Annotated in this window: 75 protein-coding genes, 1 pseudogene and 1 riboswitch; of the genes and pseudogenes, 29 read left to right on the top strand and 47 right to left on the bottom strand. The window is 62.8% G+C overall.

Features of this window, described 5'->3' with window-relative positions:
* Nucleotides 1-204 precede the first annotated feature (204 nt).
* Both AC0L25_RS16665 and AC0L25_RS16660 read right to left on the bottom strand, forming a co-directional pair.
* Nucleotides 205-384 (bottom strand): DUF3606 domain-containing protein, encoded by a 180-nt coding sequence (locus tag AC0L25_RS16665; protein WP_473596506.1) that lies wholly within the window; start codon nt 382-384, stop codon nt 205-207.
* A gap of 402 nt (nt 385-786) precedes the next feature.
* The gene (locus AC0L25_RS16660; protein WP_473596505.1) at nt 787-1,470 is read right to left on the bottom strand and encodes a class I SAM-dependent methyltransferase; all 684 of its coding nucleotides are present in this window, start codon (nt 1,468-1,470) and stop codon (nt 787-789) included.
* 355 nt (nt 1,471-1,825) lie between these two features.
* Here AC0L25_RS16660 and AC0L25_RS16655 point away from each other — a divergent pair, with 355 nt between their 5' ends.
* Both AC0L25_RS16655 and AC0L25_RS16650 read left to right on the top strand, forming a co-directional pair.
* Nucleotides 1,826-2,719, top strand: a complete 894-nt coding sequence (locus tag AC0L25_RS16655; protein ID WP_473596504.1) for a LysR family transcriptional regulator — start codon at nt 1,826-1,828, stop codon at nt 2,717-2,719.
* A gap of 360 nt (nt 2,720-3,079) precedes the next feature.
* Nucleotides 3,080-4,039, top strand: coding sequence for a DMT family transporter (locus tag AC0L25_RS16650; protein ID WP_473596503.1), 960 nt, complete (start codon nt 3,080-3,082; stop codon nt 4,037-4,039).
* A 23-nt stretch (nt 4,040-4,062) separates the two neighbouring features.
* Here AC0L25_RS16650 and AC0L25_RS16645 read toward each other — a convergent pair whose 3' ends face one another.
* The 5 genes from AC0L25_RS16645 to AC0L25_RS16625 form a co-directional block, all read right to left on the bottom strand.
* Entirely contained in the window at nt 4,063-4,443 is a 381-nt protein-coding gene (locus AC0L25_RS16645; RefSeq protein ID WP_473596511.1) for an ABC transporter permease, read from the bottom strand.
* Nucleotides 4,444-4,491: 48 nt separating this feature from the next.
* Nucleotides 4,492-4,869: a hypothetical protein gene (locus AC0L25_RS16640; RefSeq protein WP_473596502.1), complete on the bottom strand. Its 378-nt coding sequence runs from the start codon at nt 4,867-4,869 to the stop codon at nt 4,492-4,494.
* Complete coding sequence (locus tag AC0L25_RS16635) at nt 4,866-5,873, bottom strand: ATP-binding cassette domain-containing protein (protein ID WP_473596501.1); 1,008 nt, start codon at nt 5,871-5,873, stop codon at nt 4,866-4,868. Before AC0L25_RS16635 ends, AC0L25_RS16640 begins: the two co-directional genes overlap by 4 nt.
* Before the next feature lie 189 nt (nt 5,874-6,062).
* The gene (locus tag AC0L25_RS16630; RefSeq protein WP_473596500.1) at nt 6,063-6,572 is read right to left on the bottom strand and encodes a superoxide dismutase family protein; all 510 of its coding nucleotides are present in this window, start codon (nt 6,570-6,572) and stop codon (nt 6,063-6,065) included.
* A gap of 133 nt (nt 6,573-6,705) precedes the next feature.
* Entirely contained in the window at nt 6,706-7,482 is a 777-nt protein-coding gene (locus tag AC0L25_RS16625; protein WP_473596499.1) for a sulfite exporter TauE/SafE family protein, read from the bottom strand.
* 361 nt (nt 7,483-7,843) lie between these two features.
* A riboswitch (TPP riboswitch) is annotated at nt 7,844-7,956 on the top strand.
* Between AC0L25_RS16625 and AC0L25_RS16620 the strand changes: the two genes are divergently transcribed.
* The 4 genes from AC0L25_RS16620 (at nt 7,947) to AC0L25_RS16605 (ending at nt 10,740) form a co-directional block, all read left to right on the top strand.
* Complete coding sequence (locus tag AC0L25_RS16620; RefSeq protein ID WP_473596498.1) at nt 7,947-8,150, top strand: YkoF family thiamine-binding protein; 204 nt, start codon at nt 7,947-7,949, stop codon at nt 8,148-8,150. It overlaps the preceding riboswitch by 10 nt.
* 135 nt (nt 8,151-8,285) lie before the next feature.
* Nucleotides 8,286-8,975 (top strand): ABC transporter permease, encoded by a 690-nt coding sequence (locus AC0L25_RS16615; protein WP_473596510.1) that lies wholly within the window; start codon nt 8,286-8,288, stop codon nt 8,973-8,975.
* Nucleotides 8,972-9,730 carry an ABC transporter ATP-binding protein gene (locus tag AC0L25_RS16610; protein WP_473596497.1) on the top strand — a complete coding sequence of 253 codons (759 nt, stop codon included), beginning with the start codon at nt 8,972-8,974 and terminating at the stop codon, nt 9,728-9,730. The genes AC0L25_RS16615 and AC0L25_RS16610 overlap by 4 nt, the downstream gene beginning before the upstream one ends.
* Entirely contained in the window at nt 9,727-10,740 is a 1,014-nt protein-coding gene (locus AC0L25_RS16605) for an ABC transporter substrate-binding protein (RefSeq protein WP_473596496.1), read from the top strand. Before AC0L25_RS16610 ends, AC0L25_RS16605 begins: the two co-directional genes overlap by 4 nt.
* A 162-nt stretch (nt 10,741-10,902) precedes the next feature.
* Here the strand turns inward: AC0L25_RS16605 and AC0L25_RS16600 are convergent, their stop codons facing one another.
* From AC0L25_RS16600 to AC0L25_RS16520, 17 genes are all read right to left on the bottom strand, one after another.
* Entirely contained in the window at nt 10,903-11,982 is a 1,080-nt protein-coding gene (locus AC0L25_RS16600) for an AI-2E family transporter (RefSeq protein WP_473596495.1), read from the bottom strand.
* A 690-nt stretch (nt 11,983-12,672) separates the two neighbouring features.
* Nucleotides 12,673-14,184 carry an L-piperidine-6-carboxylate dehydrogenase gene (amaB, locus tag AC0L25_RS16595; RefSeq protein WP_473596494.1) on the bottom strand — a complete coding sequence of 504 codons (1,512 nt, stop codon included), beginning with the start codon at nt 14,182-14,184 and terminating at the stop codon, nt 12,673-12,675.
* Nucleotides 14,185-14,360: 176 nt separating this feature from the next.
* Complete coding sequence (locus AC0L25_RS16590; RefSeq protein ID WP_473596493.1) at nt 14,361-15,635, bottom strand: RNA polymerase sigma factor; 1,275 nt, start codon at nt 15,633-15,635, stop codon at nt 14,361-14,363.
* Nucleotides 15,632-16,006: a YciI family protein gene (locus AC0L25_RS16585; protein WP_192358717.1), complete on the bottom strand. Its 375-nt coding sequence runs from the start codon at nt 16,004-16,006 to the stop codon at nt 15,632-15,634. Before AC0L25_RS16585 ends, AC0L25_RS16590 begins: the two co-directional genes overlap by 4 nt.
* A 115-nt stretch (nt 16,007-16,121) precedes the next feature.
* A complete protein-coding gene (locus AC0L25_RS16580) occupies nt 16,122-17,228 on the bottom strand; it encodes a DNA topoisomerase IB (protein WP_473596492.1) in 1,107 nt (368 codons plus the stop codon).
* Nucleotides 17,229-17,383: 155 nt separating this feature from the next.
* Nucleotides 17,384-18,268: a transglutaminase family protein gene (locus AC0L25_RS16575; RefSeq protein ID WP_473596491.1), complete on the bottom strand. Its 885-nt coding sequence runs from the start codon at nt 18,266-18,268 to the stop codon at nt 17,384-17,386.
* A gap of 23 nt (nt 18,269-18,291) precedes the next feature.
* Nucleotides 18,292-20,697 (bottom strand): circularly permuted type 2 ATP-grasp protein, encoded by a 2,406-nt coding sequence (locus AC0L25_RS16570; RefSeq protein ID WP_473596490.1) that lies wholly within the window; start codon nt 20,695-20,697, stop codon nt 18,292-18,294.
* 6 nt (nt 20,698-20,703) lie between these two features.
* Nucleotides 20,704-24,081 (bottom strand): transglutaminase family protein, encoded by a 3,378-nt coding sequence (locus tag AC0L25_RS16565; protein ID WP_473596489.1) that lies wholly within the window; start codon nt 24,079-24,081, stop codon nt 20,704-20,706.
* 122 nt (nt 24,082-24,203) lie between these two features.
* On the bottom strand, nt 24,204-25,394 hold the full coding sequence (locus tag AC0L25_RS16560; RefSeq protein ID WP_473596488.1) for an acyl-CoA dehydrogenase: 1,191 nt from the start codon (nt 25,392-25,394) through the stop codon (nt 24,204-24,206).
* A gap of 303 nt (nt 25,395-25,697) precedes the next feature.
* The gene (locus tag AC0L25_RS16555) at nt 25,698-28,010 is read right to left on the bottom strand and encodes a Tex family protein (protein ID WP_473596487.1); all 2,313 of its coding nucleotides are present in this window, start codon (nt 28,008-28,010) and stop codon (nt 25,698-25,700) included.
* Between the two features lie 128 nt (nt 28,011-28,138).
* Nucleotides 28,139-29,320 carry a serine hydrolase domain-containing protein gene (locus AC0L25_RS16550; RefSeq protein ID WP_473596486.1) on the bottom strand — a complete coding sequence of 394 codons (1,182 nt, stop codon included), beginning with the start codon at nt 29,318-29,320 and terminating at the stop codon, nt 28,139-28,141.
* 28 nt (nt 29,321-29,348) lie between these two features.
* Complete coding sequence (locus AC0L25_RS16545) at nt 29,349-30,545, bottom strand: serine hydrolase domain-containing protein (RefSeq protein ID WP_473596485.1); 1,197 nt, start codon at nt 30,543-30,545, stop codon at nt 29,349-29,351.
* 66 nt (nt 30,546-30,611) lie between these two features.
* Nucleotides 30,612-31,646, bottom strand: coding sequence for an ABC transporter substrate-binding protein (locus AC0L25_RS16540; protein ID WP_473596484.1), 1,035 nt, complete (start codon nt 31,644-31,646; stop codon nt 30,612-30,614).
* 13 nt (nt 31,647-31,659) lie between these two features.
* On the bottom strand, nt 31,660-32,466 hold the full coding sequence (locus tag AC0L25_RS16535) for an ABC transporter permease (RefSeq protein ID WP_473596483.1): 807 nt from the start codon (nt 32,464-32,466) through the stop codon (nt 31,660-31,662).
* On the bottom strand, nt 32,459-33,379 hold the full coding sequence (locus AC0L25_RS16530) for an ABC transporter permease (RefSeq protein WP_473596482.1): 921 nt from the start codon (nt 33,377-33,379) through the stop codon (nt 32,459-32,461). The genes AC0L25_RS16535 and AC0L25_RS16530 overlap by 8 nt, the downstream gene beginning before the upstream one ends.
* A complete protein-coding gene (locus AC0L25_RS16525; protein WP_473596481.1) occupies nt 33,379-34,473 on the bottom strand; it encodes an ABC transporter ATP-binding protein in 1,095 nt (364 codons plus the stop codon). Before AC0L25_RS16525 ends, AC0L25_RS16530 begins: the two co-directional genes overlap by 1 nt.
* 126 nt (nt 34,474-34,599) lie before the next feature.
* A complete protein-coding gene (locus AC0L25_RS16520; RefSeq protein WP_473596480.1) occupies nt 34,600-36,267 on the bottom strand; it encodes an amidohydrolase in 1,668 nt (555 codons plus the stop codon).
* 169 nt (nt 36,268-36,436) lie between these two features.
* Here AC0L25_RS16520 and AC0L25_RS16515 point away from each other — a divergent pair, with 169 nt between their 5' ends.
* Nucleotides 36,437-37,468, top strand: coding sequence for a histone deacetylase family protein (locus AC0L25_RS16515; protein WP_473596479.1), 1,032 nt, complete (start codon nt 36,437-36,439; stop codon nt 37,466-37,468).
* 79 nt (nt 37,469-37,547) lie between these two features.
* Here AC0L25_RS16515 and AC0L25_RS16510 read toward each other — a convergent pair.
* From AC0L25_RS16510 to AC0L25_RS16495, 4 genes and pseudogenes are all read right to left on the bottom strand, one after another.
* Nucleotides 37,548-37,678 (bottom strand): annotated as a pseudogene (locus AC0L25_RS16510) (IS5/IS1182 family transposase); the annotation flags it as partial.
* Between the two features lie 102 nt (nt 37,679-37,780).
* Nucleotides 37,781-38,329, bottom strand: coding sequence for a dihydrofolate reductase family protein (locus AC0L25_RS16505; RefSeq protein WP_473596478.1), 549 nt, complete (start codon nt 38,327-38,329; stop codon nt 37,781-37,783).
* 321 nt (nt 38,330-38,650) lie between these two features.
* Nucleotides 38,651-39,577, bottom strand: a complete 927-nt coding sequence (locus tag AC0L25_RS16500) for an SRPBCC family protein (protein ID WP_473596477.1) — start codon at nt 39,575-39,577, stop codon at nt 38,651-38,653.
* On the bottom strand, nt 39,574-39,915 hold the full coding sequence (locus AC0L25_RS16495) for an ArsR/SmtB family transcription factor (protein ID WP_473596476.1): 342 nt from the start codon (nt 39,913-39,915) through the stop codon (nt 39,574-39,576). The genes AC0L25_RS16500 and AC0L25_RS16495 overlap by 4 nt, the downstream gene beginning before the upstream one ends.
* Before the next feature lie 418 nt (nt 39,916-40,333).
* On the opposite strand from AC0L25_RS16495, the gene AC0L25_RS16490 reads away from it, so the two are divergent.
* Nucleotides 40,334-41,977 (top strand): MFS transporter, encoded by a 1,644-nt coding sequence (locus tag AC0L25_RS16490; protein ID WP_473596475.1) that lies wholly within the window; start codon nt 40,334-40,336, stop codon nt 41,975-41,977.
* Nucleotides 41,978-42,078: 101 nt separating this feature from the next.
* On the opposite strand, the gene AC0L25_RS16485 is transcribed toward AC0L25_RS16490, so the two are convergent.
* Both AC0L25_RS16485 and AC0L25_RS16480 read right to left on the bottom strand, forming a co-directional pair.
* Nucleotides 42,079-43,500: a coiled-coil domain-containing protein gene (locus tag AC0L25_RS16485; RefSeq protein ID WP_473596474.1), complete on the bottom strand. Its 1,422-nt coding sequence runs from the start codon at nt 43,498-43,500 to the stop codon at nt 42,079-42,081.
* A gap of 334 nt (nt 43,501-43,834) precedes the next feature.
* Nucleotides 43,835-45,457, bottom strand: a complete 1,623-nt coding sequence (locus AC0L25_RS16480; RefSeq protein ID WP_473596473.1) for a TauD/TfdA family dioxygenase — start codon at nt 45,455-45,457, stop codon at nt 43,835-43,837.
* On the opposite strand from AC0L25_RS16480, the gene AC0L25_RS16475 reads away from it, so the two are divergent.
* Nucleotides 45,456-45,740 carry an SCP2 sterol-binding domain-containing protein gene (locus AC0L25_RS16475; protein WP_352954561.1) on the top strand — a complete coding sequence of 95 codons (285 nt, stop codon included), beginning with the start codon at nt 45,456-45,458 and terminating at the stop codon, nt 45,738-45,740. The two genes, AC0L25_RS16480 and AC0L25_RS16475, sit on opposite strands and share 2 nt — an antisense overlap.
* Before the next feature lie 56 nt (nt 45,741-45,796).
* Here the strand turns inward: AC0L25_RS16475 and AC0L25_RS16470 are convergent, their stop codons facing one another.
* The gene (locus AC0L25_RS16470; RefSeq protein ID WP_473596472.1) at nt 45,797-46,471 is read right to left on the bottom strand and encodes a GNAT family N-acetyltransferase; all 675 of its coding nucleotides are present in this window, start codon (nt 46,469-46,471) and stop codon (nt 45,797-45,799) included.
* 159 nt (nt 46,472-46,630) lie between these two features.
* Nucleotides 46,631-47,764 (bottom strand): ornithine/lysine decarboxylase, encoded by a 1,134-nt coding sequence (gene odc2, locus AC0L25_RS16465; RefSeq protein WP_473596471.1) that lies wholly within the window; start codon nt 47,762-47,764, stop codon nt 46,631-46,633.
* Between the two features lie 547 nt (nt 47,765-48,311).
* Between odc2 and AC0L25_RS16460 the strand changes: the two genes are divergently transcribed.
* From AC0L25_RS16460 to AC0L25_RS16445, 4 genes are all read left to right on the top strand, one after another.
* Nucleotides 48,312-49,511 carry an amidase gene (locus tag AC0L25_RS16460; protein ID WP_473596470.1) on the top strand — a complete coding sequence of 400 codons (1,200 nt, stop codon included), beginning with the start codon at nt 48,312-48,314 and terminating at the stop codon, nt 49,509-49,511.
* Between the two features lies 1 nt (nt 49,512).
* A complete protein-coding gene (locus AC0L25_RS16455) occupies nt 49,513-50,412 on the top strand; it encodes a LysR family transcriptional regulator (RefSeq protein WP_473596469.1) in 900 nt (299 codons plus the stop codon).
* Between the two features lie 85 nt (nt 50,413-50,497).
* On the top strand, nt 50,498-51,166 hold the full coding sequence (locus AC0L25_RS16450) for a DUF1007 family protein (RefSeq protein WP_352956360.1): 669 nt from the start codon (nt 50,498-50,500) through the stop codon (nt 51,164-51,166).
* 58 nt (nt 51,167-51,224) lie between these two features.
* Entirely contained in the window at nt 51,225-52,298 is a 1,074-nt protein-coding gene (locus AC0L25_RS16445) for a nickel/cobalt transporter (protein WP_473596509.1), read from the top strand.
* Nucleotides 52,299-52,332: 34 nt separating this feature from the next.
* Here AC0L25_RS16445 and denD read toward each other — a convergent pair whose 3' ends face one another.
* The 4 genes from denD to AC0L25_RS16425 all read right to left on the bottom strand — a co-directional run bounded on the left by denD (nt 52,333) and on the right by AC0L25_RS16425 (nt 55,442).
* Complete coding sequence (denD, locus tag AC0L25_RS16440) at nt 52,333-53,310, bottom strand: D-erythronate dehydrogenase (RefSeq protein WP_473596468.1); 978 nt, start codon at nt 53,308-53,310, stop codon at nt 52,333-52,335.
* A gap of 1 nt (nt 53,311) precedes the next feature.
* On the bottom strand, nt 53,312-53,518 hold the full coding sequence (locus AC0L25_RS16435) for a hypothetical protein (protein ID WP_029349698.1): 207 nt from the start codon (nt 53,516-53,518) through the stop codon (nt 53,312-53,314).
* Nucleotides 53,519-53,581: 63 nt separating this feature from the next.
* Complete coding sequence (locus AC0L25_RS16430; protein WP_473596467.1) at nt 53,582-54,562, bottom strand: cation diffusion facilitator family transporter; 981 nt, start codon at nt 54,560-54,562, stop codon at nt 53,582-53,584.
* 193 nt (nt 54,563-54,755) lie between these two features.
* A complete protein-coding gene (locus AC0L25_RS16425; protein WP_473596466.1) occupies nt 54,756-55,442 on the bottom strand; it encodes a GNAT family N-acetyltransferase in 687 nt (228 codons plus the stop codon).
* A gap of 83 nt (nt 55,443-55,525) precedes the next feature.
* On the opposite strand from AC0L25_RS16425, the gene AC0L25_RS16420 reads away from it, so the two are divergent.
* Both AC0L25_RS16420 and AC0L25_RS16415 read left to right on the top strand, forming a co-directional pair.
* On the top strand, nt 55,526-56,710 hold the full coding sequence (locus AC0L25_RS16420) for a pyridoxal phosphate-dependent aminotransferase (protein WP_473596465.1): 1,185 nt from the start codon (nt 55,526-55,528) through the stop codon (nt 56,708-56,710).
* A 34-nt stretch (nt 56,711-56,744) separates the two neighbouring features.
* Nucleotides 56,745-57,125: a YciI family protein gene (locus AC0L25_RS16415; protein ID WP_473596464.1), complete on the top strand. Its 381-nt coding sequence runs from the start codon at nt 56,745-56,747 to the stop codon at nt 57,123-57,125.
* Between the two features lie 107 nt (nt 57,126-57,232).
* On the opposite strand, the gene AC0L25_RS16410 is transcribed toward AC0L25_RS16415, so the two are convergent.
* From AC0L25_RS16410 to trhO, 3 genes are all read right to left on the bottom strand, one after another.
* Complete coding sequence (locus AC0L25_RS16410) at nt 57,233-57,988, bottom strand: SDR family oxidoreductase (RefSeq protein WP_473596463.1); 756 nt, start codon at nt 57,986-57,988, stop codon at nt 57,233-57,235.
* Nucleotides 57,989-58,267: 279 nt separating this feature from the next.
* Entirely contained in the window at nt 58,268-59,050 is a 783-nt protein-coding gene (locus tag AC0L25_RS16405; RefSeq protein WP_473596462.1) for a tellurite resistance TerB family protein, read from the bottom strand.
* Nucleotides 59,051-59,290: 240 nt separating this feature from the next.
* Nucleotides 59,291-60,214 (bottom strand): oxygen-dependent tRNA uridine(34) hydroxylase TrhO, encoded by a 924-nt coding sequence (gene trhO, locus AC0L25_RS16400; RefSeq protein WP_473596461.1) that lies wholly within the window; start codon nt 60,212-60,214, stop codon nt 59,291-59,293.
* Nucleotides 60,215-60,405: 191 nt separating this feature from the next.
* On the opposite strand from trhO, the gene AC0L25_RS16395 reads away from it, so the two are divergent.
* Entirely contained in the window at nt 60,406-61,044 is a 639-nt protein-coding gene (locus tag AC0L25_RS16395; RefSeq protein WP_473596460.1) for a 2-dehydro-3-deoxy-phosphogluconate aldolase, read from the top strand.
* A gap of 108 nt (nt 61,045-61,152) precedes the next feature.
* Here the strand turns inward: AC0L25_RS16395 and mepK are convergent, their stop codons facing one another.
* Nucleotides 61,153-63,072, bottom strand: coding sequence for a peptidoglycan L,D-endopeptidase MepK (mepK, locus tag AC0L25_RS16390; protein ID WP_473596459.1), 1,920 nt, complete (start codon nt 63,070-63,072; stop codon nt 61,153-61,155).
* 379 nt (nt 63,073-63,451) lie between these two features.
* Nucleotides 63,452-64,987: a sigma-54-dependent transcriptional regulator gene (locus AC0L25_RS16385; RefSeq protein ID WP_473596458.1), complete on the bottom strand. Its 1,536-nt coding sequence runs from the start codon at nt 64,985-64,987 to the stop codon at nt 63,452-63,454.
* A 208-nt stretch (nt 64,988-65,195) separates the two neighbouring features.
* Here AC0L25_RS16385 and AC0L25_RS16380 point away from each other — a divergent pair, with 208 nt between their 5' ends.
* The 4 genes from AC0L25_RS16380 (at nt 65,196) to AC0L25_RS16365 (ending at nt 70,142) form a co-directional block, all read left to right on the top strand.
* Nucleotides 65,196-67,031, top strand: a complete 1,836-nt coding sequence (locus AC0L25_RS16380; protein WP_473596457.1) for a M3 family oligoendopeptidase — start codon at nt 65,196-65,198, stop codon at nt 67,029-67,031.
* Nucleotides 67,032-67,405: 374 nt separating this feature from the next.
* Nucleotides 67,406-68,197, top strand: a complete 792-nt coding sequence (locus AC0L25_RS16375) for a proton-conducting membrane transporter (RefSeq protein ID WP_473596456.1) — start codon at nt 67,406-67,408, stop codon at nt 68,195-68,197.
* Nucleotides 68,198-68,370: 173 nt separating this feature from the next.
* Entirely contained in the window at nt 68,371-69,531 is a 1,161-nt protein-coding gene (locus AC0L25_RS16370; protein WP_473596455.1) for an aminodeoxychorismate synthase component I, read from the top strand.
* Nucleotides 69,480-70,142 (top strand): aminotransferase class IV family protein, encoded by a 663-nt coding sequence (locus tag AC0L25_RS16365; RefSeq protein WP_473596454.1) that lies wholly within the window; start codon nt 69,480-69,482, stop codon nt 70,140-70,142. Before AC0L25_RS16370 ends, AC0L25_RS16365 begins: the two co-directional genes overlap by 52 nt.
* A gap of 135 nt (nt 70,143-70,277) precedes the next feature.
* On the opposite strand, the gene aztD is transcribed toward AC0L25_RS16365, so the two are convergent.
* The gene (aztD, locus tag AC0L25_RS16360; RefSeq protein WP_473596453.1) at nt 70,278-71,489 is read right to left on the bottom strand and encodes a zinc metallochaperone AztD; all 1,212 of its coding nucleotides are present in this window, start codon (nt 71,487-71,489) and stop codon (nt 70,278-70,280) included.
* An 82-nt stretch (nt 71,490-71,571) separates the two neighbouring features.
* Entirely contained in the window at nt 71,572-72,558 is a 987-nt protein-coding gene (gene aztC / locus AC0L25_RS16355; protein WP_473596452.1) for a zinc ABC transporter substrate-binding protein AztC, read from the bottom strand.
* 743 nt (nt 72,559-73,301) lie between these two features.
* Here aztC and AC0L25_RS16350 point away from each other — a divergent pair.
* The 6 genes from AC0L25_RS16350 (at nt 73,302) to AC0L25_RS16325 (ending at nt 80,495) form a co-directional block, all read left to right on the top strand.
* Complete coding sequence (locus AC0L25_RS16350; RefSeq protein WP_473596451.1) at nt 73,302-74,747, top strand: homospermidine synthase; 1,446 nt, start codon at nt 73,302-73,304, stop codon at nt 74,745-74,747.
* Nucleotides 74,748-74,945: 198 nt separating this feature from the next.
* Entirely contained in the window at nt 74,946-75,317 is a 372-nt protein-coding gene (omp10, locus tag AC0L25_RS16345) for an outer membrane lipoprotein Omp10 (RefSeq protein WP_473596508.1), read from the top strand.
* 178 nt (nt 75,318-75,495) lie between these two features.
* Nucleotides 75,496-77,607 carry a 5'-nucleotidase C-terminal domain-containing protein gene (locus AC0L25_RS16340; RefSeq protein WP_473596450.1) on the top strand — a complete coding sequence of 704 codons (2,112 nt, stop codon included), beginning with the start codon at nt 75,496-75,498 and terminating at the stop codon, nt 77,605-77,607.
* 246 nt (nt 77,608-77,853) lie between these two features.
* Entirely contained in the window at nt 77,854-78,918 is a 1,065-nt protein-coding gene (gene hemH / locus AC0L25_RS16335) for a ferrochelatase (RefSeq protein WP_473596449.1), read from the top strand.
* A gap of 150 nt (nt 78,919-79,068) precedes the next feature.
* Nucleotides 79,069-80,019 carry an SPFH domain-containing protein gene (locus AC0L25_RS16330; protein WP_473596448.1) on the top strand — a complete coding sequence of 317 codons (951 nt, stop codon included), beginning with the start codon at nt 79,069-79,071 and terminating at the stop codon, nt 80,017-80,019.
* Nucleotides 80,020-80,030: 11 nt separating this feature from the next.
* On the top strand, nt 80,031-80,495 hold the full coding sequence (locus tag AC0L25_RS16325) for an NfeD family protein (protein WP_473596447.1): 465 nt from the start codon (nt 80,031-80,033) through the stop codon (nt 80,493-80,495).
* 52 nt (nt 80,496-80,547) lie between these two features.
* Here the strand turns inward: AC0L25_RS16325 and AC0L25_RS16320 are convergent, their stop codons facing one another.
* The gene (locus AC0L25_RS16320; RefSeq protein ID WP_473596507.1) at nt 80,548-81,549 is read right to left on the bottom strand and encodes a KpsF/GutQ family sugar-phosphate isomerase; all 1,002 of its coding nucleotides are present in this window, start codon (nt 81,547-81,549) and stop codon (nt 80,548-80,550) included.
* Between the two features lie 151 nt (nt 81,550-81,700).
* Here AC0L25_RS16320 and AC0L25_RS16315 point away from each other — a divergent pair, with 151 nt between their 5' ends.
* Nucleotides 81,701-83,443, top strand: coding sequence for an outer membrane beta-barrel protein (locus AC0L25_RS16315; protein WP_473596446.1), 1,743 nt, complete (start codon nt 81,701-81,703; stop codon nt 83,441-83,443).
* 149 nt (nt 83,444-83,592) lie between these two features.
* On the opposite strand, the gene galU is transcribed toward AC0L25_RS16315, so the two are convergent.
* A complete protein-coding gene (gene galU / locus AC0L25_RS16310; RefSeq protein ID WP_473596445.1) occupies nt 83,593-84,498 on the bottom strand; it encodes a UTP--glucose-1-phosphate uridylyltransferase GalU in 906 nt (301 codons plus the stop codon).
* Between the two features lie 211 nt (nt 84,499-84,709).
* On the opposite strand from galU, the gene AC0L25_RS16305 reads away from it, so the two are divergent.
* Together AC0L25_RS16305 and AC0L25_RS16300 are read left to right on the top strand one after the other, a co-directional pair.
* Nucleotides 84,710-85,936, top strand: a complete 1,227-nt coding sequence (locus AC0L25_RS16305; RefSeq protein ID WP_473596444.1) for a lytic murein transglycosylase — start codon at nt 84,710-84,712, stop codon at nt 85,934-85,936.
* 134 nt (nt 85,937-86,070) lie between these two features.
* Complete coding sequence (locus AC0L25_RS16300) at nt 86,071-87,312, top strand: SGNH/GDSL hydrolase family protein (RefSeq protein ID WP_473596443.1); 1,242 nt, start codon at nt 86,071-86,073, stop codon at nt 87,310-87,312.
* A gap of 155 nt (nt 87,313-87,467) precedes the next feature.
* On the opposite strand, the gene AC0L25_RS16295 is transcribed toward AC0L25_RS16300, so the two are convergent.
* Entirely contained in the window at nt 87,468-88,922 is a 1,455-nt protein-coding gene (locus AC0L25_RS16295; RefSeq protein ID WP_473596442.1) for a glutamate synthase subunit beta, read from the bottom strand.
* Nucleotides 88,923-89,066: 144 nt separating this feature from the next.
* Entirely contained in the window at nt 89,067-93,803 is a 4,737-nt protein-coding gene (gene gltB / locus AC0L25_RS16290) for a glutamate synthase large subunit (protein ID WP_473596441.1), read from the bottom strand.
* Nucleotides 93,804-94,243 lie beyond the last annotated feature (440 nt).

Here is a 94,243-nt window from a genome sequence, read left to right as displayed (position 1 = left end):
GGATGCCGGACGGGTACGTCGGGAGATCATGCGCTCGCTCCGGCCGATCGCCGCCCACAACACGCCAAGGTCGAGGCATGCAATGATCACTGCCGGGCCGGCCTATTTGAGTCACGAGCGGTCTCAAAAGGCGTACACTTCACAGGTCGCCCACACTTCCACGGCAAAGCTGGCGCTCGCGCCGGCCGGAGATCGACAACCCGACTATTCGTCTTTCTTCACATCTTCAGCTTCGTCCTTCAGCCGCTGCCAGTCTGCGCCGTGCTTGCGAAGCAGTGCCCGCGCCTGTTTGGGTGTTACGTCTGTTACCTCCGCCAGGTGCTCAACTTCGAGTTCTGCACCCTTCTTAACTCGGCTCGTGTCGCTCGTCCTCTTGTCCGCCATCTGTTGCGTCCTCCTTCGCCCGCAGTCAGTGGCACGAATGTTGAACGTTGTGGTTCCGCCCCTGTGGAACTAACTGCCGACCGTGTAGTTCTACCGCCGAAGGAGATCTCAAATGCTTCGATTCCTAATCGGTCTTGGCGCGCTGTATGCGGCATTTCAAATCGGCCGGGAGTTTGGCCGCATTGACGCGGAGGTCATCCAGACTCCACCCGACGATCGTCGCCCGACGCCTGGAAACGGGGCAGAGTTCGGCGAGCGGACCTAGGGGTTGGTAGCTCCCTCACGCCTGCGCTATCAACGCGACATTGGCGCGAGCAAAACCAGTTATCCTCGTCGCCGAACCCAACAAGAACGCAGCCTGCCTCGGAACTAATGCCGGGGCGATGTGGTTTTGCAGGATGCCTACCTACTACATTGCGCGAGAGGGGCGTGGCTATCCAGTGCCGCTGCGACGCGCCGGCTGCCCAGCACCGTACTAAGCGCGGTCGAAAGCCCGACCGGATAGCGTCGCATCGCGATCAGCTTCAGCCCGGCTGCGCCCAGCAAGCGCACGATGGCCGGCGCATCGAAGAACCATATATGCGTCGGCATGTTGGGCCGCCCGACAAGCCGCCGCCAGAAGGGCGACAGGTTGGAAAACAGCCCGACCTCGAAGCAGACCGTGCCGCCCGGCGCCACCTTCGCCGCGATCGCCCTCAGCGCCGCCACCGGATCGGGAAAGTGGCTCAGCAGATCGACATGGAAGCTGGTGTCGTAGCGCCCTTCGGGCAGACGGCTGTCCTCGATCAGCGCGCGCTCCACCGTGATGCCCAGCGTGCGTTCGACGCGCGTGGCGCGTTCTTCTGACGGCTCGACCGCCTCCACCATGAAACCGGCCCGGATCGCCGCCGCGGTGAACTCGCCGTCACCGCAGCCGATCTCAAGCAGCCGTCCACGCCGGGTGAATGCCTTCACCCAGTCGACCCGCGCACGTGCTGGCGCGGAATAATAGATGCGGTGGTGATGATCGATCGCCGCGTCCACCGGATGGGCCGGCAGCGGACCGGCATTAGTCCGGCAGATTGGACAGGCGCCCGATCGTTGCAAGTTTACTTCCCTCCATACCGCCATCATCATACAGGCAGCGGGACGCTTCTCTGACATCTATCTGGATGATGCCGTCGTCTATGAAGGCGTCTTTATCGGCGGCGTTCAGACGAGCCCGATCCGCGCTGGATCAGAGTTCATCGGCAGGCGTCGCATGCCAGCCCTGGTCCCAGGGCGGCGCGTCTGCGTGACCGGCACGGCATATTCGGCGAAGTCGGCGTTCGTGACGCGCCCGTTGCGGTTGTCGGATCACCGAGGCCTGATCCGTTTAGGACATTCCACTTCGATCGTGCCCGGGTGCAACTCGTCCCACTATCTTGTATAATGAGTATCGACTTATCGGGATGAGCCATAAATGCAGCGCGGAAGACTTGATATGCTTCTGGCCTTTCTGGCCGTCGCACGGGAAGGCAGCTTCACGCGGGCCGCCGCGCAGCTCGGAATTTCGCAGTCCACCCTGAGCCACACGATCCGCGGACTCGAAGAGCGCCTGGGCCTTCGACTGCTGACCCGCACAACCCGCAGCGTTTCGGTTACGGAGGCAGGCGAGCGCCTGCTGCGCAACATCGGCCCGCATTTTGAGGAGATCGAGACCGAACTCGACGCATTGAGCGAGTTGCGGGAGAAGCCAGCCGGCACCATTCGTCTCACCGCCAGTGATCACGCATTCAACTCCGTGATCTGGCCGAAGCTGGCGAAGCTCCTGCCGGACTACCCCGAGATCATGGTCGAGATCTTCCTCGACAACGCACTGACGGACATTGCTGCAGAACGGTACGACGCAGGCGTGCGAATGGGAGAGCAGGTTGCAAAGGACATGATCGCCGTGCGCGTCGGACCCGATATTCGCTTCGCCGTCGTTGGCGCGAAATCCTATTTCGCCAAGCGGCCGCCGCCAACGACGCCGCAGGAGCTAACCGGTCACATTTGCATCAACCAGCGCTTTTCCACCAATGGCGGGCTGTGGGCCTGGGATTTCGAGCGAGACGGTCGCGAACTGAAGGTGCGGGTGGACGGGCAGATTGTCCTGAATGGCACAGTCGAGATTCTCGAAGCCGCGCTGGATGGTTTCGGCCTCGCCTATGTGCCGCAGGACGTGGCGGAGCCCCATCTTGAGAGCGGTCGCCTTATCCGGGTGCTGGACGAGTGGTCGCCGCCTTGGCCAGGATATTACCTCTATTATCCCAGCCGCCGTCAAACGTCCCCCGCTTTCGCTCTTCTCGTCGACGCGCTTCGACACAAAAGCTGATTTATGTCGGTCCATCACCCAGCTTCGAAGGGCTGGTTATAAGGCTCAGGTCGGGCGTTGCCAGCTCGTGGCCCACGCAGCCGTTCAACTGCTCGGACTAATTTTCTGAAAAGCGCCACGTTGCGGACCAGCCTGTGAATTGAAAAGCCCGCGCCTCCGGAGAGGTCGCGGGCTGTGATCGGCGGGAGGATCCGATCTGGCAGCATTTTGTCTGCGGCTGCAGGAGCCGAACTTTCGTCGCTGGCCTGTGTTCCACACGGAAAACAAAAAACCGCCGCACAAGGATTGGTGACATAGCTGACGTTGCTGCTCGGCAAGACGCAGCAATCTTGCTAAGATCGGCGGTGGGAGGAGACGGACATGCAATCGCTGCCGATAGCCCATCCTAGCGTGGCCAAGACGACAGCCGGCGCATCGCTTCCACTCGCCTATTCCACCGCGACGCTCTGCTGGCTCCTGTCCGCCGGCGTCTACATCGCAGCCAAATGGGTTGCCCCCGAGATGCCGCCTTGGGCGCTCTGCTTTTGGCGGCTGACGCTCGCCTGCGCGATCCTGCTGCCTATCGTCCATCATCATCACGGGGCGATGCTCGTGCTGATCCGATCCCGGGCGATCGAGGTGCTGGCCATCGGCGCGATCGGGCTGACCCTCTGTCAGGGCATGATCTACACGGGCCTCAACTACACCGACGCGACGACCGCCGGCATTATCATGGCCCTGTCGCCGATCATGACCATGGTGCTTGCCCGCTACGTGCTAGGCGAGCCCCTCGGCGTCTGGAAGGCGCTTGGCGCGCTGCTCGCCCTGGTCGGGATGGTGGTGATCGTAGCGCGCGGCGACCTTACCGCGCTGATGCGGCTCCAGTTCAATCCCGGCGAGTTGTGGATCGTCGGCAGCGCGTTTTGCTGGGGCCTCTACACCGTGCTGCTGCGTCGCTCCAAATTCGCTATCGAGCTTCTGCCGATGGTGGTCCTGCTGCTAGGAGCCGGCGCGCTGGCCGCACTGCCCCTTTATCTATGGGAACTGTTTTCCGGGGAGCGTTCGGCGCTGCATGCGAACGGCCTTCTGGCACTCGCCTATGTCGCTGGCCCGGGCGGCGCTCTGATGTATTACCTCTACAACCGCAGCGTCGAGACGCTTGGCGCCGGGCGCGCCAGCATGCTGCTCTATCTGCAGACTGTCTTCGTCGCCGTGCTCGCTTATCTTTTCCTTGGGGAAGGCTTGCATGACTACGACCTCGTCGGCGCTGCCTTTATCGTCGCCGGCCTGCTGCTGGCCACCGCGATCAAGCCGAGGCAGCGCACTGTGCATGTCGCGTAGGGATACCTCTCCCGCTGCTCGTCTCACCTTCTGAGATACAGCCATAGTGTCGTCGGCGCCAGGATCGCGGTCAGCGCCACCGGCGCGATCAGGGCGAGGACGACCTGGCTGAGTGTCGCCCCGCCACCCATCAGCCCGCGCAGCGCCGTCGTCATCAGCGACACCGGGTTGACTTCGACGAAGGCCCGCAGCCAGTCCGGCATGGTTCCGGGGTCGACCATGATGTTGGAGGCGAAGACGAGCGGGAACAGGAAGGTAAAGCCGAGCGTCATCACCGTGGTCGGCGTGCGGATCAGCAGGCCGAGCACGATGAATACCCAGCCCATGCCGAACCCGATGGCGATCAGCATCGCGAAGGCGGCAAGCACGCCGAGGATGCCCGCCTCAGGCCGGTAGCCGAGGATCAGCCGATGGTGAGAATGATCGAGGCGGCAATCAAATGCCGCAGGATGTCACCCACCATCAGGCCGGCGAACGGAGACAGCGACCAGATCGGCAGCGATCGGAAGCGGTCGAACAAGCCACTTGCCGAGATCAGTCGACAATCCCATGCCCGAATAGACTGCGTTGAACACCACGGTCTGAACCAGGATGCCGGGTAGGAAGAACTGCAGGTATTCGCCAGGCGAACCGGCGAGTGCGCCGCCGAAGACGAAGGTGAAGAGCAGGGTGAACATGATCGGAGTCATCACCAGATCGAAGAGCTGCTCCGGCACATGCTTGAATTTCAGCACCGCGCGCCATCCGAAGACCAGCGCGTTGGAAAGGGCTGATGGGGTCTTAGGTCGGGCGACGCTTTGCAGCCGCTGCAGGGATGTCGTGTCGATCATGGGTTGTCGTCCTTCCGGCTTTCACCCAGGCCCGGCCGGCCCGTCAGCGCGAAGAAGACCTCCTCGAGGCTGGGCTGACCCATGGAGAAATCCGACAGCTCGATGCCGGCGGCGACCAGATCGGCCAGCGCCTCGTTGGCGGCCTTCGCCGTGCCAGCAAGGACGGAGAGTTCCGCGCCTTCGGCACTGCGTTGGACAGGATGTTCCAGCCGGCGTTCCAGAATGGTCGCCGCCTGGTCCAGCCGTGCGACATCGGCGAGCGCAACATGGAGAAAGCCGGAGCCGGTGGCCGCCTTCAGTTCGCGGCTGGTGCCCTCGGCGATTTTCCTGCCGTGGTCGATGACGGCGATGCGCGCTGCGAGTTGGTCGGCCTCTTCGAGATATTGCGTGGTGAGCAGGATGGTGACGCCGGCCTCAGCGAGGCCGCGGATCATGCCCCAGACATCCTTGCGGGCGTTCGGGTCGAGGCCTGTAGTCGGCTCGTCAAGGAACAGCACGCCCGGCGTGACGACCAGCGAGGCGGCTATGTCGAGCCGCCTTCGCATGCCACCCGAATAATCCCTCACCTGCTTCGTCGCCGCTTCGGACAAGCCGAAAGCCGCGAGCAGGTCGTCCGCACGGGCTTTCGCGGCGCGACCGCGAAAACCCCAGAGTCGGGCGAGCAGGACGAGATTCTCCCGGCCCGTCAGGTCCTCGTCGAGCGAAGCGAACTGCCCGGTCATCGCGATTGCCGCACGGACCGCATGCGGGGCCTGCACGAGATCGTGCCCCATCACGGTCGCGGAGCCGGCGTCGGGGCGCGACAGCGTCGCGAGCATCCGCATCAGCGTTGTCTTGCCGGCGCCGTTCGGACCCAGGATGGCGAAAATCATGCCGCGCGGCACATCGAGATCGATACCATCGACCGCTCGCAGCTTGCCGAATGTCTTGACCAGGCCGCGGGCGCAAATGGCTGACTGGGCAAGAGCCATGGAGGGCACGCGCATAGAAGAAGTATCGTTCATGCAATCATCCGGCAGTCGCAAAATGAAGGCCAACTTCGGCGCAATGGCTGCGTCGTCAATTCCTCTGCGGGCGCATGAGCTTACCGTCTGGCTTATCCTCGTGCCAGAGGCTCCGACACTACCGGGCCGCCGAGCTGAAGCGCCGGTCAGATCGTATATCGGACAGGCCGCTACTCATCTTGGGGTTTCTCACTCGATCACGGCACAGGCCTGACGGTTTCCGGCATCACCGGCAGGCTGGCTTTTGTAGTCGTCCTGTCCGCCGTGGATCATCAATGCCTTGCCTCGTATCGCCGTATCTCCACCATCCAGCTTGACCATGCTGTTGAAAGCCTGGGCACGCAAAACGCCGTCGGGGCCGACCCGCTGATTCGGCATATCGCCTGCGTGCGGGCCTTTCCCAGTGAGGTATCCATGTTCGGCATTCGTCGGGTTGAAGTGCCCCCCTGCCGACTCATGGCCGGTCTGATGATCGCACTTTCCGGTTTCATGAACATGGAATGCGACCCATTCGCCCGCAGGCAGTCCTGTAACCTCCAACTCTATCAGCACCCCTTGCGCCGTCTCGGTCAGCGTGGCCGTTCCGTTCTTCTCGCCAGCCATGTTGACGAATTCGGCTTTTGCAGTCGCGGTGTCCTGAGCCGCTGCAGGCATCGCGACCGCCAGCGCCAACCCTGCTGCTACAACCAATTTTTTCATCGACTCGGCCTCCGGTTGTCCAAGGCATCCAAACAACAAAGGGACCTCTTCGTTCCATTTGGAACTTGGGTTTTTGTCTCCGGCACGGCCGCCAGGAAAGCGACGCCGACCACCTTTTCGATGTGTCTTCAGTCTACACCAGTTCGAAGAGTTCCGCGGTTTGCCAGCCAGCCAGCAGTATGATGATACCCCCTACGAGCCTGAGAAGCGTCTTTTCTGTAATCGACTTCACCATCAATCCGGCCATCGGCGCTGCGATCACGCCGCCGAGGACCAAGCCGGCAACGGCGATTAGATTTTCCGCCAGCTCTCCTGCCTCCTCCCAATGGCCTGTTAGCAAGGCAAACAAGAAGGTCAGAGACACCGAGAACGTGATGAGGAACTCGCTGGCATTAACCGTTCCGATAACATAGCGGGGCGTCCCGCCAAAACCGAGAAGGCCCGTCGTTACGATGGGTCCCCAGCCGCCACCCCCTGCGGCGTCGAGAAATCCACCACCAAGTCCAAGCGGAGCTACCGCGCCTGCAGGAACCGGCTTGCTTGGGATCCGCCGGAAGGAACGGAACAGGAGCCAAGCTCCGACGAGTGCAAGGTATGTGGTCACATGTGGCTTCATGACGGCCCCTTCAAACGACGTAAGCACAAAAGCGCCGAGAACGCCGCCGAGCACGCCAAACGGCATCAGCCGCCAGAAAAGTTTCCAGTCGATATTGCGGTGATAGAGGTGAGCCGAGCCCGAGGCCGCAGTGGTAAACAGCTCAGCCGCGTGAACTGAAGCCGAAGCGTGTGCAGGAGAAACGCCAAACCCCAGCAGTGTTGTCGAGCAAACCACGCCGTAGGCCATGCCGAGAGCCCCGTCCACAGCTTGCGCTACAAACCCCACGAGCGCAAAAAGAATGAATTCTTGCATTTGGCTCTCCAACAAAGCGCGGTTGTAATTGGCGAAAGAGAAACCCGCTGCCTCAACGTACGCAATTTATGCCTTCATGCTTCCACAATTCACCAAACGCCTGGGATCGATAATGGTGACGACGAATGGGAAACTGTCCGCTCGATCCACGCCTTCCTTACACTTTCAAAGTCATTTAGCTTCTCAGAACATTCAGGCGATCTCGAACACGATGCTGGGTTGGCACCCTCTTAAGTTGAAGCCGCGCATTAATCGACCTTCCTCGAAAGACCACGTCAGTCGCTCAAGCCGCACCTCCGCCGACCTGAGGTTTCCAGGTCGGACGCAGGCTTGCAGCTCTACCCCATATCTGTTTAATTGCCGCCATCCACAGGGGTGCTCCGTATCGTCGGGGCTGAGAGATGGGCTGCTAGCCCGTAAACCCTAGAGCTGATCTGGATAATACCAGCGGAGCGAGGCGGGCGATGTTTTCTGACGCACAGATTTTTCTTTATCCGACAACCGGCGATTTCGTCGGCGTCATCATCTCCGCGCTCGATGCGCTCGACCCTTGTCGCGATCCGTTGCGCATAGGCACAGACGATATTTCGACGCTGCCGGTCGGCCCCCTCGATGGCCATGTCACGATCGAGCTTACGGTTTCGGCCAACAGCCCGACCCTGCGCTGATCCTTTTCGCGCCGGAGGTCTCGCATGTCCCAACCTTTCTCCGCCGCACCGCGAATCGCAGCCTTGTTCGCCAAGGTCGGACCGGTCCTTCTATCGGTCGGCGCGCTGGTTTTGGCTTGGTAGCTCTATGCGCGCATCTCGGGCATCTCGCCCACCACGCTGCCCGCGCCGTCACGCGTCCTCGCCCAGGCCATCCAGCAGCGCCAGGCGCTGTTCGACAACACCGTGCCGACGATCAGCGCTACATTGGCGGGTTTCGCCTGCTCGCTGGCCGTTGCCTTCATCCTTTCGGTGCTGATCGACTTCTTCAAGCCGCTGCGCCGCGCCCTGTTCCCGGTGTTCATCATCAGCCAGACGCTGCCGCTGGTGGCGATCGCCCCGCTAGTCGTTCTCTGGTTCGGCTTCGGGCTCACGCCGAAGATCATGCTGGTCGCCCTCGTGACTTTCTTTCCCATGCTGGTCGCGCTGGTGCAGGGTTACGAATCGACGGATCGAGACATTTCGGCGCTTCTGAGTTCGATGGGCGCTTCCCGCATGCGCATTTTCCTGCTGGCCCGCCTGCCCTCCTCGCTGCCCTATTTCTTTGCCGGACTGCGCATCTCGATCACCTATGCCGTGGTGGGCGCCATCTTCGCGGAATATGCCGGTGCTGCCAAAGGGCTCGGCATCTACATGCTCAACGCCAAGAACAATTTCCGGCCCGATCTCGTGCTGGCGCCCGTGCTGGTCAGCGCCTTGCTCACCCTGGTCCTGTTTGCCGCTACGGTGCTGATCCAGCGCGTCGCCGCGCCATGGGAGCGGCTCGATGGCGCACGAAAATCATGAGCAGGCGGCTGGAGCTGCGCGACGTCAGCAAGCGTTTTGGCGACATCGACGTGCTTGCCGGCATCACCCTGCATGTCGAGCCGGGCGAACTCGTTTCAATCCTCGGCCCCTCCGGAGCCGGCAAGTCCACTATCTTCAGGTTGCTGACGGGCAGTCTCGAAGGCCACGCCGGCGATGTCGACTTCGATGGGCGGCCACTGGCCGACGCGCGCCGACCTTTTGCCTTCATGCCGCAGCACGATGCCCTGATGCCTTGGCGCACAGTTATCGACAACACCGCGCTCGGCCTGGAAGTGCAGGGCATGTCCCGCAAGGCGGCGCGCCGCAAGGTGGCGCCACTCTTCGGCGAATTCGGCCTTGCGGGCTTCGAGCAAAAATATCCGGCGCAGCTCTCGGGCGGAATGCGCCAGCGCGCCGCGCTGTTGCGTACCGTCGTGCAGGATCGCGCCATGCTGTTGCTCGACGAACCGTTCGGCGCACTCGACGCCCTCACGCGCACCGGCATGCAGCGCTGGCTTCAGACGATGTGGGACCAACACCGCTGGACCATCCTGCTGATCACCCACGATGTCCGCGAGGCGGTCTTCCTGTCCGACCGCATCTATGTGCTGAGCGCCCGCCCTGCCCGCGTGCTGCGCGAAATCGCCATACCTCTTCCGCGCCCGCGCAAGGATCTTGCCTCGGCGGAAGCCACCGCAATCGAAGCCGACATCCTCGATACCCTTCTCGATCCACAGCTCGCCCAAAGGACATGACCATCCTTTCCAGACGCCTCTTCATCGCTGCCGCATTGATCACCGGGCTCGGACCCGTCACGTCCGTCTCAGCCGAGCAGACTGTCACCGTCGCACTCGATTGGACGCCGAACACAAATCATGTCGGGCTCTATGTCGCCCGGGCGAAAGGCTTCTACGCCGAGGCCGGGCTCGACGTGCAGATCCTGCCCTACAGCGACACTGCGGCCGGTACGCTGATCGCCAACCGCGTGGCCGATTTCGATATACTGGGATCCATAGGATTGTTCACCCAACGCACGGCCGGCGCCGACCTCGTCGCCACCTACGCCATCGTGCAGACAGAAACCGGCAGGCTGGTGTTCAACGCCGACCGCGCCGATATACAATCCCCCAGGGACCTGGACGGCCTGACCTATGGCGGTTTCGGCAGCGCCTGGGAGAATGCGCTGATCGGCACCATCATCCGCCATGATGGCGGCGAGGGCAAATTCGAAACAGTGACGCTGGGCACCTCCGCCTATGAGGCCTTGGCCAATGGCGCAGTCGATTTTACGCTCGAAGTCTACACTTGGGAGGGGATCAAAGCGGAACTTGACGGCAAGGCTCAGCGCGCCTTCCGTTACGCGGATTTCGGCGTGCCCGACCAACACACCAATTTCATTGGCTCGAGCCGGGCCTATCTCGAAAAGAACAGGGACACGGCAACCGCGTTCATCGCCGCGACCAGGCGCGGCTACGCCTTCGCCGTCGAACATCCGCAAGAAGCGGCTGATATCCTGATCGCAGCAAACAGCGACATGCTGACCAACCGCCCGTTGATCGAAGCATCACTGAAGGCGCTGGTCGACGGCCACTACCTGCAAAGCCCGGCCGGCGCGATCGGCACGATCGATCCCGCAAAGATGGAGGCTATCGGCGACTACTTGTTCAAGGCCGGCGCCCTGCGCGACAGCGATGGGAACCCGGTCGGCGAACGGCCCGATTTCGCGGCCTATTACACCAACGCCTATCTGGCCGGCGAAAAATGAACCCGCCGCGGCGCATGCATCTCAATGCCGGGATCTTTGACCCGGCAGTCACGAGGAGCGTTCGGAAGTTTTCGACGCTGGGGGTAAGCGCACCCTTCGCGAGCGATACGGCCTTCCAAGTCTTCAGGTCTAGAATCGAAACTGGTGGCGCGTGGCGGTGCTTTATTCACGACTGGGCGCGGCTCTCGACTGACGTGATGGCTTCGTGTCGCGCTTTGGCGTCAGTTCCGCCCCGGGTTGGTCGTTCAATCGTTTCTTGACGATGTCGATGAGGCTGATGGTGACCGCGATCACGGCAGGGCCGAGGACGAGCCCGGATGCTCCGAAGAGGAGGATGCCACCGACCGCGCCGATAAAGGCCATCACGGTGTGGAGCCGCAGCCGGCTCCCGACAAGCATCGGGTAGAGCAGATTGTCGATGCCGGCGACGACGCCGCCGCCCCAGACGGTCAGGATCGCTGCGCTCGCCCAAGCCCCTTCCAGTGCGAGATAGATCGCTGCCGGCACCCAGATCACGAATGCACCGAGCACCGGCACGATGGCAAGAAGTCCCATTACCAGACCCCAGAAGACCGGAGTCGGCAGGCCGAGCCACCAGAACATCAGGCCGCCCAGCGTTCCCTGCACGACGGCGACAAACACGGTGCCTATCATGATCGCATGTACCGTCTCGGCAAGGCGGGACAGCATATATGCCGTCTCCGGTGCACGCAGGGGCGAGAGACGCTCGAGCCCCCGCAGGGCGGGTTCACGGTCCCGCAGGAAATAGAACAGCAGATAGAATGTCAGCACGAACATCACGGCCTGATTGATCGAGCCGCGCAACAGCGATGTGCTTTGTCCCGTCAGCCATTGTACAAATGTGGCGACCGTGCCGGCTGGATCGAGTTGGTTCTCGATCCACTGGACAACGGCCGAAAGCCTGGGATAGTCCGACAGGAAGGCATCTGTGTTCCAACCGCGGATGACCTCCTCCATGTAGGTGGCGCCGTTTACCGCCTCGCCAACAAGCTGCTGTGCCACGAAGATGAGCGGCAGGCCGACTGCCACCGCCGCGACGCTCACCGATATCAGTGCGGCCAGGTTCTGGTTCCTGAGCCTTTCCTCGACCCGTCGATGAGCCGGATACAGGACGATTGCCAACACCACCGCCCAGGTCAACGCGGGCAAAAAAGGCAACGCCAAGAGATAGCAGACATACAGACCGATCGCCGTCGTGGCCACGATGCCGAGCAATCTCATTTGCTTCATATCGGGTATTTGTCTCAGGTCGGGCATCTCTCTCGCCGTCTCGCAAACCAAGCGAGCCTAGTGGATTTTCCGACAAAATGGCAGCTTCCGTTGCGCACCCCACATCTAGTCTAGACTAGGCCGCTGTCGAGTATGGCAAGAGAGGCCTCGGAATTTTTCGCTCAGTGGGCTGGCTATGCTGATTGGGCTTCCGTGCGCTGGCCAGCAACGCGGCCTGCTCTGTCGTGGATGCTCTGACCTACGGCGGTTCTAGAACTCGCTCGCGGACAGCAGCTTCACAGGACCAATAGAAAAAAGGCCGGACTGTTAAGAGTCCGGCCAGGCATGAAGGTTCAAAACCTCCAGAGGGGAACGCGCCGGACGCAATGGGAGGAAAACATCCGACGCAATGCACATATGGGTCGGCACGGCTGACGTTTCAACGACATGTGGTGGGCCACATCGGCCGCTCAATAGAGCCACGCGCGGGTTCAATCGTCACGGGCCGCGGCAGCTTCGATCTGGCCGCTGACAACAGGCGCGCATGCCACGCGATCTCGCTAGCCGCTCCACATCCCGCCAGATGACAAGGCCGTGGGAAAGGCCGACGTAATCGCCATCATTTGATGCGGCCGCTGAACGGCGGCCGAGATAAATCGTGGCAGCTATTGGCGTAGCCGCCACGACAATGGTCTCACCAGCCTAGTCGATGTCGAAGGATACGCCCTGGGCCAGCGGCAGCGCCTTGGAATAGTTCACCGTGTTGGTGGCGCGCCGCATATAGGCCTTCCAGGCGTCAGAGCCCGACTCGCGGCCGCCGCCGGTCTCCTTCTCGCCACCGAAGGCACCCCCGATCTCGGCCCCCGATGTGCCTATGTTGACGTTGGCGATACCGCAGTCGGAACCGTCGACACCGAGGAACCGCTCGGATTCCTGCAGGTCGCGGGTGAAGATCGACGATGACAGCCCCGCTCCGACCGCATTGTGCTCGTCGAGCACGGCGTCGAAGTCCGAGTACTTCATCACATAGAGGATCGGCGCGAAGGTCTCTTCCGTCACCGGCGACACCTGCTTGGGCATCTCGACCAGCGCCGGACGAACGTAATAGGCGTCTGGATGGCCATTCTCGACCCGCGTGCCACCGGTCACCTTGCCACCGTGAGCGGCGGCTTCCTTCAACGCGTTCTGCATACTGTCGAAGGCCACCTTGTCGATCAACGGTCCGACCAGCGCTGATGTCTCCAGCGGATTGCCGACCGAGACGCTTTCATGGGCCTTCTTCAGGCGCGGAACCAAGGCATCATAGATGCTCTCATGCACGAACAGGCGCCGCAGCGTCGTGCAGCGCTGGCCGGCCGTGCCCATGGCGCCGAAGGCAATGGCGCGCAAGGCCATGTCGAGATCGGCGGTCGGGCAGACGATACCGGCATTGTTGCCGCCGAGCTCCAGCACGGCGCGGGCAAAGCGTTTCGCCAGCCGCGGACCGACATCCCTGCCCATGCGGGTCGAGCCGGTGGCCGAAACCAGCGGAACCTTCGGATGATCGACCAGGATTTCGCCGACGGCGCGATCGCCGATCAGCACCGACGTCAAGCCTTCCGGAGCATCGCCGAAACGTTCTGCCGCACGCTTGAAGATCGCCTCGCAGGCGAGCGCCGTCAGCGGTGTCTTTTCCGACGGCTTCCACACCACCGCGTCGCCGCAGACAAGCGCGAGCGCGGCATTCCACGACCACACCGCGACCGGGAAATTAAAAGCGGAGATGACGCCGACCACACCTAGTGGATGCCAGGTTTCCATCATGCGATGACCGGGGCGCTCGGTGGCGATGGTCAAGCCGTACAGTTGCCGGGAGAGGCCGACGGCGAAATCGCAGATGTCGATCATCTCCTGCACTTCGCCGAGCCCTTCGGACGGGATCTTGCCGACCTCGATCGACACCAGCCGGCCAAGCTCGGCCTTGTGGTTACGCAGTTCCTCGCCAAGCAGCCGCACCAGCTCGCCGCGCTTCGGCCCAGGCACCAGCCGCCATGTCTGGAAGGCCTTGTGGGCGGCATCGATGGTCTTTGCCGCATCGGCCGGCGAGATCGTCTTCAGCGCGGCGATCTGCTCGCCCGTCACCGGGCTGCGCACGATAAGATCGCCGCCCGAAAGCGCGTCCTCAGCGACACCCAGTTTCGCCAGTAACCCGGCTGTTTCCTTCGCAATCGTCATTTTCTTTCCTTTCAGATCCCGTCGTCATATGGCGTCGGTCAAAGCCTTGTGCCATGCCGTCCCTGTGCCGATCGGCACATCAGGCGCTGTCATGGCGTGGGATTACTCGTTTCAGGGAAAAATCGCCACCCCGGCATGGTCTAAGCCAAGGTCAGACCGTTGAACCAGCGATTCGTTCAGCGCGCTGTCTGTGCGGTTCCCCGCGCGGCGCCTTCCTTCATCAGGCGGTCGATATGCATGCGGATATGGGCGGCCTCGGCTGCCGTATTGGCAAGCGCGATGGCGCGGTCGAAGGCGATGCGCGCCTCCTCGCCACGACCGAGCTGCATCAGCAGTCCGCCCTTGAGGCCGAAGAAGTGGAAGTAGCCGGAAAGCCTTTGTTCCAACGGCTCTATCATGGCAAGTGCCGCTTCCGGCCCGCGCACCTTGGCCACCGCGACGGCGCGATTGAGCGTCACCACCGGCGACGGCTGCATCTGCTCGAGCAGGCTGTAGAGCAGCTCGATCTCGTTCCAGTCCGTGTCCTCGGGCTTTTCCGCCCGCGCATGCAGGGCGGCGATCGCCGCCTGCACCTGGTAAGGACCGGGCTTCTGGTGGCGCAGCGCCTTGTCGACCAGCGCCAGCCCCTCGTCGATCATCTTGCGGCTCCACAGGCTGCGGTCCTGGTCTTCGAGCAGCACGATTTCGCCGTTCTCGTCGAAACGCGCCGGCGCACGCGCATGCTGGAGAAGCAAGAGCGCCGTCAGGCCCATGATCTCCGGCTCGGTCTGGAACAGCCTGAGCAGCAGCCGGGCCAGCCGGATCGCCTCTTCGCAAAGCGGCGCGCGGGCCGGTGCCTCGCCGCTGTTGGTCGAATAGCCTTCGTTGAAGATCAGGTAGACCATGGCAGCGACGGCGGCGAGCCGTTCGGACCGCTCGACCGCACCAGGCGTCTCGAACGGCACGCCGGCATCGGCGATGCGCGCCTTGGCACGGGTGATGCGCTGCTCCATGGCGCTTTCACCGACGAGAAAGGCGCGGGCAATCTGCTTGACGCTCAGGCCTGAAACGATGCGCAACGCCACGGCGATCTGCTGCGTCGCCGGCAGGTCGGGATGGCAGCAGATGAACAGCAGCCGCAATATGTCATCGCGGTAGTGCGCGCCGTCCAGCCGTTCGGCGATGTCGGTCTCGGCATCTTCCAGGTTGGAGATCTGGTCCTCTTCCGGCAGCGGCGCCTGCTTGGCACGTTTGCGCACCGCGTCGATGCCGCTGTTGCGGCCGACGAAGATCAGCCAGGCTGCCGGATCGCGCGGCGGGCCGTTTGTCGGCCAGTTCTTCAGAGCTCGCAGGCAAGCGTCCTGGAAGGCTTCCTCCGCCGCATCGAGATCGCGGAAGTAGCGCAGCAGCGCGCCCATCGCCTGGGGGCGGGCAGTGCTGATCGCCGTGCTGATCCAGGTGAGATCGGTCATGCGGGAATCCTGGCGGGGTTGAAGAGCGAAACCGGCCGTATTTCGTAGGAGCCGCCGCTCGGGTTGACCTCGGAAAGTTCGCGCGCAAAGTCGACGGCCTCGTCGAGATCGGCGCATTCGAGCGTGTAGAAGCCGAGGAACTGTTCCTTGGTTTCGGCAAACGGGCCGTCGATGACGACCGCTTCGCCCTTGACCTTCCTCAGCGTTGTCGCAGCGGTTGTCGGCAGCAGCCGCGCCACCGGGCCAAGCCGGCCCGCCTGAGCGTATTTTTCCTGCACGCCCAGGAGTTTTTCCATGACGGCATCGTCCTGTTCCTTGCTCCACGAGCAGACGACGTCTTCGGAGGCGTAGCAGAGGATAGCGTAGAGCATGGGTGTGTCCTTTTCTCTGTCAAAGGACGAAACAGTAGGACCTATCCCGACATAACGTCGATAAAAAAATTATGCCCTGCCAGCACAATGAAAGCCTGTGGCTGCTCTGTTCGGTTCAGCTTTCCTGCGCCTTCAGCCATCTCAGAACGAGGGCTTCTTCGTCATCAAGACCGGGTATCGATCGCTTCCGCTTGTTCACGTCCGCCATTTCGCTGAGCAGCCGTCCTTCGGACCAGGCTTCGAAAACTTGCGGGTGGATGTAACATTTGCGGCAGATAGCGCGCGTGTTGCCCAGCCGCTCGGCCACCTTGTCGATGACGCCGTTCATCACCCGCTTCTGTTGTGCCTGGCTTTCGGGTCGTTCGGTTTGCGCAAACAGTGACGCAGCATGGATGGTGCCGCCCCAGGTTCGGAAATGCTTGGAGCTGAAATCGTCCCCTGCGTTCTCCCTGATGTAGCGGTTGACGTCGTCGGAGCGGATCGGTCGCCTGCTTCCATCCTCGTCGAGATACTGGAACAGCTTCTGGCCCGGCAGATCCTGGGCCCCGCGCACGATCCTGGCGATCCGGCGATCGACGAGCTTCAGCTTCCATTCCTTGCCGGACTTGCCATTGAAAGCGAAACGCAAGCTCGAGCCATTGATGTCGACATGGCGGTCGCGCAGCGTGGTCAGCCCAAAACTGTTGTTGTCGCGGGCGTAGGCAGCATTGCCGACGCGGATCATCGTATTGTCGAGCAGCCAGACCACAGCGGCGACAACGCGTTCCAGCGGCAGGCCGTGACGGCGCAGATCGGTGTCGATCTGGCGTCGCAGCTCAGGCAGGCGTTCTGCAAAGGCAACCAGGCTCGAATATTTGACGCCGCCACGCTCCTCCGCCCACAGCGCGTGATATCGATATTGCTTACGCCCACGCTGATCCCGGCCCGTCGCCTGAATGTGGCCGTCAGCATCCGGCGAGATCCACACATCCGTCCACGCCGGCGGTATGGCGAGCGCTTTGATGCGGGCCATAGTGTCGTCGTCGACACCCTGCCCGTCAGGTCCTTTGTATGAAAATCCCTTGCCCACCCTCAGACGGCGGATACCGGGCTCGGTATCGGTGACATAGGCCAGCGAGGCTCGATCGGCCGAGGCCTCCCCACCATTCTTCGGCGTTCCCTTTCTTGGTGCAACAGCCCCGGCAGCCAATCGGCCGGACGGCGACCCGGATTTATCCAGCATGTCCTCTCCGCGAGAAATTTCCCGTAGATAAGCGCCGGACCCGCCGCTGGTTCCGCCATGGCTTTCACAAACATGTCAGGCTCACCGCATGGGCGTTGAGAAGCAGTCGTCTATCTATGTTCGGCGCACACAATCGAGGGTCTCGCCTGCCGCTGTTATCCCTTTTCCAGCACAACCGGAATGACGTCGACCGCTTGCTCGCCGACCTGGCCTCCGGTCGTCTTCAGGATGCCGACGATCGGCGCGACATCCGAGTAGTCGCGGCCGTAGCCGACGGTGATGTGGTCGTTGCTTGCCCGCATGCCGTTGGTCGGATCGAACTCCTGCCATCCGGTGTCGCGCCCGCACCACACCTTCACCCAGGCATGCATGGCGTCGGCCCCTTCCAGCCGCGGTTTTCCGCGCGGCGGAATGGTGCGCAGGAACCCGCTGACATAGCCGGCGGGGACACCCAGGCCGCGCAGGCCGGCGATCATGATATGCGAAAAGTCCTGGCAGACGCCCCGCTTCAGGTCGAAGGCATCGCTTGCCCGGGTCTGCACCGTAGTCGCCTCGCCGTCATAGGTGAAATCGCGGTAGATACGGCTGCACAGGTCCATGGCCGTGCTGACAGCGGAGTTGCCGGCACTGCTCCGCGCGTAACCCGTGATATCAGCATCGATGCCGGCATAGTCGCTGGCGGCCAAAAAGTGGTGCGGTGTATCAGGCGATAGCGACCGCACCGCGTCGAGTTCCTCCCTCAGCCGGCGAATGTCGGGCGACACGTCAAGCCCGGGTTCCGGCCGCGAAACCGCGACGCGCGCGCCCATCCTGATGTCGAGCGCATCGTGAACGTCGCGAAAGGCGATCGACGTGACATTATTGCCAAAAAAATCGGAAAAATCCGAGCGTTCGTTCGGCGCCGGCGCGAAGGACAGCGAAGCGGCGATCACGCGCTGCACGTCCGATATCGTCGGCGGCAGCGCGCGCACCTGATGGCGGCCGCCGCCGGCTGCAGCATCGTAATCGTAACGCAGATTGAGCCTGATGTCGTAGAGCATGCCCGCCTTTGTCCGACCCCGCCTTACCCGAAATAGGCTTTGGCGAGGCTGTTGTAGAGGCCGCCGATTTCGTTGGCGAGATCGTCCAGGGCCTTCGCCGTCATGTCCGAGGGCTCCTTGATGGCGATTGCCGTGTTGAGCTGCAGGATCTCCTTCGCCGCCGGCGACATATGCCCCTCGCCGCCGACAGCAGGCAACAGCGCGATTTCGGCCTTCAGCCGCTCGAGCTGGAACAGGATGGAGCGAGGGTTGAGCGGATCGAGCACCAAGAGGTCGATCACCGTGCGCCGGCCGGCCTGCACCGGATACTGCCGCCGGTGGGTCATGACGCTGTCGCCGATCTCCAGCATCATGTCGAGCGCGCCGTCCGGCGCCGCAGCCCTGGTCAACCGGGCGAGCGTACGGGCGATCTGGATGCCGCGTTCCAACCGCCGGCCGATCTCCAGGAAGCGCCAGCCGGTGAAGCGGTACATATTCTCATGCAGCAGGCCGGAAAACCCGGCGAGCTTGCGCAGAATAACCGTCATCGCCCGCGTCGCGTCATCGCCCGGCGCCACCGTCATCGCGAATTGATGGATGGTCTTCGACAGATCCTTCAGCGCCAGCCAGCCATCGGGCGAGAAGCGGTCGCGGATCTGTCCGGCGCTGTAGACGGCGCTGTCCAGCGTGCCGATCAGCCCCGGCGGGATCGCCGGCGCGACGTCGATGCCGAACGGTTCGAGATGGTCTCTGATATCGGCAAGCAGCGGCATGTCCGGGTCGGAGGCCTCGGCCAGCCGCACGTGATAGGCGCGCAGGATGCGCACCGTGTCTTCCGATCGCTCGATATAGCGGCCGAGCCATGTCAGGTTTTCCGCCGCGCGGCTGGGCAGGCTGCCCGGCAAGGTGCGGGTGAAGCTGTCGTGCTCTTGCGGCAGCAGCGTCTCGCGCTCCACCGGTCTGTCGCTGACTACCCACACATCCGCCGCCTGGCCACCGCGCTGCATGGCGATTGCCGTCGGGTCGAGTGAAAAGCCGACGCGGGCAAAACCGCCGGGCATCACCGTCCAGCCTTCCGGCGTTCGCGCCAGATAGACGCGCAGGCTTGCCGGCCGCGGCTCCAGCCAGCCGCCGACATAGACCGGCGTGGTCGAAAGCGTCACCGCTTCCTGTCCGACGAAGTCGCCGCCGTCCCGTTCGATCTGGGCTATCAGTTCGGCCCGCTCCGCGGCAACCAGCGCCGAGCCCAGCCTGGTGCAATCGTCATCCTCGAAGGCAAGCCGTGTCGACAGCGCCGGGCCGATCACCATGCGGTCGAGGTTAGCCAGCACATGGTCACGGTCGGCGTCCCGCCCGCACCACCATGTCGCGACGCTCGGCAGCAGAAGCTCCTCGTTGCGCAATTCGCGCGAAATTTTTGGCAGGAAGGCGAACAGCGCCCGCGTTTCCATCAGCCCGGAGCCGAGCGCGTTGACGGCTGAAACGGCTCCCCAACGGACCGCCTCGACCAGTCCTGGCGTGCCGATCTGCGAATCCGGCCGCAACTCCAGCGGATCGGCGAAGGCGGCGTCGAGCCGCCGCCAGAGCACGCTGACCGGCATAAGCCCCGAAACGGTGCGCACCATAAGCCGGCCGCCGGAGACGGTCAGATCCTCGCCTTCAAGCAACATGATGCCGAGATAGCGGGCGATATAGGCATGTTCGTAATAGGTTTCGTTGAGCGGCCCCGGCGTCAGGATGGCGACACGGCCGCCTGATACCTTGGCCATGCCGTTCAGCGCGTCGCGAAAGCGACGGAAGAAGCCGGCAAGGCGGTGCACATGCATCTCGCCATAGATGTCGGACAACGCGCGCGTGGTGGCGACGCGGTTTTCCAGCGCGAAACCAGCGCCAGACGGCGCCTGCGTGCGGTCGCCGAGCACCCACCAGCGGCCGTCAGGTCCACGGCCGAGCTCGAAGGCGCAGAAATGCAGGAAATGGCCGCTGGCCGGTTTGGTGCCGACGACCGGCCGTAAATATTCCGGGCTGGCCGCGATCAGCCCGGCCGGCAGGATGCCTTTCTCGACCAGCCGGTTCGGCCCGTAGATATCGGTGATCGTTTCCTCGAACAGCTCCGCCCGCTGGACCAGGCCGGCACTGATCGCGGCCCATTCCTGCTCCTCGATCAAGAGAGGCACATGCGCCAGCGGCCATTCGCGCTCATTGGCGCCGGCCTTGTCGTAGACGCGATAATAGACGCCGGCGTCGCGCAGATACTGGTCGGCGCGGGCGAAGCGCTGGGCGAGCTTTTCAGGACCCAGTTCTTCCAGTGCCTCGATGAAGTTCGTCCAGACCGGGCGGGGATTGCCTGATGCATCCACCATCTCGTCGACGACACCGTCGATCGGCTGGTAGTGCTCCAGCAGGTTATGCGTCCTGCCGCTTATTTTCTTGTGATTCCCCTTTGCCATGGCTGATCAGAGTCTTGCAGGCCGCCGCAGGTCAAGGGTCATCGGGAAATCCTCAGACGCTTGTTCGTCGCGCAGCACGTACCCGGACGGCGTATGGCCGCGCGGCTCGAAGCGGGCGAGCCGTCGCGCCTCCGCTTCGTTACCGTTGACCGGGAAGGTGTCGTAGCTGCGCCCGCCGGGATGCGCGACATGATAGACGCAGCCGCCGATAGCCCGGCCCGACCAGCGATCGTAGATGTCGAATACCAGCGGCGTATTGACCGGCAGCGCGGGATGGAGGCCGGATGCCGGCTGCCAGGCCTTGAAGCGGACGCCCGCCACCGCGATCTCTCTGGTGTCTGTTACCTTCATCGGCACGATACGGCCATTGCAGACGACGGCATGACGCTCCGGGTTGAGCCCTTCCGTCTTCACCTGCAGCCGCTCGACCGAGGAATCGACGAAGCGCACCGTTCCTCCGATCGCGCCCTGCTCGCCCATGACATGCCATGGCTCCAGCGCCTGCCGCAGTTCCAGTTTGATGCCGGCATGCTGGACCTCGCCGCAGAACGGGAAGCGGAATTCGAGCTGCGCGTCGAACCATTCGGGACGGAATTCAAAGCCGTTCAGCTTGAGGTCGTCCAGCACGTCGAGAAAGTCAGCCCAGACATAATGCGGCAGCATGAACCGGTCATGCAGCGACGTGCCCCAGCGCACGAAGCGGCCTTCCAGCGGGCTTTTCCAGGCACGGGCGATGATGGTGCGCACCAGCAATTGCTGAGCGAGGCTCATGCGCGCATTGGGCGGCATTTCGAAGCCGCGGAACTCGACCAGCCCCAACCGGCCGGTTGGCCCGTCCGGCGAAAACAGCTTGTCGATGCAGATTTCCGAGCGGTGGGTATTCCCCGTCACGTCGGTCAGAAGATTTCGGAACAGCCGGTCGACCAGCCACGGCAGCGGGGCCTGACCCTTGTCCGGATGCGGCACTTGCGCCATCGCGATCTCGAGCTCGTAGAGCGAATCGTGGCGCGCCTCGTCGAAGCGCGGGGCCTGGCTGGTCGGGCCGATGAACAGCCCGGAGAATAGATAGGACAGCGACGGATGCCGCTGCCATTGCAGCACCAAGCTTTTCAGCAGGTCGGGGCGGCGCAGGAACGGACTGTCGTTGGGCGTCGCGCCGCCGACGACGACATGGTTGCCGCCGCCGGTGCCGGTATGACGGCCGTCGATCATGAACTTGTCGGCGCCGAGCCGCGTCTGCCGCGCCTCCTCGTAGATCGCTGTCGTCGTCGCCACGCAGTCCTGCCAGTTCGCAGCCGGATGGATATTCACCTCGATAACGCCGGGATCCGGAGCCACGCGGATGACGTTGAGGCGCGGATCGTGCGGCGGGCCGTAGCCCTCGATATGCACCGGCAGGCCGATAGTTTTTGCCGCGTTCTCGGCCGCCGCGACCAGTTCGAGATAGTCTTCCAGCGCCTCGACCGGCGGCATGAACACGCAAAGCCGCCCGTCGCGCGGCTCGACCGACAGCGCGGTGCGCACCGCGCCGCCGATCTCGGTGATCTCCTGCTCGACACGGTCCTGCTGGCCGGTCGCGGCGGTGAAGGACGCCGCCTGCTGGCGGCGCGCCATTTCGTCGGCGCCTTCAAGTTCGGCCGGGGCAGCCTCCGGCAAAGGAGCGGCCTCAGGCAAAATCGCCTCGCGCGCCGGCAATGGTCTGCGCGGCAGGGAGGGGTCGACCGGCACGATGTAGGGGAACTGCTCAGGCGGCACATGGGGCAGCGTGCCGAGCGGCAGGCGATAGCCGACCGGTGAATCGCCCGGCACCAGGAACAGCTTGCCGCGCCGCGTCTTCCACTTCTCCGAACGCCAGCGCGGCCCCGACGCCTGGCTGTTCCAGCGCTGGACAGGCAGCACATAGCCCGACGGCTTGGTCAGGCCGCGTTCGAACACCCGCGCCATGCGGCTGCGCTCCTCGGGGTCGTCCAGCTTCGAATTGGACGGATCAACATTCTCCGGCAGCTTGCCTTCCTTGAGCAGCCACTCGGCCGGATCCTCATAGGCTTCGCTGACCATGGTCTTGTCGACGCCCAGTTCATCGGCAATCGCCGTCAGCAGGCTTTCGGCCTGCTTCGGCCCGACATCTGCTTCGCTGTTTTCCCGTGCGATCAGCGACGGGTCGCTCCACACCGGCTCGCCGTCGGCGCGCCAGTACAGCGAGAAGGTCCAGCGCGGCAGGCTTTCGCCCGGATACCACTTGCCCTGCCCGTAGTGCAGGAAGCCGCCCGGCGCGAAACGCTCACGCAGCCGGCGGATCAGGGCATCGGCCTTTTCGCGTTTTGTCGGGCCGACAGCGGCGGTGTTCCACTCCTCCGCCTCGAAATCGTCGATCGACACGAAGGTCGGTTCGCCGCCCATGGTCAGCCGCACGTCCCCGGCATCGAGCGCGGCGTCGACCCGGTTGCCCAGCGCATCGAGCGCCTGCCAGCTTTCGTCGGAGAACGGCTTGGTGATGCGCGGGTGCTCGGCGATGCGGTCGACCCGCATGTCGAAGCCGAACTCGACATTGGCGAAGCTGGCCATGCCGGAAATAGGCGCGGCGTTGCGGAAATGCGGCGTCGCGGCGAGCGGCACATGGCTTTCGCCGGTTAGCAGTCCGGAGGTAGGGTCGAAGCCGATCCAGCCGGCCCCTGGAAGATAGACTTCGCACCAGGCATGGAGATCGGTGAAGTCGACGGCGGTGCCGGGCGGCCCGTCAAGCGCGACGAGGTCGGGTTTCAGCTGGATCAGATAGCCGGAAACGAAGCGCGCGGCGATGCCGAGATTCCTCAGGATCTGCACCAGCAGCCAGCTCGTATCGCGGCATGAGCCTTTCTTGGCGGCAAGCGTCTCCTCCGGCGAAAAGACGCCGGTTTCCATGCGCACGATATAGGCGATCTCGCGCTGCAGCCGCGCATTGAGGTCGACGACGAAATTGACGGTGTTGGTAGCGCTGCGATTGACCGTTTGCAGGAACGCCGCCAGCAGCGGTCCAGCCGGCTCCGGCGTCCGGTAGATGGCGAGATCGTCGCTGATATCTTCCGGATACTCGAACGGAAAGGTCCCGGCCGATGGCTCGACGAAGAAATCGAATGGATTGTAGACCGTCATGTCGGCGACCAGGTCGACCTCGATCTTCAGTTCCGTCACCGGTTCCGGAAACACGAAGCGCGCCAGAAAATTGCCGTAGGGATCCTGCTGCAGATTGACGAAGTGGTTCGCCGGCCCGACCTTCAGCGAATGGCTGAGCACTTTGGTGCGGGAATGCGGCGCCGGCTGCAGCCTGATGACCTGGGGGCCAAGCACCACCGGCCGGTCATATTTGTAATGGGTCAGGTGATAGACGGCTGCCAGAATTGCCATGGGGCCTCGAAAGTCGGCGTTTCAAACGAATTCGCCGAACCCTGACACAAATGCTGGCCATTCTCCAAGCAGAGATGTTGCGCTGCACCTAAATTAAGCAGCGTTGCCGGCCTAGGGGTCGCTCAGAAAAACGCCTGCAACCCCGTCTGCGCCCGTCCTAGGATCAGCGCATGAACGTCATGCGTGCCCTCATAGGTGTTGACCGTCTCCAGGTTCTGCGCATGGCGCATGACATGGTAGCCGATCTGGATGCCGTTGCCGCCATGCATGTCACGGGCCTGGCGGGCAATGTCGAGCGCCTTGCCGCAATTGTTGCGCTTGACGATCGAGATCATCTCGGGCGCCATCTTGCCTTCATCCATCAGCCGCCCGACGCGCAGGCTGCCCTGCAGCCCCAGCGCGATCTCGGTCTGCATGTCGGCGAGCTTCTTCTGGAAAAGCTGCGTGCCGGCCAGCGGCTTGCCGAACTGCTTGCGGTCGAGGCCATATTGGCGGGCCCGGTGCCAGCAATCTTCCGCCGCACCCATCGCCCCCCAGGAGATGCCATAACGCGCCCGGTTGAGGCAGCCGAACGGCCCCTTCAGGCCCGACACATTCGGCAATAGCGCATCCTCGCCGACCTCGACCCCTTCCATTACCACTTCGCCGGTGATCGATGCGCGGAGACTGAGTTTTCCGTCGATCTTTGGTGCCGACAGCCCCTGCATGCCTTTTTCCAACACGAAGCCGCGGATCTCGTTGTCATGCGCAGCCGACTTCGCCCAGACGACAAACACGTCGGCGATCGGCGCGTTGGAAATCCACATTTTCGTGCCGGAGATCCTGTAGCCGTTCGCCGTCTTCTCGGCCCGCGTCTTCATGCCGCCAGGGTCGGAACCGGCATCCGGCTCTGTCAGGCCGAAGCAGCCGATCCATTCGCCCGACGCCAGCTTCGGCAGGAATTTCTTGCGTTGCGCCTCCGAGCCATAGGCATGGATCGGATACATCACCAGCGACGACTGCACGCTCATCATCGAGCGATAGCCAGAATCGATGCGCTCGACTTCGCGCGCCACCAGCCCATAGGTGACATAGTTGCCACCGAGCCCGCCATATTCCTCCGGGATGGTAATGCCGAGCAGGCCCGCCTCGCCCATCTCGCGAAAGATCCCGGCATCGGTCTTTTCCTCGAGATAGGCTTCCTCGATCTTGGGAGCGAGCTTGTCGGCCGCAAATGCCGCCGCACCATCGCGCACCATGCGCTCGTCTTCCGAAAGCTGGTCCTCGATCAGGAAAGGATCTTCCCAGACGAACGCATTCTTATCGGCTGCCATGGCTCTCGGTCTCCAGATCACAGAATTGGGCGGCTTATCGGCTTCCGGTTCGAAAAAATCAAACGAAATTGCTTCGCCAACCATGAGCATTGGCGCTGCCCCTCATTGCCCTGCCGGGCATTTCTCCCCGTATAGTGACGGGGAGAAAGACGCCTTCGCATAGCATTTTGCCAATCTGCAGCGCTGCAGAAAGGGCGCCGACGTTGCGGCCAGCCCCTTCTCCCCGTTCACGGGGAGAAGATGCCGGCAGGCAGATGAGGGGCGGCGCCGACGTCGACAGTGGTTTCTTTGGGCGATCGCCTGCTACTTTCGCTTCATCGCCTCCGCCAATGCGGCGCCGAATGCGCCCTGCCCTGCCGGCCGTTCCGGCTGACGCTGCGGCGCCGGCGCTCGCGGCGCCGGTCTGTTGCCATTGTCGCGCGGCTTCGGTGTACCGCTGTCACCATCCCTGCACATCGAAAGGCCGATGCGCTTGCGTTTGATATCGAACTCGACGACGCGCACCTTGACCACGTCGCCGGCTTTCACCACCTCATGCGCGTCCTTGACGAAACGGTCGGCCAGTTGCGAGACATGCACCAAGCCGTCCTGATGCACGCCGATATCGACGAAGGCGCCGAACGCCGCGACATTGGTGACGGTGCCTTCCAGCAGCATGCCTGGCTTCAAGTCCTTGATGTCGTCGACGCCGTCGGCGAAGGTCGCGGTCTTGAAACCGGGGCGCGGATCGCGGCCGGGCTTTTCCAGTTCCGCCAGGATGTCGCGCACCGTCGGCAGGCCGAACCGCTCATCGACGAAAACACGCGGATCGAGCGCCTTGAGGGCGGCACTGTCACCCATCAGCGAGCGGACGTCACGTCCGCAGGCGGTCACGATCTTTTTCGCCACGCCATAGGCTTCCGGATGCACGGCCGAGGCATCGAGCGGTTCGGTGCCGTTGGGAATGCGCAGGAAGCCGGCGCATTGCTCGAATGCGCGAGGTCCGAGCCGCGCCACCTTCAACAGGTCACGACGGCTGGCGAAGGGGCCGGTCGCGTCACGATGCGCGATGATCGCATCGGCCAACGATGCGCCGAGACCCGAAACCCGCGCCAGAAGCGGCGCCGAGGCGGTGTTGAGGTCGACGCCGACGGCGTTGACCGCGTCCTCGACCACCGCTTCCAGCGAACGGCCGAGCCGGTATTGGTCGACATCGTGCTGGTATTGGCCGACGCCGATCGACTTCGGCTCGATCTTGACCAGTTCGGCGAGCGGATCCTGCAGCCGCCGCGCGATCGACACCGCGCCACGTAGCGACACATCGAGGCTTGGAAATTCCGCCGCCGCCGTTGCCGAGGCGGAATAGACCGAGGCGCCCGCCTCGCTGACGATCACCTTGAGCGGCTTCGGCCCGGACTCGGCAGGCATGTCGGACAGCATGTCTGCGACCAGCCTTTCCGTCTCGCGGCTGCCGGTGCCGTTGCCGATGGAAATCAGCTCGACCTTGTGCAGGCGGATGAGCTTCGCCAGTTCGGCTTGCGTGCCGCGCACATCGTTCCTTGGCGGAAACGGATAGACCGTCGTCGTCGCCAGCAGCTTGCCGGTGCCGTTCACAACCGCCACCTTGACCCCGGTGCGGATGCCGGGGTCGAGGCCCATCGTGGCGCGCGAGCCGGCCGGGGCAGCGAGCAGCAAATCCTTCAGATTGCGGGCGAAGACATGGATCGCCTCCTCCTCGGCCCGCTCGCGCAGATCCCGCATCAAATCGAGCGTCAGATGCAGCGACAGCTTTATCCGCCAGGTCCAGCCGGCCACGTCCATCAGCCAGCGATCACCCGGCAACTGTCGGCCGATGCCGTAGGCATCGGCGATCATCCGCTCGACCGGCTTCACCGGTGACGCATCGTCGGCATCGATCTCGATGTCGAGCGACAGCACCTCTTCGTTGCGGCCGCGCAGCATCGCCAGGGCGCGATGGCTCGGCACGTTGGCCCAGCGCTCGACATGGTCGAAATAGTCGGAGAACTTCGCGCCGGCCTCCTGCTTGCCGTCGACGACGCGCGACCGCATGAAGGCGCGTTCCTTCATGTAGGTCCGCAGTCTGCCGACCAGATCGGCATTCTCGGCGAACTGCTCGGACAGGATATCGCGCGCGCCCTCGAGCGCCGCCTTGGCGTCGGCCACCTCTTCGCCGATGTAGGCCAGCGCCAGTTCGGCTGGCACCGCCGCGCGGTCGGCAAGGATGGCCTCGGCCAGCGGTCCCAGCCCGCGCTCGCGGGCGATCTCGGCCTTGGTCCGGCGCTTCGGCTTGCAGGGCAGATAAATATCTTCGAGTTCCGCCTTGGTGGCGGCCGCCGCGATCTTGGTCTCAAGCTCTTCGGTCAGCTTGCCCTGCTCGCGGATCGAACCAAGGATGGTGTCGCGGCGTGCATCGAGTTCGCGCAGATAGGCGAGCCGCTCGGCAAGCAGGCGCAGTTGCGTGTCGTCCAGACCGCCGGTGACCTCCTTGCGATAGCGCGCAACGAACGGCACCGTCGCGCCCTCGTCCAGCAGGCCGATCGCCGCCGCGGCCTGTTCGGGCCGCGCAGTGATCTCGGCTGCTATGATGGCTGCGATGCGCTTGATGTTGGATGCCATGTCGTTCCTGCTGTCCTGTCGAAAAGAGCGGCGACCATAGGCGCAGAGCGCCGTTCCGCCAACCGCGGCGTTTCGATCACTCTGACAGGTCCACAGGAAAGCTGCCATCGCGGTCGGCCTGGATCGGCTCAAACCATCCGGCTCAGCGCCTCGAAGAAAGCGACCATATCGACATCGAGCGGCTCGTCGACAGGCTCCGGCTGCGACGACATCTTTGCGATGACGACCTCCGCCTTCGGATCGACGTAGAGCCACTGGCCGTGGATGCCGATGCCGCAGAAGGCGCCGCTGATCGCGCCGGTCTGGTACCATTTGTTGCGGTAGCGGCCTTGTGGAAAGAGGAACGCCATGGTGCCACGCTGCCAGGCCTCGGTGTCTCCGCCTGTGCTGACAGTGTCGCGCACCCAGGCTTCCGGCACGATGCGGCGGCCATTGGCCATGCCGCCTTGCCGCATCATCTCGCCGACCCGCGCCAGACCGCGCGGCGTCACCGAAATGCCGCCAGCCGTGCGCGCAGTGCCTTCCCTGTCGACCGTCACCGACGCTTCGCTCGTTGCACCGAGCGGCAGCCACAATTTCTCGCGCATCAGCTCGGCGAAGCGCTGGCCGGACGCGCGTTCGAGCAGGATGCCGAGCAGGTCGGAATTGGGCGAGCGGTAGCGGAAGGTCCGGCCATGCGGCTCGGCAAGGCGCTGCAGCGTCAGGATGAAGTCGGCCAGGCTTTCCGGACCGCCACCCGGATTCCACAGAGTCGCACGGCGATAGCGGGCAAACGCGCTCTCCGGATCGAGATAGGCTTCTTCGAAGTCGAGGCTGACGGTCATATCGAGCACATGCCGCACGCTGGCATCGCCATAGGCCGAGCCGGCAGCTTCCGGCAGATAGCGGGTCACCGGCGCCTGCGGGTCGAAAATCCCCTCGCCTTCCAGTATGCCGGCCAGAATGGCGGTTAGGGACTTGCTGATCGAGAAGATGATGTGGCGCGCGCCGAACTGCATGTGCGGGGCGAACCAGTCGCCGACGAATTTGCCGCCTTTCATGATCGTCAGCGCGTCGGTGTCGGAGCGTGTGAGAAAGGCCGCAACGGTCTCCGGGCCGCCAGCCAGCGCGATCTTTTCGCCAAGCAGCCCGTCAAGATCCTGTGCCAACGCTTCACTGGTGCTTGACGCTGCAGCGATGCGTGCGCTCGGCACCAATTCGCCGACATTCTGGAACGACCACCGGCTGAACGGGCTTTGGCGCCAGTTGCCGAGCAGCACTTCGTTGCGGGCAAAGCCATATCTGGTTTCGAACGCGGTCTTGCCGGTCATTGCGTTTCCTCTCGATTTTCTTTGGAACTTAGGCCAGTGCGGCGGCGATCGCGTGCACGGCTTTCATCGTCGCCACCGAGTAGGCGATGTTGCTGAAATCCGGGTAGCTCGAAAGCTTCACCACCACAATTCTCGTGTTCCAGTCGATATGGATCAGCTGCCCGAACACGCCCCGGCACATCAGCGCGCGTGAGCGCGGGTCTTCGATCCAGAACTGGTTGCGGTAGCTGCCTTCCGGCAGGCTGGGATTGAAGTCCGGTCCATGCCTGCCGTTGCGCGTCGCTTCGATCCAGTCGGCCGGCACCACACCGCCGCCATTGTCGAGGATCAGCTGGCCGAAGCGGCCATAGTCGCGCAGCGTAGCGTTGAAGCCACCATCGGCGACGGCATAGCCGGCGCTGTCGACGGTGAAGCAGGCGCTTTCATCCGCTCCAAGCTTTTGCCAGAGTTCCTCCGAAACCAGCTGCGCCAGCCGCTTGCCGGTCACCCGCTCCATGATGAAGGCGAGCACGTCGGTCTCGATCGAACGGTATTCGAAGGCAGCGCCATGCGGCCGGCTTGTCTCCTTGAGCCGCAGGATCAGGTCGAACATATGCGACGGCCACTCGAAGGCCGGATCGCTGCCCGGCGGCACGGGTTTCCAGCCGCTGGCGACATCGACCTGGCCGATATCCGAATAGCGGTCGGTGTATTCCTCGGAAAAGCGCACGCCGGTCGTCATGTCGAGCACATGCTGCACGCTGGCGCCGGCCCAGCCGGTAGCTTCCAGCTCCGGCAGATAGGCCGTCACCGGCATCGCGGGATCGATCAGGCCGCGCCCGGCCAGTATGCCGAATACCGAGCCCGTGACCGACTTCGCCATCGACTGCGACAGATGCAGCGTGCGGTCGGTCATGCCATTGAAGTAGCGCTCATAGGCGACCTTGCCGTCCTTGAGCACGAGCAGCCCGTCCGTATAGGTTTCGTCCAGCAGTCCGGCCAGGGTCGCAGGCTGCCCCGTGCTGTCGCTCACCGGCAGCGCATCGAGATCGATTTCAGCTCGCTCGAACCGGCGGCGATGGCCATTGCCGCGCCAGACTTCGACGGTCGGCAGAATTTCGCGGATGTGCTGGAACGCCCAGCGGTTCCAGGGTCCCCTGTCCCAGTCGAGCTTCGGCGGCACCATTTTGGGCGGCGAGCCCTGCATGATCGGCGGCACCGGTTCGCTGTTACGGTAGGAAGTCATGAGATGCGTCCCGGCGAATGAAAACGGACCCGGCGGCGCCCGCCGCCGGGTCCGTCAACGATGCGATCACTTCTGCAGTTCGGTCCAGATCCTGGTGTAGAGTGCCTGCACGTCGGGCGCGCAGTTCAGCATGAACTTGCCCTTGTCGGCGAACTCGGCGGGGATGTTGACCTCCGGCGCCGTCTTCATGTCCTCAGGCATGAAGGCCTCCGATCCCTTGATGCCGTTGGCGTAGCGCGCGAAAGACGAGATCAGCGCCGCGTTTTCGGGATCCATGACGAAGTTCTGGAACAACTTGGCGTTTTCGACGTTCTTGGCGTCCTTCAGCACCGCGAGATTGTCCATCCAGATCGGATAGCCCTCCTTCGGATAGCCATAGACCATGTCCTTGTTCTGCAGGCGGGCGCGGAAGGACGCGCCGTTCCAATCGACGCTGGCGGCGAAGTCGCCCTTGGCGAACTTCTCGACCGTGCCGTAGTCCATGGAGATCCATTTCGGCTTGGCCGCCACCAGCGCATCGCGCACCTTCTTCAGCACCTCCTTGTCGCCGGTGCAGGGCTCGCCGCCGACATATCTGATAGCGAGATGCATGACGTCGGCCATTTCGGGAACGACGTTGATCTTGCCGACCAGTTCCGGCGGCGGATCCAAGAAGATGGCCGAGGTGTTGGGATCGCCCTTGTAGACTGCGGTGTTGACCGTGACGCCGGTCGTGCCCCACTGCCACGGCACGGTGTATTTGCGGCCCGGATCGAAGGGAACATCGACCCATTTCGGATCCATGTTCTTGAAGTTCTCCATCTTGTTCGGCTCTGTCTCCAGAAGCAGCCCTTCCCCGATCCAGATCGGCACGAAGCTCGCCGAGGGCACCACGACATCGAAGCCGCTGCCGCCCTGCCTGATCTTGGCCAGCGCGGTGTCGTTGGAATCGTAGTCGGTGACGGTCACCTTGACCTTGTATTTTTCCTCGAATTTCTTGATGAGGTCGGGGCTGGTGTAGTTGCCCCAGTTGTAGATGTTGAGTTCGCCGTCGGCGCGCGCGATACCCGCCGAGGCGAGAAGCGCAGTGCCGAACGTCGTCGCGACCAGTTTCCACTTCATCGTTTCTCTCCTGTCACTCCTGATCCTTTTTCCTGCTGATGAAAAAGAAGACGGTGACGATCAAGATCGAGATCAGCAGGAACACCGTCGAAATTGCGTTGATTTCCGGCGTGATAACGCGCCGGAACTGGCCGAGCATGTATGTTGGCAATGTATCCTGGCCGCCGGACTTGACGAATTCGGTGATGACGACGTCGTCCAGCGAGATGACGAAGGCCAGCATCAGGCCGGCAAGGATGCCTGGCCAGAGCAGCGGAAAGGTGACGCGCCGAAAAGCCTTCCAGGGTGTCGCGTAGAGGTCGGCCGCCGCGATCTCCAGCGACAGATCCATGTTCTCGAGCCGCGCCCGGATCGGCAGATAGGCAAAGGGAATGCAAAAGGCCGTGTGCGCGGCCATGAGGTAACCCAGCCCCGAATAGCCGGTCCAGATCTTGATGCGCGAAAAGAAGATCAGCAGCGCCACCGCGGTGACGATTTCCGGCACCATCAGCGGCTGGTTGATGAAGGCGTATTTGAAGCCGAGGCCGGGATAGGGCTTCGTTCGGGTCGTGGCGAGTGCAGCCATGGTGGCGACGATCGTGGCAATAGTCGCGGCGACCGAAGCGATCTGCAGCGACCGGATCGAGGCATCGACGACCTGGTCGTTGTTCCAGGCCTGATAGAACCAGCGCAGCGACACGCCTTCCCAGATCGCGATCGAACTGCCTGCGTTGAAGGCATAGACGACAACCGTGACGATCGGCAGGTACAGCGCGAAAAAGCAGATCATCGCGATGGTCGTGAAGCCGGTCTGCCGGCGAATGTCGAAGCGGCTAGCCATGCGCGCCGCCCTGGCGCCCGACGGATCGGACGTAGAAGAGCAGCGCGACCATCACGATCGCCATCAACGACAGCGACAGCGCCGAGCCGAGCGGCCAGTTGCGGCCTTGCCCGAACTGCAGTTCGATCAGATTACCGAGCATCATATTCTTCGACCCGCCGAGCACGCGCGGGGTGACATAGGCGCCCAGCGCCGGGATGAAGACAAGGATCGAGCCGGCGATGATGCCAGGCTTGACCAGCGGAATGATGACTCGCCTCAGCACCTGGAAGCGGTTGGCGTAGAGGTCGTAACCTGCCTCGACCAGCCGGAAATCGATCTTCTCCATGCTGGCATAAAGCGGCAGCACCATCAGCGGCAGATAGACATAGGTCATGCCGACCATCAGCGCGAAATCGGTGAACATCATCTGGATCGGCTGGCTGATGATGCCGAGCTTGATCAGCACCGTGTTGACGATGCCCTCGTTGCGGATCACCTCCTGGATGGCGAAGGTGCGGATCAGCAGGTTGGTCCAGAAGGGGATGGTTATCAGGAACAGCCAAATGTTGCGCTGTCGAGCGGGCCGGGTGGCGATGAAATAGGCCGTCGGGAAGCCAAACAGCAGCGTGAAGATCGTCGTGAGGAACGACAGCTTGGCCGAGCGCCAGAAGATCGACAGATGCGCGTCGGCGAAGGCCAGCGTGTCATCGAAGATGTCGCGCTGCATCAGCACCGACAGCCAGCCGTCCGTGGAGAATTTCCACACCACGTCGCCATACGGCCCCGGCGTCAGGAAGGAGTAGATCACGACGATCAGCAGCGGCCCGGTCGCCGCGAGAAAGATGATGATCAGTGCCGGCGCCGACAGCAGCCAGCGATCGCGAATGTCTCGGCGCTCGGCTTCCCTGGCGACGTCTTCCGCGCTCGCCATCAGTCCCTCAGCACTTGTGCGGCGTCGTTGCCGATCGAAATGCCGACCTTGTCTCCCCGCTCGAAACCGCAGCCGGCGCTGCGCGTGTTCTGCTGGCGCACGGTAAACGCCTCGCTGCTGTCCAGGCGAACATGGATGTGTGTGTCGGTGCCGAAATAGACGATGTTTTCGACCGTGCCCGACAGGTCGCCCTTGCCGCTGGTCAGCTTGGCATGTTCGGGCCTGACCACCACGGTGGCATTGTCCTTCGGCTGAAAGCCTTCAGCCACGGTCGCGTCGATCGTCGCGCCGGATTTGAGCGTTGCGCGTGCCTTGCCGTTGCCCATGCCTGATATGGCCGCGGTCAGGAAATTGGTTTCGCCGATAAAGTCGGCGACGAAGCGCTCGGCCGGCTTGTCATAGATGTCCCAGGGCGTTCCGACCTGCAGGATCTTGCCCGACGACATCACCGCGATGCGGTCCGACATGGTCAGCGCTTCTTCCTGGTCGTGGGTGACGAAGATGAAGGTGATGCCGGTCTCGTGCTGCAGCCGCTTCAGCTCGATCTGCATCTCCTTGCGCAGCTTGAAATCGAGCGCCGACAACGGCTCGTCGAGCAGCAGCACTTTCGGCTGCGGCGCCAGTGCCCGCGCCAGCGCTACGCGCTGTTGCTGGCCGCCGGATATCTGGCTGGTGCGGCGGTTGCTGAGCGCCTCCATCTTGACCAGCTTCAGCATCTCGGCGACCCGCGCCTTCACTTCGGACTTGGGCTTGCCGAGCATTTCGAGACCGAAGCCGATATTCTCGGCCACCGTCATATGCGGAAACAGCGCATAGTTCTGGAACACGGTATTGACCGGCCGTTTGAACGGCGGCAGCGGCGCGATGTCCTGGCCATGCAGCAGGATCTCGCCGGCGCTCGGGAAATCGAAACCGGCGATCAGCCGCAGAAGCGTCGTCTTCCCGCAGCCGGACGGACCAAGCAGCGTGAAGAACTCATTTTCGCGGATCGACACCGAAACCGTGTCGAGAGCGGCGACCTGTGACTCCCCGGTACCGAATACCTTGCGGACGCCACGAACTTCAATTGCACTTTTACCCGGTTGTTCCGGCACGATTACCCCATTTTTGTGTCCGCTCTTCAGGGCGGATCCAGTTCCCACTCGATTGTCAGCACACGGCGCATGGCTTGGCAAGCATACATCTGAATGTCGATTCAGAACGCAATTCCCGTGCCACCGTCAGGCCTGATAAGTCACCTTTCCGCCGCAGATCGTCGTCATCGGCCGCACCGTATGCAGCACTTCCGGCGCGGTCGCCTCGATGTCGCCCGAAAGCACCACGAGATCAGCCAGAAAGCCTGACTTCAGGCGGCCCTTGCGATGCTCCATGAACTCGGCATAGGCGCCTTCCACCGTGTAGCCGGCTAGCGATTCATGCAGCGAGAAGCTCTGGTCGGGATTGCTGTCTGCCCATGGTTTGCGCAGCATTGCCGCCTGAATGCCCAGGATCGGATCGATCGGCGACACCGGCCAGTCGGAGGCGAAGACGACGCGCGCGCCGGCATTCTTCAGTGTCCGCCAAGCATAGCTCAGCGGCCAGCGGTCGCGTCCGATGCGCGACACCGTTGGTTCCAGCGGCAAGCCCATGCTGCCCGGCGGATGCGGTGGCTGCATCGAGGCAATGACGCCAAGCTTCGCGAAACGCGGTATGTCGGCGGCGGTGACCACCTCGATATGCTCGACCCGATGCCGGCTGTCGCGCCTGCCATTCGCCTTTTTTGCCGCCTCATAGCCGTCGAGCACGGCATGCACGGCGCCGTCGCCAATCGAGTGCACCGCCATCTGCAGCCCGCGCCTGTCGGCGGCCACAGCAAGGTCAATGAATTGCTGCGGCGTGAACAGTGGCTCGCCCAGCCAATCCGGACGGTCCGCATAGGGCTCGACCATCACCGCCGTCCACGAATCGAGCACGCCGTCGTAGAACACCTTGACCATGCCCGACGACAGCCATTCACCATCGTAGCGCTCAGCCATCACTGAGGCTTTGTCGAGCATGTCGAGCGTCATGAAATTCTTATAGTGGAACGGCACCTGCACCCGGCAGAGCAAGCCGCCTTCGGCCTCGATCTCGGACAGGAGTTCGAGCTGGTGCAAATTGCCATCCATGTTCTGGATCGATGTAATGCCGTGTCTGGCACACCATTCCAGCCCGCGGCGCATGATCGCCCGGTCGGAGGCCTGCTCGGCCGGCGTCGGCTTCGGGTCCGGCTCGCCGCCGGTGGCCAGGCCGAGCCGCACGCGATCCTCGCCGGCCAGCGCGATCAGCGGCCCAAAAGCCTCGCCCTCGCGCAATTCGCCACTGGCCAGCCCATCGTCGCCCATGACGATCTCATTGCCGGGACCGAGCCGCTTGCCTCTCAGCAGGCCGGCCAGTTCCAACGCCTTGGTGTTCGCCCACATTGTGTGGTGGTCGGGCGCCGCCATGACGAAGGGCCGGTCCGGCAGGATGCGGTCGAGGTGATGGCGGCTGACCCGCTCAGTCGCCGACAGAATGGTATAGTCAGCGCCTTGCGCCTGCAGGACGGATAGATCCGGCCGCTTTGCAGCATAATTGCGCACAGCGTCGCAAAGCGCCTCGAAACCATGAACGCCCATCAGTTGGAGATGATCGAGCTCGGCCGCGCCGGCGAAAAGATGCATATGCGCTTCGATGAAGCCGGGGACGACCGAGCCGCGGCCGGCATCGATGAAGCGCGTGCCGGGTCCCTTGTGCTCCAGCACGGTCGCGCGATCTGCGATCGCAATGAGTTCGCCGCCCTTGATGGCTATGGCTTCAGCGCGGGGAGTATCGGGATCCATCGTCAATATGCTGGCGTTCTCGACGATTAGATCGGCCGATGGCGGCATAATTTTCTCCCGTTTGAGCTAAGGCTAGCAGAGTATTGGCATCTGGCAAGCCATCAGCTGCCACTCGCAACAGCGGTCCGGAATGCCTCTTGGCGGCACTGAAACTCTCTGCCACAAAGCAGTCCATAAACGACAAATACGCAACTCGAAGAGCGAGTCGGCCCGCAAAATGAAGACTGTTTTCTCTCCTCTCCACGCCGGTCATGCCGGCAATGTCGAGCTCATTTCAGGCGCCATAGTGCCGGCCTTCGAGAAGCCCTCGCGCGCCGAGTTCATCAAGGCGAGGGTGGAGAGCGAAAAGCTCGGCCCAGTGTTGCCGCCCGACACGCACGACCTCGCTGCCGCTAAGCAGGTGCATACCAGCGACTACATCGATTTCCTGCCGACCGTATGGCCGCTCTGGGAAGAGTCGGGCCGCACGGGCTCTGCCCTCCCCTTCACTTGGCCGACGCGCGGCTTGCGCGGCGACGTGCGCCCCCAAACCATCGATGCGCTGCTTGGCTTTTACTCCTTCGATGGCGGCGCCGGCTTCGTCAAAGGCACCTGGGAGGCGATCAAGTCGTCCTATGAAGTGGCGCTGACCGCAGCCGCCCTGGTCAAGGACGGCGAGATATCAGCCTTCGCGCTCTGCCGCCCGCCCGGCCATCACGCCGGAGCAGCGTTCATGGGCGGCTATTGCTACATCAACAACGCCGCCGTTGCCGCGCAATGGTTCCGCGATCAGGGCGCCAAGCGCGTCTCGATCCTCGATGTCGACTACCATCACGGCAACGGCACGCAGGAGATCTTCTACGGCCGCGGCGACGTGCAGGTGCTGAACCTGCATGGCGACCCGATGATCGAATATCCGTTCTTCCTTGGCCATGCCGACGAGCGCGGATCAGGGCCCGGCGAAGGCTTCAATGTCAACTACCCCATGCCGTTCGGCACCGCATGGGACGCCTGGAATGCTTCGCTGGAGGACGCCTGCGCGAAACTTGCGGCGTACGCTCCCGATGTCGTTGTCGTCTCGCTCGGCGTCGACACGTTCGAGAAGGACCCAATCAGCAAGTTCAAGCTGAAAAGCGCCGACTATCCCAAGATTGGCCGTCGCATCGCCAAGCTCGGCCTGCCGACGCTGTTCGTCATGGAAGGCGGCTATGCCGTCGAGGAAATCGGCATCAACGCCGTCGGCGTGCTGACCGGATTCGAAGATCGGTAATGCATGTCGCCCAAACGGCTGCCCCGGGCGTTCGAGCCGAGAGAGCGCAGCGGCTTTGGGCAACGGCATTCGTAAAAATCTAGGCCGTAGACTCGTAAGCGCGGAGCCAAAGCCGCATTGAGACGAGCTGAACCATAGCAAGGAAGTTGGCGGCGAGCTTGTCGTACGGGTGGCGACGCGGCGGAAGTGCTTCAGCTTGGAGAAGAAGCTCTGGCAACTACGCCCCTTGGCCGCCGATCGTCTGGAGCGCGCCGCTTCCCCGGGCCCTCCCATTTCGACAAGCCTAGTTGACGGGAAAGAGCGGATCGATCGTCATTGTCTGCTCTCCGGCGCGTAGTGGAGGATGACAACACCTGACTTGAGCGTCCTGGTTTCCAGATGCTTCAGGGGTATCCGGGTCGGGCCGCCCTTGAAGAGCGGCGTGCCTCTCCCGAGAATCACGGGGTTGATCCCGAGGTGATACTCGTCGATCAGGCCGTGCTCCATCAGGGTCGCCGTCAGGTCGGCGCTGCCGAACACGAAGATGTCTCCGCCGTCCCTGGACTTCAGCTTGGAGACTTCTTCCGCGACATTGCCGTTGAAGAGCTTCGTGTTGTTCCAGTCCGCGCTTTTCAGCGTGCGCGAGAAGACCACCTTCTCGATCTTGTTCATGAAGTCCGCGTTCCAGCCTTGCTCGGACGGCCAATAGGCTGCCATGAGTTCGTAGGTCACGCGGCCGAAGATCAGCGTGTCGGCCTTTTCCTGGGTCTCACGAATGTAGTTCTCGAGTTCTTCTTCGAAGACGAACCAGCTGATGTCCCTGTCCGGACCTTCGAAGAAGCCGTCGACGGTCACCATGTCCCATATGATCAGTTTTCTCACAGAACCCTCTCTTCGTGTATCCCTTTGTGAATTCTCGGCCCCATCCCGCGAAGCGGAAGCGCATGTTCTGCCCCGCTTCCGAGATCTCGGTCTTCTCCAGCCTGACCGGCTCCATGCGTTCTGACTGAAGAGGCGGATGCCGTCGCCGATGAGGACGGGCGCGATATCGATGAGGACCTCGTCCACAAGGCCTAAAGCGCGTCGCGTTAACCGGCCTCCTGCGACGCGCTTTAGGGTGTTGTTTCATGCATGTCGTTATCGCAAAACCGCCGCACACTTTTGCGCGACATGCACTTTCGGGCCGACGGGAAGTCGCAGCATTCAGCGGGTTGCGACGAAGCGTTCCAGTTTGCCCAGAGTTTGCAATCCCAGTTCCACGGCACCGAAACCTTTCGCCTCCTGGAACTCGGCAGCCGTGCTGAATACCATGCCCAGCGTTACCTTCGTTGCCCCGTCCTGATCCTCGAACGAGACCCAGGCGTCGGCATGTTTCGGCCCGTTCTCACCCCAATGCAGCGTATAGCCGATCCTCTCCTTCGGCCGGACCTCGACATAGAGATGGTGGTTGGGAAAGACCGTGCCGTCAGACGCGATCATGTCGAATACCCATTCGCCGCCCGTTCGCAAGTCGATCCTCTTGGTTCGACAGGAGAAGCCTTCCGGCCCCCACCATTGCGGCAGCGTTTCAGGGTTCATCCAGGCGCCCCACACGACGGATCTCGGCGCCTGGATTACCCGCTGCAGCACCATGGTTCGTTCCGCCGCGTCCGCGAGGTTGTCTAGGCCGGCACCGAAGCCTGCCCGGTAGCCTGCTTCCATGTCCTGCGCCAGCGAGGAAAGTTGCACCGTCACGACCAGCCAGCTGCGCTCGTGCGTTCCCGAGATATCCGCCGTCACCAGCGCTGCTGATTGCGTCACGCCTTCGCACGAGATCACCTCATAGTTCACGCTGCACACCGCTGGCTTCAGCGCAAGCCAGCCGCACTCGCAGCGGATGTCAGGCTGGCCCTCTACCTTGCAGAGCGAGATCTCGCGTCCACCCACCCTGGTATCGGCCTCCAAGAACTCCACGGTGACCAAGGGCGATGGCGCAGCCCAGATCGCCCGCGCGGCCGGGGCCGTCCATGCCTCCCACAACACGGCCAATGGCGCGGCCACGTCCCGTTCGAAGGTGAGCGTCGCAAAGCGGCCCTTCCTATCATCAGGCACGGGACGGGTCGCATCATTTGTAGCGAGGTTCTGTGTCATTCTGCGCGCTCCTTCATCACATTCATCACAAATGCGTCCAACCGGTCGAGCCGAGCTTCCCAGATGGCCCGCTGTTCATCGAGCCATGTTCGCACCGGGTCCAGAGCCTCCGGCATGATGGCGCAGGTGCGTATCCGCCCGTCCTTGGATGTGGAGATCAACCCTGCCTCCTCCAGCACGGAAAGGTGCCGCATCACCGTGGGCAGACGCAGTCCCGTGGGACCAGCCAGATCCGTCACCCGCGCAGGCCTTTCGGCGAGGCGAGTCAGGATCGACCGGCGGGTCGGATCAGCGAGCGCGTGGAAGAGCAGCGAGAGATCAATATCATGCTTAGCCATGTCACTAACTATCGACCAATTTGCCGGTGGCGCAAGCGAAAACTTCGTCAAGTCGCTAAGTATTTTTTTGCCCAACGCGCCGAGTTCCTGGAGCAGGCGGCTTCGTTGCCGAGTCCGCTGGGAAGTTGCTCGCAGCGATGCCGCCAGTCCGCTCCCCACCAATCTCAGCCGTTCGCGTTTATGGGTTCCGGCAGAAGGCAGCGGGCGCGGCGTTAGGAAAGTCGGCCACCTCACCGAAGCGCCTCACGCGGGCTGCAAGGATGGCTGCTGACTTGTTCCAGCGTCCGCTATCCTGTTGTTGGACCATGATCTTCTTTGAAAAGGCGTTCGCCCTTTGCGAAGTCATGCTCTACCTTGAAGGAACGGCATGAGGCACCGATTCTGGAAGAACGCAGCATTTGAAGTCGGGGAAGCATCCATGATCGACGACGAGCCGGACAGCGAACGCGTCTCGGCGCTGGCGCCGTTCCGGCACGGCATTTTCCGCGCCGTATGGTCCGCCAGTCTGGTTTCGAATTTCGGTGGCTTGATTCAGGGCGTCGGCGCCGCCTGGATGATGACCACGATCGCCACCTCGTCTTATCAAGTTGCGCTGGTCCAGGCCTCGACCACCTTGCCGATCATGCTGTTTGCGCTCGTTGCCGGTGCCATCGCCGACAGCTTTAATCGGCGCAAGGTCATGCTGATTGCCCAGATTTTCATGCTGGTTGTCTCGGTTCTGCTGACTGTGTTCACCTACCTTGGCTTGATAACGCCTTGGACGCTGCTCGCCTTCGCCTTCCTGATCAACAGCGGCACGGCGCTTTACAACCCGTCATGGCAGGCTTCTGTCGGTGACATGGTGCCGCGCGCCAAGCTGCCTGCGGCCGTCGCACTCAACTCCTTGGGCTTCAACCTGACGCGCAGTGTCGGCCCGGCGATCGGCGGCATCATCGTTGCCGCCGCAGGTGCTGCAGCGGCCTTTGCCGCCAACGCATTGAGCTATGTCGGGCTAATCATCGTGCTCGCCCGCTGGAAGCCGGAATTGCCGGCCTCGACACTGCCGCGCGAGACGCTGGGGGCGGCGATGGGCGCTGGCCTGCGCTACGTCGCCATGTCGCCCAATATCGGCAAGGTGCTGGTCAGGGGTGCGGCTTTCGGCTTCAGCGCCGGCGCGGTTCTGGCGCTGCTGCCGCTGGTGGCCCGCGATGTCGTCAAGGGCGATGCCTTGACCTACGGCATCATGCTCGGTGCTTTCGGTATCGGCGCCGTCGGCGGCGCGCTGATCAGCGTCCGGCTGAGGCAGATCCTGTCCAGCGAGACGATGGTGCGCATGGCATTCGCCGGCTTCGCGCTCTGCGCCTTCAATGCCGCCGTCAGCGATCAGGCCTGGCAAACGTCGCTCGGGCTGCTCATCGGCGGCGCCTGCTGGGTGGTCGCGCTGTCGCATTTCAACATCACGGTGCAGATGTCGACGCCGCGCTGGGTGGTCGGCCGGGTGCTCTCGGTCTATCAGACGGCGACCTTCGGCGGCATCGCGCTCGGCAGCTGGATCTGGGGTGTCGTCGCCGATGCGCAAGGCGCCGAACTCGCGCTGACCGCGGCCGCCGTCACGATGCTGGCGGGGGGCGCGATCGGCCTCTTGCTGCCTTTGCCGCAGCAGGCGGTGCTCAACCTCGATCCCACCAACCGTTTCAAGGAGCCGCATCTTGCGCTCGACCTAAAACTGCGCAGCGGCCCCATCGCCATCATGATCGAATACATCATACGCGAGGAGGACGTGCCGGAATTCCTGGCCACCATGGCCGAACGCGGCCGCATCCGCCGCCGTGACGGCGCCCGCAACTGGACGCTGGCTCGCGATCTCGAAAATCCCGCAATATGGATCGAGCACTATCACACGCCGACATGGCTCGAATACATCCGCCACAACAAGCGGGCCACCCATGCCGACGCCGTTGTCGGCGAGCGCGTACGGGCGCTGCACAGCGGCGACGAGCCGCCCCGCGTCCGCCGCATGATCGAGCGTCCGACAACCGCCGGCACGGCGATCGTGATGCCGAAAGGACCGATCGAGCATTAGGCCGTGCCGGTGTGTCCAGCTGGATGAGCACATGACGCTCCAATCCATGCGCTAAGCTGATGGGTCAAACGTACCCTGATCGGCGCAGCCCCACCGGCGCCTTAGGATGCAGCGCGCAGGCTCGTCCGGACGCGCCGTCTGCTTGTGGCGCGGGCCTTCTCCGCCACGACACCGGTGATCTCGACCACGCCGTTCTCATGCGGTCTGGCGTTTGTTACCTTGTGGAGACGCTCATAGGGCAACAGTTCCTTGACCCGAGCATCGAGCAAGGCGACTTCGGCTCGCAGATCCTCGCATTCCTGCCTCTGGACATCGAGCTGTATCTGTTCGGATGCCTGCTGCAGGGAAAGCTGCGAAAAATTCGCGCTCACGGTCGAAAGGTGCATCTTGTCGTCTTCGTTCTCCTTTCTGAGAACGGACAACCTTTCCTCCGCAATTTGCTTTTCGGCCACGGCGTCGCTCCATTGAACCTTGAGATTGGCGATCTCACTGGCGGCTTGACTGTTCTCGTTCGAGGCAACTTCCAATCGTGATTGGAGGTTGCGAATTTCAGAACGCAGGCCGCCGATCTCCGTGAAACTACGCGCACGCTCGGCTTCCCTGTCACTTTCCATGATACGGGCCGCTTCCGTCATTTCCGACAGCTTCGCTTGCGCGACATCGAGCGATTTCTGCAGCCGCATCTCCTCTTTCTCGCTCTTGCCCAGCGCAGCCAGCAGTTCCGAAAGTCGCGTCGCGTCACTGGCATGAATCGTCGAGAGTTCATCCAGCCTGTGCCGTGCCTCAGCTTCCCGTTTCAGCGCCTTGTCGAGATCGATCGACAGGCTGACATGTTTTTCCCTTAGTATGTCGTTCTCGCGTGCGCATCTGTTGGCCTCGGCGGTTCTGGCCGAAAGCGTTTTTACAAGGTCGCCGAACTCCGCTTCGCGTTCTGCGCTCGCATTGCCTGCCACGACGAGTTCCAGCCTTGCTGCAGCCAGCGCACCGCGAAGTGCCTCCTTGTCCTCGACCAGGCTTATCTCGCGCTGCTGCAGCGCCTCGACAGCGCTTTCACGCTCGCGCTGCTTTCTGGTCGCGTCGTGGAGCTGCTCCGACAGCACTCTTTGCTGCGTGGTCAGGCTGACATTTGCCAGTTCCAGTTCGTTGGCGCGAAGAATGTCCCCGTGAAGCAGCTTCAGGAATTCGCCTGTCAGATGATGGGAGGTCGCGATCTCCGACAGTTTCGTGTTGATCTCCTCCAGATACTCCCGCGCATCGTCAAAGAGCCCATCAACGGCATTTAACGCAGCCAGTCGGGTTTGTGCGTGGGAAGTCAGCCGTATTGCGATCTCGGGAGTGTCCGCATCGTCCTCAGGCTGAGAGTTGTCATTCTTTGCCGCGAGATTCTCATCCGGGACGTCATTCAACGGCGATTGGTCGTCTAGCTTGAGACACTCATCGAACGCATCCGCCAAATCGGCTTCGAGCTCCTTGAATGCTCTGTCCACCTTCTCGGCACGCTTGATCAGACTTTTGATTCTCATGACTGAACATCCCCCTCTTGTAGCGCCATCATGGGGTCTTGATCCTCGCCTGCCGGATACGGGTTCATCCTACCTCCCCTGACGCGGTCGCCGCGTGAGATGACCGCTCTTGAATCTGCTGTCATGGTCCCGTTCACACCACCCTGAGCGCATGAGGCCGAGTCCACGCTAGGGACAGGCTTGGCCACTGTCCTCGTCTGTTTGAATGAGGCAAACCGTGTAACTGCCCCGATTGTCGCCCGCTTTCGGGCAACAACCGGAGGACAGTCCGTCAGAGTTCCAGACTTAGGTACCGACCGCCGCTGACCGCACATCCGCGATGATCGTCGTGCCGCTATCGGGAGAGGACGCGGATACGACTCTGAAACTCACCCCGATCGACGTAGCATCCGCGCAGATGTCGCCGCCCGGTGTTCGGATTGAACGATTGGCGGCCGTGCAGCACCCGGCGATTGTCGAAGACCGCCATTTCGCCGGCCTTGAGGCGGTAGGCGATTTGAAAACGCGAGCCGCGGATCATCATCATCAGCTTGCGATAAGCCGCATAAAAGGGCGCACATATATCGGAGGGGAGGTCGATGACATCGACAAGATGGGCGTTGAATCGCAACTCTGTCACTTCTCCATCGCGTCGAGTTACGATCACAGGAAACCGACCGCGCAGATCGTAGTTTTCATCGTGAAACCGATAGGGTATCTCGACCTCGCACAAGAGACGGTAAGCTTCCGGATCTTCCGCCTGTAATGCGGCCACGACCGCAAACCCATCGGCAAAGACCGATCCACCGCCTTCGGCTTCGTTGGCGAGGCAATGCAGGAATTGATAGCCGGGCGGCACCTCCTGGTTGGAGAGATCGGTGTGTAACGGCAGGGCGACCGGCGTATAGGCCAGATTGTTCGGGTTCGGCATCGACACGACCTCGAACATGGTACCGAAATTTGTCTGGCGCAGGAATCCTATCCGCTCGGCCGCATGCCGCCCGGCGTCGGGATCATCGTCAAGCCCATCGACGATGGAGAGCCCGTATGCAGCCGTTGCTTTCAGCCAGGCGAGCAGATCGGCATCGCTCTGAAAGAGGTCTCCGGCGGAGTGACGCGGTATGGTTTCAAGATCGATCGAGCCATCCCAGTGTTTCGGAGCGATGTCAGCCGGATCGTCCCGCTTTCTGCCTGGGCGGTAGGATTCAAAGAAATGACCCGGGATTTCCTCCTCGGCCTGGTCGTTCGGCCAGACAATGCTTACAGCGCCGCCTCTGCCCCGCACGCTGAGCGGTCTGAGCGATGCGTCTACGCTGGTCAGGTCGAATATTCGCTCTTCGGTCTGTGGGTGAAACGCCGATGGCGCATTATCCTTTAGCCAGAGCCACGGATAGCAGACGGTTTCGCCTGACGAGAAAGTCACGGCAAGCGCGGTCTCCCGGGCTTCCACGGAAAGCATGGTATTCATGACGGTGTCTCTCTGAACACGAAATTTAAGTTTCAGCTTGCATCGGGCCCGCAGGCCATCAACCCAGCGGTGGTGGCCACCACAAGCTCGGCTTCCCATAACGATGGGATCCGGGATTTCTGTTCGGTTCTTCGAGCACTCGATCACCAGGTGAAATCTGGCCCCAGCTGAAATCTGGTTCAGATCCACATGGCGATGGTAGCGGTCATTGGCCGGGAGTGTCCAGCTAAATGCGATGGGGTCTCCGTCCCCTGCCGAACGCGACCCTGACCATCGGGACGATCTATTCTGGTCGGGGCGTGGTTGGATGCCGGCCGCCGCATTGTGTGACCAGAGCAGCTTCACTGCGGCGATAAAACCCATCTTCACCTCGGAGAACCGCGTTGACGTAAACGTCAACCCGAAGCTATATGCGCCAGCGACCGTGATCGCGAAATGCGCAAGACGGCGACTTCCGCAGACCGAAGTGCCAATGTGCGACAAACGCAACGAGACGAGGAGAACGGCCATGGGCGTTCAGGAAATTGCCGACAAAATCAGCGCGCGCGTGGCGAGTGCCGGGTTCGATCGTTCGGTGAAGTTCGATACCGGCGACGATGGTGTCATCGTCATCGACGGCGCTGACGTCTCGACCACCGACGCGCCGGCCGACTGCACCATAAAGCTTTCGCTCGACGATCTGGAGGCGCTGATATCAGGCGATCTCAACCCGACCATGGCGTTCATGTCCGGCAAGATAAAGGTCGAAGGCGACATGAGCGTCGCCATGGCGCTGAGCCAGCTGATCGGCTGATCCACTCCAATCCGGGATGAAAAAAGACGCCGCCCGATGGGCGGCGGCTTGTTTCGTCAGGCCGCGAGCGGCAGCCGCTGTGCCTTCAGCTTGCGCCCCGCCGCCTTCAACGTGCCCTGCACGCCGGCGAGCGCGCCTTCCGCCAATTCCAGCGCCAGCAGGCGGTGCCGCTCATAAGGGCCTGGCATGGCCAGCGAGCCGGTTTTTTCGGCCGAAAACCCGAAGCGCTCGTAATAGGGCGCATCGCCAACCAGCAGGATCGCCGCATGGCCGAGACGCGCGGCTTCAGTGATCGCATGGCGCATCAGCGCCGAGCCGATGCCGGCATTCTTGATTGCGGGGTCGACGGCGAGCGGGCCGAGCAGCAGGGCTGGCCGACCGCCCTCGCCCAGCACCACATCCCAGAGCCGCACGGTGCCGGCGACGGCGCCCGACGCATCGCGCGCGACAAAGGAAAGGCCTTCCGAAGGCCGGCGGCCGCGGCGCAGCTTTTCCGACGATTTTTTCCGGCGCTTCAGCCCCATGGCGCTATCGAGCAGGGCCTCGCGCGCCGGGATGTCGGCAGCGGTTTCGGCGGTGATCGCAAAAGCGCCAGCAGTCTCCCCTCTTGAGGGGGAGATGTCGCCGAAGGCGACAGAGGGGGTCGGCACGTCCTGACGCGACACCCTGTCGTGGGCGAAGGACGTCAGCGCTTCACGCGAGACCACCCCCTCTGGCCATTTCGTGGCCATCTCCCCCTCAAGGGGGGAGATTCCGCGCGCAGCGTCCTCAACAATGAAATCCAAAACGTCCATTTCCGCGATCCTTCACGAGCGGATTGTTCCACAGGCAAACCGAAGCGGGCGATCTCGTCGCCCGCACCGGGTGATCTGACCGGCTCTTGCGAGCCGTCAGATCACGTAGGATCGGAGAGGCTCGAAGCCGTTGAAGGCGACCGAGGCGTAGGTCGTCGTGTAGGCGCCGGTGCCCTCGATCAGCACCTCGTCGCCGATGGTCAGCGACAGGGGCAGCGGATACGGCGTCTTCTCGTACATTACGTCGGCCGAATCGCAGGTCGGTCCGGCGAGCACGCACGGCGCGGTCTCGGTGCCGTCATGCGCGGTCACGATCGGGTAGCGGATCGCCTCGTCCATCGTCTCGGCGAGACCGCCGAACTTGCCGATGTCGAGGAACACCCAGCGCACATTGTCGTTGTCGGCCTTCTTCGAGATCAGCACGACTTCCGATTTGATGACGCCGGCATTGCCGACCATGCCGCGGCCCGGTTCGATGATGGTTTCCGGGATAGCGTTGCCGAAATGCTTGCGCAGCGCCGAGAAGATCGCCTGGCCATAGGCCTGTGCCACCGGCACATCCCTGAGGTAACGGGTCGGAAAGCCGCCGCCCATATTGACCATCTTGAGCACAATACCTTCCTCGGCGAGCGTAGCGAACACCTTTTTGGCGTCGCCGAGGGCGCGGTCCCAGGCGGTCAGGTCGGTCTGCTGCGAGCCGACATGGAACGACACGCCATAGGCGTCGAGGCCGAGCGTCCTGGCATGGCGCAGCACGTCGACCGCCATCGCCGGCACGCAGCCGAACTTGCGCGACAGCGGCCATTCGGCGCCTTCGCCGTCGGTCAGCACGCGGCAGAACACACGGGCGCTGGGTGCAACACGGGCGATCTTCTCGACCTCCTCGACGCAGTCCACCGCGAACAGCCGGATGCCGAGCTGATAGGCGCGCTGGATATCGCGCTCCTTCTTGATGGTGTTGCCGAAGGAGATGCGGTCCGCCGGCGCACCGGCGTCCATCGCCATCTCGACCTCGGCAACGGAAGCGGTGTCGAAGGACGAGCCCATCGCAGCAAGGAGGCGCAGGATTTCCGGCGCCGGGTTTGCTTTCACCGCATAGTAGATTTTCGAATCGGGAAGCGCCTTCTCGAAAGCGCGGAAATTGTCGCGCACGACGTCGAGATCGACGACGAGGCAGGGGCCGTTCGGACGTCGGGTGGCGAGGAAGTCAAGGATGCGCTGGGTAGCCATCGGGGTCTCTCCAATCAGCGCCTTTCGGCGCGCACAAAGGCTGCGGGACGCGGGTCATCGACCTCGCGAACACGCGGTGGACAAAGGCGGGACGTCACATCCATGGAACCAGCCGGTGGAGACCCCGGAACCATGAAGCGCCGTCTCGCGGCGGTGAACCTTGGCCTTGCCCGGCCTCGGTTCGCTTTGTCTGCCTTGGCTTGGATTGGGAGAGCCCGTTCCGCACTGCCGGCAATGAAGGTGTGCCTCTTCAGTAACCCCGGTCTTTGGACGACCGGCAGAACACCAGAAAGGCCCGCACCGTCGTTGCTTCAAGGTGTCCTCGGTCTGGCGGTTGGCCGCTAAACCGACTGGAGGGGTTAGCTCCAGTTACCTTACCGATATCCCTCACCATTTTGAGGATCGGCGGACACCCACAGGCACGTGCGACTTTGGGCAAGCGCGATATAAGGTCGAAGCATTTCACAATCAATAAAAATCGTACGCCAGGTTGTAAAATTCCTGGCGTCGAACAATGTTGCAACAACTGTATCCGGATATCGAACGCATGACAGGCACTCGCGGCCCTCTGAACGCTTTTCTCGACCTTGACGATGTCCCCGTGTCCAATGCGCAATCCGGCCCGCTTGCCGACCTGCGGCTGGCCGTCAAGGATATTTACGATGTGGCCGGCCACCGCAGCGGCTGCGGCAATCCGCAGAAACACCAGGAGGCTTCACCCGCCTCGGCGACAGCGCCGGCCGTCCAGGCGCTGCTTGATTCGGGCGCGCGCTTCGTCGGCAAGACGCAGACCGACGAGTTGGCCTTCTCCCTGATGGGGCTGAACGCGCATTTTCCGCCGCCGGTCAATCCGGCAGCGCCAGACCGCATCACCGGCGGCTCGTCCTCCGGTTCCGCCGCCGCGGTCGCCGGCGGGCTGGCCGACATCGCCATCGGATCCGACACCGGCGGCTCGATCCGCGCGCCGGCAAGCTTTTGCGGCCTGATCGGCCTCAGGGTCACGCATGGCCGGATCTCGCTCGATGGCACCATGCCGCTGGCCCCCTCTCTCGATACGTTCGGGTGGTTTGCCAAGGATATGGCGACCTACGACAAGGTCGGCGCGGTGCTGCTCGGCGACGATCTGCATCGGCACGAATTGCAGCGTCCCCTCGTCCAGGATGCGCTGGACGGGCTCGTGCTTGGGCCGCAGGAAGCCGATCAATATCGCGTCATGGTTCGGCATGTCTCTTCGGTGATGGGCACACCGCGGACGATCGCGCCGCTCTCGCATTCCACCGACGATCTCTATTGGTGCTTCCGCACGCTGCAGGGGTATGAGGCCTGGCAAAATCATGGTGCCTGGATCTCGCAGGGTGACCGGATGCTCGGCCCCGGCGTCAAGGGGCGTTTCGAGCATGGTGCGACCATCGGCGCGGCAACCGCGCGACATGAAACGGAACGTCGCGTTTCGTTTCGTCTTGAACTTGCCGAGCGTCTTGGTGAGGACGGCGTCCTTGTGCTGCCGACCGTTCCGGGTGCCGCCCCGCTCAAGGCCGATTCGTTCGATGATTTGCAATCCTACCGCGAACGCGCGCTAAGACTGCTGTGTCTTTCCGGCCTGTCCGGCTTTCCGCAGATCACCCTGCCGCTGGGCCATGTCGAGGGCGCCCCGTTCGGCCTGTCGCTGCTCGGACCTGAGAACAGCGACCGGCAGCTTCTGACGCTTGCCGCGCGTATCCTTTCAGCTCACCAAGGGAGCGCATGACATGGACACGCTGACCCGTATGCGCGCCTTTATCGACGTGGTCGAGGCCGAAGGTTTTTCGGCAGCGGCGCGCAAGATCGGCCGCTCCAAGGCGCTGCTGTCGAAATATGTGCGCGAGCTGGAGGACGAGCTCGGCGCGCTGCTGCTCAACCGCACCACCAGGCAGTTCTCGCTGACCGAAGCCGGCCACACCTATTACCGCCGCGCCTCGGAAATCGTCCGCGAGGTCGACAGCCTGGCCGATGCGGTGCGTGAATCCTCCGGCGACGTTCGCGGCAGGATCAAGCTGTCGGCGCCGCGCACTTTTGCCGACGCACCGATCGGCCAGTCGCTGATCGACTTCGCCAAGCAGCATCCCGACATCGTGCTCGACATTCATCTCGACGACCGCTTCGTCGATCTGGTCGAGGAGGGTTTCGATCTCGCCGTGCGCATTTCGCGGCTGGAAAACTCCTCGCTGATCGCGAGGCGTCTGGCGCCGTTTTCAGTGCGGCTCTGCGCATCTCCCGAACTGATCGCCAAGCACGGCATGCCGGTGCGGCCGCAGGACCTTGGCCGCGTGCCCTGCATCATCGACACCAATGGCCGCTGGCTGACCAACTGGCCGTTCAAGGGCGATAGCGGCGATACGGTAACCGTTTCGGTCTCCGGTCCGATCGAGGTCAACAGTCCGATGGCGGCAAGGGCCGCCGCCGTGGCGGGATTGGGATTTTCCATCCTGCCGGATTTCATCGCCGCGCCCGACATCGAAAGTGGCCGGCTGGTGACCGCGCTGGATGACCGCATCCTGCCCGGAGGTGGCATTTTCGCCGTCTATCCGCACCGGCGCTATTTGCCTGCAAAAGTTCGCGTTTTCGTCGACTTCCTGGTGCAGTGGTTCAAGACGATTGATAGCGCATGAGCCTTCACCCGCCTTGCGGTCCCATTTTCGCCCGCTTTCTGGTAACTCTCGATATTTACCCAAGCTGATGGAATCGCGACCGAGAATGCACCTGAAACGGCAAGCAATCATGATGGCTTCGGCCATGGCGGCGACATTTGCCACGGTCGGCCCGGCCGAGGTGCACCCCCACGTCTTCGCCGAGGCCCGCCTCGAAGTGGTTCTCAGCCCGGATCACCAAACTGTGAAGGCGTTGCGCCATCTCTGGCGCTTCGACGATTTGTTTTCGAGTACGGTGATGATGGAATTCGACAAGAATTCCGACCTGAAGCTCGACGACAAGGAGCTGAAGGAAGTCGCCGACACCGTCCATGCTTCGCTGGCGGAATTCAATTACTTCCAGCTCGTCACCGTCGACGGCAAGGACGAGGCGATGAACCCGCCGCCGCAGCTGATGGCCAATTTCGAGAACGATCAACTCATCATCCTGTTCGAATCCGAACCGAAGGCGCCGATGAAGTTGGCCGGCAAGATCGATATCGGCGTCTACGACCCGACCTTCTACACGGCGATCGATTTCACCGAGGATGCCAATCTGCAGGTCGATGGCATGCCGTCGACATGCGCGAGCAAAGTCGTTCGTCCGAACCCCGACGAGGCGCTCGCCGAGAACCAGAAGACCCTGACGGACGCCTTCTTCAACGATCCGACAGGCACCGATATGAGTAAGATCTTTGCGACCAAGCTTGAACTGAACTGTCAGCCAGAAGGATAATCCGGTGACGAAACCGTCCCTGCGTTTGGCCTTCGGCCTTTTGGCCGCCGCCCTTGTGATGACGCACCTCCTCGGCGCCGCCCACGCCCAGAGCTCGCTCGGCATCGGCACCAATGATGGGATGGCTCCCACCACCGGCCCGTTCGCCCACATCCTGATGTGGATCAACCTGCGCCAGCAGGAATTCTACCGCGCGCTTGCCGGCGCGATGAAGGCGATGCGCGAGGATGGCAGCAAGCTGTGGCTGCTTATCGGCCTGTCCTTCGCCTATGGCATTTTCCATGCTGCCGGCCCCGGTCACGGCAAGGCGGTGATCTCGTCCTACATGGTGGCGAACGAAGTCGCGCTCAAGCGCGGCATCATGCTGTCCTTTGTCTCGGCCCTGCTGCAGGCGCTGACGGCGATCCTCGTGATGATGCTCGCCTATTTCGTCCTGCGCGGCACCACCATATCGATGACCGATGCGGCATGGTTCCTCGAAGTCACGAGCTTTGTCTTTGTCACCCTGTTCGGCGCCTGGCTTTTGTGGCGCAAGGCCGGCCCAGCTATCCTTCGCCTGTTCGGCGCCAACCCTGGCTACAGCCTGTCGGCGGCCCATGCCGGCCACTCACATGCAGGCCACTCACATATGCATTCAGTGCATGCGCTTCACGCACATGGGCATGACGGTCACGACCATGATCATGGCGCACACGACCACCATCATGGTCATGGTGGGCACGATCATCATCACCATGCGGCGGGCGAGGTCTGCGAGACGTGCGGACATTCGCACGCGCCAGACCCGGCGCTGCTTTCCGGCGACCGCTTCGACTGGCGCACCGCCTGGTCGGCGGTGGCCGCGGTCGGCATCCGGCCGTGCTCGGGCGCGCTGATCGTGCTGAGCTTTGCCATGCTCAACGGGCTGTGGTTCGGCGGCATCCTGTCGGTGCTGGCGATGGCGCTCGGCACCGCGATCACGGTCTCGATCTTGGCGACGCTGGCGGTGACGGCCAAGAACTGGGCGGTCTATTTCGCCGGTGACGGCCGCATGGGCAACCGCATCCATTCGATCGTCGAGATCGGCGGCGCAGCCTTCGTCTTCCTGTTCGGGCTGCTGCTGCTTTCGGCCAGCCTGACGCCTGGCGGATGACGCCTTCGCCCGTCCGATTTGGCCGCGCGGCGCTCTAGCTTGCGATTTTGCCGCCAAGCTCGTCCTCGATATGGGTGCGGATGATGTCGTCGAAGCTGGTTTCGGCGGCAAAGCCAAGCTCCCTCGACCGCCGCGCCTCGAACCGCGTCGGCCAGCCCTGTACGATTGCCCAGATCGTCTCGTCGGGCTCCTCGCGGATCAGTTTCACCGCCTCGACGCCGGCAATGCGTTCCAGTGCCTCGATCTGTTCGCCGACGGTGACGGCGACACCCGGCATCGTCAGGTTGCGGCGCGGCCCGACAGTGCCGCCGTCGATCCCTGCCGCGTGGATCAGGAAATTCACCGCTGAGCGCGGGCTGGCATGGGTATGCACGACAGAGCGCGGCACCGGCAATATTGCTTCCTGGCCGCTCAACGGTTCCCGGATGATGCCGGAGAAAAAGCCTGACGCGGCCTTGTTGGGCTTGCCCGGCCTGACGCAGATGGTCGGCAGCCTGATGCCGATGCCGTCGAAGAAGCCGCGCCGCGTATAATCGGCGAGCAATGCTTCGCCCATCAGCTTCTGCGTGCCGTAGGAGGTCAATGGGGTCGGGTGGAATTCGTCGGGGATGATGTCCGGGAACGGTGCGCCGAACACGGCGATCGACGAGGTGAAGACGACGCGTGGCGCAAACCCCGCCAGCCTTATGGCATCGAACAGCGCTCTTGTGCCGTCGAGATTGACGCGATAGCCGAGATCGAAATTGGCTTCCGCCTCGCCCGACACGACGCCGGCGAGATGGAAGATCACGTCGGGGCGCGACGCGACCAGCCGTTCCATCGCGCTCGCCGCGGCGAGATCGCCTGTATGGATGGTGACGTCGATGCCTTCCAGTGTCGGTGCCTGCGGCGGCACGATATCGTGAAGGTCGAGCGCGACGATCTTCCGGTCGCTGAGCATTCCGTCCTTCGCCAGCCGGGCGATGAGCTTGCGGCCGACCATGCCTGCCGCGCCGGTAATCAAAACACGCATATCAATGATCCTTTTTGCGCTGGCTGCGGCCACGCAGCCAAAACACGACGAAAATGGCCACCATGAAGACAGCGGCAATAACAGCGGCAAGAATGGTCGAGACTCGGCCGACCGCCAGCATCACGGTTGGCAAATAGTAGGCGGCGATGCCGAACAGCAGCAGCACCCAGAGGGCGCCTATCGCCGCGTTGCGCGTGTCGCGATCCATCACGTGGCCCTGACGCGGCGGGAATTCACCAAGTTCGTTACCAATGCCATGGAGCTCCCGGTGTCAGTGATAGTGGCCATGATGCGGAGCCGCATCGTGCGCATGGTTGTGCTCGCCATCGTGCTCATCATGGCTGTCGGCGCAATGACCGAATTCCGGTTCCACGGTGGCGTGGGCAATGCCGTGCTCGACGGCAAGCCGTTTCTTGATGGCGCTGACCGCCTTGTGGGCATCGACGCCATCGTTGAGGCAAGCATGCAAGGTCGCCATGTTGCTTGACCCGTCGAGCGACCAGACATGCATGTGATGCACCTCGCGCACGCCGTTGACCGTCGCCTCTATGTCCCTGGCGATCAGGTCGCGATCGAGGCTCGCCGGCACGCCTTCGAGCAGGACATGGGCTGCTTCGCGCATCAGCGACCAGGCCGTGGACAGGATCAGCAGCGAGACGAGGACGGACAGGATCGGATCGATAGGCGTCCAGCCCGTTGCCAGGATGACCAGCGCAGCTATGATCGCCGCCGCCGATCCAAGCAGGTCGCCGAGCACGTGCAGGATGGCACCACGCATGTTCAGGCTGTCGCGGTCGCCGCCATGCAGCACGAAGAAGGAGCCGATATTGACCAGCAGACCGACGATCGCGACGACCAGCATCGGCCCGCCGAGCACGGGCGCAGGCGTCAGCAGACGTTCCCATGCCTCATAGATGATCCACAGCGCAATGGCGAAGATGGCGATGCCGTTGGTATAGGCGACCAGCGTTTTGACCCGGCCGAAACCATAGGTGAGGCGAACGGTGGCCGGCCGGTCGGCCAGATGAAAAGCATACCAGGCAAGGCCGAGCGCGATACAGTCGGCGAGCATGTGGCCGGCATCCGCCAGCAGCGCCAGCGATCCGGTGAAGAGACCGCCAAGCGCTTCCACGACCATGAAGCCGGCGGTCAGGCAGGCTGCGATCAGCACCCGTTTCTTGTCGGTTGAGCCGTGCACATGACCGGCGCCGTGGCTGTGGTCATGCCCTTGCGAACCATGGTCATGCGCCATCTGCGAACTCCTGTTAGAGCCTGATCCATCCCGGCAGAATCGGGATGAAGGCTTTATCTCCTTGTTCGACCATGATCTTACCCGAACCGAAGGTCAGCGCAGCATAAACCGGCCTCCACTTTTCGGGATCATGGTCCGTCTTGTTTGACCATGATCTTATCCGAAAACCGGCCTCCACTTTTCGGGATCATGGTCAGGCGCCGAACTCGGCGCGGAAATCTTCGAGCCGTCGCTTCTGCCGGCCTTCGCCATCGAAATTGGCCGGATCGAGCCATGCCTCATAGGCGCTGCGCAGGGCCGGCCACTCCTTGTCGATAATCGAGTACCAAGCGGTATCGCGGTTTTCGCCCTTGACCACAAGATGCTGGCGGAAAACGCCCTCGAACTTGAAGCCGAAACGCTCCGCCGCGCGCTTCGACGGCTCGTTACGGTTGTTGCATTTCCATTCGTAGCGGCGATAGCCAAGCTCGTCGAAGATATATTTCATGAACAGAAACTGCGCTTCCGTCGCCGCCGGCTTGCGCGAGATTAGCGGACCCCAATAGATGTTGCCGATCTCGATGACGCCATAGGCCGGATCGATGCGCATCAGCGTCTGGCGTCCGGCGACCTTGCCGCTAGCCTTGTCGATGACGGTAAAGAACAGCGGGTCTTGGCTCGCTTCGGCCTTGTCCAGCCAGGGCTGGAAAGCGGCGCGGCTCTCTGGCGGATAGTCGGGCAGCCAGGCAAAGCGGCTGTCGACATCGGCCACCGACGACGCTTTGAACAAGCCATCGCCGTGCTTTTCGGCGTTGAGCGGTTCCAGCCTGACGTAGCGCCCCTCCAGGACTTTGCGTTCGGGCCGCGGGCGCGGTTGCCAATTCTTGAGATTTTCCGACACCCAAAACTCCAATCCATTTGACTTTTGCGAGCGGACGCTCACAAAAACGCTCGCTCGGCGAAAGAACCACACGGACGGGAAAAATGCTCCACACGATTTCGGCCTTCGACCGTCTCGGCGAGGAAAATGCCTTCGCAGTGCTGGCTCGTGCCACCGCGCTCGCCCATCAGGGCCGCGACATCGTCAATCTCGGCATCGGCCAGCCCGACTTCAAGACGCCTCAGCACATCGTCGAGGCGGCGATCAAAGCGCTGCGTGACGGCCACCACGGCTACACGCCGGCCAATGGCCTGCTGGCGACACGCGAAGCGGTGGTGCGCCGCACGCTGACCACCACCGGCGTCGAGGTGTCGCCCGAGGCGGTGATGATCCTGCCCGGCGGCAAGCCGACCATGTTTGCCGCGATCCTGATGTTTGGCGAACCGGGCGCCGAGATCCTCTATCCCGATCCCGGCTTTCCCATCTATCGCTCGATGATCGAATTCACCGGTGCTGCTCCGGTACCGGTGCCGATGCGCGAGGAGAACGGCTTTGCCTTCTCGGCGCAGGAGACGCTGGCGCTGATCACGCCGAAGACCAGGCTGCTCATCTTAAACTCGCCGGCCAACCCGACCGGCGGAGTCACCCCCCGCGCCGAGATAGAGAAGCTGGTCAAAGGGCTGGAAGCGCACCCGGACGTCGCCATCCTCTCGGACGAAATCTACGACGTGATGACCTATGACGGCGAGACGCATTGCTCGCTGCTGAATTTCCCTGAAATCCGTGACCGGCTGATCGTGCTCAATGGCTGGTCGAAAACCTGGGCGATGACCGGCTGGCGGATGGGCTGGTCGATCTGGCCGAACGGCGAAAAGGGCGCCCACCTCTACGACAAGGTACGCAAGCTGGCGGTCAATTGCTGGTCCTGCGTCAACGCGCCGAGCCAATATGCCGGCATCGCCGCCATCGACGGTCCGCAGGACGACGTCGACAAGATGATGCGCGCCTTCGACCGCCGCAGGAAGGTCGTGGTCGAAGGACTGAACGCTTTATCAGGCGTTTCCTGCATCACACCGAAGGGCGCGTTCTATGCCTTCCCCAATGTCTCCCAAACCGGCTGGAAAGCCAAGAAGCTTGCGTCTGCCCTGCTTGAGGATGCCGGCGTGGCGCTAATCGGCGGGCCTGATTTCGGCATTCTCGGCGAAGGCTATATCAGGTTGTCTTACGCCAATTCCGAAGAGAACATCCTGCGCGCGCTGGAGCGGATCGAGACGTTTCTGGCAAAGTGAGGGCGGGTACAGGACCGACGAAAGGAGCCGTCAGATGTTTTATGCCATCCTCGCCTATCACGTGGAAGAAGCGATCACGGCGCTGACGCCGGAGGAGGACGCGGCGCTGATGACTGACCTGCTCCAGATAAACGAACGGCTATACCGGGAAGGCAGCCTTGGCCCGGCGGCGCGGCTCGGGGCGACGCAAGACGCGTGTACCTTGCGCGGGCCGGGCGCCGGAATGGTCATTGACGGACCTTTCGCCGAGACCAAGGAGCAATTGTTGGGCCTCTACGTCGTCGATTGCGACACGCGTGATGCCGCGATCGCGATTGCGCGCGACCTTCGCCGCGTCAATCCGACCGCCGTCTACGAAATCCGCCCCATTTCGCTGTATCTTCCCGGCGTGCCGCTTTCGGCTACGCAGTCTTAGCCAAAGTTGAACGCCGCCCGGCCGGGTCCCCGCTGCTGCGCAGCGTCCCGGCGTTCGCTGGCCTTTCATCGTCCCACTGGCACGATGAATTCGCGCGGACCGGCCGCTCACCCTCGCCCGACATAGGGCATCTTCGTGGCCATCACGGTCATGAACAGCACGTTGGCGTCGAGCGGCAGGCTGGCCATATGGACGACGGCATTGGCGACCTGCTGGACATCCATCACCGCTTCGGCGGCGATAGAGCCATTGGCTTGCGGTACCCCGACCGTCATCGGCTGCGCCATGTCGGTCAATGCGTTGCCGATGTCGATCTGGCCGCAGGCGATGTCATAAGGCCGGCCGTCCAGCGCCAGCGTCTTGGTCAACCCGGTAATGGCGTGCTTGGTCGCGGTATAGGGCACTGAGCCCGGCCGCGGTGCGTAGGCCGACACCGAGCCGTTGTTGATGATGCGGCCACCCATCGGCTGCTGCCTGCGCATGGCGCCGAAGGCGGCGCGGGCGCACAGGAACGAGCCGGTGAGATTGACCCCGACGATGTCGTTCCACACCTCGACGGGGATCTCGTCGATCAACGTCGACTTGTAGCTTGTGCCGGCATTGTTGAAGAGCAGGTCGACACGACCGAAAGCCGCCGCCACCGTCTCGAAGAGATCGTCGACCTGGTCGGCCTTGCTGATGTCGCAGGCGACCGCCAGCGCCTTTGCCTGTGTCGATCCGGCGTCGGCGATCGCCTCGTCCAGCACCTGCTTGCGGCGCCCGCAAAATACCGTGTTCCAGCCGGCCTTGAGCAGCGCCGTGGCGACACTTTTACCGACGCCTGTGCCGGCGCCTGTGACGATGGCTGTTTTGTAGTCTGTCATAACTGTCCTCCTATAGCGCCGCGTGTCCGCAAGAACGCCATAGCACCTTGATTTCGAGCAATTTTGATTTTGTGCATGATCGCTTCCAAAAATCGATTCCGATTTCGGGTCATGCGCTAACCGGCTTCAACAAAAGGGCGGCCATTGGCGGCCGCCCTGATCTGAACCGGCTTGGGAGGAGGAAAGCCGATCCGACTACCTAAAATTATGCGCTTCCTAGGTAAACGAGACATTAACGCGAGAGCGGCGCCCGGATCCCGCCCTCCGCCGCCCTGAAGCCTACCAGCGCGAACCGGCGGTTGCCTTGCCCGACGCCGGCACCCCTGACTCCAGCACCGCTGACTCCGGCACCTCTGGCGCCGGCACCTTTGCCGCCGACACCGTAGCCTCGACATGGTCGACCAGTGCGTCCGGCAGCCCGAGGCGGCCGGCGAGCAGATCGAGATAGCCGCGTTCGGCACGCGTATCCGGATCGACGGTGAGGCGCGAGGCGGTGTAGAGTTCGAGCTTCTGCGCGTCGGTTTGGGCGCCGGCGACCAGCGTATCCAGGTCGAGCGGCGTTTCCAGTTCCGACATCAGGAATTTCTCCGCGTCGGAGCCGATGCCCGCGAGGCTGAGCTTGCCGGCGATCTTTTGCCGTTCGGCGTCGTCGATATGGCCGTCGGCCTTCGCCGCCGAAATCATTGCCCGCACCAGCATCAGCGTGAATTCGTCCTCGCCTTGCGGCGCTTGCGAGGGATGGAAGCTGGTGTCGGCGGGCGGCGGCAGCAATTCCGGCGAGCCGGATGCGGCCGTCTCCGCAGGCGCCTTGCCGTTCTTGTAGTTCTGGTAGGCCTTGTAGGCGAGACCGCCAATCATGGCCAGGCCGCCGAGCTTTACCGCAGTGCCGGTGACCTGACGGCCAGCACCGGTTCCGAGCAGCACCGCGGCCAGTGCGCCGGCCGCCAGCGGATTGTCCTTGGCCATCTGCATCGCCTGACCCCCTTTGTCGCGGACGGTCGACCCCGTTCCGGGAATTTGCGAGCCGAGCAGATCGTCGAGGAGCTTCTTGGGATCGAACATCAATGCCTCCAGAATTGGCCCGGCCGAACGTGAACGGGCAGGTTTTCGGACGTTGAAGAGGTAGGCCCCGCATATTGACATTACAATGACGGATGAGCGCTTTGCCAATGATGGCGAAAACAAGACGATGTCGGGATCTGCCGTGTCGGCCCGAAAATCGGAATCGATTTTCGGAAAGCACAATGCGTAGATTCAGGGTGTTAGAGCGTACTTTGTGAGTCCAAGCGGACGCACGTCGCTCTAACGTCCGATGTGCGGAGCCCTGCCTTGCGCTTCTGCAAGTTCGACCTGGCGCTGACGCTCGGCGTAGCGCGCGCGATCCTCGTCGGAACGGGCATCGAAGCAATGCGGGCATGAGATGCCGGCGGCGTATTTCGGCGATAACAGGTCCCGCTCGATCAGCGGATGCCGGCATGCGCGGCACAGTTCGGCCTCACCCTCGACCAACCCGTGCGACACCGAGACGCGTTCGTCGAAGACGAAGCATTCGCCCTGCCACAGGCTTTGCTCGGCGGGCACCTCTTCGAGATATTTCAAGATACCGCCCTTGAGGTGGAACACATCCTCGAAGCCGAGCGACTTCACATAGGCCGTTGCCTTCTCGCAGCGTATGCCGCCGGTGCAGAACATGGCCACCTTCCGGCCGACGAGCTCGGCCCGGTGCTGCTCGACCCAGGACGGGAATTCGCGAAAGCTCGTCGTGGCGGGATCGACCGCGCCCTTGAAGGTGCCGATCGACACCTCGTAGGCGTTGCGCGTGTCGATGACGATCGTGTCCGCCTCCGAGATCAGCGCGTTCCAGTCGGCCGGCGCGACATAGGTGCCGGCGCTTGCCGCCGGATCGAGATCCCTAACGCCCATGGTGACGATCTCGCGCTTCAGCCGCACCTTCATGCGGTGGAACGGCATCTGCGCGGCGCTGCTGTACTTGACCTCGAGACCGGCGAGACTTTCGATGGATTCGAGATGATCGATGAGCGCGGCGATATCAGCTTCGCTGCCGGCGACCGTGCCGTTGATGCCCTCATGCGCCAGAAGCAGCGTGCCCTTGATACCGCGTCCGCAGCAGAAGGCGGCGAGCGGCGCGCGCAACGCCTCGAAGTCGTCGAGACGGGCAAACTTGTAGAGCGCGGCAACGCGGAAAGGTTGATTGGGCGGAGTCATCGCCGAAGCCACTAAACGCTCATGAAAGCCGATTCAAGGCTGACGCGTGGATCAGCCTCTCCTTGTTGCTTTGACGGCCGGTACTGACGGCATTGCCGGCAGTACGTGACATCGCGACACGCTTGGTTTCGTGGACAGAAAAACGGCGTTCTGCTAACCGGTTGAACGGATCAATACCGGAGAGACGACAAATGCCCAGCAAGACCGAAAAGCTTCTGTCGCTTCTCAACGGCCAACCGGTTATCCCGGTGCTGAAGATCGCCAACGTCGCCGATGCCGTGCCGCTGGCGCGTGCCCTGGCGCGCGGCGGCCTGCCGGCGATCGAGATCACGCTGCGGACCGCCGATGCGCTGGAGGCGATCCGGCTTGTGGCAAGCGAAGTCGAGCACGCCATCGTCGGCGCCGGCACCATTCTGGACGCCCGCCAGTTCGGCGAGGCGGCAGCAGCCGGCTCCAAGTTCATCGTCAGCCCCGGCATCACCCGCGAGCTTCTGGCGGCGGCGAAGGACAGCGACGTTCCGTTGCTGCCCGGCGCCATCACGCCGGGTGAGATCATGGCCGCCCGCGAGGCAGGCTTGCGTTTCCTGAAATTCTTCCCGGCGGAACAGTCGGGCGGCATCGCCTCGCTCAAGGCATTCGCCTCGCCGCTGGCGGATGTGCAATTCTGCCCGACCGGCGGCATCACCGGCAAGAACGCCGCCGACTATCTGAGCTTGCCCAACGTCATCTGCGTCGGCGGCTCCTGGGTGGCGCCGGACGATTTGGTCAAGGCCGGCAGGTGGGACGAAATCGAGGCGTTGGCGCGCGCGGCAAGCAAGCTCGGGCGGTAGAGAAACTCTTATCCCCAAGTGGACTGGCTGCATCGCGGCGTTTTTGTTTGCGAACGGCAAAGAGCCGCGCGGGTTACCCGGCGCGGCTTTGTATTGTTGGTCGATCCGCTACTTGGTCTGGAAGCGGGCTACCGACATGAACTTTACGGCATTGCCGGTGAACCGGTTGGCATCGGCCAGCTGATCGTTCGGCTGGAAGCCCGCGGTGTAGACCTCGGTCGGCGGCGTGTGCACGATATTGTAGGCATAGCGCGGCGCCGTCGTTGCGCTGGAGACGGTGGCGACATTCTCGCCGCTATTCAATGCCCAGCGCGCCGCCTTCGGCTCGGCTGCGACCACCACGGACTTGGGGCCAGGCTTCAGGTCACGGGCGGTTGCCCTGGCTGCCTTGCGGGTGGTCTTCACACCCGCACCGATCGCCGCGGCCGGATCCGAGCCGGCCGGACGGGCAAAGACAGCCTCGCGCGGCGATGCGGCATTGCCGTTCGCCGGATCGCTGAGAACCGAGCTCGGCTGGGCGAGCGAAGCGACCTGGTATTCGTCGGTTGCGCTGACCCGCTCGAGGACGGCCTTGACCGCGTCGGATTGGACCTGGTCCGTCTCGGCCAAGTCGGGCCGCTCCAAGTCGAGTTGGGCCAAGTCGGGCTGGGCCAAATCAGGCTGGGCCAAGTCAGGCTGGGCCACATCGGGCCGATCCGACGGCAGCGCCGAGAACGCATCGGTAGCGGTCTTGCCGTGTCCGGCCGTATCCGCGAGCGCCAAAAGCACATCCTTGTCCTGCGGCGCAAGGTCGGCCGCTGCAAGGTCGGCCGGCAGCGAGTGATCGGGACGCCAGGTCGGCAACGGAATGTTGTTGGCCGCAACCTGCGCCGCATCGGCGACAGCGGAGGGCTCGGCCATGCCGAAGGGAGCGCTTGCCGGCGCTTGCGCGGTCGCCACCGCCTGTTCAGTGGTGGCGGTGGCATCCGCCACGCCGAACGGAACGTTTTCGGGCGGCTGAGCGCCGACCTCGGTCTTCGGACGCGGGGCGAAATCAGGCAGCGGCACGCTGCGCGCCGGCAGCGCCGCGATAATCGTTTCCGGCGTGTCCTCCTCCGGTTCCGGAGCAGGCGCATCGGCGATTTGCGGAATCTCGGCGCGCTTCGCATCCTGAGGCGACACGATGGCAATGCCCGGAAGCTTGCTGTTCTTGGCGGCCGGCGCCGGCTTCGCGGTCGCCAGCTTCACGCTCTTTGCCTTCGGCGCCGGCGCGGCCGCCACATCGGCGCTGTCATCGGCCTCGTCTTCACCGCCGCCGAAGAAAGCCGCCAGCAGACCGCCGGGTCTTTTCGAACCGCCACCTGCGCTGGCAAGTTCGATGGCGGGAGCGCCGGCGCCCTTGCGCGATTTGTAGGAGGCGAGCGCCTGTGAATAGCCGGGCAGCGGCTTGCCGTCGCTCGGCACATGCAGCGTCTTGCCATTGGGGAACACGCGCGCCAATTCCTGGCGGCTGATGCCGGGCCAGTGGCGCACATTGCCGACATCCATGTGGACAAAGGGCGAGCCCGACCTCGGATAATAGCCGACGCCGCCGCCCTGCATCCGCAGGCCGATGTCGCGCAGCTTCTTCAGCGGCACGCCGGGAATGTAGAAGTCCATCGCCTTGCCGAGCATATGCTGGCTTTTCTTGGCGACGCCCCTGCTGCGGCTGCGCAGCATCGAGTTCGTAGACGACGAGCGATAACCACACACGACCTGGATATAGTCGGTGGCGCCGCTCTGCCGGTAAGCCGCCCAGACCAGGTCCAGCAGGCGCGGATCCATCTTGGTCGGCTCGTTGCGGCGCCAGTCGCGCAGGATGACGTTGATTTTTTTCAGACCCGCCTGGTCGTAACGGCCGCCGCGCTTGAAGACGATCTCCGCCTTCTCTTTGGTGTGGAGGTTATAGAGTTTCAGCGAACGCGTCTGGGCGCTGGCGCCGGTCGCAGCCGCTGTAAGGAAGCCAAAGGCGAGGATCACCGCTGCCAGCCATCTCGGCCAGACGCTCATGTGATAATGCCGCCCGTTTGTGTATCGTTCGACTTTGTTCAAATCAAAAGGCCTTGCAGGCTGCCGTTTGTCCCCGGATTTGACCAACGGATGCGGTGGTGTTCGCATCCGAATATCGATCCTAATGGTTAATCATCGCTTATTGAAGCCGAAATGCGGTAACACCGTGGCGATATCCCGTCAAAAATATTGCGCAGGGTTTCTTGGTAAACTGCTGGTTTAGATCATGTTTCGGCCTTTGCCTGAACACGATCTGTTACCGGCCGCCTCAATGCGTGAACACTGCCGGCAAGCGCGTCACCCCGACGCGCGTCACGCCCGCTCGATGACTGAGAACTGTTCTGATGCCAAGCTGGCAAGCTGGTCCGGAGTTGCTTTGTCAGGAAGCAAGCCGGTCGATACGGCCTGTTTCCGGATCGATGCCATGTTCCTTGAGCTTCCTGTAGAGCGTGGAGCGGCCGATGCCGAGGCGGCGGGCAACTTCGCTCATCTGGCCGTTATAATGGTCGATGGCGAGCTTGATCATTTCGAGTTCGACATCGGCCAGCGCACGCACATTGCCGCGTTCGTCCAGCGCCCGCAGCGTGCCGAAGCGGGGCTGAGGCCTGGCTGGCGGATCGAGCTCGGTTGCAGCGATGCCGTTATTGGCGGGCACGTCTTCGCCAGGCGGCTCGATGACCAAAGGCAACGCGGGCAACGCGCCATGCACATCGAGGTTGACGGTGCCCTCGACCTGCGCCCGGATCTGCGGAAACTCCTCTTCGGTCAGCACATCGCCTTCACAAAGCACCGAGGCCCGGAAGACGGCGTTTTCCAGCTGCCGGATGTTTCCCGGCCAGTCGTAGGCCTGCAGCATGGCGAGCGCCGTTGCCGAAATGCCGTGCAGGCGGTGACGTGGATCGGTGGGCGCAACCTTCTCCAGGAAGTGCTCGACCAAATACGGGATGTCGTCGCGACGATCGCGCAGCGGCGGCACGAAGATCGGATAGACGTTCAGGCGATAGAACAGATCCTCGCGGAACTTGCCGTCCTTGACCTGCTGCAGAAGATTGCGGTGTGTCGCCGAGATCAGCCTGATGTCGACCCTGACGGTCGAACGCCCGCCGACCGGATCGACCTCACCGTCCTGAACGGCGCGCAGCAGCTTGACCTGCACGTCGAGCGGCAGGTCGCCGATCTCGTCGAGGAAGAGCGTGCCCGAATGCGCGTCGACGAACTTGCCGGTGTGTTTTTCGGTGGCGCCGGTGAACGAGCCCTTCTCGTGGCCGAACAGGATCGATTCGACCAGATTGTCAGGGATGGCGCCGCAATTGACGGTAACGAAGGGTTTTGAGCGGCGATCGCCGCTGCCCTGGATGGCGCGCGCCACCAGCTCCTTGCCGACACCGGATTCGCCCTCGATAAGGATCGGGATGTTGGAAGCGGCCGCCTTCTGGCCGAGACGGATCACCCGATCCATCGCCGGGCTGTGCGTGATCATGTCCTTGAAGGTCAGATGGCCGCCGCGCCGCCGCGACGTGCGCTTCACTTCGCCCTCGACCGCCTCGACCTTGAGCGCATTGCCGATCGATGCCTGCAGCCTGTCGGGAGAGGCCGGCTTGACGACGAAATCGAAAGCACCGTGACGCATGGCCGAAACGACGGTCTCGATGCCACCCTGGGCGGTTTGTACGATGACCGGAACTTGGATGCCGCGCTCACGCATCGCCTTCAGCACGCCGATGCCGTCGAGGCCCGGCATGACGAGGTCGAGGATGACCACCGACACGTCGCGCGCATTGGGCCCGTCGAGCGCGTCGAGACCGGCCTCGCCGCCATCCGTGATGATCGCGCTGTGGCCGAATTTCGTCACGGCCGCCTCGAGCAGCCTGCGCTGCACGGGATCGTCATCGACTATGAGTATGGAACCTGTCATGACTGGTTCAACGATGCTCGCCCAATATGCCCACCCACTATGCCCACCCAAATGGGGAATTCACCCTATGGATCATCTTGGCACAGGGTTCTAAATAAGGTTTCAAAAAACCCGGTGAACGAATTCCTTAGGATTTGACCGGCTTTCTCATCCCCTTTGAATCTTTGCGTCTGACCGCTCAGGTCTTGCAATCTGGAAAGTATCGGCAATGCGCATGGTTTTTGGTCGGCAGCTTGCGGCGGCGTCCGGTCAGGGCGCGGCGGAGCTTGGCAATCTGCCGGAATGGGATCTCGCCGATCTCTATTTGGGCATGGACGCCCCCGAGCTGAAGCGCGACATCGCCAGGGCGGCGGCCGATGCCATCAGCTTCGAGAGCCGCTGGAAAGGCACGCTCGCCGCCGAGGCGGAGCGTGCCGAGAGCGGCAGGCTGGGCGAGGCGCTTGCCGCCTATGAGGCGCTGGAGGAACTGATCGGCCGGATCGTGTCCTATGCCGGACTGATCTATGCCGGCAACACCGCGGATCCGCAGCGTGCCAAGCTCTATGGCGACATTCAGGAGAAGATGACCGACGCCAGCGCACATCTTCTGTTTTTCGCGCTCGAACTGAATCTGATCGACGATGGCGCGATCGAGACCGCGCTCGCTGCCGATCCCGCCTTCGCTCACTACCGGCCGTGGGTGCTCGATCTGCGCATGGACAAACCCTATCAGCTCGAGGATCGGGTCGAGCAGCTTTTCCACGAGAAGTCGATTACCGGACGCGGCGCCTGGAACCGCCTGTTCGACGAGACGATGACCGATCTGCGCTTCGACATCGATGGCGAGGAGCTAACCCTGGAGCCGGCGCTGAACCGCCTCCAGCACGCCGATGGCGAGGTGCGCCGCCGGGCCTCTGAAGCGCTGGCCGCAACCTTCCGCAAGAATCTGCGCACGTTCACGCTGGTCACCAACACGCTGGCCAAGGACAAGGAGATTTCCGACCGCTGGCGCGGCTTCGGGGACATCGCCGATTCGCGCCATCTCGCCAATCGCGTCGAGCGCAGCGTGGTGGATGCGCTGGCCTCAGCCGTTCGCGATGCCTATCCGCGCCTGTCGCACCGCTACTACCAGATGAAGGCGCGCTGGCTCGGCATGGAGGTGATGAACCACTGGGACCGCAACGCGCCGCTGCCGGAGACCCCGCAGGCGATCATCGGCTGGGACGAGGCCAAGAACACGGTGCTTTCCGCCTATCAGCGCTTTTCACCTGACATGGCGGAGATCGCCCGGGTTTTCTTCGACCGCAATTGGATCGACGCGCCGGTCAGGCCTGGCAAGTCGCCGGGCGCCTTCGCGCATCCGACCGTGCCGTCGGCGCATCCCTATGTTCTGCTCAATTACATGGGCAAGCCGCGCGACGTGATGACGCTGGCGCATGAGCTTGGCCATGGCGTGCATCAGGTGCTGGCCGCAGGCCAGGGCGCGCTGATGGCTTCGACGCCGCTGACGCTGGCCGAGACGGCATCCGTCTTCGGCGAGATGCTGACCTTCCGCTCGCTGCTGGACCAGACCACGGACAAGCGCGAGCGCAAGGCCATGCTCGCCCAGAAGGTCGAGGACATGATCAACACGGTCGTGCGCCAGATCGCTTTCTACGAGTTCGAGCGCAAGGTGCATGCCGAGCGCAAGAACGGCGAACTGACATCCGACAGGCTCGGCCAGTTCTGGCTGGAAGTGCAGGCGGAAAGCCTCGGGCCGGCGATCAAGCTGCGCGACGGTTACGAGGTCTTCTGGACCTACATTCCACACTTCATCCATTCGCCTTTCTACGTCTACGCCTATGCGTTCGGCGACTGCCTGGTGAATTCGCTCTATGCGGTCTATCAAAATGCAGAGCATGGCTTTCAGGAGAAATATTTTGCTATGCTGCGCGCCGGCGGCACCAAGCATCATTCCGAGCTCCTGGCACCCTTCGGTCTTGACGCCACCGACCCTGCCTTCTGGCAGATCGGACTTGGCGTGATCGGCGGGCTGATCGACGAGCTCGAAGCTCTGGACAATTGACGCACAGGGCTGAGCATACGGGGCTGACAGAACAGTTTAGCCGCAATGCATATTGAGGCCGTTCTATTCTTGCCCTAAATATCTGTTCTTAAATAACTCTCCGTGGAATTTTTCCGTTAGCTTTCGGGAAGCTGTATGGTAGCGTCCCGCCTCAAGCTCAGTCGGGCGCGGGGCTCAGGCCAGGAAAAATCTTCGGTCCAGTCACGGCGCTTCGGCGAATGCGACAGCGGCCGTTGGCCATGGCAGGAAAAGCCGGTCGCCGACAGCTCGATCTAAGCCGGCTGTTCCGTGAACAGCGGAGCCACCATTGAATGGTCCTTGTGCCAAGGCCACCACTCCAGGCCACGGCAGATGGATCGGACTGGAGAGAGACAATGGGCACTTTTTTCTACATGCTCCTGGCGTTCCTGGTAGGTGTGTTGGTTGGCTGGTTCATCTGGGGACGCCTGCGTGGCGAGCTCGACAGCCTGCGCGGTGACGTGGACCGCACGCGCAGCGAGCGCGACAGGCTGCGCGCCGACGCCGACCGCCTGACCGGTGAACTGGAAGTATGCCGCGGCGCCCGCGCCGACCTGGAGCGCCAGTTGGCCGAGGCGCAAGGCACCAAGACCGGCGCGACAAAGGCAGCAATCCCGGCACCCTCGGCATTGATGGCGACATCCGCGCCGGCCAAGTCCACGCCGGCCAAGACCACGCCCGCGTCAGCAAAGACCGGGCCAGCTAAGACCGCGCCAGCCAAGTCGACGCCGGCAAAGACCGCGTCCAAGAAAACGGCGGCCGCCAAGGCGGCAGCCGCGCCAAAGGCCAGTGCGTCGAAAGCGGCCGCTTCGGAAACGAGCGCCACAGCCAAGAAGGATGCGCCGGCGGTAAGGAAGGCCACCGCCGGCAAGGCAACAGCGGCAGCAGCTGATAAGACCGACAGTCTGCGTCGCTTGATCGGCATCGGCCCGGTCAACGAGCGGAAGCTGCACGGCTTGGGGGTTAGAACCTACGCTCAGATCGCCGCCTGGACGGCGGCGGATATCAAGCGGATCGAAGACGTTCTCCAGTTCGACGGCCGCATCGAGCGTGAGCGCTGGATCGAGCAGGCGAAACTGCTTGCCGCCGGCGACGAGAAGGAATTCGCGCGCCGCTTCCCGACCGCGGGGACCGCGAGCAACAGCTGAATTGCCAGCCGGCATCGAGCACATGACAGACTGGCGGCGGCCTCGAGGTGCCGCCAGTCTGCTTTTGCACCAAGGCTGCCTTTGCGCCTTGAGACGCCGCTCTCTCGATTGCGCGCGATCGAGCCCCCATATAGAGCGATAGCTGGCGTCATCGATCGCAGCATCCGAGTCCCATGCCCCTGCCCTCTGCAATTTTCCGGAATGACGAGCGCGCACATCAGCTCGTTTTCGACCGTCCGGCCGACATCATCGTGGCGCATGAGGCGGAGGATTTCCTGCCGGCGCTGGAAATCGCGCAGGCCGCGCATGACGCCGGCAAATGGCTGGCCGGCTATTTCTCATACGAGGCCGGCTACCTGCTCGAGCCGAAGCTCGTTCCGCTGCTGCCGGGCGGACGCCGCGCCCCGCTTGTCTGCCTGGGGATCTTCGATGCGCCTGTCGAACAGGCGGTCGTGCCCAGCAACGCGCCGGCGACCAACGGTCCGATCTTCGACGCCCCAATCTTCAACGCAAGGGCTGCTTGGTCTTCAGAAGACTACGCAAAACGCTTTGCGCGGCTCCACAATCACATTCGCAAGGGCGATTGCTATCAGGGCAATCTGACCTTTCCGGTTCATGCGCAGTGGTCGGGCGATCCGCTGGCCGCCTTCGACGCGCTGACCGAGCGCCAGCCGGTGAAATACGGCGCGCTGGTCGCGCTCGGCGATCCGGTCGTTTTGTCGCGCTCGCCGGAACTGTTCTTCGAGGTCGACGCCGAAGGCATGATCGAGACCCATCCGATGAAGGGCACCGCCCCGCGCGGCGCGACCAAGGCGGAGGACAAGCGGCTGAGGGCGTTCTTGCTCAATGACGAAAAGAACCAGGCTGAGAACCGGATGATCGTCGATCTCCTGCGCAACGACATCTCGCTGATCAGCGAGGTCGGCACGCTGGAGGTGCCGGAGCTTTTCCGCATCGAGAGCTACCCGACCGTCCACCAGATGGTGAGCCGCGTGCGGGCCAAGCTCTTGCCTGACCTCACCATCCGGCAGATCTTCGCTGCGCTGTTTCCATGCGGATCGATCACCGGCGCCCCAAAAATCCGCGCCATGGAAATCCTGCACGATCTGGAAGCCACGCCGCGCGATGTCTATTGCGGCGCCATCGGCTGGATCGCGCCCGGCGGCAAGATGCGCTTTTCGGTGGCGATCCGCACCATATCGCTCTTTTCCAATGGCGAAGCCGTCTACAATATCGGTGGTGGCGTCGTCTTCGATTCGACGGCCGAGGAGGAGTATCAGGAGTGCCTGCTGAAAGCGCGCTACGCGACGGGAACACCGCCGATTTCGAGCTGATCGAAACCATGCGCTGGCAGCCGGGCCAGGGCTTCCTCCGATTTAACCGCCATTTGGCTCGCCTTTATGGCTCGGCAGCCGAACTGGGTTTTACCTGCGATCCACAGAAGGTCGGTGAGATGCTCAGGAACGCCGTCGACCGGCCGGACATAGCCTTGCGCACACGCCTCGTCCTGTCGCGCAGCGGCAAGGTGACGGTCTCGGCGCTGCCTTATGAGCCGCATGCAGCCGACAAGGTGTGGAGGCTGCAACTGGCTCGGGTGCGGCTCGACTCAAGCGACACGCTGCTGCGCCACAAGACGAGCCGCCGGGACACCTATCAGCGGGCGCGAGCCGAATATCTGATCAGCCGGGCCGACGAGGTTTTGCTGGCTAACGAGCGTGGCGAAATCTGTGAGGGCACGATCACCAATCTCTTCGCCGATTTCGGCGACGGCGCGCTGGCAACGCCGCGGCTCGATTGCGGCCTGCTGCCTGGCGTATTGCGCGGCGAATTGCTGGACGAAGGTCGCGCCCGCGAGGCAATCTACACCTTGGATGATCTGAAATCGGCCAAAGCACTGTTCGTCGGCAATTCACTGCGCGGATTGATCCCGGCACGGCTGGGCTGAAATGCAACCGAAAAGCTACCGACGACACGCCCTTGGCTGTGTCTCGAGCATGGTTTTCCCCTTGCGAGCTGGAGAAGATGCGTCCGGCCCCGAGAAGAATGAGCCGGACGCGCGGCAGCCGCTTGGGAGGAGCGACTATTCGCCTTCGTGGGTCTGACCGGAGCCGCCGACGGAAACGATGTTGAAGGGTTTGCCTTCGACGGCAATGTCGCCGGTTTTCTCGAACGACGTCGCGTCAACGAGATGCAGCACACCTTGCAGAGGATCCGTAACCACGATCCTGTCGCCGGCGACTGCGATCCGCGGCCTCGGGTCGCTCCAGTGACCGTCCATCGAATAGGGGCCGGTCAGCTTGCGCGAGTTTGCGATCTCCCCCTTCACCACGTCGAGTTGGTGAAGCTGGCCGTCCTCGGTGAAGACGTAGGCGAACTTCGCACGAACGGGATCGACCGTGAAATGCACGCGGCGCGTCGGAAGGCTGATCAGCCGGAATGCGTCGCTCTCGACCGTCGGATCGATCAGCACCACCTTGTCGGCGCCGTAATTGCCGAGGAAATATTGCAGGCCTCTGCCGCCGATCAGCGTCGTCGTTTTGCCGTGCGGCAGGCTGTCGGCATAGGGCAGGTGACGGATCGCCGGGGTGCCGTCGCCACGGGTGACGACAAGCAGGCCGGTCGCACAGGCGAAAGCCAGAATATTGCCGGAAGACGCCTCGCCGTGGAGGTCGGGGCAGGCGTGGATGCCGCCGACCTGCGCGCCGGCTTCGTTAGCGACCCTGATGCCGACCGGGAGTTCGTCCGGTTTTTCCCTGTTCGGCTCTGACAGGAGGACGTGGGAGCCATAGGCGACTGCGACGCCGTGCTGCGGCGCGTCCGTCGTCACTTCCCTGAAATCCGATTTGCCTTCCAGAACGGCCTTCTCGGAGATGATGCGGGCGACACCTTCGCCGTCGAAAAAAGCGGCGAAGTCTCCGCCATGCTCGACGAAATGCGACGGCTTCTCGCCTGCGATCTCGACCCCGGCAAGCTTCGGCGCTTCGACGTCGATGTCGCCGTGTTCGCCGTGGTCCTCGAAGGAAATGCCGCTCGCGACCCCGGTAACGACGCCGGCCGCGCCCTGCACGGCGAAGACGGTCCGGCCGCTTTCGCTGCGATGGAGCGACGCCGGCCCTTTGATCTTAAATGTGTCGAGCTTTGCGCCATCGACCGCATCGATTACGGTCACCTTCGGATCCGCGTGATCCGAGATGAAGAGGCGCCAGGCGGTTACCTCCTCGGCATGGGCCGCACTTGTTGATAGAGACAGAAACAGCGCGATGGCCGTGGCTGACGCCAAATTTGTCCTCACGGTATTCTCCTTGATGTTATTACCTAACTGATTGCGGTCGACGAAAGGCGGATTGCTCTGCCTTTCCGTCGTGGCGCGACGATCAGCTTCCGAGGATCGCGCCTTTGATCGCCGTGATGTTGTGCCGCATCATCTCGAGATAGGTCGCCGCCGGGCCGTTCTCGTCGGACAGGGCGTCGGAGTAGAGTTCACCGCCGATTTTCAGGCCTGTCTCGCTGGCGATCTGCTCGATCAGTCGGGGATTGGTGACGTTTTCCACGAAGATCGCCGAAGCCTTGTCTTGCCTGATCTGTTTGATGAGGGCCGCGACATCGGACGCTGAAGCCTCAGATTCGGTAGAGACGCCCTCCGGTGCGAGGAATTTTATGCCGTATTCGTTCTCGAAATACCCATAGGCGTCATGGGAGGTGATGATCGTGCGCTTGTCCTCGGGGATCTCCGCTACGGCAGCCTTGATCTCCGCTTCCAGTGCCTCGAGCTGCTGGCCGTAGGATTCGGCATTGGCCCGATAGGTGTCACAGCCGGCCGCATCGGCGGCACAGAAGGCATCGGCGATATTCTTCACATAGAGTTCGGCATTGTGCACGGACTGCCATGCATGTGGATCGGACTCGCCGTGATGATGGTGTCCTCCCTCATGGCCCTCTTCCGCCGCCGCGGCGTGCCCTGCCTCACCCTTGGCGGCTTTATCCTGATCGTGGTGACCTTCTTCCTCGGTGTTGCGCAACACCTCGCCGCCTTTGGTCAACTCCACGACCGGCGCCTTCGTCGCGCTCGCCTCGACGAGACGCTGGAGGAAGCCTTCGAACTGGAGGCCGTTGACCAGCACCACGTCGGCCGAACCGACGGTGGCCGCGTCGGCCGGCTTCGGTTCATAGACATGGGCGTCACCATTCGGGCCGACCAGCGTGATGATGTCGACACGGTCACCGCCGACATTCTTGGCGAAATCGGCGATGATCGAGAAGCTGGCGACAACCCTAAGGTTCTCGGCCGCGGCTACCGACGGGGTGATTGGCAACGATGTTATGACGCTCATCGCGGCGGCAAGCTTCAGCTTCCTGGACATTCGATCAACTCCTTCTGTTCAAGCGGTTCTGTGGGAGATGTGCCGGACGCGTGGCGAGCAGCCGCGCCTCCCGGCAGAGATGGAAAGAACATAGATCGTGCACGCCGACAGATGATCGCCGGGCCCGACGATCCATCGAGGTGATGCACGGCGGGATGGCTGTTGTGGCCCAGCGTCAGGTCTTGAAACATCACACAGGCAGCCATTCGATCCGTCTCCGCGGCATCCACCAAAGTCAGCCCGCTCTTATGAGCCGGTATGTTATGTTATTACGTTCGTCAATCGAAAAGTGTCGCACGGCTCAGAGCGCTGGCCCTATCTAAAATCGAGGCAAGGCCTGGCAGCAGGATTGCGGACATCGCGGTAAAGATCGGTCGTGAGAGCATTCCCACGACGCCCGCCAAGTCGTCTGCCCGTGGAACTGGTGGTTCGGGGGCGCCCACAGTTGCACCGAGGGCGATAATCCGCTGAACGGGTTGGCGCATCACCTCGGCCGGGCAACGCTGCATCGTTGGCCGCACAACTGCTGGCGCTCGATTTTGCCAACGCGACTACAAGGTCCTAACGGCCACGATCGGCTGGTCGCCTCCTTAACCACATGATGAATGCGGCGTAGCTCGCGGTTTTTCGCTGGTTTATGACAATGATCTGTGGTTGTAGCGCGTGGCGGTCGGGCAAAAAAATGCTCCGCTTTGCGTCTGTTTGCCCGGCTTTTCAGCCTATCTGAGGGAGTAATCAATAAAATGGCGAATGAAACCTGGCCCGTTTACGGTGAGATCACCGGCCCAGTCGTGATGATCGGCTTCGGCTCGATCGGACGGGGAACGCTGCCGCTGATCGAGCGCCATTTCAAGTTCGACAAGTCGCGCATGACGGTCATCGACCCGCGCGATACCGATCGCAAGCTGCTCGACGAGCGCAACATCACTTTCATGCAGGATGCGGTGACTCAGAAAAATTACAAGAAGCTGCTGACCCCGCTGCTGACCAAAGATGGCGGCCAGGGCTTTTGCGTCAACCTGTCGGTCGACACCGGCTCAGTGGATTTGATGCGGCTCTGTCGCAAGCTGGGTGTGCTTTACATCGACACCGTGGTCGAGCCGTGGCTCGGCTTCTATTTCGACGCCAAGGCCGACAATGCCAGCCGCACCAACTACGCCCTGCGTGAATTGATGATCGAAGAAAAGCACGCGCACCCAGGCGGGGCGACCGCAATTTCCACCTGCGGCGCCAATCCAGGCATGGTCTCGTGGTTCGTCAAGCAGGCGCTGGTCAACCTCGCCACCGATCTTGGCCTCGAGTTCTCCGAACCCGCGCAGCACGATCGCCAAGGTTGGGCCAAGCTGATGAAGAAGGCAGGCGTCAGGGGTATCCACATCGCCGAGCGCGACACACAGCGCACCAAGAAGCCGAAGCCGATGAACGTGTTCTGGAACACCTGGTCGGTCGAAGGCTTCATCTCGGAAGGCCTGCAGCCGGCCGAGCTCGGCTGGGGCACGCATGAGACGTGGATGCCGAAGAACGGCAAGAGGCACAAGCATGGCTCGAAGGCCGCGATCTATCTGGAGCAGCCGGGCGCCAACACGCGTGTGCGCAGCTGGTGCCCGACGCCGGGCCCGCAATACGGCTTCCTGGTGACGCACAATGAGTCGATCTCGATCGCCGACTTTTTCACCCTGCGCGGCAAGAAGGGCAAGGTTCAATATCGCCCGACCTGTCACTACGCCTATCATCCCTGCAACGACGCCGTGCTGTCGCTGCACGAGATGTTCGGTGCCGCCGGCAAGGCACAACCCGTGCATCACGTGCTCGATGAAAACGAACTGGTCGACGGTGTCGACGAACTCGGCGTGCTGCTCTACGGCCACGACAAGAACGCCTATTGGTACGGCTCGCAGCTGTCGCTGGCGGAGGCGCGCAAGCTGGCGCCTTATCAGAACGCAACGGGCATGCAGGTCACGTCGGCAGTGCTGGCGGGCATGGTCTGGGCGCTGGAAAATCCCGAGGCCGGCATCGTCGAGGCCGACGAAATGGACTACAAGCGCTGCCTGGAAGTGCAGTCCCCCTATCTCGGACCGATCAAGGGCTACTACACCGACTGGACGCCGCTCGATAACCGCCCTGGTCTGTTCCCGGAAGACCTCGACAAAAACGACCCATGGCAATTCCGCAACATCCTCGTCCGATAGTGCAACATCCTCGTTCGATAGCAGTGTCTGCCTGCCTTGCAATCGCCTGTAAATCGGGCGATTGAAGGAAGGCGGGCCTAGAGCGACGTGCATCCATTTGGACGCACAAAAGTACGCTCTGGCGCTTTGAATGTACGCATCGTGCTTTCCGAAATCGGATCGATTTTCGGGCCGATGCGAGAGGAGAGGACCTTGATGATGACGATTGCGCGCAAATTGCTTTCGGCCGGCATTGTCGCGGCCGCTGCCGCCTTGGCGGCGTGCACCACCGCCGGCCCGGGCGGGCCGCCATTGGCCGCGCGGAGCCCCGTCGAAGGCTCATGGATCGATGCGCAAGGCACGGGCCTGTCGACCTTCACTGGCGGCAGCTTCAACACCGTCGCGACCGACACCGGCCAGAAACTTGCCGACGGCAGCTACACCATGACCGGCGGCACCTCGGTCGAAATCCATGGCACTTCGCTGATCCGCCAGACGCCGATCAGCTTCAACTGCTTGTTGATCTCCACCTCCCAGCTTAATTGCACCAGCGCGAGCGGACAGAACTTTGTGCTGACGCGACGCACCTGAGCCCATACTGAATTGCTTTTTGAAAGGACGGCGGCTTGAGGCCGCCGTCCTTTTTGCGCCGGCAAAGCTGCCCCCGATTCCGCTTGCATCACCCAAAACGCGATGTGAACATGGACGAAAAGCTGGCTGTTATGTTCCAGTCAAGCAAGGACGTTAAACAGTCATCCGGGAGACGAAGATGAAGAAGATCGCCGCCATTGCCGCCCTGTCGGCGTCCACGCTTGGCCTGTCGGCCGGCGTATCCTTTGCCGACTACACGCTGAACATCCTGCACATCAACGACTGGCACAGCCGCATCGAAAGCAACAACAAATATGAATCGACCTGCTCGGCCGAAGAGGAGACCAAGGGCGAGTGCACCGGCGGCGCGGCGCGGCTGATCACCGCGATCGCCCAGGAGCGCAAGAAGCTGGAAGGCCAGAACGTGCTGCTGCTCAGCGCCGGCGACAATTTCCAGGGTTCGCTCTTCTACACGACCTACAAGGGCAAGACCGAAGGCGAATTCCTCAACCAGATGAAATTCGATGCCATGGCGGTCGGTAATCACGAGTTCGACGACGGCGAGGCGGCGCTGACGCCGTTCCTGGACATGATCAAGTTTCCGGTGCTCGGCGCCAATGTGAAGGCCAACGCGCAATCCAAGCTCGGTGACCGCGTGAAACCGTCTGTTGTGATCGAGGTCGGCGGCCAGAAGGTCGGCATCGTCGGTGCTGTCACCAACGACACGCCCGAGCTCGCTTCGCCAGGCCCTAACGTCACGATCGAGGACGACGTCAAGTCGATCACATCAGAGGTCGAGAGGCTGAAGGGAGAAGGCGTCAACAAGATCATCGCGGTCACCCATATCGGCTACAAACGCGAACGCGACGTCATCGCCAAGATTCCGGGCGTCGACGTGGTGGTCGGCGGCCACAGCCATTCGCTGCTGTCGAACACCGACCCCAAGGCTGAAGGCCCCTACCCGACGATGGTCGACAATCCGGACGGCTACAAGGTGCCGGTCGTCCAGGCGGCGTCCTATTCGAAGTATCTCGGCGAGTTCAAGGTCGTGTTCGATGACAACGGTGTCGTCAAGCAAGCCAGCGGCGACCCCATCTACCTCGACAAGTCGATCACGCCAGATCCCGCCGTGCTTGCCCGCATCAAGGAGCTCGGCGCGCCGATCGAGGCGTTGAAGAACCAGGAGGTTGCCGAGACCACCAAGGCGATCGACGGCAGCCGTGAGAACTGCCGCACCCGCGAGTGCGAGATGGGCAATCTCGTTTCCGATGCCGTCCTCGACCGCGTCAAGGACCAGGGTGTCGAGATCGTCATCACGAATGGCGGCGGTCTGCGCGCTTCGATCGACCAGGGCACCGTTACCATGGGCGAAGTGCTGAACGTGCTGCCGTTCCAGAACACAGTGGCGACTTTCCAGATTTCCGGCAAGGATCTGATTGCCGGGCTCGAGAACGGTCTCAGCCAGATCGAGGACGGCGCCGGACGCTTCCCGCAGGTTGCCGGCCTGAAGTATTCATTCGACAAATCGGCTGCCCCGAATGCCGGGCGCGTCAAGTCGGTCGAAGTCATGGAAGGCGGCGCGTGGACGCCGATCAATCCGGACAAGGATTACCTGGTCGCCACCAACAACTATGTGCGCCAGGGCGGTGACGGCTACAAGGTGTTCGCCGACAAGGCCAAGAACGCCTATGATTACGGTCCGGGCCTCGAACAGGTGGTCGCCGATTATCTCGGCGCGCATCGGCCCTATACGCCGAAGCTCGATGGCCGCATCACCGAGATCGCGGCCGCCGCCGCGGCGGAACCGGTCAAGGAACCGGCCCAGGAACCGACGAAGCCGGCCGAGGCTGCGCCCGCTCCGGCCGAGCCAAAACCAGCAGAAACGGCTCCAGCCGCGACCGCGGAGCCGGCAATGCCCGAACCGCCGGCTGGTTCGGACGATATCGCCACGACGCCGCCAGCCGTGCCGGCGGAACCCGCCCCGGCAGCGCCGGCACCTGCCGAGCCGGCAAAGCCAGCCGAGACGGCGCCCGCAGCACCGGCTCCTGCGGCGGAACCGGCCCAAGAATCGGCCCAGGAACCGGCAAAGCCAGCCGAAGCTGCGCCTACCGAACCGGCAAAGCCGGCCGAAAGCAGCCATGTGATCGTTGCCGGCGATACCTATTGGGATCTGGCGGAGTTGGCCTATGGCGATGGCGCCAAGTGGAAAACGATCTCCGACGCCAACAAGGACTACGAGCCGCGCCGCCTTCCCGTCGGCGCAACCTTGACCATCCCGGCCGCAAACTAAATTCTTCCTTCATTGTTGGAAAACCGTCCGGGCCACCGGGCGGGTTTTCTGCTTTCGCCCTAAATGCATGTCGCGCAAAGGTGTGCAGCGGTTTTGCGATAACGACATGCAAAAACAACAACCTAAAGCGCGTCGCGTGAGGCCGGTCAAATGCGACGCGCTTTAGGGTAAGATAAGGTGCGGCCAGACGCTGCATTGAAAACCGGCGCGGCATCGCTAGTTTCGCGCGGTGTCCGGAGATCCCTAATGACGCTTTCCAACCCTGTCGATCCCAAGGCTGCGAAGGTCCTCGGCCCGCCGCCGGCAGGACAGCCGCCGGTCGGGGCGGGCAGGATCGGGGTCTTGCTGGTTAATCTCGGCACGCCCGACGGCACGGAATTCAAGCCGATGTGGCGCTATCTCAGGGAATTCCTGTCCGATCCGCGCGTCATCGAGCTCAACAAGGCGATCTGGTACCCGATCCTCTACGGGCTGGTTCTCACCACGCGGCCGAAGAAGTCGGGCGCCAACTATGCCAGGATCTGGAACCGGCACCGTAACGAGTCGCCGCTGCGCACCTACACCCGCGCGCAGAGCGAAAAGCTGACCGAGGCGCTGCGCGACCTGCCCGGCGTCACCGTCGACTGGGCGATGCGTTACGGCAATCCTTCAACCGAGAGCGTCGCCAAAGGGCTGGTCGCGCAAGGCTGCGACCGCATTGTCGCTTTTCCCCTTTATCCGCAATATTCCGCGACCACGACCGCGACCGCCAACGACCAGCTGTTTCGCGCGCTGATGAAGATGCGCCGCGCCCCGGCGATCCGCAGCGTGCCGCCCTACTATGCCGAACCGGTTTATATCGAGGCGCTTGCCCGTTCGATCGAGCGCCATCTGGCGACGCTTGATTTCGAGCCGGAAGTGGTCGTCGCCTCTTATCACGGCATTCCGAAACCCTATTCCGACAAGGGAGACCCCTATCAAGCCCATTGCCTTGAGACGACCCGGCTGCTGCGGGAAAAGCTCGGCTGGGATGAGAAGAAGCTGATCACCACGTTCCAGTCGCGCTTCGGTGCTCAGGAATGGCTGCAGCCTTACACCGACAAGACGGTCGAGAAATTAGCCGGAGAAGGCGTAAAATCGATCGCCATCGTCAACCCGGGCTTTTCTGTCGACTGCATCGAGACGCTGGACGAGATCGGCAGAGAGGCGGCCGAGACCTTCCATCATGCCGGCGGCGAGAAGTTCGCACACATCCCCTGCCTCAACGACAGTGCTGAAGGCATGGCGGTGATCGAGGCGATGGTGCGGCGCGAGCTGTCGGGCTGGATCTGAAGCGGACATAATCGAGCGCCGCGAGCCCAGCTGTCTACACACCGGCAATCCATGATCACCCAATTGTAACATTTCTGAAACACACTTAAGTGTTCGGTGAAGTCGGTTGCGTTGAAACATTTCCGTGGCCGGCATCTGAGGGAGAGCCAAATGGATTTCAGTGGTTTCGATATCGCACTTCTTATTCTTGTCGCTCTTGTCGTGCTCGTGCTTTTCAAAGGCATCCGGACAATTCCGCAAGGCTACAATTATACCGTGGAACGCTTTGGCCGCTATACCAAGACACTGAGCCCTGGCCTCAACATCATCGTGCCGTTCGTCGATCGCATCGGCGCCAAGTTGAACATGATGGAGCAGGTGCTCGACGTCCCGACCCAGGAGATCATCACCCGCGACAATGCCACCGTCGCAGTCGACGGCGTCGCCTTCTACCAGGTGCTCAACGCCGCGCAGGCCGCCTATCAGGTCGCTGGGCTGGAGAACGCCATTCTCAACCTGACGATGACCAACATCCGTACCGTGATGGGTTCGATGGACCTCGACGAGCTTTTGTCGAACCGCGACGCCATCAACGAACGCCTGCTGCGCGTCGTCGACGAGGCGGCGCACCCCTGGGGCATCAAGATCACCCGCGTCGAGATCAAGGACATCAATCCGCCGGCCAATCTCGTCGAATCGATGGGTCGCCAGATGATGGCCGAGCGCAACAAGCGCGCGCAGATCCTTGACGCCGAAGGCCTCAAGCAGTCGCAGATCCTGGAAGCCGAGGGCCGCAAGGAAGCCGCCTTCCGCGATGCCGAGGCGCGCGAACGCTCGGCCGAGGCCGAGGCCCGCGCCACGCAGGTGGTGTCGGAAGCGATCTCCAAGGGCGACGTGCAGGCGCTCAACTATTTCGTTGCGCTGAAATACACCGAAGCGCTGACCAGGATCGGCTCCGCCACAAACAGCAAGGTTGTGCTGATGCCGATGGAAGCTTCATCATTGATCGGCACGCTCGGCGGCATCGGCGCGATCGCTAAGGAAGTATTCGGGAGCGAGGGCACTGCCGGCACGCAGCGGCAAGCCGCCCGCCCGCCGGTAGTTCGCCCGAGCGAGAGCTGAGGCCCGATCCGATGTTCGACCGCATCATTTCGGAACTCGGCCCTTGGAGTTGGATGGTTCTCGGCTTCGTCCTTCTCGTGATGGAGGTCATCGCACCGGGCATCTTCATGCTGTGGATCGGCATCGCCGCGCTGCTGATCGGTGTAGTCTCCCTGCTCATCTGGGACGCAGGTTTTTGGACTTGGCAGATCCAGGTTCTCGCCTTCCTCGCGATGTCGCTGGTTTCAACCTATGTCGGCAAGCGACTGGCGGGCGGACGCCATGACCCGACCGACCAGCCGCTGCTCAATCGCCGCGGCGAACAAATGATCGGCAGGATGGCGACACTTGCCGAGCCGATCAAGGACGGGCGCGGCCGCATAAAGCTGGGCGACACGCTATGGCGCGTCTCAGGCCCCGATCTGCCGGCCGGCACGCAGGTACGCGTGACGGGCGCGGCCGAAACCGATCTGGAGTTGACGGTCGAGGCGGTTTAGGACCGATCCCACCCACCTCGGCGGGCGACTTTTCAAACAGGCCTGAGGTCTGTCAGGCCGCGCCGATGCGCAGCAGATCGTGCAGATGGACAAGTCCGACCGGCCGTCCGCCCTCGACAACCATCAGGCTGGAGATGGCCGAATTGTTGATCGTCTGCAGCGCCGTCGCAACCAGCGTATCCGGTCCGGCCGTCTTCGGCTCCTTGGTCATGACGTCATCGACACTCATCGCCAGAAGATTGCTGCCGATGTGGCGCCTGATATCGCCGTCGGTGACGATGCCGATCAGCGCACCATCCGCGGCGGTTATCGCCACGCAGCCAAACCCCTTGCGCGACAATTCGAGGATCGCTTCACGCATTCCGGTGCCCGAAGGCACCAGCGGCAGCCTGTCGCCGACATGCATGATGTCGCGGATCTGTGTCAGATTGGCGCCAAGTTGCCCGCCGGGATGGAAGGTGCGGAAATGATCCGGCGTGAAGCCGCGCGCTTCGAGCAACGCGATGGCCAGCGCATCGCCGATCACCAGCTGCAGCAGCGTCGATGTCGTCGGTGCCAGGCCGTGCGGGCAGGCTTCCGGCGCACGCGGCAGCAGGAGCACCACATCGGCCGCTCGCGCCAGCGCCGATCGCTCTCCGGCGGTGACCGCGATCAGAGGAATCGAGAAGCGCCTCGAATAGGCGATGATGCCCTTGAGCTCGCGGCTCTCGCCCGACCACGACATGGCGATGATCGCGTCGTCCTTGGCGATCATGCCGAGGTCGCCATGATTGGCTTCGGCAGGATGGACGAAAAAAGCCGGCGTGCCGGTCGAGGCGAGCGTTGCGGCGATCTTTGAGCCGATGTGGCCGCTCTTGCCGACGCCGGTGACGATGACGCGGCCCTCGATCTGCGACACCATATCGACGGCGCGCGCGAATGGTTCGGTCAATCCGTTTTCGAGCGCAGCCGCCAGCGCCGCGACACCGGCCTGCTCGGTCGCTACCGTTCTGAGCGCCGAGGCGATCGAAGCTTGCCCGTCGAACCGCTTCTTGTCTGGGGATCCCGCATGCATGGCTGATGCGATTAGCGCTTTGCTGCGCGCCTGTCCAACGGAATTGCCATCGAGCGAGGCCTGATCCACCGCTGCCTCAACCCTCCGTTAACCATCCCCATTTACGGTTCGGTAAGTATGGCGCGCGTGCGCCGCGCAAGCAGTGGTGGCAATGTCCGGGGCCCAGCCTGAAAAGAAACGAAGACGAAACGGCAAGGCGGTCTGCGCCTTGCTGCTGGCGACCAGCGTCTTCGCCTTGCTGCGGCCTGCGCAGCTCTATGCCCAGGTAACCGAGCTGCGCGGCGAGGTTTCGGAATCGGCGATTCTGGACGACCAGCAGCGCAACACCAGGCAATTGAGCCTGGCCAGCGCCCAGGATCAGACGGCGCAGGCCGGCGCAGCCACCCAGAGCACTGCGCCGGCGCCCACCTATCAGCCGGCCAGCCCGGGCGCCGTACAGGACGACGACACGGCACCCGCGACTGGCAGCATTTTTGATCCGCCGGAGACCACCGACGATGCGTTTGCGGACACCCCCGCTCCCGTCCCGACGCGCCGGCCATCGAGCGCAACGCAAGGCGCGGCCGATCAAGACGAAGCCGCCGAGACACAGGCCGCCGCCGCGACTGCAGCCACGACGGATGACACGGACACCGCCGAGACGGACCAGGACGCCACCAATCGCCGTGCCGTGACCATTGATTCCGCCGACAGGCAGCAGCTCGATCCGGGCGCTGAGCGCGCCGAAGCCATCGAAGGCAGGGACAAGAGGGCCGAGGACGACCCGTTCGCCGCCACCGGCATCAAACTCGGCTCCTTCGTGATCAGGCCAACGCTCGAGCAAGGCCTGACGGCGTCATCAAATGCCGATTCAAGCAGCGAAGGCAAGCCGGCCCTGCTGTCGGAAACGACGCTGCGTTTCAATGCCATCTCCGACTGGCGGGAGAATTCGGCTGTCATCGACGGCTATGGCACCTTTCTCAAGACGATATCGGGCGACGAGGTTCAGGAGGCGCGGGGCCGTGTCGACGGCACGCTCAATGTCGACCTCGACAACGATCTGCGCGCTATCGCCAAGCTCGGTTACGAGGCGGCGCCGGAATCGGCTTCGTCGCCGGTCGTCATCGAAGGCACCGTCGAGCAGCCGGTGCGCCAGACCATCGACGGCAGCCTCGCGGTCGAGAAGGATGCCGGCAAGATGCGCTTCGCCCTGACCGGCGCAGTCGAACACGACATTTACGGCGACGCCAAGCTGTCGACGGGCGGAACGCTGTCGCAGAAAGACCGCGACTCGACGCTCTATACCGCCACCTTGCGCACCGGCTACGAGATTTCTCCCGCCATCACCCCTTTCACCGAGGTCGAAATCGGCCGCCGGGTCTATGATTTGCGCGTCGACACCAACGGTTTCGAACGATCCTCGACGCGGCTTGGGGTTCGGGCCGGCGCCGAGCTCGACCTCGGCGAGAAGCTTGCCGGCGAATTCTCGGCCGGCTGGCTGCGGGAGGCGATCGACGACGACCGTCTGCCGGCTATTTCGGGCGCTACGGTGAACGCCGACCTCAGATGGTCGCCGGAACGCGGCACCACAATTGGCCTCACCGGACAGACGATCGTCGAGGGCACGACAACCCCCAACGAAAGCGGCGACATCCTTTACTCCGGCCGCCTTACGGGCGAGCGGGAAATCCGTGCCAACCTGATCGGGAACGCAGCTCTCGGCGTGGACTGGCGCGACTACATCGGGTCCGACGGCCATGATCTGACGCTGAGCGCCGAGGCCGGACTGACATGGTGGCTGAACCGGTATGCCGGACTGACCACCCGCGCCAGAACCGAAAAACAGACCAGCAACCTGGAGGGCCGCGACTACACGGCCCACAGCATCTTCGTCGGGGTGACGCTGCAGCCATAAAGCAAACCGTTGAAGGTTTGGGCATGTCGAGATTCAAGTCAGACCGTGGCGGGAACGGTGGTTTCGAGAACCTTGTTCTTATGCATGTCGTTCCCAAAACCGCTGCGTACCCTCGGTTCAAGCCCGAGAGCATGCTTTGGGCGACATACCTAGAACGCCGCGCCCCGCTGCTCTGAGGGTTTCATCTCGTCCAGAAGCTGGCGGATAACGCCCGCCATGCGTCCGTTTATGTCGCTGCGCCACAGCGCGAAGGCGACATTGGCCTCGACAAAGCCTTCCGGCGATCCGCAATCGAAGGTGCGCCCCTGGTAGTGGCAGCCATAGAAGGGCTGTTGCTTCTCCAGCTTCAGCATCGCATCGGTGAGCTGGATCTCATTGCCGGCGCCCTTCTCCTGGCCCTCGAGTATTTTGAATATCTCCGGCTGCAGGATGTAGCGCCCGTTGATGTATAGATTGGAGGGTGCCGTGCCGGCCTTCGGCTTCTCCACCATGCCGGTGATACGGAAACCGTGATGCGTATCCTCACCGCGGCCGACGATTCCGTATTTATGAGCCTCGGCGGGGTCGCATTCCTGAACCGCGACGATATTGTTGCCGGTCTCGGCATAAAGCTCGACCATCTCCTTCATGCAGCTTTTTTCCGACTGCATGATCATATCGGGCAAAAGCAGCGCGAAGGGCTCGTCGCCGACCAGTTCGCGGGCACACCAGACGGCATGGCCAAGGCCGAGCGGCACCTGCTGGCGCGTGAAGCTGGTCTGCCCAGGCGAGGGTTGCAGCCGCTGCAGGCGGGCGAGCTCGTCGTCCTTGCCGCGCTGGGCGAGCGTGTCATAGAGTTCGAACTGTACGTCGAAATGGTCCTCGATGACCGCCTTGTTGCGGCCGGTCACGAAGATGAAATGCTCGATGCCGGCTTCGCGGGCCTCGTCGACCACATACTGGATGACTGGCCTGTCGACGACGGTCAGCATTTCCTTGGGTATGGCCTTGGTGGCCGGGAGAAAACGCGTGCCGAGACCGGCGACCGGGAAAACTGCCTTGCGAACTCTCTTCATGCTGTCAATTATCCGCTTCTAAGCCTGTTCGGCAATCCCGCTTCAAGACATTTTCGTGCCGGAATCGAGGATTATGGAACGGCTGGTCAGAAAAATTTGTAGTCCCTAAAGCATCAACCCGCCTTTTCGTTCCCAACGGCACCTATGGTAAACTAAATGCTAACCGGGTTCGGCGATGAATGATCTTCCTGTGATGAAGAAGGAGGAAAAGATGTCCGTTCGCAACGCCGCAAAGCGCTTCATAAGCATCGTTGCGGCCGCCAGCCTGTCGCTTGCCTTGCTGATGCCCACCGGATCGGCTTTTGCCGACGCCGGTTTCCGGCAATGGGTAGCGAGCTTCCGCGCCACCGCGGTGCGGAGCGGTGTTTCCGGCGCCGTTTACGACCGGGCATTCGAAGGCATCAGCGATGCCGACCCGGTAGTGCTGGAAAAAGCGCGTTATCAACCCGAATTCACCGCGCCCGCCTGGGACTATTTCGACAACCGCGTCCATGACCAGTCGGTCTCCGTAGGCCGGCAGATGGCCAGGAAGTGGAAGCCGTGGCTGGACAGGATCGAGGCAAAATACGGCGTCGACCGTCATATCCTGCTGGCTATTTGGTCGATGGAATCGAACTACGGCGAAATCCTCAAGCGCGACGAGGTCATGCGCAATGTCGTGCGTTCGCTGGCAACGCTAGGCTATGCCGACTCGAGACGATCGAAATTTGCCCGCACCCAGTTGATCGCGGCGCTGAAGATCCTGCAAAGGGGCGACATCGACAAAAGCCACCTCAGCGGCTCATGGGCCGGCGCCATGGGCCATACCCAATTCATTCCCACCAGCTATCAGGCCTATGCGGTCGATATGGACGGCGATGGCAAGCGCGACATCTGGAATTCGATTCCCGATGCATTGGCAACGGCCGCCAATCTGCTCAGGAAGAACGGCTGGCAGGCCGGCAAGACCTGGGGCTATGAAGTCAGCCTTCCCGCGGGGAAGAAATTCCCAGCCGGTTCGAAATCGCTGTCGCAATGGCAAGCCCTGGGTGTCACGCGTGTCAACGGCAAGCCGTTCAAGAATGGCGGGGATAAGGCCACGCTGAAGGTGCCAGGCGGCCGCGGCGGCCCGGCTTTCCTGATGATCAAGAATTTTTCGGTCATCAAGCGCTACAACAATGCCGACAAATACGCAGTTGCCGTTGGCCTTCTTGCCGACGAAATCGCCGGCCATGGTGGGCTTGTGCAGGACTGGAAGCGGCCTTTCACGAAGCTCTCCTTCGAGGAGAGACAAGAGCTTCAGCAGCGGCTTTCCAAGTACGGCTACTATGACGGAAAATTCGACGGCAAGATCGGCGAGGGATCGAAAGCCGCGATCATGGCCTTCCAGGCGAAGGCTGGCTTGACCCAGGACGGACATCCGAGCATGGAAGTGCTCAAATGGCTCAGGCAGAATTAGCCTCGCATAGGGAGACGGCCTGGAGCATCGGACCCAAACCGGATTTGGGGAAATCCGATGCTCAAACTAAGAGAGAGAGAGCGGCGGCTGGTTGGATTTGAGAGTCCGGCGCTCTTAAGGGATGGAGAGAGTAATTGGTTTCGGTTGCGCGTATCCGTGTGATCCTTCGTCGCGTACCGATCCTGATTCTGGCTATTGCCGTTCTGGCCGTCAGCACTGCCGCCGTCTTTCACACGCCGGCCGTGGCGCAGGAGGAACAAAGGCGTGGCTGGTCGCTGCGCGACTTGTTGTTTCTGCGCCGAAGCGAGCGGGTGGGCCGAACCGAGTGGATGGAACCACCGCGGCAGATCCAGAGGGCCGGGCCACGGAAGCTAAAAGCAAGAAAGCCCCGAGCGGGGCCGCGCCGGCCGGCTGAGCCGGCAATCCCGGTGGTCGAGAAGGCGCCGGATGCCCGCACCGTTCTGGTGGTCGGCGATTTCATGGCGAGCGGCCTCGCCGAAGGTCTGGATACCGCCTTTGCCGAAAACACCAAGATCAGAATCGTCGTTCGCAGCAACGGTTCGTCCGGTTTCGTGCGTGACGATTTCTACAACTGGCCCGAACAGATCAAGTCGCTGATCGAGACCGAAAAGCCCGCGGCCGTGATCGTCATGCTGGGCTCCAACGATCGGCAGCAAATACGCGTGAACGGTGAACGCGAACAGCCGCGGTCCGAGGCCTGGACCAAGGAATACGAACGCCGGACCGAAGCGTTCGGCAAGGCCATTGCAGCGGCCAAGGTGCCGTATCTGTGGGTCGGCATGCCGGCCTTCAAGGCACCGAAGATGACCTCCGACATGCTGGCTTTCAACGACATTTACCGCTCGACGGCCGAAAGCCATGGCGGCGAATTCGTCGACATCTGGGACGGGTTCGTCGACGAGGAGGGCGCCTTTGTCACCAGCGGGCCTGATATCAACGGCCAGCCGGTGCGCCTGCGCACCGACGACGGCATCTATGTGGCGAAAGCCGGCAAACGCAAGCTCGCCTTCTATGCCGAAAAACCCTTGCTGAAGATCCTTGGAATGACCGCGCCGACGGGCACCCCGGCAACTTATGCGCCAGCGGGCGCCCCGGTCGAGGCGCCGGCACCGGCACCCATGGCCGTCGATCGCACCGTGCCGATGCTGCTCAGCGATCCGGCACTCGACGGCGGTTCGGAACTTCTCGGCGCCGCAGCGCCGGCAAAGGCGGACGGCCCCGGCAAGAAACTCGTCGTAGAGAGCAAGGCATCAGCTACTTCACCCGGCCGCGCCGACGATTTTTCCTGGCCGCCCAGGGGACAGCCTGCGGCGGCGGCCGCTGGAAGCGACACGACGACGGCGATCAATCCTTGATACGAGGCTCCTCGGAGACCGTTTCGAAACTCGCTCCTGTGAGTCATATGAGGGTGTTTTCGAGAACCGGAGCGGAGCGTACATTCGAGTACGTGAGCACCGGAAGCGCAGAAAACGCCCTCAGATGGCCGCAGGAGTAGAGTTTCCAAACGGTCTCAGCGCGGCAACACGCTCGATCCCATCAGAGCCTCGTCGATCGAGCGCGCTGCCTGCCGGCCTTCACGGATCGCCCAGACGACCAGCGACTGGCCGCGGCGCACGTCGCCCGCCGCATAGAGCTTTTCGACGCTGGTCTTGTAGTCGCGGTCATTGGCCTCGACGTTGTTCGAGCGGCGGCTGTCGATGGCGATCTTCATCTGGCCAACCAGCTCCGATACCGGTCCGACGGCGGCCGGCCCGGCAAAGCCAATGGCGATGAAGGCGAGATCCGCGCGGATGACGAATTCCGTGCCGGAGATCGGTTTGCGCTTTTCATCGACCTCGCAGCATTTGACGCCGGTCAGCGCGCCGTCCTCGCCGATGAATTCGAGCGTCGCCACCTGGAACTCGCGCTCGGCGCCTTCGGCCTGCGAGGACGAGGTCCGCATCTTCGTCGCCCAGTAGGGCCAGACCGAAAGCTTGTCTTCCTTTTCAGGCGGCTGCGGCCGGATGTCGAGTTGGGTGACGCGCACGGCGCCCTGGCGGAAGGCGGTACCGACGCAGTCGGATGCGGTGTCGCCGCCGCCGACGACGACGACATGCTGGCCGCCGGCGACGATCGGCCGGGAGGGCCACGCCACTGACTGGATCGGCTCGCCGCCGATGCGCTTGTTCTGCTGCACCAGATAGGGCATCGCGTCATGCACGCCGTCGAGATCGTCGCCGGGAATGTTGGCCGGGCGCGGTGTTTCCGAACCGCCGCAATAGAGCACCGCATCGAATTCGGCGAGCAGCTCCGCCACCGGTTTGTCGACGCCGACATTGACGCCGCAATGGAAGCTCACGCCCTCGCCTTGCATCTGCTCGATGCGCCGGTCGATATAGTGCTTCTCGATCTTGAAGTCGGGGATGCCGTAGCGCATCAGCCCACCCGGCCGGCTCTCGCGCTCATAGACGTGGACGTCGTGGCCGGCGCGGCCAAGCTGCTGGGCGGCCGCCATGCCGGCCGGTCCCGAGCCAATGACGGCGACGCGCTTGCCGGTCTTCTTTTCCGGCGGATAGGGCCGGATATGACCGGTTTCATAGGCCTTGTCGGCGATCGCCTGCTCGATCGTCTTGATGGCGACCGGAATGTCCTCGAGGTTCAGCGTGCAGGCTTCCTCGCAAGGCGCCGGACAGATGCGGCCGGTGAATTCCGGGAAATTGTTGGTCGAATGCAGGTTGCGGATCGCATTGTCCCAGTCGCCATTGTAGACGAGGTCGTTCCAATCCGGGATCTGGTTGTGCACCGGGCAGCCGGTCGGCCCGTGGCAGTACGGAATGCCGCAATCCATACAGCGCGCGGCCTGTTTCTCGACCTCCTTGTCCGACATCGGCAGCGTAAACTCGCGAAAATGCCGGATGCGGTCGGAAGCCGGCTGGTACTTGTGCACCTGCCGGTCGATCTCGAGAAACCCTGTTACCTTGCCCATAGTCCAGTCCCTGCTGTCCAGATGGCGCGCTCGACGACGCACCCGTTAACCTCATAAGGCAGCCATGGCAACCTTCAGTCCGAGGCCAGGATTGTTGATGAAGGCGCCGACCGGGAAGCCTGGCTTCCCGGCAACTCCCAAAGCCTATTCCGCCGCCACGCCCATGCGCATGCGTTCCATTTCGATCAGCGCACGGCGGTATTCGACCGGCATGATCTTCCGGAATTTCGGCCGGAAAGTCGCCCAGTTGTCGAGGATTTCGCGGCCCCGCACCGAACCCGTGTAATGGACGTGGTTCGAGATCAGCTGATAGAGCCGCTCCTCGTCATGGCTGGTCATGTCACCGGACACGTCGACGCGGCCTTTGTGGTCGAGGTCGCCGCCATGATGGAGCAGTTTCTCCATCAGGTCGTCTTCTTCGGGAACAGGTTCCAGTTCGACCATCGCCATGTTGCAGCGTTCGGCGAAATCACCTTCCTCGTCGAGCACATAGGCGACGCCGCCCGACATGCCGGCGGCAAAATTGCGGCCGGTCTGGCCGATGACGACGACAATGCCGCCGGTCATGTACTCGCAGCCATGGTCGCCAACACCTTCGACGACGGCGGCCACGCCCGAATTGCGAACCGCGAAACGCTCACCGGCGACGCCGCAGAAATAGGCCTCGCCCTCGGTCGCGCCGTAGAGCACGGTGTTGCCGACGATGATCGACTCGGCGGCGACGATCTTGGTGTTTTCCGGCGGGCGGATGACGATGCGTCCACCCGAAAGGCCCTTGCCGACATAGTCATTGGCGGCACCAATGAGTTCGAATGAAACTCCACGCGCCAGGAAGGCGCCGAACGACTGGCCGGCGGTGCCGGTGAGCTTCACCGAAATCGTGTCCTCACGCAGGCCCTTGTGCTTGAAGCGCCTTGCCACCTCACCAGACAGCATGGCGCCGGTCGAACGGTCGACATTGCGGATCGGCAGCTCGATGCTGACCGGCTGCCTGGCTTCGAGCGCCGGCTTGGCCAACTCGATCAGCTTGCGGTCGAGCACGTCGTCGATCGGATGCTTCTGCCGCTCGGTCCAGTGCACCGCCTCATGCGGGGCATCCGGCTTGAAGAACATCTTGCTGAAATCCAGCCCGCGCGCCTTCCAGTGCTGGATCAGCGCCCGCTTCTCCAAGAGGTCGGTGTCGCCGATGATCTGATCGAGATGGGTGTAGCCCATCTCGGCGAGCAGCCCCCGCACCTCTTCCGCCACATAGAAGAAGAAGTTGATGACGTGTTCCGGCGTCCCTTTGAAGCGCTTGCGCAACACCGGATCCTGCGTCGCCACACCGACCGGGCAGGTGTTGAGATGGCACTTGCGCATCATGATGCAGCCGGCCGCGATCAGCGGCGCGGTCGAGAAGCCGAATTCGTCGGCGCCAAGCAGCGCGCCGATGACAACGTCGCGGCCGGTGCGCAGGCCGCCATCGACCTGCAGCGCGACGCGCGACCTGAGGCCGTTAAGCACCAGGGTCTGGTGCGTCTCGGCAAGGCCCATTTCCCAGGGGCTGCCGGCGTGCTTGAGCGAAGTCAGCGGCGATGCGCCGGTGCCGCCGTCATAGCCGGAAATGGTGATGTGATCGGCGCGCGCCTTGGCGACGCCGGCAGCAACCGTGCCGACACCGACTTCGGAGACCAGCTTGACCGAGACATCGGCCGCCGGATTGACGTTCTTGAGATCAAAGATCAGCTGCGCCAGATCCTCGATCGAATAGATGTCATGGTGCGGCGGCGGCGAGATCAGGCCGACGCCGGGCGTCGAATGCCTGACCTTGGCAATGGTGGCATCGACCTTGTGGCCGGGCAGCTGACCGCCCTCGCCGGGCTTTGCGCCTTGCGCGACCTTGATCTGCATCACATCGGAATTCACCAAATATTCCGCCGTCACGCCGAACCGCCCGGAAGCGACCTGCTTGATCGCCGAACGCTCGGGGTTCTTGCCGCCGCCCGGCAACGGCAGGTAGCGGTCGGCCTCTTCGCCGCCCTCGCCGGTGTTTGACTTGCCGCCGATGGTGTTCATGGCGCGCGCCAGCGTGGTGTGCGCTTCCCTGGAGATCGAGCCGAAGGACATCGCTCCGGTCGAGAACCGCTTGACGATATCGGCCGCCGACATGACCTCGTCGAGCGCGACCTTCTTGCGCCCGGTTTCTTCGGCGAGCCTGATCTTGAACAGGCCGCGAATGCTCTGCGCCCGCGCCGTCTCGCTGTCGATCTGAGCGGAATAGTCCTTGAACGTCTCCCACGACCCCTGGCGCACGGCGTGCTGCAGGGTGGCCACCGCATCGGGCGACCAGATATGCGCTTCGCCGCGCATGCGGAACATGTATTCGCCGCCGACCTCGAGGCTGTTGCGCAGCACCGGGTCGTTCCCGAAGCCGTCGGCGTGGCGGCTGACCGTCTCGGCAGCGATCTCCTCCAGCCCGACGCCTTCGATCAGCGTCGCAGTGCCGGTGAAATACTTCTGCACGAAATCGGTCTTCAGCCCGATCGCGTCGAAGATCTGCGCGCCGCAATAGGACTGGTAGGTTGAGATGCCCATCTTCGACATCACCTTGAGAATGCCCTTGCCGATCGACTTGATGTAGCGGGACACGACCTCATAGGCGTCGACCTCGGCCGGCAGCTCGCCGCGCTTATGCATGTCGAGCAGCGTGTCGAAGGCGAGATAGGGATTGATCGCCTCGGCGCCATAGCCGGCAAGGCAGCAGAAATGATGCACCTCGCGCGGTTCGCCGGACTCGACAACAAGCCCCACCGACGTGCGCAATCCCTTGCGGATCAGATGATGGTGGACCGCCGCCGTTGCCAGAAGTGCCGGAATGGCGATGCGGTCCGGCCCGAGCTGACGGTCGGACAGGATGATGATGTTGTAGCCGCCGGCGACCGCCGCTTCAGCGCGCTCGCACAGCCGGTCGATGGCGCCCTGCATGCCGGCCGCGCCTTCGTTCGAAGCATAGGTGATGTCGATCGTCTTGGTGTCGAAACGGTCCTCGGTATGACCGATGGAGCGGATCTTCTCGAGATCGCCATTGGTCAGAATCGGCTGGCGCACTTCGAGCCGCTTGCGACGCGAATTGCCGACAAGGTCGAAGATGTTCGGCCTCGGCCCGATGAAGGACACCAGGCTCATCACCAGTTCCTCGCGGATCGGGTCGATCGGCGGGTTGGTGACTTGGGCGAAATTCTGCTTGAAATAGGTGTAGAGCAGCTTCGATCTGTCCGACATCGCCGAGATCGGCGTGTCGGTGCCCATCGAGCCGACCGCTTCCTGGCCGGTGGTTGCCATCGGCGACATCAACAGCTTGGTGTCTTCCTGGGTATAGCCGAACGCCTGCTGGCGATCGAGCAGGCTGACGTCCCTGCGCAATGCGCGTGGCTCGACCGGCTTCAGGTCTTCGAGGATGAGCTGGGTGTTGGCGAGCCAGCTCTTGTAGGGATGCCTGGTCGCGATCTCCGACTTGATCTCCTCATCGGAAACAATGCGGCCCTTCTCCAGGTCGATCAGCAGCATGCGGCCGGGCTGCAGCCGCCACTTCTTGACGATCCTTTCCTCCGGCACCGGCAGCACGCCGGCTTCCGAGGCCATGATGACGCGATCGTCGTCGGTGACGATGTAGCGCGCCGGGCGCAGCCCATTGCGGTCGAGCGTGGCGCCGATCTGGCGGCCGTCGGTGAAGGCCACTGCGGCCGGCCCGTCCCACGGCTCCATCAGGGCGGCGTGATATTCGTAAAAGGCCTTGCGATCTTGATCCATCAGCTTGTTGCCGGCCCAGGCTTCCGGGATCAGCATCATCATCGCGTGAGCGAGTGAGTAGCCGCCCTGCGTCAGGAATTCGAGCGCATTGTCGAAACAGGCGGTGTCCGACTGCCCCTCATAGGAGATCGGCCACAGCTTGGAGATGTCGTTGCCGAACAATTCGGAATCGACCGAGGCCTGGCGCGCCGCCATCCAGTTGACGTTGCCGCGCAGCGTGTTGATTTCGCCATTGTGGGCGACCATCCGATAGGGATGCGCCAGCTTCCACGACGGGAAGGTGTTGGTGGAGAAACGCTGGTGGACGAGGATCAGCGCCGTCTCGAAACGCGGATCGGTCAGATCCTTGTAATAGGCGCCGACCTGATAGGCCAGGAACATGCCCTTGTAGACGATGGTCCGCGATGACATCGACACGACGTAGAAGCCATTGTCGACGCCCTTGGTTTCTTCATGGATACGACCGGAAATGACCTTGCGCAGGATGTAGAGCCGCCGCTCGTAGTCGTCGTCGCTCTCGATTTCGGCGCCACGACCCAGAAACACTTGCCGCTGGACCGGTTCGGAAGCAGCGATATCAGGCGCCTTTGACAGCGATGAATTGTCGACCGGCACATCGCGAAAGCCGAGCAGCGGCTGGCCTTCGAGTTGCGCCACCTCGGCGATGATGCCTTCGATATGCGCCTGAAGCTCAGGATCACGCGGCATGAACACATGGCCGACGGCGTAATGGCCGGGCTTGGGCAGTTCGACGCCTTGGCTGGCCATCTCCTCGCGGAAGAAGCGGTCGGGAAGCTGCACCAGCACGCCGGCGCCGTCGCCCATCAGCGGATCGGCGCCGACGGCGCCGCGATGCGTCAGGTTTTCGAGCACCGCAAGGCCGTCCTTGACGATCTGATGCGACTTCACGCCCTTCATGTTGACGATGAAGCCGACGCCGCAGGCATCATGCTCGTTGCGGGGGTCGTAAAGGCCCTGAGCGGCGAAGCCGGTATGGCCGCGCCCAATCTTGGTCAGAGACGGATTTTTGACGGCTGGCGCTTTCGTCTGCGCGGCCGGGCCGTTCGTCGCAGATGGCGTCACTTCCGTCATCGTCCTGTCCTCCATTCCCAAGCCTTTGGGCGCTGGTTTTCGTTGGGAAGCGCATGAGCTTCCCTCTCATCCTTGCGGCACGTCTTGCGAAATCCTTGCCGAACCAGGCGGGCCTGGTTCGCATCCGGCAATCGTACAGGCCAGAGCCAGGCTGTCTACCTGTCGCTCGCGGCAACGGCCGGAGAGGCTCAATGATACGCCAATCCAGCCGGTTTTGTGCGACAAAATAAGACAGCACTACTGTCCTAAATTTTTATGGCAGAAATTGCGGATGCACACAAGACTGATTCACAACAATCTTGGGCATCTAGAGACAGAAAATTACGCGCGACCGCGGCGAAACGCAACCTTCGGTCGTCCGCATGTCGTAAGCAGATGAGTTGTCCGGATTAGGTAGCAGATGAGTTGTCCGGTTTGATCACCAGCGAACGGAGGCTGGG

Source organism: Mesorhizobium sp. WSM4813 (assembly GCF_055811555.1).
This window is presented reverse-complemented; position numbering and strand designations above follow the sequence as displayed.

Coding starts and splice junctions, on each gene's coding strand:
- odc2 (WP_473596471.1), bottom strand. CDS start 47,764: ATGGCTACCCAGCGCATCCTTGACTTCCTCGCCACCCGACGTCCGAAC.
- AC0L25_RS16410 (WP_473596463.1), bottom strand. CDS start 57,988: ATGACAGACTACAAAACAGCCATCGTCACAGGCGCCGGCACAGGCGTC.
- AC0L25_RS16305 (WP_473596444.1), top strand. CDS start 84,710: ATGTCCGTTCGCAACGCCGCAAAGCGCTTCATAAGCATCGTTGCGGCC.
- AC0L25_RS16610 (WP_473596497.1), top strand. CDS start 8,972: ATGAGCAGGCGGCTGGAGCTGCGCGACGTCAGCAAGCGTTTTGGCGAC.
- AC0L25_RS16625 (WP_473596499.1), bottom strand. CDS start 7,482: ATGCAAGAATTCATTCTTTTTGCGCTCGTGGGGTTTGTAGCGCAAGCT.
- AC0L25_RS16375 (WP_473596456.1), top strand. CDS start 67,406: ATGGGCACTTTTTTCTACATGCTCCTGGCGTTCCTGGTAGGTGTGTTG.
- AC0L25_RS16430 (WP_473596467.1), bottom strand. CDS start 54,562: ATGGCGCATGACCATGGTTCGCAAGGGCATGACCACAGCCACGGCGCC.
- AC0L25_RS16350 (WP_473596451.1), top strand. CDS start 73,302: ATGGCGAATGAAACCTGGCCCGTTTACGGTGAGATCACCGGCCCAGTC.
- mepK (WP_473596459.1), bottom strand. CDS start 63,072: ATGAGCGTCTGGCCGAGATGGCTGGCAGCGGTGATCCTCGCCTTTGGC.
- AC0L25_RS16475 (WP_352954561.1), top strand. CDS start 45,456: ATGGGCGTTCAGGAAATTGCCGACAAAATCAGCGCGCGCGTGGCGAGT.
- AC0L25_RS16330 (WP_473596448.1), top strand. CDS start 79,069: ATGGATTTCAGTGGTTTCGATATCGCACTTCTTATTCTTGTCGCTCTT.
- AC0L25_RS16635 (WP_473596501.1), bottom strand. CDS start 5,873: ATGAACGATACTTCTTCTATGCGCGTGCCCTCCATGGCTCTTGCCCAG.
- AC0L25_RS16605 (WP_473596496.1), top strand. CDS start 9,727: ATGACCATCCTTTCCAGACGCCTCTTCATCGCTGCCGCATTGATCACC.
- AC0L25_RS16590 (WP_473596493.1), bottom strand. CDS start 15,635: ATGACCGATCTCACCTGGATCAGCACGGCGATCAGCACTGCCCGCCCC.
- AC0L25_RS16640 (WP_473596502.1), bottom strand. CDS start 4,869: ATGATCGACACGACATCCCTGCAGCGGCTGCAAAGCGTCGCCCGACCT.
- trhO (WP_473596461.1), bottom strand. CDS start 60,214: ATGACTCCGCCCAATCAACCTTTCCGCGTTGCCGCGCTCTACAAGTTT.
- AC0L25_RS16480 (WP_473596473.1), bottom strand. CDS start 45,457: ATGGCCGTTCTCCTCGTCTCGTTGCGTTTGTCGCACATTGGCACTTCG.
- AC0L25_RS16490 (WP_473596475.1), top strand. CDS start 40,334: ATGATCGACGACGAGCCGGACAGCGAACGCGTCTCGGCGCTGGCGCCG.
- AC0L25_RS16535 (WP_473596483.1), bottom strand. CDS start 32,466: ATGGCTAGCCGCTTCGACATTCGCCGGCAGACCGGCTTCACGACCATC.
- gltB (WP_473596441.1), bottom strand. CDS start 93,803: ATGACGGAAGTGACGCCATCTGCGACGAACGGCCCGGCCGCGCAGACG.
- AC0L25_RS16500 (WP_473596477.1), bottom strand. CDS start 39,577: ATGACACAGAACCTCGCTACAAATGATGCGACCCGTCCCGTGCCTGAT.
- AC0L25_RS16565 (WP_473596489.1), bottom strand. CDS start 24,081: ATGGCAATTCTGGCAGCCGTCTATCACCTGACCCATTACAAATATGAC.
- AC0L25_RS16620 (WP_473596498.1), top strand. CDS start 7,947: ATGTTTTCTGACGCACAGATTTTTCTTTATCCGACAACCGGCGATTTC.
- omp10 (WP_473596508.1), top strand. CDS start 74,946: ATGACGATTGCGCGCAAATTGCTTTCGGCCGGCATTGTCGCGGCCGCT.
- aztC (WP_473596452.1), bottom strand. CDS start 72,558: ATGTCCAGGAAGCTGAAGCTTGCCGCCGCGATGAGCGTCATAACATCG.
- hemH (WP_473596449.1), top strand. CDS start 77,854: ATGACGCTTTCCAACCCTGTCGATCCCAAGGCTGCGAAGGTCCTCGGC.
- AC0L25_RS16520 (WP_473596480.1), bottom strand. CDS start 36,267: ATGCCGCCATCGGCCGATCTAATCGTCGAGAACGCCAGCATATTGACG.
- AC0L25_RS16630 (WP_473596500.1), bottom strand. CDS start 6,572: ATGAAAAAATTGGTTGTAGCAGCAGGGTTGGCGCTGGCGGTCGCGATG.
- AC0L25_RS16495 (WP_473596476.1), bottom strand. CDS start 39,915: ATGGCTAAGCATGATATTGATCTCTCGCTGCTCTTCCACGCGCTCGCT.
- AC0L25_RS16405 (WP_473596462.1), bottom strand. CDS start 59,050: ATGTTCGATCCCAAGAAGCTCCTCGACGATCTGCTCGGCTCGCAAATT.
- AC0L25_RS16420 (WP_473596465.1), top strand. CDS start 55,526: ATGCTCCACACGATTTCGGCCTTCGACCGTCTCGGCGAGGAAAATGCC.
- AC0L25_RS16570 (WP_473596490.1), bottom strand. CDS start 20,697: ATGGCAAAGGGGAATCACAAGAAAATAAGCGGCAGGACGCATAACCTG.
- AC0L25_RS16540 (WP_473596484.1), bottom strand. CDS start 31,646: ATGAAGTGGAAACTGGTCGCGACGACGTTCGGCACTGCGCTTCTCGCC.
- AC0L25_RS16315 (WP_473596446.1), top strand. CDS start 81,701: ATGTCCGGGGCCCAGCCTGAAAAGAAACGAAGACGAAACGGCAAGGCG.
- AC0L25_RS16320 (WP_473596507.1), bottom strand. CDS start 81,549: ATGCATGCGGGATCCCCAGACAAGAAGCGGTTCGACGGGCAAGCTTCG.
- AC0L25_RS16340 (WP_473596450.1), top strand. CDS start 75,496: ATGAAGAAGATCGCCGCCATTGCCGCCCTGTCGGCGTCCACGCTTGGC.
- AC0L25_RS16470 (WP_473596472.1), bottom strand. CDS start 46,471: ATGGCCACGAAATGGCCAGAGGGGGTGGTCTCGCGTGAAGCGCTGACG.
- AC0L25_RS16665 (WP_473596506.1), bottom strand. CDS start 384: ATGGCGGACAAGAGGACGAGCGACACGAGCCGAGTTAAGAAGGGTGCA.
- denD (WP_473596468.1), bottom strand. CDS start 53,310: ATGCGTGTTTTGATTACCGGCGCGGCAGGCATGGTCGGCCGCAAGCTC.
- AC0L25_RS16415 (WP_473596464.1), top strand. CDS start 56,745: ATGTTTTATGCCATCCTCGCCTATCACGTGGAAGAAGCGATCACGGCG.
- AC0L25_RS16460 (WP_473596470.1), top strand. CDS start 48,312: ATGACAGGCACTCGCGGCCCTCTGAACGCTTTTCTCGACCTTGACGAT.
- AC0L25_RS16445 (WP_473596509.1), top strand. CDS start 51,225: ATGACGCACCTCCTCGGCGCCGCCCACGCCCAGAGCTCGCTCGGCATC.
- AC0L25_RS16575 (WP_473596491.1), bottom strand. CDS start 18,268: ATGCTCTACGACATCAGGCTCAATCTGCGTTACGATTACGATGCTGCA.
- AC0L25_RS16530 (WP_473596482.1), bottom strand. CDS start 33,379: ATGGCGAGCGCGGAAGACGTCGCCAGGGAAGCCGAGCGCCGAGACATT.
- AC0L25_RS16450 (WP_352956360.1), top strand. CDS start 50,498: ATGCACCTGAAACGGCAAGCAATCATGATGGCTTCGGCCATGGCGGCG.
- AC0L25_RS16380 (WP_473596457.1), top strand. CDS start 65,196: ATGCGCATGGTTTTTGGTCGGCAGCTTGCGGCGGCGTCCGGTCAGGGC.
- AC0L25_RS16455 (WP_473596469.1), top strand. CDS start 49,513: ATGGACACGCTGACCCGTATGCGCGCCTTTATCGACGTGGTCGAGGCC.
- AC0L25_RS16370 (WP_473596455.1), top strand. CDS start 68,371: ATGCCCCTGCCCTCTGCAATTTTCCGGAATGACGAGCGCGCACATCAG.
- AC0L25_RS16545 (WP_473596485.1), bottom strand. CDS start 30,545: ATGACTTCCTACCGTAACAGCGAACCGGTGCCGCCGATCATGCAGGGC.
- AC0L25_RS16385 (WP_473596458.1), bottom strand. CDS start 64,987: ATGACAGGTTCCATACTCATAGTCGATGACGATCCCGTGCAGCGCAGG.
- AC0L25_RS16325 (WP_473596447.1), top strand. CDS start 80,031: ATGTTCGACCGCATCATTTCGGAACTCGGCCCTTGGAGTTGGATGGTT.
- AC0L25_RS16650 (WP_473596503.1), top strand. CDS start 3,080: ATGCAATCGCTGCCGATAGCCCATCCTAGCGTGGCCAAGACGACAGCC.
- AC0L25_RS16585 (WP_192358717.1), bottom strand. CDS start 16,006: ATGCTCTACGCTATCCTCTGCTACGCCTCCGAAGACGTCGTCTGCTCG.
- AC0L25_RS16550 (WP_473596486.1), bottom strand. CDS start 29,320: ATGACCGGCAAGACCGCGTTCGAAACCAGATATGGCTTTGCCCGCAAC.
- AC0L25_RS16600 (WP_473596495.1), bottom strand. CDS start 11,982: ATGAGATTGCTCGGCATCGTGGCCACGACGGCGATCGGTCTGTATGTC.
- galU (WP_473596445.1), bottom strand. CDS start 84,498: ATGAAGAGAGTTCGCAAGGCAGTTTTCCCGGTCGCCGGTCTCGGCACG.
- AC0L25_RS16485 (WP_473596474.1), bottom strand. CDS start 43,500: ATGAGAATCAAAAGTCTGATCAAGCGTGCCGAGAAGGTGGACAGAGCA.
- AC0L25_RS16560 (WP_473596488.1), bottom strand. CDS start 25,394: ATGGCAGCCGATAAGAATGCGTTCGTCTGGGAAGATCCTTTCCTGATC.
- AC0L25_RS16555 (WP_473596487.1), bottom strand. CDS start 28,010: ATGGCATCCAACATCAAGCGCATCGCAGCCATCATAGCAGCCGAGATC.
- AC0L25_RS16655 (WP_473596504.1), top strand. CDS start 1,826: ATGCAGCGCGGAAGACTTGATATGCTTCTGGCCTTTCTGGCCGTCGCA.
- AC0L25_RS16295 (WP_473596442.1), bottom strand. CDS start 88,922: ATGGGCAAGGTAACAGGGTTTCTCGAGATCGACCGGCAGGTGCACAAG.
- AC0L25_RS16515 (WP_473596479.1), top strand. CDS start 36,437: ATGAAGACTGTTTTCTCTCCTCTCCACGCCGGTCATGCCGGCAATGTC.
- AC0L25_RS16580 (WP_473596492.1), bottom strand. CDS start 17,228: ATGCTGGATAAATCCGGGTCGCCGTCCGGCCGATTGGCTGCCGGGGCT.
- AC0L25_RS16395 (WP_473596460.1), top strand. CDS start 60,406: ATGCCCAGCAAGACCGAAAAGCTTCTGTCGCTTCTCAACGGCCAACCG.
- amaB (WP_473596494.1), bottom strand. CDS start 14,184: ATGACGATTGCGAAGGAAACAGCCGGGTTACTGGCGAAACTGGGTGTC.
- AC0L25_RS16435 (WP_029349698.1), bottom strand. CDS start 53,518: ATGGATCGCGACACGCGCAACGCGGCGATAGGCGCCCTCTGGGTGCTG.